Raw genomic sequence first — 115,013 nt, 5'->3', positions numbered from 1 at the left:
GGCGCATTGTACACCGCTCGACAGCTTGAGGCCGACCTCTGCAAGCGACCGCGACAATCTGTCAGAGATTCCTTACGGCCAGCCCATGCCCCCCAATACCCGGCATAACCTGTAAATATGTCGTTACAACCCGTAAAACCAGCGTTACAGGCAGCTCAATCTGTCATCTAACGGAAAATTGTCGGTAGGAAAAACCTGATCAATCGGTTCAGCCAGCTTGCTGTTTTTTCAGAAAAAAAAACAACGCCGAAAAAACAGAACAAAAAATTCAAATGAGACCGTGTCAATAAATTTTTTGCATTCTGAAACGCTCTCGCCTAGGTTCTTGAACTTGCCCAGCGAAGCCCGCTGGCATGCCCGTTCTCAAACAACGTCCTCTAGGAGATACACCATGCAAGCACTGGAAAACGACCTGGAAACCGAACTGCAACTCGACGATTGGTTTGAAGCGCCGACCCATGAGGCCGCCGTTGAAATGATGCAAGCCGATGCCGTGGTGCCGTTCGGCACCGCGATGTGGCCTTTCTAAGAAACGGCAGGCATCCGGCAGGTGCTGTGCACGGCACCTGCCCCCCTTACCCAAGGCATCAAAGGACGTACGTCATGGACAAGGCCCGCGCCGTCGAACACTTTCTCTACTACCTCGCTCATCATCCGGCCCTGAACGGCCTGAACCGCCCGACCGTGCTGCTCGGCCATACCGACCGCTACGACGCCATCGCCCAGGCAATCATCCAAGGCAGCGCCGCGCGCTTCAACTTCCAAGTACAGCGCCTGGACCTGGCGCCCAGCGAAGCCCTGGCCCAAGCCATCGAGGCCTGTGACCTCTACCTGTTTCTCTACGACTCTTCGACTCTGCCTAACCCACGCGCCGAAGGCCCGGACTTTATCCGCGCCCTGCAAGGCGTGATGGCCGAGCACTGGAAGAAATCCCTGTTGTTCAAGGATTATGGCGACTACTTCTACGACACTTTCAGCGTCGAGCCCCAGCGCATCGCCGACCTCAACGCCACGCTGATCCGGCGCATGTCCGATGCCCGCGTGCTGAGCTTTACCGACAAACACGGCTCACGCCTGGAGGCGCCGCTGAGCAGCATCAAGAAGTGGACCAATATCAACGGCGTGGGCAACCACGACCTGGCCCCCGGCGAAATCGCCACCCACAGCGAGGCCATCAATGGCCAGGTGCGCTTTGTCGGCACCTTCCTCAGCACCATCCCCTTTGCGCGCAAATATGGCGTTCTGCAATCGCCGTTGGAGCTATGGATCGAAAACTCGACCGTTTGCAGCGTGGCCAGTGACGTGCCCGGGCTGGCGGATGACTTCAACAAATACCTGAACGCCAACCCGTCCAACCGTCGTGTGGAGGAGCTGGGAATTGGCACCAATGAAGGGGTCAAGGATTTGTATGCGCGCAACGCCGGCTTCGAAGAGCGCCATTGCGGCTTGCACCTGGGCTTGGGCGGCGGGCAGAAAGGCAGCCATCACCTGGATTTGATCTTCGCCAGCGGGGTGCTGGCGCTGGATGACAAGCCGGTGTTTGACGGCGCCTTCGCCTTCTGAACACCGACTTCAACCTCCACAGAGATCAATTGTGGGAGGGGGTTTGCTCCCGATGGCAGTGGGTCAGTTTATGGAGGTGTGGCTGGCACACCGCTATCGGGAGCAAGCCCCCTCCCACACTTTTTGACCTGATTCCAAGGCAAAAAACAGCCATCACTTGGATTGGACGGCGCCTTTGCCTTCTGAACACTGACTTCAACCTCCACAGAGATCAACTGTGGGAGGGGGCTTGCTCCCGATGGCAGTGGGTCAGTTTATGGGGGTGGTGCCTGGTACACCGCTATCGGGAGCAAGCCCCCCTCCCACACTTTTTGACCTGATTCCAAGGCAAAAAGGTAGCCATCACTTGCAGTTGACGGCGCCTTTGCCTTCTGAACACTGACTTCAACCTCCACAGAGATCAATTGTGGGAGGGGGCTTGCTCCCGATGGCAGTGGGTCAGTTTATGGGGGTGGTGCCTGGTACACCGCTATCGGGAGCAAGCCCCCTCCCACACTTTTTGACCTGATTCCAAGGCAAAAAAAACGCCAACCCCTAGGGTTGGCGTTTTTGTGCAGCACTTACCTTACTGCGGCTTCTTGCGACCAAAACCTGGGCGCTGACCTGAACCGGCCGGTGCGCCACGGCGCTTGCCCGACGGCTCGTCGGCAACCAGTTTAGGGCCGGGGCGCTTGTTCGCCGCCGGCTTGGAAGGACGCTTGGTGTTGGCGCTGTCGGCGGGGCGATCCGCTTCACCACGGTTGCTGCGACCACCGGCCGGAGCCGGACGCGGCGCGCGTGGTGCACGTTCACCTTCCTGACGCGATGGCGCGGTTGGGCGACGCTCGCCTTCGATGTGCGGCTCACGGGAAATACGACCACCGGTTGCCGGCGCATTGAGTGCCGGGCGCAGGGTCCGGGCCACGCGTTCGGTACGGGCCACAGGGCGCGACGATTTACGCTGCATGCGCTCGAGCTTGTCTTTGCTCTTGGCGTTCATCTGTGGCATTGCCACTGGCGTCAGGCCGACTTCGGCACTGAGGATGTCGACTTCGTACTGGCTCATTTCGCGCCAGCGCCCCATCGGCAGGTCGGAGTTCAAGAACACCGGGCCGAAACGCACGCGCTTCAGGCGACTGACCACCAGGCCCTGGGATTCCCACAGGCGACGCACTTCACGGTTACGACCTTCCATCACCACGCAGTGGTACCAGTGGTTGAAACCTTCGCCACCTGGCGCCTGCTTGATGTCGGTGAACTTGGCCGGGCCGTCTTCCAGCACCACGCCCGCCTTGAGACGTTCGATCATCTCGTCATCGACTTCACCGCGTACACGCACCGCGTATTCACGATCCATCTCGTAGGACGGGTGCATCAGGCGGTTGGCCAGCTCACCGTCGGTGGTGAACATCAGCAAACCGGTGGTGTTGATGTCCAGGCGACCGATGTTGATCCAACGGCCTTCCTTCGGCTTGGGCATCTTGTCGAACACGGTCGGACGGCCTTCCGGGTCGTCACGGGTGCAGATCTCGCCATCGGGCTTGTTGTACATGATCACGCGGCGCACCGACTCGGCGGCCTCTTCACGCTTGATGACCTTGCCATCAATGGTGATTGCATCGTGCAGGTCGACGCGCTGGCCGAGAGTGGCCTCGACGCCGTTGACCTTGATGCGCTTCTGGGTGATCCAGGCTTCGACGTCGCGGCGCGAGCCCACGCCGATACGCGCCAGCACCTTTTGCAGTTTTTCGCCTGCTGGGCCGATTTCCTGGCTGTCGTTCTGGTCTTTGTCGTTCATCTTAAGCACCTCCCGGTGGGTCGATTCAGGCGTGGCCTGAAGAGTGTTGAAAGCGGGGCTTTGGCCGAATAGGTCGGCAAAGGGTCGCGAATCATACGCGCATGGCGCGTGTTGCGCACCACAGAGTAGTCGATTAGCGCCAAGTCATTCACTTTTCCGCCGACCGGTGAGGATTGTGGGAGGGGGCTTGCTCCCGATTGCGATGTGTCAGTCTCAATCTCCTTGACTGAGCCACCGCTATCGGGAGCAAGCCCCCTCTCACATAAGGTCCTTGAGTCAGTCTTCGAACTGGCGTCGCTCGGCCTCGATGGCTTCGGCCAGGGCTCGGGCTTCGTCCTCTTCGTCGCTCAGCGGCGGTTGTTCGAGGGCAGCGACGGCGGCCAGGAGCTTTTCCCGGGCCTGGGCAACGCCGAGGATGTCTTCCTCTGACTCTGGCTCTGGTTCTAGCTCTGGCTCAACCTGTTCCTGGGGTTGCGCCTGCACAGTATCCTCGCGCAGCAAATCGTCGAAGTCCGTCTTGATGCCCTGTTCCATGTCGTCCAGTTCCAGCAACAACGTATGGAAACTGGTTTCGTCCTTCGGCTCTTCCGGCTCGGCCGTGGCGTCCGCCAACTCCTGCAGGCCGGGGGGAACCGGGGCATCGTCGAAGTCGAGCACCGGCTCGGCCTCCATCTCGCGCAGTTCGGCCAAGGGCGGCAAGTCGTCGAGATTTTTCAGGTTGAAGTGGTCGAGAAACATCTTGGTGGTCGCGAACATCGCCGGCTTACCGGGTACGTCCCGGTAACCGACGATGCGAATCCACTCGCGCTCAAGCAACGTCTTGACGATATGGCTGTTGACCGCCACGCCCCGCACATCCTCGATCTCGCCCCGCGTGATCGGCTGGCGATAGGCGATCAGTGCCATGGTCTCCAGCATGGCCCGCGAATACCGCTGCGGGCGTTCCTCCCACAAGCGGCCGACCCATGGGGAAAATTTCTCACGGATCTGCAGGCGATAACCCGAAGCCACTTCCAGCAGCTCAAAGGCACGGCCCTCGCAGGACTTGCGCAGAATCTCCAGCGCCTTCTTGAACACTGGCGGCTCGGGGCGCTCGGCTTCTTCAAACAGTTCGAACAGGCGCTCCAGGGATTGCGGCTTGCCCGAGGCCAGGAGAAAAGCTTCCAGCAACGGCGCCAGTTCGCGGGGTTCAGTCAGATTCATCGATTCAGCTCTTTATTCGGCTCGCGCCCGCACGTGGATAGCCGCAAAAGGCTCATTCTGGACCAGCTCGACCAACGATTCCTTGACCAGTTCGAGGATCGCCATAAAGGTCACCACGACTCCCAGGCGCCCTTCTTCAGCGGTGAACAGTTCGACAAAGGGCACAAAACCACCGCCTTTCAGACGTTCAAGCACATCGCTCATGCGTTCGCGCGTCGACAGCGCCTCGCGACTGACCTGATGGCTTTCAAACATGTCGCCACGGCGCAGCACCTCGGCCATGGACATCAACAGTTCTTCCAGGCTCACGTCCGGCAACAGCTTGCGCGCCCGGGCCTGCGGGGCATCCAGTTTGGGGACCACCACATCACGACCGACCCGGCTCAAGCCATCAATGCCTTCGGCGGCGGCCTTGAAGCGTTCGTACTCTTGCAGACGGCGGATCAGCTCGGCACGCGGGTCGTCCTCTTCGGCCTCCACCGTCTCCGAGCGCGGCAACAGCATGCGCGACTTGATCTCGGCGAGCATGGCCGCCATCACCAGGTATTCGGCGGCCAGTTCCAGGCGCACCGACTGCATCAGCTCGACATAGCCCATGTATTGGCGGGTGATTTCCGCCACCGGAATATCGAGGATGTTGATGTTCTGCTTGCGGATCAGGTACAGCAGCAAGTCGAGCGGGCCTTCGAAGGCTTCAAGAAAGACTTCCAGGGCGTCCGGCGGGATGTACAGGTCCAGCGGCATTTCCATGACCGCCTGGCCATACACCATGGCGAACGGCAGTTCCTGCTGGGCGCCCGCCTGGGGGTCAACGGTTTCCACGACCGACATTCAGGCCTCGACCATGAACGGCGCCGGGTCGCCACAGCCCACGCGGACCACTTCGGGCTCGCCGTCGGCCAGGTTGATCACGGTGGAGGCCTTGTTGCCGCCGTAGCCGCCGTCGATGATCAGGTCGACATGTTTTTCCAGCAAACGGCGCATCTCGTAGGGGTCATACAAGGGCTCTTCTTCACCCGGCAGGATCAGCGACACACTCATCAATGGCTCGCCCAGCTCAGCCAACAGCGCCAGGGCAATCGGATGCTCCGGCACCCGCAGGCCGATGGTGCGTTTTTTCGGGTGCAGCAACAGGCGCGGCACTTCGCGGGTGGCGTTGAGGATAAAGGTGTAGGGCCCCGGCGTGTGTGCCTTGAGCAGGCGGAAAGTGCCGGTGTCGACCTTGGCGAACAGCCCCAGTTGGGACAGGTCGCTGCAGATCAGTGCAAAGTTGTGGTTCTTGTCCAGATCCCGCAGGCGTCTGACCCGCTCGACCGCACTTTTGTCACCGATCTGGCAACCGATGGCGTAGGACGAGTCCGTGGGGTAGATCACCACACCGCCGGCGCGAATGATCTCCACGGCCTGTTTTATCAGGCGCGCTTGCGGGTTTTCCGGATGAATCTGGAAGAATTGGCTCACGTGTTCTACCTGTTCAGACGGTGGCAGTAATGGGGTCATGCTTGAATCGCCCCCACAGGAGCGGCAGGTCTTCCGGGACTTGGCGATACTCGCCGATCTCAGACCAGCCGCCTGGGCCATGAAAATCACTGCCGGCGCTGACCAGCAGACCAAATTCGCGGGCAAGGATCGCCAGGCTGCCGACTTGTTCGGCGGGCTGATGCCCATTGACCACTTCGATTGCGTGGCCACCCGCTCCAATATAGTCGCCAATCAGCTTGCGGCGCTTGCTGCGGGTGAAATCGTAATGCCAGGGGTGCGCCAGGCTGACCCAGGCACCGGAGGCGCGCAATGTCTCGACGGTGTCTTCCAGGGTCGGCCAATGCAGCTTCACATCGCCCAGCTTGCCGGCGCCCAGCCATTTGCGGAAGGCCTCGGCACGGTCTTTGACAAACCCTTCACGCACCATCCAGTCGGCAAAATGCGGCCGGGCCGGCGCGTTGCCGCTGTCACCCAGCTCCTGCTGGATGGCGCGGGCACCGTCGAGGGCATTGGGCATGCCTTTGAGGCTGAGTTTGCGGCTTATTTCTTCGGACCGCAGCCAGCGGCCATCGTGCAATTGGGCGATGGCTTTCACCAATGGCGGGGCTGCCTGGTCGAAACCGTAGCCCAGCACATGAATAGTGGCGCCGCCCCAAGTGCAGGACAATTCCACGCCGTTGACCAGTTGCATGCCCAGGGCATGGGCGGCTGCGCGGGCTTCATCCAGGCCCTCGAGGGTGTCATGGTCGGTCAATGACAAGACTCGCACGCCTTTTTCAAACGCTCGCGCAACCAGTGCCGCGGGCGCCAGGGCGCCGTCGGAGGCTGTGCTGTGGCAGTGCAAATCAACATTCACGGGACTGTGTAACCTCAAGTCAGCTGGCGCTTTCGCTACCAAGGATGTTTGTTATTATGCCGCCACATCCAGCTTCTGGCTCTTACTGTGAAACAATTCATCGACTTCATCCCGCTGTTGCTGTTTTTCATCGTTTACAAACTCGACCCCAGGGTCATCGATCTAGCGGGCCACGAGCTGACCGTCGGAGGCATCTACAGCGCCACTGCCGTGCTGATCATCAGCTCAGTGGTGGTCTACGGCGCGATCTTCATCTCCCAGCGCAAACTGGAAAAAAGCCAATGGCTGACCCTGGTCGCCTGCCTGGTCTTCGGCAGCCTGACCCTGGCCTTCCACAGCGAAACCTTCCTCAAGTGGAAAGCCCCGGCGGTGAACTGGCTGTTCGCCCTGGCGTTCATCGGCAGCCACTTCGTCGGCGACCGCCTGTTGATCAAGCGGATCATGGGCCATGCACTGACCCTGCCGGAGCCGGTCTGGACACGCCTGAACGTGGCCTGGATCGTGTTTTTCCTGTTCTGCGGCGCCGCCAACCTGTTCGTGGCCTTTACCTTCCAGGACTACTGGGTGGACTTCAAGGTGTTCGGCAGCCTGGCCATGACCGTGCTGTTCCTGGTCGGCCAGGGTATCTACCTGTCCCGTCACCTGCATGACACCGACCCTACCACGCCGAAAACCGAGGACTGACATGCTCTACGCAATCATTGCCACCGACGTCGCCAACTCCCTGGAAAAACGCCTGAGTGTGCGCCCAGCCCACGTGGAGCGCCTGCATGTGCTGCAAGCCGAAGGCCGCCTGGTGCTGGCAGGCCCGCACCCTGCGGTCGACAGCAACGACCCGGGCGCGGCCGGCTTCATTGGCAGCCTGATCGTCGCCGAGTTTGCGTCCCTGGCCGATGCCCAGGCGTGGGCGAAGGCCGATCCGTATGTCGCGGCCGGCGTCTACGCCGATGTGCTGATCAAGCCGTTCAAGCAAGTCCTGCCGTAATGCAAGGAGCGTCGAACCTAATCGGTTCGGCGTACTCCTAATGGCTCATTATTCCCGGTAACCTGCCGACAACGTTCTGAATATTCGTGTGGAATCAGGAGTTCCGATGCGCTTACGTCAGTTGTGTCTGTTGGCAGTGTTAACGATCGGGGCTACGGCCCACGCTGAAGAAACCTCGAGCACCGGCAGTTCCACGCCCCTGTCCTTGAGTGCCGGCAGCCAGATCACCGAGTTGCAGCAACGTTTGCAAGAAAGCGAACGACAACGGGAAGAACTGAGCAAACAACTGCAAAGCGCGGATGCCGCACGCGAAAGCGCCCAACTGAATCGCTTGCGCCAGGAGAACCAACGCCTGGCCCAGCAACTCAAAGAAACACAGGGTGGCGCCTTGACGCGCTGGCTGACCGAACAACAACAGTGGTTCGTCACGGGTGCGGCCGTCGCGCTGATCGCCTTGCTGTGCGGGATCTTCGCCAGCGGTGGGCACCGTCGCCGTCGACAATGGCTAAATTGAGTAAGTCATGAGCGAGCTGTTACTGATAGATGATGACCAGGAGCTCTGTGAGCTGCTGAGCAGTTGGCTGAGCCAGGAAGGCTTTCACGTACGCGCCTGCCACGATGGCTTGAGCGCCCGCAAAGCCTTGGCCGACGCCGCCCCGGCGGCGGTGGTGCTTGACGTGATGCTGCCCGACGGCAGCGGCCTGGAATTGCTCAAGCAATTGCGCACCGACCATCCAGAGCTACCGGTACTGATGCTTTCGGCCCGTGGCGAACCGCTGGACCGTATCCTCGGCCTGGAACTGGGCGCCGACGATTACCTGGCCAAACCCTGCGACCCTCGGGAACTCACCGCCCGCCTGCGCGCCGTGCTGCGCCGCAGCCACCCTGCGGCCGTATCCACGCAGATGGAACTGGGTGACCTGTGCTTCAGCCCGGTGCGCGGCGTGGTCAGCATCGATGAACAGGAATTCTCTCTCACCGTCTCCGAAAGCCGTCTGCTGGAAGCCTTGCTGCGCCAGCCCGGCGAACCGCTGGACAAGCAGGAACTGGCGCAGATCGCACTGGGGCGCAAGCTGACGCTCTACGACCGCAGCCTGGACATGCACGTCAGCAACCTGCGCAAGAAGATCGGCCCGCACCCGGACGGTCGGCCACGGATCGTGGCATTGCGTAGCCGCGGTTACTACTACAGCCTCTGACTACAGATCGTTCCCGTGCGGGAACGGCCTGTGTAAAGCCAGCTTCGAAACCTCTTTACCCAAGCTTTACCCTCAGCTGACCGCCGCTGACCTTGATCTCCTTAATCTACCCACATCCGGACTCACCGGAATAGAGACAGGAGAATCACCATGCGCAAGACCCTTATCGCTCTGATGTTCGCCGCTGCCCTGCCGACCGTTGCCATGGCCGCCATGCCGGAAGGCCCAGGCCCGATGGGCGGCCCTGAAGGTCACATGATGGGTGGCCCGGGCCACGGCGGTGAACACGGTCCACGCGGCAGAGGCGGCCCATTCCGCGAGCTGGACCTGAGCAAGGAACAACGCCAGCAAATCGGTAAGTTGATGGGTGAGCAATGGCACGCTCGCAAAGACCTGGTCAAAAAGTACCTGGACAAACTCCCGGCCGCCGACCAGAAAGCCATGCAGGATGAAATCGAGGCGGGCAAGCTGAAAACCCAGGCCGACATCCGCGCCGTGCTGAAACCCGATCAGCAGAAGAAATTCGACGAGATCGTCAAGAAACAAGCCGAGCGCCGTGCCGAATGGAAGGAATTCCAAGCCTGGAAAGCCCAACAGCCGCAAAAAGCGCAATAATGCTCTAGCTTTACTTCCCCAGCCCAGCGGCGCACCCGCTGGGCTTTTCCTGTTTGAGGGTTTCCTGTGCGCTCATTGTTCTGGCGGATCCTGGCAAGTTTCTGGCTGGCCATCGCCTTGGTTGCCGGGTTATCGATCCTGCTTGGGCACATGCTTAATCAAGATGCCTGGATTCTCAGCCGCCACCCCGGCCTCAACAATCTGGCGCAGGAATGGACCCAGCTCTATGAGGCCCAGGGCGAAGACGCCGCGCAGGACTTGCTGCAGCAGCGCAAACGCCAGTACCACATCGATGTGCAAGTGCTGAACGAAAGCGGCGATCCGGTGGTGCGCGGCACCTTCCCGCGCCGCGCCGCCGCTTTCGAAGCCAGACAGAACGACAGCAAGGACGGCCACCTGCCGTGGCGGCGCCTGACCGCCGAGTACACCAGCGAAAAAACCGGTGACACTTACCTGCTGATCTACCGCATCCCCCACCCGGAACTGGACGCCTGGCATCGGGGCAGCCTGATGTGGCCGCTGAGCGCCTTGGCGATTGCCCTGGTGGTGCTGACCCTGTTCAGCCTGCTGGTGACGTTGTCCATCACCCGCCCGCTCAGCCGTCTGCGCGGGGCTGTGCACGATCTTGGCCAGACCACCTACCAGCAGAACAGCCTGGCGAAACTGGCCAACCGCCGCGATGAGTTCGGCGTACTGGCCAACGACTTCAACCGCATGGGCGCACGCCTGCAAAGCCTGATCGGCAGCCAACGCCAGTTGCTGCGCGATGTGTCCCACGAACTGCGTTCACCGTTGGCCCGCCTGCGCATCGCCCTGGCCCTGGCCGAACGCGCCAGCCCCGAAGAGCGCGAGCGCCTGTGGCCGCGCCTGACCCGCGAATGCGACCGCCTGGAAGCGCTGATCAGCGAAATCCTGGTGCTTGCCCGCGTCGATGCCGACAACGCCAGTGCCGAAGAAATGGACCTGGTCCCGCTGCTCAAAACCCTGCAAAAGGACGCCCAGCTCGGTGCACCGGAGCAGGTAGTCGCGCTGAACGCCGACGCCGACCTGCACCTCAAAGGCTGGCCGACCATGATCGAACGGGCGGTGGATAACCTGTTGCGCAATGCCCAACGCTTCAACCCACCGGGGCAGCCTATCGAGTTGCAAGCCCAACGCCAGGGTGAGCGCATTCTGATCAGCGTGCGTGACCATGGCCCCGGCGTCGAAGCCGAGCACCTGAGCCAGCTGGGCGAACCGTTTTACCGCGCCCCCGGGCAGACCGCCCAGGGCCACGGTCTTGGCCTGGCCATTGCGCGCCGCGCCGCCGAACGCCATGGCGGCAGCCTGCTCCTGAGCAACCATCCCGACGGCGGTTTTATCGCCAGTATCGACCTGCCGTTGCAACCTGGGGTTGTCACGCCGGTGTGATGATCTTCTATAGTGGCCCTTCTCTTACGGAGGGCCTTTGATGATTGACTTGCTGACACCCATCCAAGCCGCACTCGATTTACCGCCGACCCCACTGGCCAGAACCTCGGCCGGTGCCCTGCCCTCGACCTTCGCCGTCACCGAACTGGCCGTTGCCAGCATCGGCGCCGCCGGCCAGGCCGTCGCGCAACTGGTCCAGCAACAGACCGGGCGCTTGCCTGCGGTCACGGTGGACCAGCGCCTGGCGTCCTTCTGGTTCTCGTCGTCGATTCGCCCGGTTGGCTGGCAGGTACCGCCGCTGTGGGACCCGGTAGCCGGTGACTATGCCAGTGCCGATGGCTGGATTCGTTTACACACCAACGCACCCCATCACCGCGCGGCCGCCGAAAGCATACTGGGCAAAGTCACCGACCGAACCGACATGGCCGGCAAAGTGGCAACCTGGAACGCTGCAGACCTGGAGCAGGCGATCGTCGATGCGGGCGGTTGCGCCGCGCAGATGCGTAGCTGGCAGGCCTGGCAAACCCACCCCCAAGGGTTGGCGGTGAATGCCGAGGCGTTGGTACAGCGACGTACCTTCGACACGGTGACTGAACAACCCTGGCTCGGCTCCGTCGCGCGCCCACTGGCGGGGATCAAGGTGCTTGACCTCACCCGGGTTTTGGCCGGCCCCGTGGCCAGCCGCTTCCTGGCTGGCCTCGGCGCCGATGTGCTGCGTATCGATTCACCCAGCTGGAACGAACCGGGCGTGGTGCCGGAGATGACCCTGGGCAAACGCTGCGCCCGTCTGGACCTGAAAAGCGCCGAAGGCCGGCAGATCTTCGAGACGCTGCTCAAAGATGCGGACATCCTGTTCCACGGCTATCGCGCCGACGCCCTGGAGCACCTGGGCTACAACGCCGAGGAACGGCAACGACTCGCCCCCGGCCTGATCGACGTGAGTCTCAACGCTTACGGCTGGAGCGGGCCGTGGCGCAATCGGCGGGGTTTCGACAGCCTGGTGCAGATGAGCAGCGGGATTGCCGAAGCCGGCCTGGCCTGGCAACAGGCGGACAGACCGGTGCCGCTACCGGTACAGGCGCTGGATCACGCTACCGGGTATCTGCTGGCGGCCGGTGCGATTCAAGCCTTGAGTGAGCGCTTGAAAACCGGGCGTGGCAGTTCGGCGCGGTTGTCATTGGCCCGCACGGCGAAGTTGCTGGTGGACGCCGGGCAAGTGCCCGCGCAACCGGCGCTACGCGCTGAAGGGCCGGATGATCAAGGCTTGGTGGTGGAGCCGACGGCCTGGGGCCCGGCGCATCGGTTGCTGGCGCCGTTGAGCATCAGCGGGACGCCATTGCAGTGGGAGTTGCCGGCTGGGGAACTGGGTTCGCATCGACCGCAGTGGTGACCTTAAGACTGCTATCGGGAGCAAGCCCCCTCCCACACTCGACTGCATTGCAAATCAAGTGTGGGAGGGGGCTTGCTCCCGATGAGGCCAGTACTGCCACACTCAATCCCCCCCGGCTCAGCGACGTCCACAAATGCTGCGCCGCATAGGCCCTCAAAGGCCGCCATGCCTCGGCGCGGGCCAGCAATTGTCGCGCCGAAACCGGCCCGCCCTCTAACGCTGCCAACGCATTGATCAAGCCGATATCGCCGGAGGCAAACGCATCCGGCTCGCGCATCTGACGCATGGCGATGTACTGCGCGGTCCAGTCGCCGATGCCCGGCAAAGCCACCAGCCGCGCCACGCCCTCCTTGAGAGTGGCCTTGGGCTCGAATACTTGCGGATCATCCAGCCACGCCTGGGCCACTCCCGACAAGGTCCGTCCCCGCGCCTTGGGCATGCCCAGGCTCGCCAGGTCCGCTGCGGCGAGGACCTGGGCCGTGGGGAACGCATGGGTGATGCCCGGGTGCGGTGTTTGCAGCGGCCGCCCATAGTGCGCCACCAACTTGCCTGCCAGGCGGATAGCCGCAACCACTGTGATCTGCTGCCCCAGCACCGCGCGAATCGCCAGCTCCAGCCCATCCCAAGTGCCTGGAACCCGAAGCCCCGGGCGAGCGGCGACCAATGCGGCCATCAGCGGATCGGCAGCCAATTGCGCGCCGATCAACTCGGGCTGTGCATCCAGATCAAACATTGCCCTCAAGCGTCGCTCGATCTCGGGCAGGGCCTGCGCGTCGGGAAACGCCACCTCAACCTCCAACCAATCGCCCGAACCCGGCGCCACACAGATCCAACCCAACTGCCCATTCACACTGATGCTGCGCCGATACACGCCGTCGACCAGGGTTTCCAGGCCGGTAATTGCACGCATCGTCAGAAAATCCACCATCGCAGCCCAATCATATGGCGGCTGATACACCAGTCTCACAACGACAACACCCCGCTGTACAAGCCATACGCCGCCAGGCCTGCGCCAGCGATCACGCCGCTGAAAATGCCTTTTTCCATCAGCGTGAACAAGGGGCGGCCCTGTTCGCGCTTGGCCTGGGCGAACAGAATCACCCCCGGTGCGTAAAGCAGTGCTGACAACAACAGGTATTTCAGGCCCGCGGCGTAGAGCAGCCAGAGGGCATAACCGAGGGCGATCAGCCCGACCAGTAAATCCTGCCGGCGTCGGCGCTGGGCGCCTTCATAGGTTTCGCCGCGCCCACTCAGCAACACGGCATAGGCCGCCGACCAGAGGTAGGGCACCAGAATCATCGAAGACGCGAGGTAAATCAGGGTGGTGTAGGTGCTTTGGGAAAACAGCGTCACCACCAGAAAAGCCTGGATCATCACGTTGGTCAGCCACAAGGCGTTGACCGGCACCTGGTTGGCGTTTTCCTTTTTCAGGAAGGCCGGCATGGTCTTGTCCTGCGCCGTGGAGTAGAGGATCTCGGCGCAGAGCAACGCCCACGAGAGCAAGGCCCCCAGCAATGACACCGCCAGGCCGAGGCTGATCAGCATCGCGCCCCACGGGCCAACGATATGTTCCAGCACGCCGGCCAGGGACGGGTTTTGCAATTGCGCCAACTCCGGCCGGCTCATGATGCCCAGGGACAACACATTCACCAGCACCAGCAGCGCCAGCACGCCAAGAAAGCCGGTCACCGTGGCGCGCCCCACATCCACGCGTTTCTCGGCCCGCGCCGAATACACGCTGGCCCCTTCGATGCCGATGAACACAAACACGGTGACCAGCATCATGTGGCGCACCTGGTCGACCACGCTGCCGATCTTCGGGTTGCCCAGGCCCCAGATATCCCGGGTGAAGATATCCGCCTTGAACGCCACGGCGGCGATCACGATAAACATCAGCAGCGGCACGATCTTCGCCACGGTAGTGATCTGGTTGATGAACGCCGCCTCCTTGATCCCGCGCAGTACCAGAAAATGCACCGCCCACAGCAACAGCGACGCACAGCCGATGGCGACCGGCGTATTCCCCTGGCCGAACACCGGAAAAAAGTAGCCGAGGGTGCTGAACAGCAAGACGAAGTAGCCGACGTTGCCCATCCAGGCACTGATCCAATAGCCCCACGCCGATGAGAAACCCATGTAGTCGCCAAACCCGGCCTTGGCATAGGCATACACTCCGGAATCCAGCTCGGGCTTGCGATTGGCCAGGGTCTGGAACACGAACGCGAGGGTCAGCATGCCGACGGCGGTGATGGCCCAACCAATCAATACGGCACCCACCTCGGCGCGGGCAGCCATGTTTTGCGGCAGAGAAAAGATCCCGCCGCCAATCATCGATCCCACCACCAAGGCAATCAGGGCACTGAGTCGCAGTTTCTGCGGCGATTGGGACATGAACACTCCTGATGAACAACAACTTGAGCTGAAAACTGTGCACTTCGCTCATTGACTCGGCGAGCGCAACGTTTATTAGAAACCGCGATAAAACTTACTTACTCATAACGTAGCGGCATTTCAACTAATCCGATTCGGGTTTATTTAGAATTTAAATACTGCAATCTATGGCCTATCGCCATCTTTCTGTCAAAAGTTTGCACAATCGAGAATACAGACTAGTTTAAAACATCCATACCGCTGCCCACTGATTAACCACAAAGAAGAGAGCGCTCTAGAAAGCGTTTCTCCGAGGATTTTCATCGCCCGCGAATCGCCATCCTAAGTCATTAATTCACAATGGAATGTGCCAATGAAGTGATCTGAGTCAGCTGTTTGATTAGCGCACAGAATTATTCTGTGGTCTCTCTTCTCCTGCATTGGAGTCATGCAATGTCTGAAACTCCCGGAAAACTTAGGCTGGGTGCACTGGTTGCACTTGTCGTGGGTTCGATGATTGGCGGCGGGATCTTTTCTTTGCCGCAAAACATGGCCGCCAGCGCCGACGTCGGCGCCGTATTGATTGGCTGGTTCATCACCGCCATCGGCATGCTGACCCTCGCATTTGTGTTTCAGACCCTGGCCAACCGCAAGCCCGACCTCGACGGCGGGGTGTATGCCTACGCCAAAGCCGGGTTCGGCGACTACATGGGCTTCTCATCGGCGTGGGGCTATTGGATCAGCGCCTGGCTGGGCAACGTCGGCTACTTCGTCTTGCTGTTCAGTACCCTCGGTTACTTCTTCCCGATCTTCGGCGAGGGCAACACGCCGGCGGCCGTGATCGGCGCCTCGGTGCTGCTGTGGGCCGTGCATTTCCTGGTGCTGCGTGGCATCAAGGAAGCGGCGTTCATCAACCTGGTGACTACCGTCGCCAAGGTGGTGCCGCTGCTGCTGTTCGTGTTGATCGCCCTGTTCGCGTTCAAGCTGGAGATCTTCACCGCTGACATCTGGGGCGTGAAAAACCCCGACCTGGGCAGCGTGGCGAACCAGGTGCGCAACATGATGCTGGTCACCGTGTGGGTGTTCATCGGCATCGAAGGCGCGAGCATCTTCTCGTCCCGTGCGCAAAAGCGCAGTGACGTGGGCAAGGCCACCGTGATCGGCTTTATCACCGTGCTGCTGTTCTTGATGCTGGTGAACGTGCTGTCCCTGGGGATCATGACCCAGCCGGAACTGGCCAAGCTGCAGAACCCGTCGATGGCCGCCGTGCTGGAACATGTGGTGGGCCACTGGGGCGCGATACTGATCAGCGTCGGCTTGATCATCTCGCTGCTGGGAGCATTGCTGTCGTGGGTGCTGCTGTGTGCGGAGATCATGTTCGCCGCGGCCAAGGACCACACCATGCCGGAGTTTTTGCGCCGCGAAAACGCCAACCACGTGCCGGTCAACGCGCTGTGGTTGACCAACGCGATGGTGCAGCTGTTCCTGGTGATCACGCTGTTTTCCGCCAGCACCTACCTGTCGCTGATCTACCTCGCCACCTCGATGATCCTGGTGCCTTACCTGTGGTCGGCAGCCTACGCCCTGTTGCTGGCGGTACGCGGCGAGACCTACGAAAACGCCCTGCGCGAACGCAGGAAAGACCTGTGCATCGGCGCCATCGCCCTGATCTACGCGATCTGGCTGCTCTACGCCGGCGGCACCAAATATCTGTTGCTCTCCGCCCTGCTCTACGCCCCCGGCGCGATCCTGTTCGCCAAGGCCAAGCATGAACTGGGCAAACCGATTTTCACCAACGTCGAGAAGCTGATTTTCGCCGCTGTGGTCATAGGCGCCCTGCTGGCTGCCTACGGCCTCTACGACGGCTTCCTGACCCTATAGCGCTTTATCCAAAAGAAGTGTTTCTACTGGAGGATCTGTAATGACCACCGAAAAAGTGAAGTACGGCGTACATTCCGAAGCCGGCAAACTGCGCAAAGTCATGGTGTGCTCCCCAGGCTTGGCCCACCAGCGGCTGACCCCCAACAACTGCGATGAACTGCTGTTCGATGACGTACTGTGGGTCGCCCAGGCCAAGCGCGACCATTTTGATTTCGTCACCAAAATGCGCGAGCGGGACGTTGATGTGCTGGAAATGCACAACCTGCTCACCGATATCGTCGCGATCCCTGAAGCCCTGGATTGGATCCTGGAACGCAAGATCACCGCCAATACCGTGGGCCTGGGCCTGGTCGATGAAGTCGGCTCGTGGCTGCGCAGCCTTGAGCCGCGCAAGATCAGCGAATTCCTGATTGGCGGCGTGTCGGCCGATGACCTGCCGAGCAGCTTCGGTGGCAGGACCCTCGAGATGTTCCGCGACTTCCTCGGGCATTCGAGCTTCATCCTGCCGCCGCTGCCCAACACCCAGTTCACCCGCGACACCACCTGCTGGATCTACGGCGGTGTGACGCTGAACCCCATGTACTGGCCGGCGCGACGCCAAGAGACGCTGCTGACCACCGCCATCTACAAATTCCACCCTGAATTCACCAACGCGGACTTCCAGATCTGGTACGGCGACCCCGACCAGGAGCACGGTGCCTCCACCCTGGAAGGCGGCGACGTGATGCCTATCGGCAACGGCGTGGTGTTGATCGGCATGGGCGAGCGTTCGTCCCACCAGGCGATCGGCCAACTGGCGCGCAACCTGTTCAAGAACAAGGCGGTGGAGAAAGTGATCGTTGCCGGCCTGCCGAAATCCCGTGCGGCGATGCACCTGGACACCGTGTTCAGCTTCTGCGACCGCGACCTGGTCACCATCTTCCCCGAAGTGGTCAACCAGATCGTGCCCTTCACCCTGCGCCCTGACGAGAGCAAGCCCCACGGTATCGATATTCACCGGGAGAAAACCAACTTCCTCGACACCGTCGCCGCCGCCCTTGGCCTCAAGGCCCTGCGCGTGGTGGAAACCGGCGGCAACAGCTTCGCCGCCGAACGCGAGCAGTGGGACGACGGCAACAACGTCGTCGCCCTGGAGCCGGGAGTCGTGATCGGCTACGACCGCAACACCTCCACCAACACCCTGCTGCGCAAGGCCGGTGTGGAAGTCATCACCATCAGCGCCGGTGAACTGGGCCGTGGCCGTGGCGGCGGCCACTGCATGACCTGCCCGATCATCCGCGACCCTATCGACTACTAAACGACCATCTTCCCGGCGGCGTCCACCCGAAGCCGACCGGGCCGATTACCGAATCCAAGGAGAATCATCATGGCGTTCAACATCCACAACCGTAACCTGCTCAGCCTGGAACACCACACCCCGCGCGAGCTGCGCTACCTGCTGGACCTGTCCCGCGACCTCAAGCGCGCCAAGTACACCGGCACCGAACAGCAGCACTTGAAGGGCAACAACATTGCGCTGATCTTCGAAAAAACCTCGACACGCACCCGCTGCGCTTTCGAAGTGGCAGCCTATGACCAGGGCGCCAATGTCACCTACATCGACCCGAACTCCTCGCAGATCGGCCACAAAGAGAGCATGAAGGACACCGCCCGCGTGCTCGGGCGCATGTACGACGCCATTGAATACCGCGGTTTCAAGCAGGAAATCGTCGAGGAGCTGGCCAAGTTCGCCGGCGTGCCGGTGTTCAACGGCCTGACCGATGAATACCACCCCACCCAGATGATCGCTGACGTGCTGACCATGCGTGAACACGCTGACAAGCCCATCCACGAGATCAGCTACGCCTACCTGGGTGACGCACGCAACAACATGGGCAATTCGCTGTTGCTGGTGGGCGCCAAGCTGGGTATGGACGTACGCATCTGCGCGCCCAAGGCTTTGTGGCCTCACGACGACCTGGTGGGCCGCTGCAAGCAATACGCGCAAGAAAGCGGCGCACGCATCACCCTCACCGATGACCCGAAAGCTGCGGTCAAAGGTGTGGACTTCATCCACACCGACGTATGGGTATCCATGGGCGAGCCCGTGGAAGCCTGGGCAGAGCGTATCGAGCAATTGCTGCCGTACCAGGTCAACAGCGAATTGATGAAAGCCACCGGCAACCCGCGCACCAAGTTCATGCACTGCCTGCCGGCGTTCCATAACAGCGATACCAAGGTCGGCAAGCAGATCGCCGAGCAGTACCCGCACCTGGCCAACGGCATTGAAGTGACCGATGACGTGTTCGAATCGCCGGCCTGCATCGCCTTCGAACAGGCGGAGAACCGCATGCACACGATCAAGGCGATCCTGGTCTCGACCCTGGCTGATTTGTAAACCATTGAAGGAACACGGATAAAACTGTGGGAGGGGGCTTGCTCCCGATGGCGGTGGGTCAGTTAACAGATTTGCTGAATGACACACCGCTATCGGGAGCAAGCCCCCTCCCACACTGTGTTCACAACGCAGAATTACAGAGGGACTTTTGTATGCGTATCGTCGTTGCACTGGGCGGTAACGCCCTGCTCCGCCGTGGCGAACCCATGACAGCGGACAATCAACGCGCCAATATCCGAATCGCCACCGAACAGATCGCCAAGATCCACCCCGGCAACGAGCTGGTGATTGCCCACGGCAATGGCCCGCAGGTCGGCCTGCTGTCGTTGCAGGCGGCGGCCTACACCCAGGTTTCGCCGTACCCGCTGGACGTGTTGGGTGCCGAGACCGAAGGCATGATCGGCTACATCATCGAACAGGAACTGGGCAACCTGCTGGACTTCGAAGTGCCGTTCGCCACCCTGCTCACCCAGGTGGAAGTCGACGCCAAGGACCCGGCCTTCCAGAACCCGAGCAAACCCATCGGCCCGGTGTACTCCAAGGCCGAAGCCGAAAAACTGGCGGCCGAAAAAGGCTGGGCCATTGCTCCGGACGGCGACAAGTATCGTCGTGTGGTCGCCAGCCCACGCCCCAAACGTATCTTCGAAATCCGCCCGATCAAATGGCTGCTGGAAAAAAGCAGCATCGTGATCTGCGCCGGCGGCGGCGGTATCCCGACGATGTACGGCGAAGACGGCAAACTGCGCGGCATTGAGGCAGTGATCGACAAAGACCTGTGTTCCTCGCTGCTGGCCTCGCAACTGGACGCCGATTTGCTGGTGATCGCCACCGACGTCAACGCCGCCTTTATCGACTACGGCAAGCCGACCCAGAAAGCGATCGCCCAGGCACATCCGGACGACATCGAAAAACTCGGCTTCGCCGCCGGCTCCATGGGCCCCAAGGTCCAGGCGGCCTGCGAGTTCGCCCGCCGAACTGGCAAAACCGCGGTCATCGGTTCACTCTCGGACATCGAAGCCATTGTCCAGGGCCACGCCGGTACACGCATCAGCACGGCAAAACCTGGCATCACCTATCTGTGAAGTAGAGGAGAGACGCCTATGGCTACCTTTGAACCCGGTCACTTGCACGTTGAACGTCACGCACTCAACAAGGATGACTACAGCTACAACCTGTGCATCGACTATGAAGTCAGCCAGGATCCAAAGGAAGGCAAAGGAATGCTGTTCAAGCTGCACGGTTCGGTGCAGGGCAAGGAACTCAAGGAAGAGTTCTACCTGCCCAAGGACCAGGCTTTCGACTTTGCGCGCCATGCGATGAACATTGCGCAGAAGTACGGGATGCCGAAGATAGCCGTACTCAATGGCTCGATGCACAAGCAATACGACTTGATGTTCGAGGATGTACGGCATCAGTTGGATGTGAAGTCCGGCGATCCGATCAAGCCAGAGCACCTGGCCTGACCGCCACGACCAAGCTCTTGTATTGAGCGGGCTTGCCCCGCGCCGGCTGGCGCAGCCGCCCCAACAAGGACGCCACGGTGCTTCAGAAAGACCGAGGTGCCTGGGTTCAGGGCGGCTGCGCCACCCGGCGCGGGGCAAGCCCGCTCACTACAGATCGCCCGCAGTTTGAACTCCATCGTCTGCAAGGCATACTGGCCACCTTCCGCATCACAGAACCCAACACCACCCCATGCGTATCCACGTCAGCTTCATCGACCGCGTCGGCATTACCCAGGAAGTCCTGGCCCTGCTCGGTGGGCGCAATCTCAACCTGGATGCGGTGGAAATGGTGCCGCCCAACGTCTACATCGACGCACCGACTCTCAGCGCCGAGGTGCTGGAAGAGCTGCGCGATGCGCTGTTCAGCGTGCAGGGGGTGCAAGCGGTGACGGTGGTGGACATCCTCCCCGGCCAGCGTCGCCACCTGCAGCTCGACGCCCTGCTGGCCGCCATGACCGACCCGGTATTGGCCCTGGACAGTGCCGGCAAGATCCTACTGGCCAACCCCGCACTGATCGCCTTGTATGGTCGCGAACCCGCCGGGGAAAGCATCAGCGAGCTGTTCAACGACCCGGCACTGCTGGAGACCTTGCTGGAACAGGGCTTTCGTTTGCCCCTGCGCGAGATCAGCGTCAACGGCCAGACCCTGCTGCTGGACGCCACGCCGATCACCGACGCCGGCGCCCTGCTGACGCTCTACCCACCCAACCGCATCGGTGAACAGCTGTCGGCCTTGCACCACGACCATGCCGAAGGTTTTGATGCGCTCCTGGGCGAGTCCCCGGTGATCCGCACCCTCAAGGCGCGCGCGCAGCGGGTGGCCGCCCTGGATGCACCGCTGTTGATCCAGGGCGAAACCGGCACCGGCAAAGAGTTGGTGGCGCGGGCCTGCCATGCGAGCAGTGCGCGGCACAGTGCGCCGTTCTTGGCCTTGAACTGCGCGGCACTGCCGGAGAACCTCGCCGAGAGTGAGTTGTTCGGCTACGCCCCGGGCGCCTTCACCGGTGCCCAGCGCGGCGGCAAGCCGGGGCTGATGGAACTGGCCAACCAGGGCACGGTGTTCCTGGATGAGATCGGCGAGATGTCGCCGTATTTGCAGGCCAAGTTGCTGCGGTTTCTCAACGATGGCAGTTTCCGTCGTGTGGGCGGCGACCGTGAAGTGCGGGTCAACGTGCGCATCCTCAGCGCCACCCACCGTGACCTGGAGAAGATGGTCAGCGAAGGCACCTTTCGCGAAGACCTGTTTTATCGACTCAATGTGCTCAACGTCGAAGTGCCGCCATTGCGCGAACGCGGCCAGGACATCCTGCTGCTCGCCCGCTATTTCATGCAGCAGGCTTGCGCGCAGATCCAGCGCCCGGTGTGCCGCCTGGCGCCCGGCACCTACCCGGCGCTGCTCGGCAACCGCTGGCCGGGCAATGTGCGCCAACTGCAAAACGTGATCTTCCGCGCCGCCGCCATCTGCGAAAGCAGCCTGGTGGACATCGGCGACCTGGACATCGCCGGCACGTCGGTAGCACGCCAGAGCGACGGCGAAGTCGACAGCCTGGAACAGGCCGTGGAAGACTTCGAGCGCAACCTGCTGGAGACGCTCTACACCAGCTACCCCTCGACCCGCCAACTGGCGAGCCGCCTGCAAACCTCCCACACGGCCATCGCCCATCGCCTGCGTAAATACGGCATCCCCAACAAACCCTGACTGAACAGCGATCCAATTGTGGGAGGGGGGCTTGCTCCCGATGGCGGCAAATCAGACACCTCATGTGTTGGCTGATACACCGCTATCGGGAGCAAGCCCCCTCCCACAGGTGAGCGCACTGCAAATTAGGTCCAGGAACGACATCGGCTGTACTGAAAGCGCTACAGCGTAACGATATCGCTACAACCCTGTTTTTTGCGCGCCATGCAAGGCTTTGATCCGCATAGGCTTTTTTTTCGCAGGTCGCGCTGTAGCGAAATCGCTACAGCCAAAACGCATAGCGCTATAACCATTTTTAATAACTGACTGATTTATAACGGTTTTATAAGATTGGCCGCAATATTGCTAAGCAACTCCCCATTATTCCAATCCCGTCCACCAGACGAATCTGGCCCTGAGGAGTTTCCATGAGCGAGTTGCGTTTCACTGAAGATCACGAATGGCTGCGCGCCGAAGCTGACGGCAGCGTCACCGTGGGTATCACCGCTTTTGCGCAGAATGCGCTGGGTGACGTGGTTTTCGTGCAACTGCCGGAGTTGCAGAGCTACGACAAGGGTGCCGAAGCGTCCACCGTGGAATCGGTAAAAGCCGCAAGCGGTGTGTACATGCCGCTGACCGGCGAAGTGCTGGCAGTGAACGAAGCCTTGAGCGACAGCCCGGAACTGGTCAACGAAGACCCGATGGGCGAAGGCTGGTTCTTCCGCTTCAAACCGGCTGATGCCGGTGCAATGGCTAAGCTGTTGGATCAGGATGCGTACGACCGCCTGATCAAAGCCAACGCTGACGCTTGAGGAGCCCGCCATGACGATCAATCTCAGCACCGCCAACGAATTCATTGCCCGCCACATCGGCCCGCGCCAGGCGGATGAGCAGCAAATGCTCGCCAGCCTGGGTTTCGATTCCCTGGAAGCCCTGAGCGCCAGCGTGATCCCGGAAAGCATCAAGGGCACCAGCGTGCTCGGCCTGGAAGATGGCCTGAGCGAGGCCGAGGCCCTGGCCAAGATCAAGGCCATCGCCGGCAAGAACCAGCTGTTCAAGACCTACATCGGCCAGGGTTACTACAACTGCCACACCCCCTCGCCGATCCTGCGCAACCTGCTGGAAAACCCGGCCTGGTACACCGCCTACACCCCCTACCAGCCGGAAATTTCCCAAGGACGCCTGGAAGCGCTGCTGAACTTCCAGACCTTGATCAGCGACCTCACCGGCCTGCCGATCGCCAACGCTTCCCTGCTCGACGAAGCCACCGCTGCCGCCGAAGCCATGACCTTCTGCAAGCGCCTGAGCAAGAACAAGGGCAGCAATGCTTTCTTTGCCTCGGTGCACAGCCATCCACAAACCCTCGACGTCCTGCGTACCCGTGCCGAGCCGCTGGGCATTGACGTGGTGGTGGGCGATGAGCGCGAACTGACCGACGTCAGCCCGTTCTTCGGCGCCCTGCTGCAATACCCGGCCAGTAACGGTGACGTGTTCGACTACCGTGAGCTGACCGAGCGCTTCCACGCCGCCAACGCACTGGTGGCCGTGGCGGCTGACCTGCTGGCCCTGACGCTGCTGACCCCACCGGGTGAGTTCGGCGCAGACGTGGCGATCGGCAGCGCACAGCGCTTCGGCGTCCCACTGGGCTTTGGTGGCCCGCACGCGGCGTACTTCTCCACCAAGGATGCGTTCAAGCGCGATATGCCGGGGCGTCTGGTCGGCGTGTCCGTGGACCGTTTCGGCAAGCCGGCACTGCGCCTGGCCATGCAAACCCGCGAGCAACACATCCGCCGCGAAAAGGCCACCAGCAACATCTGCACCGCCCAAGTGCTGCTGGCCAACATCGCCAGCATGTACGCCGTGTACCACGGTCCAAAAGGACTGACCCAGATCGCGCAGCGCGTTCACCAGTTGACCGCGATCCTGGCCAAGGGCCTGACCGCCCTGGGCCAACAGGTCGAACAAGCGAATTTCTTCGACACCCTGACCCTCAACACCGGCGCCAACACCGCAGCCCTGCACGACAAGGCCCGCGCCCAGCGCATCAACCTGCGTGTGGTGGATGCCGAGCGTCTGGGAGTCTCGGTGGATGAAACCACCACCCAGGCCGATATCGAAACCCTGTGGGCGATCTTCGCCGACGGCAAAGCCTTGCCGGACTTCAACGCCAGCGTTGAAAGCAGCCTGCCGGCCGCCCTGCTGCGCCAGTCGCCGATCCTCAGCCACCCGGTGTTCAACCGCTATCACTCGGAAACCGAGCTGATGCGCTACCTGCGCAAGCTGGCCGACAAGGACCTGGCACTGGATCGCACCATGATCCCGCTGGGCTCGTGCACCATGAAGCTCAATGCCGCCAGCGAAATGATCCCGGTGACCTGGGCCGAATTCGGTGCCTTGCACCCCTTCGCCCCGGCCGAACAAAGCGCCGGCTACCAGCAACTGACGTCCGAGCTGGAAGCCATGCTCTGCGCAGCCACCGGCTACGACGCGATTTCGCTGCAACCGAACGCCGGTTCCCAGGGTGAATACGCTGGCCTGCTGGCCATCCGTGCCTATCACCAAAGCCGTGGCGAAGAGCGCCGCGACATCTGCCTGATCCCCTCGTCGGCCCACGGCACCAACCCCGCGACCGCCAACATGGCCGGCATGCGCGTGGTCGTCACCGCGTGCGACGCGCGTGGCAACGTGGATATCGAAGACCTGCGGGCCAAGGCCATCGAGCATCGCGATCACCTCGCCGCGCTGATGATCACCTACCCGTCTACCCACGGCGTGTTCGAAGAAGGCATCCGCGAGATCTGCGGCATCATTCATGACAACGGCGGCCAGGTGTACATCGACGGCGCCAACATGAATGCCATGGTCGGGCTGTGCGCGCCGGGCAAGTTCGGCGGCGACGTGTCCCACCTGAACCTGCATAAAACCTTCTGCATCCCCCATGGCGGTGGCGGCCCGGGCGTCGGCCCGATTGGCGTGAAATCCCACCTGACGCCATTCCTGCCGGGCCATGCGGCCATGGAACGCAAGGAAGGCGCGGTGTGCGCGGCGCCGTTCGGCAGCGCGAGCATTTTGCCGATCACCTGGATGTACATCAGCATGATGGGCGGCGCGGGCCTCAAGCGCGCTTCGCAGTTGGCGATCCTCAACGCCAACTACATTTCCCGTCGCCTGGAAGAGCACTACCCAGTGCTGTACACCGGCAGCAACGGCCTGGTCGCGCATGAATGCATCCTGGATCTGCGCCCGCTGAAAGACAGCAGCGGCATCAGCGTGGACGACGTGGCCAAGCGCCTGATCGACTTCGGCTTCCACGCGCCGACCATGTCGTTCCCGGTCGCCGGGACCTTGATGATCGAGCCGACCGAAAGTGAATCCAAGGAAGAACTGGATCGCTTCTGCAACGCGATGATCGCCATCCGTGAAGAAATTCGCGCGGTGGAAAACGGTACCCTCGACAAGGACGACAACCCGCTCAAGAACGCGCCGCACACCGCGGCGGAACTGGTGGGTGAATGGTCGCATCCGTACAGCCGTGAACAAGCGGTGTACCCGGTGGCGTCGTTGATCGAAGGCAAGTACTGGCCACCGGTGGGTCGTGTGGACAACGTGTTTGGCGACCGTAACCTGGTGTGTGCGTGCCCTTCGATCGAGAGCTACGCATAACCGAAAGGTCCACTCGGTCCCCTGTGGGAGGGGGCTTGCTCCCGATAGCGGTGGGTCAGCTACAGATAAGCTGGCTGAACCACTGCAATCGGGAGCAAGCCCCTCCCACACTGACCCAGCCAAATAATAAGAAACCGGAGAACAACCATGTCTCTCAGCGTGTTCGACCTGTTCAAGATTGGCATCGGCCCCTCCAGTTCCCACACCGTCGGCCCGATGCGCGCCGCCGCTCGCTTTGTCGAGGGGCTCAAGCGTGACAACCTGCTGAGTGCCACCGCCTGCGTCAAGGTGGAACTCTATGGCTCCCTCGGCGCCACCGGCAAAGGCCACGGCAGCGACAAGGCCGTGCTGCTGGGCCTGGAAGGCGAACACCCGGATACCGTGAATACCGACACCGTGGCTGCCCGCCTGGCCCACATGCGCCAGGATGGCCGCCTGAATCTGCTCGGTGAACACAGCATTGTGTTCAACGAGAAAGAACACTTGGCGATGATTCGCAAACCCCTCGCCTACCACCCCAACGGCATGATCTTTCGCGCCTTCGACGCCGCCGGCATCCAGATCCGCAGCCGCGAGTACTACTCGGTCGGTGGTGGTTTCGTGGTGGATGAAGACGCGGCCGGCGCCGACCGGATTGTCGAAGACGCCACGGCCCTGACCTTCCCGTTCAAGAACGCCAAGGAGTTGCTGGGCCATTGCACCACCTATGGGTTGTCCATCAGCCAGGTGATGTTGACCAACGAAAGTGCCTGGCGGCCCGAAGTGCAAACCCGCCTCGGCCTGCTGAAGATCTGGCAGGTGATGCAGGACTGCGTGGACGCCGGTTGTCGCAACGAAGGGATTTTGCCCGGTGGCTTGAAGGTCAAGCGCCGTGCGGCCGCCCTGCACCGGCAGTTGTGCAAGAACCCGGAGTCCTCGCTGCGCGACCCACTGTCGGTGCTCGACTGGGTCAACCTCTACGCCTTGGCGGTCAACGAAGAAAACGCCAACGGCGGGCGCGTGGTCACGGCGCCCACCAATGGTGCAGCCGGGATCGTGCCGGCGGTGCTGCATTACTACATGCGCTTTATTCCGGGCGCGAATGAAGATGGCGTGGTGCGCTTTCTGCTCACCGCCGCCGCCATCGGCATTTTGTACAAGGAAAACGCCTCGATCTCAGGCGCCGAAGTCGGTTGCCAAGGCGAGGTCGGCGTGGCCTGTTCCATGGCGGCCGGCGCGTTGTGCGAGGTATTGGGCGGCACGGTATCCCAGGTAGAAAACGCCGCCGAGATCGGGATGGAGCACAACCTCGGCCTGACCTGCGACCCGATCGGCGGGCTGGTGCAGGTGCCCTGTATCGAGCGCAACGCGATGGGCTCGGTCAAGGCGATCAATGCCGTGCGCATGGCTTTGCGTGGCGATGGGCAGCACTTTGTGTCCCTCGACAAGGTGATCCGCACCATGCGCCAGACCGGCGCCGACATGAAAAGCAAATACAAGGAAACCGCCCGTGGCGGTTTAGCCGTCAACATTATCGAGTGCTGACGCCCCACGGCGCGCCGGCACGTTTTTCAGGAGCTGAATATGTCCACCGAAACCCTGTTGAAAACCCCACTGCATGCGCTGCACATCGAACTCGGCGCACGCATGGTGCCCTTCGCCGGCTACGACATGCCGGTACAGTACCCGTTGGGCGTGATGAAGGAGCACCTGCACACCCGTGAACAGGCCGGGTTGTTCGACGTGTCCCACATGGGCCAGATCCGCCTCACCGGCGCCAATGCCGCCAAAGCCCTGGAAACCCTGGTACCGGTCGACATCATCGACCTGCCGGTCGGCATGCAACGCTACGCGATGTTCACCAATGAGCAAGGCGGCATCCTCGACGACCTGATGGTGGCCAACCTGGGTAACGACGAACTGTTCCTGGTGGTCAACGCCGCCTGCAAGGACCAGGACCTGGCGCACCTGCGCAAGCATATCGGCGAGCAGTGCAGCATCGAGCCGCTGTTCGAAGAACGCGCCCTGCTGGCCCTGCAAGGCCCGGCGGCAGTGAAGGTGTTGGCGCGCCTGGCGCCGCAGGTCACCCAGATGACTTTCATGCAGTTCGCCAGCCTGCGCCTGCTGGGCGTGGACTGCTATGTCAGTCGCTCCGGCTACACCGGTGAAGACGGCTTCGAAATCTCGGTGCCGGCCGCCAACGCTGAAAGCCTGGCCCGCAGCCTGCTGGCCGAAACCGAAGTACAGCCCATCGGCCTGGGTGCCCGCGACTCGCTGCGCCTGGAAGCCGGCCTGTGCCTGTATGGCCATGACATGAACACTGACACCACGCCGATCGAAGCGAGCCTGTTGTGGGCGATCTCCAAGGCTCGTCGGGCCGACGGCGCACGTGCCGGTGGGTTCCCCGGCGCAGATCGCATCTTCACCCAGCAGCAAACCGGCGTGAGCCGCAAGCGCGTTGGCCTGCTGCCCCAGGAGCGCACACCGGTGCGTGAAGGTGCGGAAATCGTCGACGCCCACGGCACCGTGATCGGCAGCGTGTGCAGCGGTGGCTTTGGTCCAAGTTTGGGCGGCCCACTGGCCATGGGTTACCTGGACAGCACACACACCGCACTGGACACCGAAGTCTCTGCGTTGGTGCGTGGGAAAAAGGTGCCACTTCGTGTAAGTAAAATGCCATTTGTGCCACAACGTTACTATCGTGGCTGAGTGACTGTTCCTATAAGTAACGCGGTTGCGTTAACGTGCACTAAACTGTAACGCAACCGCCATAAAACAGTGCATTGACGATAGTCAATGCACTAGAAGTAAACCTATAACAAGTGATCCTTTCTATCGAATAAGCCAACCGGGCACTGTTGATCAAAGTGTCATGAAGCCAAGCAAAACCTGGGCTTTTGGCGGGGCTTGTATTTTCTGTCTTAGTTGGCGTAGAGTTTGGTTACTGTGTTTGCATGGGTCGCTTTGAACCTGGACCTGGGCAGTAGCCAAAGTTTGCTACAACCCGTTCGACGTCTCTTACTTTCCTGCAACTCAGCCCAGTACTCTTTCATGTGAAAGGGGCTGTCATTAATTTTTAGCGTCAAAGGAAAGAAGAAAATGTCAGATCGTCAGAGCGGCACCGTCAAGTGGTTTAACGACGAAAAAGGGTTTGGTTTTATCACTCCAGAAAGCGGTCCGGATCTGTTCGTGCATTTCCGCGCTATCCAGGGCAACGGCTTCAAGAGCCTGAAAGAAGGCCAGAAAGTCACCTTCAAAGCCGTGCAGGGCCAGAAAGGCATGCAGGCTGATGAAGTACAAGCAGAAGGCTGATCCTTCCTGCGACAAAAAGCCCCTGATGGTGACATCAGGGGCTTTTTTATGCGCGTTTGTTCGTAGAATGGCTTTTTTATCTTGAGAGCCCTGCCATGTCCAAACCCCTGCTGAGTCCCCAAGGCGAATTCCCCGCCGTTGGCCTGGGCCGTCGACTGGCAGCAATGTTCTATGACTTCCTGCTGTGCACCGCCCTGCTGATCGTTACGGCGTTCATCTACAAGCTGGTGTGGATCGCCTTTATCGGCGAAGCCAGGATGCGCACCCTCACCGAGTCCGGGGCACTGGACGGTGACCCGTTGCTGTCGACCCTTCTGTTCTTTGTGCTGTTTGGGTTCTTCGCCAAGTTCTGGACCCATTCGGGGCAAACCCTGGGCATGCAGGTGTGGGGCGTGCGCGTACAAAACGCCGACGGCTCACGCATCAGCCTGTGGCAGGCGCTGCTGCGCTTTGTGGTAGCGATTGCGTCGTGGTTGTGCGTAGGGCTGGGGTTTGTCTGGTCGCTGTTCGACAAGCGTAAACGCAGCTGGCATGACATCTATTCGGATACGCAGTTGGTGCGAATCCCGAAGCAAAAGAAATAATCCCAGGGACACCTATCAACTGTGGGAGGGGCAAGTCCCCTCCCACAGTTTGACCCGACTCAAGTCAGGCGTTACCGGCCAGTTTGAGACGCGCTGCCTGGGTGAAATCCAGCATGCGCTTGAGCGGCCGCACGGCCTGCGGGATCACCGAAGGCTCGACGAAGATCTCATTGCTGCCCTCACGCAGGCATTGCAGCGTGCGTTCCAGCGTGTTCATCGCCATCCATGGGCAGTGTGCGCAACTACGGCACGCGGCACCGTTGCCGGCGGTAGGCGCTTCGACAAAGACCTTGTCCGGGCACAGCTGCTGCATCTTGTAGAAGATGCCGCGGTCGGTGGCGACGATAAAGGTCTTGTTCGGCAAACGCTGGGCAGCGGCAATCAGTTGGCTGGTCGAGCCCACGGCGTCGGCCAGCTCGATCACCGACGTCGGCGACTCCGGGTGCACCAGGATGGCGGCATCCGGGTACAACGCCTTCATGTCCTCCAATTGCTTGGACTTGAACTCTTCGTGGACGATGCAGGCACCGTCCCACAGCAGCATGTCGGCCCCGGTCTGGCGCTGGATGTAGGTGCCCAGGTGCTTGTCCGGCCCCCAGATGATCGTCTCGCCGTTGTCCATCAGGCTTTCGACGATTTCCAGCGCGCAACTTGAAGTCACGACCCAGTCCGCCCGGGCCTTGACCGCCGCCGAGGTGTTGGCATACACCACCACGGTGCGTTCGGGATGCTGATCGCAGAACGCCGAAAACTCATCCACCGGGCAGCCCAGGTCCAGGGAGCACGTGGCTTCCAGGGTCGGCATGAGAATGCGCTTTTCAGGGGTGAGGATTTTCGCGGTCTCGCCCATGAAACGCACACCGGCGACCAGTACGGTCTTGGCCGGGTGAGCGGCGCCGAAGCGGGCCATTTCCAGGGAGTCGGAAACGCAGCCACCGGTTTCTTCGGCCAGGGCCTGAATCACCGGGTCACAATAGAAGTGGGCAACCAGCACCGCGTCTTGAGCTTTAAGCTCAGCGGCGATGGCGGTTCGCAGGCTCGCCTCTTCATCGGCGCTAAGGGCCTTGGGCTGCTTGGCGTCGAGGTGGGCTTGAACCAGTAGGCGTTCGGAAATTTGCGTCATGTTCGCAAGACCTGCAGGCGCAGTTGCGCGAAAGTCGAGTGTACCACCGGCTCTGGAGCCCTTCGGGCACCGCCGGACGAAGTGATTGTATTCATCAAGCACGGGTGAAGCTGCGCAAGGCTACAGAATATCCAATGGATTCAAAAGCCTAATCTGGCTTTCTAAAGGCGCGCCTGTCGGGCAATAACGGCGGGGCCGTCCTGCAGCAGAATCGAGTCTTGCAGACTGGCCGGGATTTCCTGGGATTTTTTGCCGGCCCGGGCCGCATGCTCAAACAGCGCCAGGTAATCGCGCCTGGACGAACCTCCGAAATTGACAGCGCGGGCGGCAACATTGACGCAAAAGAGCCATATTCGAACTGGTTGATTGCCGTAGCCCTGCTCAGAAGCGGCAAGCAGTGGGTCAGCACACTGCCGATAAACGCGGCGATTAAGATGATTCAACGCAACAATCAAAACCATCCCGCAAGCTACTTCCCGCCAGACTCTCCCGAGAACAAAGACCAAAAAGGCATAAACCCAGCCTGAGCGCACCAAAACTGTGCGATTTTTTACTAAATAACGCGGCATTCCTCACGTTTTTTGCAATAAATCCTACAACCCATGTAACAATTCGTTTAATGATGGCTCAAGTATGGCAAGTCCCCCGGCTTCACGATTTGGCTCAGGGGCATCGTTTGTGTGATTACGTTAAGGAAGTCGAGTGCCGAGTCAGCCCTCAACCGAACGCCTGTGGGGTATCCAGAAACTGGGCATCGCCCTGCTCTGCCTGTGCGCGCTACCGGCAGGTGCCGCCGATGGGCCGCAGCCCGATCTGGAAGCCCTGCGTTTGCAGCAACAACAACAGCGCGACCTGCAGCAATTACAACTGGAACAGCGCCAGCGCCAACTGCAACGCGGCAGTTTCGCTCCCGCCGTGGCAACGCCGGCCTTGCCTGCGACCGCCAAAGATGAGCGTTGCTGGCCCCTGAGCGGCACGCGCCTGGCCGGTGTCACCTTGTTCAGCAAGGCGCAGTTGAACAAACGCATCGAGCCCTACGTGGCCCCCTGCATGGGCGTCGCCCAGATCAACCGCCTGTTGGCCGAGATTACCCGCCTGTATGTCGCCGCCGGCTACATCGCCAGTCGTCCGTACCTGGTCAGTAAGCCGATTGCCGGCCAGCCGCTGGCGATTCACGTCGAAGAAGGCTACCTCGAAGCCATCGAACTGGCCGACCAGAGCCTGCCGGTGTCGCTGGGCGGAGCGTTCCCCGGCATGCTGGGCAAGCCGCTGAACCTGCGCGATCTGGAACAGGGCCTGGACCAACTCAACCGCCTGCGCTCGGTCGACCTCACCGCCGACATCGCACCAGGCAGCGCGCCCGGCGCCTCGCGCATCCTCCTGCGCCCACGCAGCAGCGCCTCGCGCTGGGCGCTGGGGCTTGGGCTGGATAACCTCGGCAGCGCCGGCACCGGGCGCGATCGCAACGCCGTCAACCTGAGCCTGGACAGCCCACTGGAGCTCAACGACTCGCTCAACCTGAGCTTCAGCGACACCCTCAACCATGGCCCGCGCTACAGCCGCAGTCACAGTCTGTTTTATTCGATCCCCTACGGGTACTGGACCTACAGCCTGTTCGCCAGCCATGTCGAATACCGCTCGCCCTATACCGTCGGCCGCACGACGCTCTACAACGGCGGGCGCACCGATCAGGTCAGCCTGCGCAGCGACCGGGTGTTGTGGCGCGACCAAGGCCATCAACTCAGCGCCAACCTGCAATTGGCCTACAAGGACGTCGACAGCTACCTGCAAAAAGCCCATCTGGAGATTCAGAGCCCCACGCTGACCGTGGCCCAGGCCGGGGTGAACCTGTTCTGGCTCAACAGTGCCGTGTGGAACCTCGACGTCAATTACGCCCAGGGCCTGACCTGGTTCGGCGCTGATCGTGACGCTGACTCAACACAGAAGAATCTGCCCAAGGCGCAATTTCACAAGTACCGCGCCAACCTGACTCAATGGCGCAACGGCCAATGGGTCGGGCAACCGTGGCAGTGGCAGAGCCAGTTATCCGCGCAATACAGCCCCGACGCGTTGCCCGCTATTGAACAACTGCTGGGCACCGACGATTCGGCGGTACGTGGCTATCGCGAAAACAGTGCGTCCGGCGCCATCGGCGCGCTGTGGCGCAACACCCTGAGCCTGCCGCTCAACAACAACTTGCCAGTGAAGATCACCCCGCGACTTGGCCTCGACAACGGCTGGGTCAAGCGTGAACACGGTGCCCCGGGACAACGCCTGAGCGGTGCCAGTGCCGGGCTCAACCTGAGCTGGAAGAACGTACAGCTCGACTTCGATTACCAACGCAGCCTCAACACACCCGCAGGTTTCGGCCAGGAGCCCGAAGTCTGGCTGACACGCCTCAGCCTGCAGATTTAACCCGGATCAGCCTGAAACAACCGCTGCACCTGACCACCACAGTGACGTTGCAACGAACAACGCACGTTGCGGATCAGCCAACACAGAGCGAAATTTTATATGCCCAATGACACCCCCACGTTTCACCTCTCTCCCCAGGGCAAACTGCGCTGGGCCATCGCCAGCCTGTTCCTGCTGCCCCAACTGGTACTGGCCGGTGGCGTGATCGTCGCCGAAGGGCCCGGCGGTACACCGCAACTGCAAAACCAGGGCGGCGTGCCGATCGTCAACATCGTCGCGCCGAATGCCGGCGGCCTGTCGCATAACCAGTTCCTGGACTACAACGTCGACCGCCAGGGCCTGGTGTTGAACAATGCCTTGCAGGCCGGCCAATCCCAGCTCGCCGGGCAGTTGGCGGCCAACCCGCAGTTCCAGGGCCAGGCGGCCAGTGTGATCCTCAATGAAGTGATCAGCCGCAACGCCTCGAACCTCAACGGCGCCCAGGAGATTTTCGGCCACGCCGCCGATTACGTGCTGGCCAACCCGAACGGTATTTCCGTGAATGGCGGCAGTTTCATCAACACCCCGAATGCCAATCTGGTGGTGGGCCACCCAGAACTCAACGACGGCAAACTGCAAGCCTTGAGCACCCGCGACGCCCACGGCCAACTGACGGTGCACGGCCAGGGGCTGCAAAACCGCGAAGGCTCGATCAACCTGATCGCGCCGCGCATTGACAGCGACGGTCGCCTCAGCGCCCGTGACCAATTGAACCTGACGGTCGGCCGCAACCAGGTCGACTTCGCCAGTGGGCAAGTCCGCCAGGTGGACCCGGCCGGCAAGGCCCAGGACCAGCGTATCGACGCCAGCCTGTTCGGTGCGATGCAGGCCGGGCGCATCAACATCATCAGCACCGCCGAAGGCGCGGGCGTGCGTGTGGGTGGGGTGCAAGTGCAAGGCCGCGACGGTGTGAAGATCAGCTCGGCCGGCGACCTCGATATCAGCGGGCAGGTCCACGCCAACAGCCTCGACGCTACCCGTGCCGGCGTGCAGAGTCATCAGGGCGATGTGGACGTGCATGCAACCCGGGACTTGAGCCTGGCCGCCGCCGATGTCGGCGGGCGTAATGTCAAACTCGATGCCGGACGCAACCTGACCCTCAGCAGCCTGGAAAGCCGCAAGCTCCAGCAAAAGCGTGAGCAGTGGAACAACAGCAACTTCCTGTTCACCTACGAAACCTACGACCGCACCACCACCGACAACGACTCGCGCCAGCACGGTAACAACGTCGTCGCCCAGCAGGATGCTGCACTGTCGTCCGGCGCCACCACCCAGATCAACGCCAGCCATGTGAACGCGGGGGCGGACTTGCGCGTCAACAGCGGCGCCGACCTGCAGGTGAATGCCGCCACCGAAACCCATGAAACCACCGATCAAGGCAAGCATCGCAAGCACCTGTGGACAGCCAACTGGGACAAGTCCACCCGCGAACAACGCAGCGTCACCAGCAACCTCAAGGCCGGCAATGCGCTGGAACTGAACAGCCAACAGACCCTGCAATTGCAAGGCGCCGAGCTGAAAACCCCTGGCGACATTCAATTGGCCGCCCGCCACGTGGCTATCACCAGCGCCGCCCGCACTCAGAGCAGCAGCGACAATGCGTACTCCGGCGACCTGGTCGGCGGCAGCTTCTTCGGCCAGAACGGCGATGGCAACCAAGGCAAGACCTTGAACACCGCGAGCCAGGTGAATGCCGACGGCAGGTTGATCGTCAAGGCGGACGACGTCCGCATCAGTGGCAGCCAGGCGCGGGGCGGCAAACAGGCCAGTGTCATCAGTGACAAGGGCTCGCTGGTGATCGACGGCGTACAGAACACCTCCCACGACAATCGCTACAGCAACGACAGCAAGTTCTTCGGTATCTCCAAAGATGAAAGCCGCAAGAACCTCAAGGACAGCACGGTCGTCGCCAGCCACCTGCGCTCGGACAGCAACCTGAAGCTGCAAAGCGCCAAGGACATCGAAGTCAGCGGCTCAAAAGTCTCGGCCGTCGCTGAACTGCAGGCCGATGCCAAGGGTGATATCAAGATCGCGTCGGCTGAAAATACCGCCCACGACACTACCGGCACGCACACTCGCGGTTTTGACGCTTACGCCAAGGAAACGGCCCCTGGCACCCGCCAGTACCGGGCGGGCGTGAACTATGCAGACCAGCAGCAAACCCACAAGACCGATACCACCCGGCAGCAGGCTTCCAGCCTCAGCGGCGGCAGCCTGGTCGTGACGGCCGGGGGCGATGTGAGCATCCAGGGTTCCGACCTCAAGGCCACCGGCGGCGATGCGACCTTGAGCGGTAAAAATGTCGAACTGTTGGCGACCGACGACACCGTCCACAGCGACACGGACAAGACCACCCTCAGCGGTGGCGTCTACTACACCGGCGGCCTGGACAGAGCCGGTAACGGCGCACAGTTCAGCCATCAAAGCAGCCACGACACCCGCAGCACGACCACGGCGCAAACCAGCAGCCTGGCGGCGACGGGCAAACTGACCGTCAACGCCGGCAACACCCTCACCAGCCAGGGCGCACAGGTCAAGGCCGGTTCCGAGTTGCAGGTCAACGCCGGCCAGGTCGATAACCAGGCGGCGCACAACAGCCAGACCAGTACCCACAAGGAGAATGGCTGGACGGCCGACATCGGCGCCAATCTCGAATACCGAGGCCTCACCCGGCCAATCGAAAAAGCCGTCGAAGGGGTAGCCCAGGCCAAATTCCATCAGCCTGGCCTGCTGGATGCGCTCGAACAACCCAACGTCGGGCTGGATGTGGAAGTCGGCCATACCCACAAGACCGGCACACAGCAGGACAGCACAGCGGTGGTCAGCCAGTTCAGTGGCGGTGCGGTGCAGGTCAACGTCGCGGGTAAATTGCAGGATGAAGGCACTCAATACCAGGCCACCCAGGGCGCGCTGAAGATCCAGGCTGACGAGCATGTCGCCACGGCGGCGACCGATACCCACAGCAATAGCGAGCAGGGTGTAGACGCCAAGGTTGGCGTACGGGTCTATACCACCACCGGTGAAGACCTGAACGTGCGTGGCAGCGGCAGTGGCGGCAGCAGCGATGTGCGCGAATCGCGCAGCACAGCGGTGGTTGGCAGCTACGTCGCCACTCAAGGCGTTAACATCGAGGCCAAGGGCGACGCGCGGTATGCAGGCAGTCAATTCGATGGCGGCCAGGCGGGCGTCAACCTCAAGACGGGCGGTGAGTTGGCGCTGAATCAGGCCAACGACAGCCAAAGTACCGCCAGCAACAGCCTGCGCGGCAGTGGTTCGCTGACGGTCGGCACGGCGCCAGGCACCAGCGGTACCAACGTCAACCTCGGTGCCGGCGTGCAATTGGACCACAAACAGCTGGACACGCAAGACAGCCAGGCCCGGGTTGCAACGATTCAGGGCAGCGGTCCGATCCAACTCAGCAGCGGCGGCGACATGACCCTGCAAGGCACCCGGATCGGTAGCAGCACCGATAAAACCGGCGACATCAGCCTCAGTGCCGGCGGCAAGCTGGACCTGCAAGCTGCCACCCACACCCATCTGAGCCATGGCAACAACCTGGGCGGCGGCCTGACCGTCGGCGCCGGCAAGACCAGCAGCGCCGAAAGCAGCAGCACGACCGGCAGCCTGAGCGCCAATTTCAACCTGGGCAAGGTGGCGGAAAATGATAGCGGCGTGAGCGTCGGGCAGTTGCACAGCAACGGCAATGTCGCCCTGCACAGTGGCGCCGGCGCAACCGATGCCATCCACTTGCAAGGCACTCAGGTGACGGCGGCCAGCGTCAATCTCACTGCGCAAAACGGCGGCATCCTGCAAGAGTCGGCGCAATCCACGCAGGCCCACAACAGTTGGGGCGTGGCTCTGGGCGCGGGCGGCAGTGGCGGAACAACCACCTTGGCCGATGCCGGTGAGCACGACACCCCCAAGACCCAGCACGGCATCAATGCGCGGGCCAAGGTCGACGTAGACCACCTGCAAGGCACCACGCAACACAACAGCCTGGTCAAGGCGGCTAACGTGGTCATCGACAGTGCCGGTGATACCCGCCTGGCAGGGGCACGTATCGAAGCCGATCAGGTGAGTGGCAACGTGGGCGGCGACCTCATCGTCGAGAGCCGCAAGGACCAGGTCAACAGCACCCAGGTCAATGTCGACGCCAAGCTCGATGTCGAGAAGAACCAGCCCGGCGTGGTCAACAAGCTGGCCAAGGCCACCGGCCCGCTCAAGGACAAGGTGCAGGCCAAGGCGGAAGGTGCGTTCGACAAGCACCGGGAGAAGCTCGAAAACGCAGTCGACAAAGGCGTCGACCACCTGGCGTCGGCCAAGGACAGCGTGGTCAACGCCAAGGAACGTTTGGCTGAAAAACTCACCCGCAGCGGCAGTTACGACGTCAACCCTGAGCCCCGCGGAGCCTTCGGCACTCGCGTGGACCAAGCCAAGGCCTACCTCGCCGACAAGAAGGATGCGTTGGGAACTCGCCTGTCCAGCTTCAAAGACAAGGTTTGGCCAAAAACCAGTGACAGCTACACCGTCAGCGGCAAGAACACCACCGGCAGCTCGGTGGCTGATACCACGCAAAACGTGCTGTTCGGTGACAAGAGCGGCAACACCAACTACACCCCTACGCTGAACCTGGACGTCAGCCATGTGGTCAAGGACAGCGTCGCTCAGGCATCGGGCATTCTCGGTACCCACGGCGTCAGCCTGCAGGTGAATGGCGATACTCGCCTCACAGGCAGCCGGATCAGCGCGCAGAACGGCATGGTCGATCTGGGGCGGTCCACGGTCACGGCGACAACCTTGGCAGGTAGCGACTATCGCGCCGATCTCGGGCTGAATCTCTCGAAGTCACCGGTCAACCTGCTGTTGGGTGCCAAGGACGAACTGACGCAGAAACAGGACGACGCCACGCGCAAGGATCAGGCATTCAACCTGGGGCCGCTGCGGGTCGGCGGGCACAGTGATAGCCAGGCGTTGCAGGCCGGGATCGATCAGGGCATCAACTAAGTAGCACTGCTTCGGTGGAAATGGGCAAGCCTGGCTCCACCGAAGCAAACATTTCTAAATGTTTCTTCATAAAGCCAATCGGTCATTAAACAGACATATATCAGGAATTAAATCGTCACGTCTTAGACAGGTGGACCCTTCCACTTACCCCTTCCCACGAGGTGTTGTCGTGATGTTGCCGACTAAAAAAAGTCTGTCTGTTTTGTTGACCGCCCTGTGCCTGAGCGGCGTGGCCCACGCCACTGACGTGACCGGTGCCGGCTCCAGCTTCGTCTACCCGGTGCTGTCCAAGTGGTCCCAGGACTACAGCAAAACCTCCAGCAACCGTATCAACTATCAATCGATTGGCTCCGGTGGCGGCATTGCCCAGATCAAGGCAGCGACCGTTGACTTCGGTGCTTCCGACGCCCCGCTGTCGGCCGAAGATCTCAAAACCGCCGGCCTGGGCCAGTTCCCCAGCGTGATCGGCGGTATTGTCCCGGTCATGAACGTCGAAGGCCTGACGGCAGGTCAGCTTAAGCTCGACGGCGATACCCTGGCGAAAATTTTCCTCGGTGATATCAAGGCCTGGAACGACCCGGCCATCGCAGCGCTTAACCCCGGCGTGAAACTGCCAAGCGCAAACATCACCGTCGTGCACCGTTCCGACGGCTCCGGCACGTCGTACAACTTCACCAACTACCTGGCCAAAGTCAGCGACAGCTGGAAAACCAAAGTGGGTTTCGGCACCACCGTACCCTGGCCGGTCGGCGTTGGCGGCAAGGGCAACGAAGGCGTTTCGGCCTACGTGAAGCAGATCAAGAACTCGATCGGCTTTGTGGAATACGCCTACGCCCTGCAGAACAAGATGGCCTACGCCTCGCTGAAGAATGCTTCAGGCAAGTTCGTCGAACCTGACGCCAAGGCGTTCCAGGCCGCAGCCGATACCGCCGACTGGGCCGGCGCCAAGGACTTCAACCTGATCATGACCGATGCACCGGGCGAAGGCGCATGGCCGATCACGGCCACCACCTGGATCATCATGTACAAGCAGCCCAAGAATGCCGAGCAAAGCCAGGCAGCCTTCAACTTCTTCAAGTGGTCCCTGGAAAAAGGCCAGCAACAGGCCGCAGCGCTGGATTACGTAGCACTGCCGTCCTCCCTGGTGACGCGAATCGAAGACTACTGGAAGTCTGACTTCACTCACTGATTCGCCCTGCAACCCCCTTCCTCCTTCACTTGCGGTGATCGAGGAAGGCGGTGAGTACATCTGATATGAACGACACGGTCCAACCCCTGGTTATGCCTACTCACGCGAGCGACACACGGGGCGACAGCCGCGCCGCCCGCGATCAACGCCACGACCTGTGGTTCAAGCGCTCGATGTTTGGCGCAGCCATGCTGGTGTTGGTGTTGCTGGGCGCCATTGCAGCCTCCACGCTCTGGGGCGGAGGCTTGGCGTTCAAGACCTTCGGTTTCGATTTCCTTACCAGCACCGAGTGGGATGCCGTCAATAACCACTTTGGTGCCGTGGTGCCGATTTACGGCACGTTGGTCACCTCGTTCCTGGCTTTGCTGATTGCCGTTCCGGTGAGTTTCGGCATTGCGATTTTCCTCACAGAGGTCGCGCCGCCCTGGCTGAAGATGCCGGTGGCATCAGCCATCGAATTACTGGCGGGTATTCCTTCGATCATCTATGGCATGTGGGGCCTGTTCGTGTTCGGGCCCTTTATGGCCGAACATCTCTCGCCGCTGATCAACGACTACCTGGGTGCCCTGCCCTTTGTCGGCTCGCTGTTCCAGGGCCCGCCACTGGGGATCGGCATGCTGACCGCCGGCATCGTGCTGGCGGTGATGATCATGCCGTTTATCACGTCGGTGATGCATGAAGTGTTTCGCAGCGTGCCCACGCAATTGAAAGAATCGGCCTACGCCTTGGGCAGCACCACTTGGGAAGTGGTGTGGGACATCGTCCTGCCCTATACGCGCTCGGCAGTGGTCGGCGGCATCTTCCTCGGCCTGGGCCGCGCCCTTGGCGAGACCATGGCCGTCACCTTCGTACTGGGCAACGCGCAACAGTTTTCCGCCTCATTGTTGATGCCCAGCAGCTCGATTGCGTCGGTGATCGCCAATGAATTCAGCGAGGCCTACACCGACCTGCACCGTTCCGCGCTGATCGCCCTGGGCTTCCTGCTGTTTATCGTGACCTTCGTCGTGCTGGCGGCGGCGCGGTTGCTGCTGATGCGCCTGTCGCGCAAGGAGGGCCTATGAACACCAACGAACGCCTGTACCGCAAACGTGCGCTGAAAAACGCCGTGGCCATGTTCCTCAGCTGCGGCGCGACAGCCTTCGGTTTGCTGTGGCTGGCGTGGATTCTGCTGACCACCGTCATCAATGGCTTCCAGGCCCTCAACCTGCGCCTGTTTACCCAGATGACGCCACCACCCGGTACCGAAGGTGGCTTGGCCAACGCGTTTTACGGCAGTGCGCTGATGTCCGGGATTGCCTTGCTGATCGGCACGCCCATCGGGTTGATGGCCGGCATCTGGCTGGCGGAATTCGCACGGCACTCGCGCCTGGGTACCACGGTGCGCTTTATCAACGACATCCTGCTGTCAGCCCCGTCGATCGTGCTGGGGTTGTTTGTCTATACCGCCGTTATTCTGCCGCTGAACCAACTGAGCCATCACCAGCTGGGGTTTTCCGCGATCGCCGGTGCCTTGGCCCTGGCGCTGCTGGTGATTCCAGTGGTGGTGCGCACCACCGATGAAATGCTTCAGTTGCAACCCTCGACCCTGCGCGAAGCGGCCCTGGCGCTCGGTGTGCCGCAGTGGAAGTTGACACTGCAGATCGTGTTGCGAGCGGCCAAGGCCGGTGTCGTCACCGGCATCCTGCTCGCCCTGGCCCGGATCACCGGGGAAACCGCGCCCCTGCTATTCACCGCCTTCGGCAACCAGTTCTGGAGCAGCAACCTGCTCAAGCCGATCGCCAGCGTCCCGGTGGTTATCTTCCAGTACGCCATGAGCCCATTCGACGACTGGCACTCGCTTGCCTGGGCCGGCGCCCTGGTCCTGACGCTGTTCGTGCTGGTACTCAGCCTGATCTCTCGCCTGATTCTTTTACGCAATAGGTCCCACTGATGGACACCACCCGTATCGAACCCGAAAAAACCAAAATCCAAGTCCGTGGGCTGGAGTTTTTCTACAACCAGCAACGCTCCCTGAAATCCATCGACATGGATATCCCGGAAAAACGCATCACCGCCATCATCGGTCCTTCGGGCTGCGGCAAATCCACGCTGTTGCGCGTGTTCAACCGCATCTACTCGATGTACCCCAAGCAGGAGGCCCGTGGCGAAGTGTTGCTCAATAACGAGAACATCCTCGCCCCCGGCTACTCGATGAACCGCCTGCGCAGTCACGTCGGCATGGTTTTCCAGAAACCCGTGCCCTTTCCGATGTCGATCTACGACAACATTGCCTACGCCGTACGCCACCACGAAAAGCTCTCACGGCGGGAAATGGATGAACGCGTCGAGCAGGCCCTGCGCGGCGGCGCCCTGTGGGATGAAGTGAAGGACAAACTCAACCAAAGCGCACAAAGCCTCTCCGGCGGCCAGCAACAGCGGTTGTGCATCGCCCGCACCATCGCGCTGCGCCCGCAGGTATTGCTGCTGGACGAGCCCACTTCGGCACTCGACCCGATCTCCACCGGGCGCATCGAGCAACTGATCACCGAACTGAAGACCCAATACACAGTGATCATCGTGACCCACAACATGCAGCAAGCGGCGCGGGTATCGGACAACACCGCGTTCATGTTCATGGGGGAATTGATTGAGTATGGCAATACCGATGAAATCTTCACCAAGCCTAAGATGAAGCAGACGGAGGACTATATTACCGGGCGGTTTGGCTGAAACCCTGCGCGCCGCCCATTGCAGGCGGCGCTTATTCACAAGGCAAAAAAAAACCCGGAAATCCTCACTTTCGTGGGCCTTCCGGATTTTCTAAACCGCCAAATATGGTGGGTCGTGTGGGATTCGAACCTACGACCAATTGGTTAAAAGCCAACTGCTCTACCAACTGAGCTAACGACCCGCTGTGTGGTGGCGCGTATAATACTGATTTTTAAGGACTATTCAACACTTTATTTAAAATAAATCAGAAATAATGCGTAGGGTGCGTAATTCCGGCCGTTTTGACGCCTTCCGCACGCCGTCGGCAGGCGTTCTATTCCCACAAGCACGGCCGGCATCATCAGGCCGGTAGCAGGATGACCGCGCCCTTTTTGATAAGCAGAGCGACCAACCCTGTCAGCGACCTGGTTCGTCGTTCCACAGGTATTTATGCAACTGCAACTGCAGGCGCACCGGCAGGTTATCGGCCACGACCCAGTCAGCCAGATCACGGGCGTTCAAGTCATGGTGGCTTGGCGAAAACAGCACCTCGCCCGCCCGACGCTCCAGGCCGTATTGAATCAGCTTGGAGGTCGCCCAGTCGTAGTCCTCGCGGGAGCAGATCACGAACTTGACCTGATCGTTAGGCGTCAGCAGGTCCATGTTCGCGTACAGGTTGCGGTGCGCTTCCTTGGAGCCTGGGGTCTTGAGATCGACCACGCGGCTTACACGCGGGTCAACGGCCGAGATATCCAGGGCGCCACTGGTCTCCAGCGAGACCTCGTAACCGGCATCACATAGCTGCTTGAGCAAAGGGATAGCATTGGGTTGAGCCAGGGGCTCGCCACCCGTCACACAGACGTAGCGCGGCTTGAAACCCGCAACCTGCTCCAGGATGTCGTCCAGGGTGCGCACCGTGCCGCCACTGAAGGCGTAGGCGCTGTCGCAGTATTGGCAACGTAAAGGGCAGCCGGTCAACCGTACAAATACGGTGGGCAGGCCAGCAGTTCGCGTTTCACCCTGCAAAGAGTAAAAAACTTCGGTAATGCGTAATGTGTCTTGCATAGTCGCCACGGGCGTAACAGCTAAACAGGCTGTCCGCCTCCGTCAGGCACTTCAAGGGATTGCGACAACGCGTCAACCCCAGGAAGCGTGTTTCAATAAAAGGGCGTGGATTCTAACGAAAAAACCCGCGTCAGGCGCGGGTTTCTTCTAAACGGCTGCATGGCTTACAAGCGTTGCAGATCCCGTTGGGCCAACTGTGCGGCGGAAGTGCCCGGATATTGGGCAACCACCTGCTGCAGAATGCCCTTGACCTTGTCGGCATGACCCAGGCGGCGTTCTACGTCAGCCAGCTTGTACAGCGAATCCGGCACCTTGGCATGCTTGGGGTACAGTTGGCTGACCTTGGCGAACGCCTGGCCCGCTGCTTGTAAATCACCCTTGGCTAGGTTGACCTCGCCCAGCCAGTACTGGGCATTACCCGCGTATTGGCTGTTCGGATATTTGCGCAGGAATGCGGTAAAAGCCTGGCTGGCCTTATCGAAATCCTTGGCCTTGATCAGGTCGAAGGCTGCATCGTAATACAGCTTTTCCTTCGCCGGATCACCCGGTTCGCCGCTGGCGGCAGGGGCTTGGCTGGCAGCCGCGGCCCCTGCTGCTGCACCACCGGCGGCAGCGCTTGGCGCGCCACCGGTAGAAGAATTATCAGGAGTAGCGGCTGGTGAAGCGCCGGCTCCAATGCGTCGATCAAGATCCTGGTAACGCTCCAGGCCCTCTTGCTTCAGCTGGTTCACTTGGTTTTGCAGTACTTCAATGGCGCCTTGTTGCTGCGCAATTTGATCCTGCATGCGTTGCAGCTGGTTGAACAGTTCGCCCTGTGCCGAGGGGGCGGACGTAGCCGCTCCCCCAGCATAGGCGCCGTTCGTGCCATAACCTGCCGGCGGATAACTGCTCCCGCTATTGTTATAGCCAGAGTTGCTATCTTCCACAGGAACCGCAGCCCACACCGCAAGCGGCGCGAGGCTGAGAGCCAATACAGTCAGAGCACGACGGCACGTTCGCATGACGAATTACTTACGCAGTTCGACGCGACGGTTTTGAGCCCAGGACTGCTCGTCGTGGCCAGTAGCAACTGGACGCTCTTTACCGTAGGAAACCAGTTCCAGTTGGCCTGGAGCAACACCTTGCAGTACCAGGTAGCGCTGAACGGCTTTCGCACGACGCTCGCCCAGTGCCATGTTGTACTCACGAGTACCACGTTCGTCAGTGTTACCTTCCAGAACAACGCGAGCGCCGTTAGCTTTCAGGTCCTTGGCGTGAACGTCCAGAGCGCGCATGGCTTCTGGCTTCAGGTCAGAACTGTCGTATTCGAAGTAGAAAGTGGTGATAGCGCGCAGAGCAGCTTCTTCGCTCAGGGAGCCGTCAACTGCACCAGTGTTAGCGCCGTAACCAGCGTTTGGATCAACAGCTGCGCCTTCACCGGCATTGTCGCCGCCTTTAGACGAGCAACCAACGGCTACGGACAGAGCCAGAGCCAGAGCAGCAAACTTACCAAACTTCAGCATTTCCATCGTGAAACTCCTAATGAACCCCAGTGTGTTAAGCAAATCTTTTTGTAGCGCCGCGTCAGTTCAGGTAAGGGGACCAGGATGGTTCTCTGACTTCGCCTTGTGCGGTAGGAAGCGGGAGCCTTACACGTCCATTAATGGACACGAGCATCAAGACTCCCCGGCCCTGCTGGCGGGTGGCGTAGATTACCATGGTGCCGTTGGGCGCAACAGTGGCTGACTCATCAAGGTTGGTATCTGTAAGGATTTTTACGGTTCCGCGCTGCAAATCCTGGGCCGCAACCCGGAAATTAGTGAAACCATCCTGACGGTGAATCATCACCAACGTCTTTTCATCGGCCGAAAGCTTAGGGTTGGCGTTGTAGTTACCGATAAAAGTAACGCGCTCTGCGCCCCCGCCATTCACGTTCGCCTTATAGACCTGTGGCTTGCCGCCACGGTCGGAGGTGAAGTAGATGGTCGAACCATCCTTACCCCAGAACGGTTCGGTGTTGATGCCAGGGCCTGCGGTCACGCGATTGATCTGGCGCGAAGCCATGTTCATCACGTAGATGTCCGGGTTACCGTCCTTGGACAGTACGAATGCCAGGCGCGAACCATCCGGCGACCAGGCCGGGGCACCGTTGAGGCCTTCAAAGTTGGTGATCTGCTCACGACGGCCAGTATCGATGTGCTGGACGAAGATACGCGGACGTTTCTGTTCAAACGACACATAGGCAATACGCTTGCCGTCCGGCGCAAAACGCGGCGACAGGATTGGCTCACGCGATTGCAGCAAGGTCACGGCGCGAGCACCGTCGTAGTCCGAACGCTGCAAGGTATAACGGGTGTTGTCTACCGAGAAACGCTCTGCGGTTACGTACAGCAGGCGTGTCGAGAAAGCACCTTTGATACCGGTGAGCTTTTCAAACGACTGGTCCGAGATGTAGTGAGCCATGTCACGCAGTTGTTCGGCGGTGCCCGAAACGCTGCCGGTCAGGACCTGCTGCTCGGTGGCCACGTTGAACAATGCGTACTGGATCTGCAGGCGACCGCCGGCCGGCGTGATGCTGCCGACCATCAGGTACTGGGCGCCCACGGCCTTCCAGTCGCGGAAGATGACTTCGCTGGCCTGGGTCGGCTGGCTGATCATGTTGCCTTTCGGAATCGGTGCGTAGTAACCGGAATTGCGCAGGTCGTCGCTGACGATCTGGGCCATGTCGTCCGGCAATACGCTGCCGCCCTGCCAGCCAAACGGTACCACCGCGATCGGAGTGGCCCGATCGCTACCGCTGGTGACCAGGATGTTCTTTTCATCCGCCGCCGCTATCCCTGCCATACAGCAAATAACGACAAGCATTCCTCGAAGAAGGTTTCTCACAAGGCTAGATCCTCAGGTGTGAATGTCATCTTGAATGAACGATAGGGAGCGAAGTCGCTTGGTTTCATTCCCTGCATCTCGGTCAACCGGCCAATATTCTTGACTGCGGCAACCGCTGAACTGTCGAACGAACCGTCACCACTGGACTTGGCCACGCTGACCGAAGTCACCGTACCGTCCGGCAACATGCCGATCTGCAGCACTACTGTCATGCCTTTGCGTGCCGAAGGTGGACGTGTCCAGCCTTCTGCTGCCCGTGCCCGAATCAGGTCGTCGAAACTGCCCGCGACTTCATCACCACGTTCATCGGCCAGGGCTTGCTGACGCTGAGGCGTGTCGGAAAGCAAATCTGCCAAGGCCTGGGCCTTTTTCTCTTCGGCGGATTTACGTGCTGCTTCCTGGGCCTTTTTCTTCTGGGCGTCGGCGGCAGCTTTCTTCTTCGCTTCGTCGGCGACTTTCTTCTTCGCCTCGTCTGCTTCAGCTTTTTTCTTGGCGTCTTCGGCGGCTTTCTTCTTCGCGTCTTCGACTATCTTTTTCTTGGCCTCTTCAGCGGCCTTTTTCTTGGCCTCTTCTTCGGCAGCCTTTTTGGCTTCTTCTTCAGATTTCTTCTTGGCTATATCAGCCAATTGTTTCTCTTCGGCCTTTTTCGCTTCGGCAGCTTTCTCGGCTTTCTTGGCTTCATCAGCCTTTTTCGCCTCGTCCGCTTTCTTGGCTTCGTCAGCCTTTTTCGATTCCTCGGCCTTTTGAGCCGCCTCTTCTTTCTTTTGTTCCGCAGCAGCCTTCACCGCTTCCTGCTCGACCTTCTTCTGTTCCATCTGCTCGACTTCAGTCTGGCGCGCAGCCGACTTCTGGGCTTCACCCGCAATCTTCTGATTGGTCTGGGTGGTGGCCTGACTTTTCGATTTCAGCTGATACAGGGTCGCCTGCACGATCGGCTTGGCTGGCGGCAGGTCCGGGGTCATGGCAAAGCTTACGAACAGCATGCCAAACACCAGGACGTGCAGGGCGATTGCCCAGACGCTAGGCCAGAAGTAGCTTTCCGAGGCGGACGGCTCTCGCTGTTGCTGCATCAGGGCGCCTCGGTAATCAAGCCAACGTTACCGACGCCGGCCTTCTGCAGCCCGCCCATGGCACCCATGACGGAGCCGTAGTCGACCGCCTTGTCACCGCGGATGAAGACCTGGGTGTGCTTGCCGCCTTCGTTGCCTGCGCGAATGATCTTGGTCACCGCATCGGTCATCGCCGGCAAGGTCATCGCCTTGTCCTGCTGCTTCTGCGTGTCGACTTCGCTGCCAAGGTTCCAGTAATAGGTCTTGTCGGACTTGATCGAAATGGTCAGCACCTGGGTGTTGTTGTCCTGGGGCAAGGCTTCGCTGGAAACCTTGGGCAGGTCAACCTTCACACCCTGGTTGAGCATCGGCGCGGTCACCATGAAGATCACCAGCAGCACCAGCATCACGTCGATGTAAGGCACCACGTTCATCTCGGCGACCGGCTTGCGCTTGGTTCGAGCTCGAGTGATTAAAGCCATCGGGAAGTACCTGCTTATTCTTCGCTGGTGTGCACTTTACGGTGCAGGATCGCCTGGAACTCGTCGGCGAAGGTGTAGTAACGGCCAATCAGGTTTTCGCCGCGAGCGGCAAAACGGTTGTAGGCGATTACTGCGGGGATGGCAGCGAACAGGCCGATCGCGGTGGCGACCAGGGCTTCGGCGATACCCGGGGCCACGGTGGCCAGGGTCGCTTGCTGCGCCTGGGCCAGGCCACGGAAGGAGTTCATGATCCCCCATACGGTACCGAACAGGCCGATGTACGGGCTGACGGAACCTACGGTGGCGAGGAACGGCAGGCTTTGCTCCAGCTTCTCTTCTTCGCGGGAGATAGCGACGCGCATGGCACGGGCCACGCCTTCCATCACCGCTTCCGGGTCAACACCTGGCTGCTGGCGCAGACGGGAGAACTCCTTGAAACCGGCGCGGAAGATCTGCTCGACGCCCGAGTCCGGGTCCGGGTTGCTGCCGGCCTGGCGGTACAGTTTGGACAGGTCGATACCCGACCAGAAGCGCTCTTCAAAGCTCTCCAGGGCACGTCGACCGGCACGCAGCAAATTGCTGCGCTGAAAAATCATGACCCAAGAGGTAACCGATGCGGCTACCAGGGTCAGCATGACCAGTTGAACCACGACACTGGCATTGCTGACCAGGCTCCACATGGAGGAATGGTCGACGACGGTAGGTTCCACGCTAAATCTCCTGCTTTGATTGTTTACCCGCGCCGCTTACGCCGGCAAAGGCCGCACGCAGAGCTTCGGGAATGGCCCGGGGTTTCAAACTATTGGTGCGCACACAGGCCACCAGGAACTGCCCCTCACAGAGCAGCGTTGCATCCGTAGCCCGCCTGACCTGCTGCTTGAAACGCAGGCTGACACGGTTCAATTCGATTACTTCAGCGCTTACCAGCAGCTCATCGTCCAACCGCGCCGGCGCGTGATAGCGCGCCTCGCTGGAATGCACGACAAACAACAGGTCCTCTCCCGCCAGCTCGGATTGGGCAAAGCCCAGCTCTCGTAGCCGCTCGGTGCGGGCCCGCTCCATGAACTTGAGGTAATTGACGTAATACACGATGCCGCCGGCATCGGTGTCTTCGTAATAAACGCGACAGCGATGTACGAACGACTGATCCCCGTTTTGCGCGCGCATACTCTAGTGCTTACTCCTCAGGTTGCCAATCCGGCTGGGCAACTGTTTTTTCGTTGTCTGAAACATTTCTACTGACTGAATGACGACACCAGCCACTAGGACAGCACAAACCTCGGATAAATCGTCTGGCGTGAAGCTTTTAATCGTCCACTGCATCGAGAAATTCGTCTACTACAGGCATCTCGCCCAATCGTGACGGAATGTTTAGCCCAAAGTGCAAATAGGCATGCCGCGTCACCACTCGCCCTCTTGGCGTACGCATGATGTAACCTTGTTGGATCAGGTACGGCTCGAGCACGTCCTCGATGGTATGACGCTCTTCACTGATCGCAGCCGCCAGGCTGTCCACACCGACCGGGCCACCGTCGAACTTCTCGATCAGGGTCAAGAGTAGACGCCGATCCTGGTGATCGAAGCCATGTTCATCCACATCCAGCAGGTTCAAGGCCAGGTCCGCGACGGCCTTGGTGATATGCCCCTTGGCCCGCACCTCGGCAAAGTCGCGAACCCGGCGCAGCAAGCGGTTGGCAATCCGTGGCGTGCCCCGGGCCCGACGGGCAATTTCAAACGCACCGTCCGGGTCCAGCGGCAAGCCGAGAATGCTCGCCGAACGGCTGACAATGGTCGCCAGATCGGCAGTGCTATAGAACTCCAGACGTTGAACAATGCCGAAACGGTCTCGCAACGGGTTGGTCAGCATGCCGGCGCGCGTGGTCGCCCCTACGAGGGTAAAGGGCGGCAGGTCGAGCTTGATCGAACGTGCGGCCGGGCCTTCGCCGATCATGATATCCAGCTGGAAATCTTCCATGGCCGGGTACAGCACTTCCTCGACAATCGGCGACAACCGATGGATTTCGTCGATAAACAGCACGTCGTGGGGTTCAAGATTGGTCAGCAAGGCCGCCAAGTCACCCGGACGCTCCAGCACGGGCCCCGAGGTCGACTTGATCGACACGCCCATTTCCTGGGCGATGATATTGGCCAATGTGGTTTTACCCAGCCCCGGCGGCCCGAAGATCAGCGTGTGGTCCAGGGACTCAGTGCGCCCGCGTGCAGCCTGGATGAACAGCTCCATTTGCTCGCGCACGGTCGGCTGGCCGATGTATTCGGCCAGGCTCAGGGGGCGAATAGCCCGGTCCTGGACTTCTTCACGGTCACGCGGGCCGGTGGCCGCGATCAGACGATCAGCTTCAATCACTTAAATCATTCCCTTCAGGGCTCGGCGGATCATGTCTTCGGCGCTCAGGTTCTTGTCCTTGATGGCCGACACCGCCTTGCTCGCTTCCTGGGGCTTGTAGCCCAGGGAAATCAGCGCATTGACGGCATCGCTTTCTGCACTGGCGACCTGGGCCGCCGGCATATCCGGCTGGTTCGGCACCAGCGCGAACATGCTCGGTACGACCTCCCAGGCTTTGAAACGATCCTTGAGTTCCACCAGCAGGCGTTCCGCAGTTTTCTTACCGACACCCGGCACCTTGGTCAAGGCCGAGGTGTCCTGGGCCGAAACCGCACGGACCAACTCGTCCACCTCCAGGCTGGACATCAAGGCCAAGGCAAGTTTGGGCCCCACGCCATTCAGGCGGATCAGCTCGCGGAAGAAGTCGCGGTCGCGCTTGCCGATGAAACCATAGAGTAATTGCGCGTCCTCACGAACCACCAGGTGAGTGTGCAACGTAATCGGCTCGCCGACCGACGGCAGGCGATAGAGGGTGGTCATGGGCACTTCCAGCTCATACCCCAGCCCATTGACGTCCAGAATCAGGTGCGGCGGCTGTTTCTCAGCCAGGGTGCCGCGCAAGCGTCCAATCACGGTTCAGATCCTTAAAGCTTGGGGTCAGATCAAAGCCTGACCGGAAATAACGATTGCGCTGATGCTATCAGAGACGCAGCCGCCCGCCACGACTGCGTGCGGTGCCGAGGCCATGGGGCAGCAGACTGGAACGGGTGTGCGCATGGCAAATGGCAATGGCCAGGGCGTCGGAGGCGTCGATTTGCGGTTTGGCGGTGAGCTTGAGCATGTGCATGACCATCATCTGTACTTGCTCTTTATTGGCCGCGCCGGTGCCGACCACGGCCTGCTTGACCTGGGTCGCGGTGTATTCGGCGATCTCCATACCCTCCTCGGCACCGGCGACGATGGCGGCGCCACGGGCCTGGCCGAGTTTCAGGGCTGAGTCGGCATTTTTTGCCATGAACACTTTTTCGATGCCCATCGTCACCGGGCCATAGGTCTGGATGACCTCACGCACGCCGCGATAAACGATCTGCAGGCGCTCGGCCAACTCGCCCGCACCGGTGCGGATACAACCCGAGGCCACATACACGCAGCCACGCGGGGTCTGCTGCACCACGCCAAAACCGGTGATGCGTGAACCGGGGTCGATACCTAGGATTAAAGTCATAACGCCTGCGGGTTGAATAAAACAAATGTTGATACATCAACGTGCCAATGTGGGAGGGGGGCTTGCTCCCGATAGCGGGGTGTCAGTTATCCATAAGTCGACTGAACCACCGCTATCGGGAGCAAGCCCCCCTCCCACATGGACCTACATCGCTTTTCAGCCTAGCTGTTCGGCGACGGATTCCGGGATGTCCGCGTTGGAATACACGTTCTGTACATCATCCAGGTCTTCAAGCATATCCAGCATCTTCAGCACTTTCTGCGCGCCGTCCAGGTCCAGCTCGGCGCTGGTGGTCGGCAGCATCACGATTTCCGCGTCGGTGCCTTTGAAACCAGCGGCGTCCAGGGCGTTGCGCACAGCGTAGAAACTGGCGAACGAGGTGAACACGTCGATGGAGCCATCTTCGTTGGTCACCACATCGTCGGCGTCCGCTTCCATCGCGGCTTCCATCAGCGCATCTTCATCCGTTCCCGGTGCGAAGCTGATCTGCCCCTTGCGCTCGAACAGGTAAGCCACCGAACCGTCGGTACCGAGGTTGCCGCCGCACTTGCTGAATGCGTGGCGCACGGCCGCGGCGGTGCGGTTGCGGTTGTCGGTCATGCACTCGACCATTACCGCCACACCCCCCGGGCCGTAGCCTTCGTAGCTCAGTTCGACCATGTCGTCGGTGTCGGCGGCGCCGGCGCCACGGGCCACGGCGCGATCAATGATGTCACGGCTCATGTTCGCGCCGAGGGCCTTGTCGAGCGCCAGGCGCAAGCGCGGGTTGGAACCCGGATCCCCACCGCCTTGACGAGCCGCAACGGTCAGTTCACGAATCCACTTGGTAAAGATCTTGCCCTTCTTGGCATCCTGACGCTCTTTGCGGTGCTTGATGTTCGCCCACTTGGAATGGCCAGCCATAACACAACTCCGAAATTCTGTAGAAACCTTATCAACCCCGCCCCAGGGCGGACTTTTCTTTTTAAAGTGCAGCCCTTGTAACGCAAAGGCGCATCCGAAGATGCGCCTTTTTAGACTGCGTAAACCTCAGTGCGCTTTCACGCAGCGGCCTTACTCAGCCTTCGGCGTCTCACGCAGGCGGATGTGCAGCTCGCGCAGTGCCTTGGCATCCACCACACCCGGCGCCTGGGTCATGACGTCCGCAGCACTCTGGGTTTTCGGGAAGGCAATCACTTCACGGATCGACTGGGCGCCGGTCATCAGCATCACCAGACGGTCCAGGCCGAACGCCAGGCCACCATGGGGCGGCGCGCCGTACTTCAGGGCGTCGAGCAGGAAGCCGAACTTCTCTTCCTGTTCCGCTTCGTTGATGCCCAACAGGCGGAACACCGCTTGCTGCATCTCTTTACGGTGGATACGGATCGAACCGCCGCCCAACTCCGTGCCGTTGAGCACCATGTCGTAGGCACGGGACAGAGCGCCCGCCGGGTTGGCTTCCAGCTCGGCCGGCGAGCACTTCGGCGCGGTGAACGGGTGGTGCAAGGCGCTGAAGCTGCCGTCGTCGTTCTCTTCGAACATCGGGAAGTCAACGACCCACATCGGGGCCCACTCACAGGTCAGCAGGTTCAGGTCATGACCGAGCTTGATACGCAGTGCGCCCAAGGCTTCGCTGACGATCTTGGCCTTGTCGGCCCCGAAGAACACGATGTCGCCGTCGACGGCACCGACGCGATCGAGGATCGCGTTCAGGTTCTCCAGCGGAATGTTTTTCACGATCGGCGATTGCAGGCCATCAACACCGTTGGCGCGCTCGTTGACCTTGATGTAAGCAAGGCCCTTGGCACCGTAGATGCCGACGAACTTGGTGTAGTCGTCGATCTGCTTGCGCGGCATGCTCGCGCCGCCAGGCACGCGCAGGGCGGCAATACGGCATTTCGGATCGTTGGCCGGGCCACTGAACACCTTGAAATCAACTTCTTTGAGCTGATCGGCAACGTCCACCAGTTCCAGCGGGTTACGCAGGTCTGGCTTGTCGGAACCGTAGCGGCGCATGGCTTCTTCGAAGGTCATGTGCGGGAACTCGCCGAACTCCAGGCCCAGCACTTCCTTGAACAGGTTGCGGATCATTTGTTCGGTCAGGCCCATGATCTCTTTTTCATCGAGGAAGCTGGTCTCGATGTCGATCTGGGTGAATTCCGGCTGGCGGTCGGCGCGCAGGTCTTCGTCGCGGAAGCATTTGGCGATCTGGTAGTAACGGTCGAAGCCGGCCACCATCAGCAGTTGCTTGAACAACTGCGGCGATTGCGGCAGGGCGAAGAACGACCCCGCGTGGGTACGGCTAGGCACCAGGTAGTCACGTGCGCCTTCCGGCGTGGCACGGGTCAGGATCGGTGTTTCAACGTCGAGGAAGCCGTTCTCGTCGAGGAAGCGACGGATGCTGGTGGTCATGCGCGAACGCAGGCGCAGCTTCTCGGCCATTTCCGGGCGACGCAGGTCCAGGAAGCGGTAGCGCAGGCGGGTTTCTTCGCCCACGTCGGAGTATTCGTTGAGTGGGAACGGCGGAGTTTCGGCCTCGTTCAACACTTCCAGCTCATAGCCCAGCACTTCAATACCGCCGGACGCCATGTTCTTGTTCACGGCACCAGCCGGACGCAGGCGCACCTTGCCGGTGATCTTCACGACGTATTCGCTGCGCACACGGTCGGCGGCGGCGAAGCTCTCGGCGCGGTCCGGGTCGAACACCACCTGGGCCAGACCATCACGATCACGGATATCGAGGAAGATCACCCCGCCGTGGTCGCGACGACGGTGAACCCATCCGCAAAGGGTGATTTCCTGACCTTCCAGGGTCTCGTTCAGTTGGCCGCAATAGTGGCTGCGCATCATGGTAGTGGTTTCACTTCTCGTAATTCGAAATTCGGTGGAGGCCCGCCTCGTCACCGTACATTAAAGCAGGGGACGGATAATGCAGGAGCCTGCGCGTAGAGTTCAACTCAGTCTGCTTTGTCGCCGCCCGCCAGGTTCTTCTTCGAACCGGTCTTGAAGTCGGTTTCGTACCAGCCGCTGCCACTCAGGCGAAAGCCCGGCATCGACAACATCTTCTTCAGCTCAGGCGCCTGGCAGGCAGGGCAATCGACCAGCGGTGCTGCGCTGATCTTTTGAATGGCTTCCAACTGATGACCACAGGAAGCACATTGATAGTCGTACATGGGCATGGAGATGTCTCGGCGATCAGATCGTTACGGCGCCACGCCTGCTCACTGCTCCATGGAGCACGAAGAAAGCCGGCATGCGCGGCAAAGCGCGGGATTATATCTGGTAAATCGGCACAGCGCAGCCGCCTTTCTGCCCGAAGCCCGGCCCGCCTTGACAGTGGGCCGGCTTCGCTACCGCCAGGCTAATCGGGGGGCATGAGGGCAACGCGGCCTTTTAACAGGTGAACCACGCATACCACCCTGACCAGCCCGCTGAAGTTTTTCACCCCCCCATACCGCAAGTGCACTTCCCGATCGACATAGGACAACAATGCACTGACCGAGCAGGCATTGATCCTGGCTATTTCCGTGAGGATATTCCAATAGATCTGTTCAAGCCGCAGGCAGGTGGAAAACCCATTGAGCCTCACCGACCGCGACAGCGGTTTGGCCAGCCCCATGTCGAACCCCTTGGCGAAGGGGTCGACCTTTATCTTGTGAAAACCGCAGGTCTCCATCACTCCCTTACCCATTCCGCGTGACATACACCTGACACTCCATTGCCAAACAGCAGCCCATGGGCTTGTCCCATTGGGCAGTGGGCCTATAAAACAGCAGGACGCGAGGAGCAGCCAGAAGACACGGCGTTGATAATCGTAGGACAACGCCAGGAAGTGCACGGAAACAAGCGGGCAGCGCCAGGAAGGCGCCACCCGGGTTTAACCTTTACTGGTTTTCAAGCAGGGAGCGCAACATCCATGCGGTTTTTTCGTGGACCTGCATGCGCTGGGTCAACAAGTCCGCCGTCGGCTCGTCGCTGACCTTGTCGAGCAATGGGAAGATGCCCCGCGCGGTGCGCGTTACCGCTTCCTGGCCGGCGACCAGTTGCTTGATCATCTCTTCGGCGCTCGGCACACCCTCCTCCTCCTTGATGGAAGAAAGACGGGCGTAGATCGAATAAGCACCCGGTGCCGGGAACCCCAGGGCACGGATGCGCTCGGCAATGGAGTCCACCGCCAGCGCCAGTTCGTTGTACTGCTCTTCAAACATCAAGTGCAGCGTACGGAACATGGGGCCGGTGACGTTCCAATGGAAATTGTGGGTTTTCAGATACAACACATAGGTATCGGACAGCAGCCGTGAAAGTCCGTCGACGATGGATTTACGATCGTCTTCACTGATACCAATATCGATTGCCATGTTTTTCCCCTTCAATTGACGAGCATTCATTGATCAGGTGCAGGACCACTCTAGCAAGAGTGCCGGCGGCGTGCAGCCCGCCCTCCCGAGGTGGAGTGCGGCAAATCGTCCCTGTGCGGCTTGTCGGCCCGCGACCGGCAAGCCTTCAGGGAGTAGGAAAATGCCGAAAATGCCGCTCAAAAAACCCGCACCTGTCTAGGACAAGCGTTTGACGCAGAAATGCCCAAGCAGCCGCAACACCCCGAAATGCTTGATTTGAGTAGGCACAGCCTTTGCTGTTAAATAGGTGACGTGGGGCGGCCGTTCATTTCTGCGGCACATCCCATAGGCTGATACCCGCGCACGTGCTCAACGCCTCCCATTGTTCAGAAGCGAACCGTGCCGGTCAGCTCTTCCTTAGTGTTCCGTCTTAACGTGAGTTAATCAAAATGTTGAAAATCGTCCACCTGCTAACGGGCGTTGCAGCTTTGCTGCTGTCGTTTATCCCGAGCCTGCAGCCTGAAAGCCTGCCCTATCTGGAACAACACGATGCCCTGTACCTGGCCTTGTTCGGCCTTCTCAACCTGGCGCTCGCACCGGTAATTCCTTACTGGAACAAAGGCACGCGTCATCAACTGCAAAACCTGGTCAGCGCGCTGCTGGTACTGACCGTTGTCGTTCAAACCCTCACCCTCCTGGCACCGATGCCTGAAGTGGGCGGCCATCCGGCCATCCTGCTCAGCCTGGTGATTGCTGTGGTCGCCATCGTTCTTCACCTGGCCATCAGCTTCTACCGCTCGTCCCCTGCGGCCGCGTCGCAAAACTACGACATGACCAACCGGGATACCGGTACCGTCAAGTGGTTCAACACGTCCAAAGGCTTCGGCTTTATTTCCCGCGACTCGGGCGACGATATTTTCGTCCACTTCCGGGCTATCCGTGGCGAAGGCCATCGCGTCCTGGTCGAAGGCCAGCGCGTGGAGTTCTCTGTCATGAACCGTGACAAAGGCCTGCAAGCCGAAGATGTCATCGCTGCACTGCCGCGTCGCTGACCCCAGCCTGCGCAGCAAAAAAAACCGCGACCCAGCCTGCTGGATCGCGGTTTTTTTATTCGCGCCGATTGATCAATAGTGCGGCGGCGGCGCTTCTTCTTCAGACGTCTCGAACTGGCCACCCATTTCTTCCTGGCGCTTGAGCAGCGCGGTCATCTGCAGTTGCAGGCGCTCGACGGCCCGCTGCTGGGTAACCAGAATGTCATTGAGGGTTTCGATGGTGTCGTCCTGGAAGGCCAGGCGGCTTTCCAGGTCAGTGACGCGGTCTTGCAGGTCCATGGTTCAATCCTGGGTAAAAATGAAGCTGGCAGGCAATAGCTCGCGCAATCGACTACGGATAGCCGCCACTTGCTCTTCAGTGTAAGGCTGCGCCGGATGCTTGCCCCAGACCGGTGCAGGCCAGGCGGCGTCATCGTGTTTACGCACGATCACATGCACGTGCAACTGGCTGACCACATTGCCCAATGCACCAATGTTCATCTTATCGGCCGCCAGCCCTTCATTGAGCAGCTGCGCCAGGGCGGTGGTTTCCTGCCACAGGGTCTGCTGATCGGCAACATCCAGTTGAAACACTTCACTGATACCTTCAATACGCGGAACCAGGATGAACCAGGGGTAATGGGCATCGTTGGACAGCAGCAGGCGGCAAAGCGGGAAATCCCCTATGACCTTCGTGTCTTGTTGCAGGCGTTGATCCAAGGCGAACACGTGAGTACTCCGTTGCGCAGGTCGATTTCAGGCGCCCAGCATACCTTCGATTGCAGGCGGCTTCACGGCGAATGCGCTGGGCCTTGAGTCAACCGACGAAAATTCATGCCCTGTTTCGATGCAAGCAAATAGTTGAGCTACGCTGATCCTGGTCGCTAGCAGTTGCACCAAAATGACCCACTTGTGCCTCAAAGAGATCCGCCGATTACCCACCAAGGAGTGTGAACCGGTAACGTTTTGCTCTGGCACAGGATTCATGGACCACCGAAGGGGTAAACGGCACGTGCGTCAAGCCCAAACCAAACGGCGTAAAAAGCCCGTGCTTATGCGGTTTTTACAGGGCCGTAATGTTTTTCACGAAAAAATGACATTCGGTTACCCCTTTGTGCACGCTTGTTGCATTCACACCCACATCGTCGGCAACGACACCCGCCTGGAAGCCGGTGTTTCGCGATAAAAAACAGCAGCGTTTCAATGCACGCCAAGGATGAGTTCAAACTTCGAAGGGTGGTTTGAAAGAGTATTGAAGTTGTCAGCCCAGTTACAGTCGGGCTGTGAATTTGCGACATGGAGCTAGCGATTTACGACAGCCTCGTAAAGAAGCTGAAAGGATAGATGGGTAAGTATCGTCAATAACGTCTGCGTGATATAACTTTGCGCCGACACAAAAAAGAAAGAGCCGCCCAGATAAAAATACAGGTGGGACGGCAGTACTCTTCCTAAAACCAAAGGAGCAAATCACGATGCGCGTGATGAAGTGGAGCATGATCGCCCTGGCTGTTTCAGCAGGCACCTCGCAGTTCGCAATGGCGTCCGCCCAGGACGATTCCAAGGGCTTTATCGAGGACAGTACAGCCAGCATTCTGACTCGTACTCTGTACTTCAGCCGTGACTTCCGTAACAACGCGCCAGGCACCCAGAGCCGCCGCGAAGAAACGGGTCTTGGCTTCCACGGTCTGTTCAGCTCGGGCTACACCCAAGGCACCATCGGGGTCGGTGTCGATGCCATCGGCTTGCTGGGCCTCAAACTCGACAGCGGCAAGGGCCGCGCCGGTACCGGCCTGTTCCCTAACGGCTCCGACGGCCGTGCGCAGGACGACTATTCCAAGGGTGGCGCAGCCATCAAGTTCCGTATTTCCGATACGGTCCTGAAAGTGGGCGACCAATACACCACCGCTCCGGTATTCGCATCCGACGACAGCCGCCTGCTGCCAGAGCTGCCGCAAGGTATCTCGATCACCAGCAACGAGATCAAGGGCCTGAAACTGGAAGCCGGTCACTTCACCTCGATCGTTGCCCAGGACCACACCTACAAGGACAGTATCGCCAGCGCCGAGCCAGGCACCGGTACCGGCCTGCGCGATGCCAACTTCGTCGGCGGCGTGTACTCCTGGACGCCTGAGTTCACCACCAGCCTCTACTACTCGAAAGTAGAAGACTACTGGAAGAAGCTCTACGCCAACGTGAACTGGACTCACGCGCTCGACAAAGATCAGTCGGTAGCCGTTGACTTCAACATCTACAGCACCAAAAGCGACGGTGCCGGCCTGCAACGCGCAGAAAAAGACGGCACCACCAAACTGGATAACCGTGCCTACAGCTTGCAAGGCGCGTATACCTACCAGGCTCACACATTCACCTTGGCCTACCAGAAGGTCAGCGGTGACGGTGACTACGGCTATGGCGTAGACGGTGGCGGCACGATTTTCCTGGCCAACTCCGTCGCCCGTTCCGACTTCAACGCTGAAGACGAGAAATCCTGGCAAGCTCGCTATGACCTGAACATGGCCACCTTCGGCGTGCCAGGCCTGAGCTTCATGACTCGTTACGTCAGCGGTAGCGGCGCCAACACCGGCACCACGTCGAACGGTAAAGAGTGGGAACGCGACATCGAAGCCAAATACGTGATCCAGAGCGGCCCGGCCAAAGACCTGAGCCTGCGCGTACGTCAAGCGACCTATCGTTCGTCTGACGGCGTGTACTACGGTTCGGCGTCCATCGACGAACTGCGTCTGATCGCGCAATACCCGCTGAACATCTTGTAATTAGCCGCTTGATTACAATGATGACCTAAGGCATCCGCCTTAACTAAAAAGCCGCTCCCCTGTTCACAAGGGAGCGGCTTTTTTATTGCAGTTATATTTCACTGGAAAAATAGCAAGCTAACTAACCAGATAAAAACCCGCACACCTGACCTGACCGTTCAGCCAAGTTTTGCAGCATCACACTTAGTTACTTAGTAGCACTTTCCTGCATTACACGAATAACCCGCTGCGGAAACGGAATATCAATACCTGCCGCTTTCAAACGATCACGCGCCAGTTCATTGAGCATGAACATCACATCCCAATAATCCGCCGTCTTGGTCCAGCAGCGCAGCGAAACGGTGATCGAACTGTCGCCCAAGGTCGACACCACGGCTACCGCCGCTGGGTCGGCCAATACTCGAGGGTCCTTGGCCAGCTCCAGCAGCACTTCACGAGCTTTCTGCAGATCAGCGTCATAGTCCACACCCACATCAAACACGACCTTGCGGGTCGGCTGACGGTTGGTGTTGGTGATGATGCCGTTGGACAGGCTGCCATTAGGGATGATCACCGTCTTGTTGTCGCCGGTGCGCAACACGGTGTGGAAGATCTGGATACTGTCGACGGTACCCGAGGTGCCCTGGGCTTCGATCCAGTCACCAATGCGGAACGGGCGGAACAACAGAATCAGCACGCCACCGGCAAAGTTCGCCAGGCTGCCTTGCAATGCCAAGCCAATGGCCAAGGTCGCGGCACCAATCGCCGCCACGAACGAGGTGGTTGCCACGCCGATCATCGAGGCCACGTTGACCACCAGCATCACCTTGAGCGCGATGTTCGCAAGGCTGGTGATGAAGTGCTGCAGCGCCAGGTCCGCATTGCGCAGCGCCAGCAAACGCCCGACCCGATGGGTCAAGACGTTGATCAGCCACCAGCCGATGGCCAGGGTGACCACCGCCAGTAAAAACCGGCTGCCGTATTCCATGATCATCGGGACCCACGACTGCGAGGTCTTGATCAACTGATCCACTTCTGCGTTTAAATCCATGTAGCTTCTCCTGTTGGGCGGTGTGCGGCTTTATCAACTGCCTGAAAACGCAAATGAGCCCCTTGGGGCTCAATGGCAGGCGCAGGTTCCGGGGCGTGGGACGTCAAAAACGCCGACGGGTTCCCCGCAGAGCCATCAGTCGCGGAAGTTATTGAACTGCAGCGGCATGTCGAAGGACTTGGCGCGCAGCGCTGCGATCGCTTCTTGCAGGTCATCACGTTTCTTGCCCGTGACCCGCACCTGCTCACCCTGGATGGCAGCCTGCACTTTGAGCTTGGCATCCTTGATGTGGGCGACGATTTTCTTGGCCAGCTCTTTGTCGATGCCTTCCTTGAGGACGGCTTCCTGCTTCATCAGCTTGCCCGAAGCGTAGGCATCCTTGATTTCAAGGCATTGCGCGTCGATCTTGCGTTTAACCAGGGACAGCTTGAGGATCTCGATCATCGCTTCCAGCTGGAAATCGGCTTCAGCGGTCAGGTTGACGGTCAGTTCCTTTTCCTTGAATTCGAAGCTGCCCTTGCCTTTCAAGTCATAGCGACGGTCCAGCTCCTTGACGGCGTTCTCGACGGCGTTGGTGACTTCGTGTTTGTCCAGTTCGGATACCACGTCGAACGAAGGCATGTCATTTCTCCAATATAAGGGGCGGGCTCAGTAGAGATGGAGCGCGCCCGAGCTAAAATGCCGGGGCATTATAGCGGTTCTTTCGCCGCGTTCACTGCGAGCAGCCCTACGGAGTAAAAACTGATGTCGACCACCTGGCATATTCTCGGCGCCGGCAGCCTGGGCACCCTCTGGGCTGCGCGCCTGGCACGCGCTGGCCTGCCCGTACGGCTGATCCTGCGCGATGATGCACGCCTGGCCAGCTATCGGGCGGGGCCGGGGTTGACGCTGGTCGAACAAGGCATAGCGCACACCTATCCGGTAATCGGCGAAACGCCTGACAGCCCGGAACCGATTCATCGCCTGCTGGTGGCGTGCAAAGCCTACGACGCGCAAAGCGCAGTAGCCCAGTTGCAACATCGATTGGTACCGGACGCCGAACTGGTCCTGCTGCAAAACGGCCTCGGCAGCCAGGACGCCGTCGCAGCCCAACTGCCCCAGGCCCGCTGCATCTTTGCCTCCAGCACCGAAGGCGCATTCCGCGACGGCGACTGGCGCGTGGTATTTGCCGGCCATGGCTATACGTGGCTGGGCGATGCCGCCCACCCCACGCCACCGCTATGGCTGGATGACCTGCACGCCGCGGGCATCCCCCACGAGTGGAGCACCGCGATTCTCACGCGCCTCTGGCGCAAGCTGGCCCTCAACTGTGCGATCAACCCTTTGACCGTGCTGTACCAGTGCCGCAACGGCGGCCTGCAAAGCCATCAATGTGAAGTGGCGACCCTGTGCGCCGAGCTGACCGAGTTACTCGAATGTAGCGGCCAGCCGGCCGCTGCCGAGGATTTGCACAGTGAAGTGGAACGGGTGATCCAGGCCACCGCCGCCAACTACTCGTCCATGTACCAGGATGTGGCCAACCGCCGCCGTACCGAAATCAGCTACCTGCTGGGCTACGCCTGCGAAGCCGCTGCCCGCCATCAATTGGCCCTGCCGCACCTGCAACAGGTACAGGCGCGCCTGGTCGAGCACTTGCGTGCACACGGATTGGCCAGCGACTGAGGCACGCGCTACCCTGCCTACCTGTCTATCACCTGGGAAAACCCTGATGCCACTGCGCCAGCGTCTTGAAAATCTACCGGTAGGGCAGAAACTGCTGGCCGCCTTGCTGGTGTTGTTGACCACCGTATTGTTGGTGGCCAACCTGACGTTCATCAGCGCGGCTTACTGGATCTCCCAGGAAAGCATGGCGCCCCAGGCGCTGCAGGCCATCGGGCGGTTGGTGTCCAACCCGTCACTGGCCGCTGAAGCCCTCGAATCGTCCACCAAGGCCGAAGCCCTGCTCAATGAACTGACCAGCTATTCACCGCTGCGCGCAGCTGCGTTGTATGACGGCGAAGGCACTCGCCTGGCGCAGATGCAGCACGCCAATCGCCTGCACCTGCCGGATAATTACCGGCATATCGAGGCTTGGCGCCTCACTGAGTTTCGCAGCAACCAGGTCATCACCCTGCCCCGTCCCGGCCAGCCTCCCGGGCATCTGCTGCTGGTGGCCAGCAGCGAACTGCCGATGGCCTTTTATACCGGCACGCTGACGGCTAGCCTGGGCATCCTGATTTTCAGCGTGCTGCTGTGGCTGGTCATTGCCCGACAGATCAAGCGCCTGATCACTCGCCCCATCCACGAACTGGAAGAGCTGTCGCGTCAGGTGACTCGCGAAGAGAACTATTCCTTGCGCGCCGGGCGCGGCAACCATGACGAGATCGGCAGCCTGGCGGAAGCCTTCAACACGATGCTGTCGCGCATCGAAGCCCGCGAGCAGCAGCTCAAACGCGCCCGTGATGACTCCCAAGCCGCTTACGACCAAGCCCAGGGCCTGGCCGAGGAAACCCGTCATACCAACCGCAAACTCGAGCTGGAAGTACAGGTTCGCAGCAAGATCGAGAAAAAACTCACCGGTTTCCAGAACTACCTGAACAGCATCATCGACTCGATGCCGTCGGCGCTGATCGCCTTGGACGAACAACTCTACGTCACCCAGTGGAACCAGGAAGCCAGCGCCCTTTCCGGGACACGCCTGGATGAGGCGCTGAATCAACCGATCTTTCTCGCCTTCCAGCCGCTCAAACCCTACCTGAGGCAACTCAAGGCCGCGGTCGAGCAGCACAGCGTGGAACGCATCGAGCGCGTCACCTGGGTCAAGGATGACGAGCCCAAGCATTACGCCCTGACGTTTTACCCGTTGATGGGCGGTGCCGGGCGCGGCGTGGTAATCCGGATCGACGACATCACCCAGCGCCTGTCGCTGGAGGAAATGATGGTGCAGTCGGAAAAAATGCTCTCCGTCGGCGGGCTTGCCGCAGGCATGGCCCATGAGATCAACAACCCGCTGGGAGCCATCCTGCACAACGTCCAGAACATTCGCCGCCGCCTGTCTCCCGACCTGCCCAAGAACCTGGAACACGCCGAACAGGCGGGCATCGAGCTGGACACCGTCAACCGCTACCTGCAAAGCCGCGAAGTGCCGCAGTTGCTCGACGGCATCCAACAAGCCGGCGCTCGGGCTGCGAAGATCGTCACCCACATGCTCAGTTTCAGCCGCCGTAGCAATCGGCAGATGGCGCCCTGCGATCTGCCGGCGCTGATCGACCAGGCAGTGGAAATTGCCGGTAACGACTTTGACCTGACCATCGGCTTCGACTTCAAGGGCCAGGCGATCATCCGCCAATTCGATCCACTGCTAGGCCCGGTACCGGGCACCGCCAACGAGCTGGAACAGGTGTTGCTCAACTTGCTGAAAAACGCCGCCCAGGCCATTCACCTGCGTGAAGACGACAGCGAGCCGGGGCGCATTATCTTGCGCACCCGCCTCAACCCGCCGTGGGCCGAAATCCAGGTGGAAGACAATGGCATCGGCATGAGCGAAAGCGTGCGCAAGCGCACCTTCGAACCGTTCTTCACCACCAAGGAAATCGGCCAGGGCACCGGGCTCGGGCTGTCGGTCTCGTACTTCATCATCACCAACAACCACAAGGGCCAGATGGAAGTACAGTCGACCCTCGGCCAAGGTACCTGCTTCACGCTGCGCCTGCCCTTGGCGGGCAGCCAATTGCCACCCTACGAACTCACCCAACTGGAGCAATGACCATGGGCTTTCGCCTGTCGAAGATCTACACCCGTACCGGCGACCAAGGCGAAACCGGCCTCGGCGATGGCCGGCGCGTACCCAAGGACCATCCGCGGGTGGAGGCTATTGGCGAGGTCGACACTTTGAACAGTCAATTGGGCCTGCTGCTGGCCAATCTTGAGGAACAGAGCGGCAAGCACCCTGAACTCAAGGATGTGATCGAGGTGCTGACGCCTTGTCAGCATCGGTTGTTCGACCTGGGCGGTGAACTGGCAATGCCGGTGTACAAAGCCTTGAATGCAGCGGAAGTGGATCGGCTGGAAGCGGCGATTGACCGCTGGAATGAAGAAGTCGGGCCGCTGGAGAACTTCATCCTGCCGGGTGGTTCGGCGCTGATCGCGCAAGCTCATGTATGTCGCAGCCTGGCGCGCAGTGCAGAACGGCGCTGTCAGCAGTTGAATGCGCTTGAGCCGCTGGAAGGCGTGGGGCTTGCGTATATCAATCGGTTATCGGATCTGTTGTTTGTGGCGGCGCGAGTGATTGCCAGGCGCCAGGGTATTTCGGAGGTTTTGTGGCAGGCGGCGGCTAAACCACACTGAGGGTTGTGTAGTGACTGATCGGGCCCTATCGGGAGCAAGCCCCCTCCCACAGTTGAACAAGTTGCCCTTGTGGGAGGGAGCTTGCTCCCGATGAGGCCATCAATGGCTGATCAGACTTCCGGCCAGAACGCCCGGATCCCTGCCACACCCTGAGCCCCGGCTTCCCAGGCCTGCTCTCGCTCGGCGGGCCCAAGCCCACCCAACAGAAACACCGGCTTGCTGAACCCACTGATCAACTGCGCCGCCTGCTCCCAGCCCAACGGCTGTGCATCTGGATGGGTCAGGGTCGGCTGCACCGGCGACAGCGTGACGAAATCCACATCCATCATTTGCGCCAGAGCCAGTTCTTCGGCGTTGTGGCACGAGGCCGCCAGCCAGCGGTCCTTCGGCAACGGTCGCCCCTTACTCGCGTATTTACGCAGTTGCGCCGAAGTCATGTGCCAACCGGCCGAAGGAAAGTCCCCCAGCCACTCGAACGGCCCCTTGAGCATCAACTGGGCCTTGCCGGCACACAGGCCAACCGCATCCACCGCCAGGTCACGATACTTGGGGTCGTAACCGTTGGGCGCACGCAGTTGAACCAGCTTGATACCACCGGCAATGGCTTTCTGAAGGCCGCGCAGCAGCGTGGGAGTTTCCAGCTCACCCGGGGTGATCAGGTACTCGGCAGGCAAGCGCGCAGCGGCAACGATCGGTGCATTGGCCGCCGGGAACTCATAGTTGATCAAGTCCCGAGGCGCTACCCATTCCAGCGGTTGCCCTTCGGCACCATGAGGCTCGCCGGTAAACGCCGAGACCTCCCAGACATCCAGTAACACCTGCTTGTCCGGGTAGTCGTGTTGCACCTTGATCAGCGGCCGGGCCGTGGTGACCCGGATGCCCAGCTCTTCGTGCAGCTCGCGCGACAAGGCGGTTGCCACCGACTCATCGGCCTCCACCTTGCCCCCAGGAAACTCCCAGAGGCCGCCCTGATGCTGGGTATCGGCACGGCGCGCCAGCAGAATCCTGCCGTCGGCACCGCGGATCACCGCTGCTGCTACATGCACTCGTTTCACCGCGTTTATCCTCTTGGCTATCAGGTACGGTATTCCGCGTTGATCTTCACGTACTCGTGGGACAGGTCGGTGGTCCAGATGGTTTCGCTGCACTCGCCGCGACCCAGCTCGATACGGATGGTGATTTCTTCCTGCTGCATCACCGCCGAGCCCTGGGCTTCGGTATAGGTTTCAGCACGGGCACCACGGCTGGCAATGCACACGTCGCCCAGGAACACGTCGATCTTGCTCACGTCCAGGTCCGGCACGCCGGCACGGCCAACGGCCGCCAGGATGCGACCCCAGTTCGGGTCAGAGGCGAACAGTGCAGTCTTGATCAGCGGCGAGTGAGCCACGGTATAGCCCACATCCAGGCATTCCTGGTGGTTGCCGCCGCCGTTGACTTCAACGGTGACGAACTTGGTAGCACCCTCGCCGTCGCGCACGATGGCCTGGGCCACGTCCATGCACACTTCAAACACCGCCTTTTTCAGCGCGTCGAACAGAGGGCCTTCGGTGGTGGTGATTTCCGGCAGGTTGGCCTTGCCGGTCGCGATCAACATGCAGCAATCGTTGGTGGAGGTGTCACCGTCGATGGTGATGCGGTTGAACGACTTGTTGGCGCCGTCCAGCATCAGCTTGTGCAGCACCTCGCGGGAAACCTTGGCATCGGTGGCGATGTAGCCGAGCATGGTCGCCATGTTCGGACGGATCATGCCGGCGCCCTTGCTGATACCGGTCACCGTGACGGTCACGCCTTCGTGCACGAACTGACGGCTCGCGCCCTTGGGCAGAGTGTCAGTGGTCATGATGCCAGTGGCGGCGGCAGCCCAGTTATCCACAGACAGGTCGTCCAGGGCGGCTTGCAAGGCGCCTTCGATTTTCTCCACCGGCAGTGGCTCACCGATCACGCCGGTGGAGTACGGCAGCACTTGGCTGGCGTCTACGCCCGCCAATTGGGCCAGCTTGGCGCACGTGCGCGCAGCGGCAATCAGGCCTGGCTCGCCGGTACCGGCGTTGGCATTGCCGGTGTTGGTCAGCAGGTAACGAATCGAACCGGCAACGCGCTGCTTGGCCAGGATCACCGGAGCCGCGCAGAACGCGTTGAGGGTGAACACGCCCGCCACGGTCGAGCCTTCGGCACAGCGCATCACCACCACATCCTTGCGCCCCGGACGCTTGATGCCGGCCGAAGCGATACCGAGTTCGAAACCGGCAACCGGGTGCAATGTGGGCAAAGGACCAAGACCAACAGCCATGAATGCGCTCCTCAAAAATAGGGGGTGTCTGTGCCGTCGTAAGCGACGGTGAAATTAATGGCAAAACGCCGCGACGGCAAAAGCCGGTCGCGGCGCGGAGTATTGCAGCGTCGGGCGAAAATCTTATTCGATCTGGCCGTGGCAGTGTTTGAATTTCTTGCCCGAACCGCAGTAGCACAGTTCGTTGCGGCCCAGCTTCTGATCGTTGCGAACCGGCGTTTGAGCCAGCGCCACATCCACCTCTTCGCCCAAGACTTCAGGCGCTTCCAGGCCCGGTGCCTCGTCATGCTGGAACTGCATGCGGGCGGCCAGCGCTTCGGCTTCCTGACGCAGGCGAGCTTCTTCCTCGGCCGGATCTTCGCGACGCACCTGAACATGGGACAGCACGCGAATCGAATCGCGCTTGATCGAGTCCAGCAGTTCGGAGAACAGCGTGAACGACTCGCGCTTGTACTCCTGCTTCGGGTTCTTCTGGGCGTAGCCACGCAAGTGGATGCCGTGACGCAGGTGATCCATGGTCGACAGGTGGTCTTTCCACAGGTCGTCCAGCACGCGCAGTACGATTTGTTTTTCGAAGGTGCGCAGTGCTTCGGCACTCGCCTGCTCTTCTTTTTCGTTGTACGCGGCCAGCAGCTCGGTCATCAGCTTCTCGCGCAGCGTCTCTTCGTACAGGTGATCGTCTTCGTCCAGCCACTGCTGAACCGGCAGGTCAACACCGAAGTCGCTCTTCAAGGCCGCTTCCAGGCCGGCGACATCCCACTGCTCAGGCAGGGACTGTGGCGGGATATGGGCGCTGACGGTGGCGTTGAGCACGTCCTGACGGAAATCGGCGATGGTCTCGCCAATGTTGTCGGCGGCCAGCAACGTGTTACGCATGTGATAGATCACTTTACGCTGTTCGTTGTTGACGTCGTCGAACTCAAGCAGTTGCTTACGAATGTCGAAGTTGCGGCCTTCGACCTTGCGCTGCGCCTTCTCGATGGCGTTGGTCACCATGCGGTGCTCGATCGCCTCGCCGGACTGCATCCCCAGGGCTTTCATGAAGTTCTTCACCCGGTCCGAGGCGAAGATACGCATCAGGCTGTCTTCCAGGGACAGGTAGAAACGGCTGGAACCGGCGTCACCCTGGCGACCGGCACGGCCACGCAGCTGGTTGTCGATACGACGCGATTCATGACGCTCGGACGCAATCACCTGCAAGCCACCGGACTCCAGCACGGCCTGGTGGCGTTTCTGCCAGTCGGCCTTGATCTGGGCGATCTGCTCGGGGCTCGGGTTTTCCAGTGCCGCGACTTCCACTTCCCAGTTACCGCCCAACAGGATGTCGGTACCACGACCGGCCATGTTGGTGGCAATGGTCAGCGCGCCTGGGCGACCGGCCTGGGCGATGATCTCGGCTTCTTTTTCGTGGAACTTGGCGTTGAGGACCTTGTGCTCGATACCTTCCTTGTTGAGCAGGTTGGACACGTGCTCGGAAGTCTCGATGGTAGCGGTACCCACCAGGATCGGGCGACCCTTGGCCATGCCGTCCTTGATATCGTTGATGATTGCCGCGTATTTCTCTTCGGCAGTCAGGAATACCAGGTCGTTGAAATCCTTACGCGCCAGCGGCTTGTTCGGTGGAATCACCATCACGGCCAGGTTGTAGATCTGGTGGAACTCGAACGCTTCGGTGTCGGCCGTACCGGTCATGCCGGACAGCTTGTTGTACAGACGGAAGTAGTTCTGGAAGGTCGTCGATGCCAACGTCTGGCTTTCAGCCTGGATGTTGAGGTTTTCCTTGGCTTCGATGGCCTGGTGCAGGCCTTCGGACAGACGGCGACCCGGCATGGTACGCCCGGTGTGTTCGTCGACCAGCACGACCTGGCCGTCCTGCACGATGTATTCAATGTTGCGATGGAACAGCTTGTGGGCACGCAGACCGGCGTAAACGTGGGTCAACAGGCCCAGGTTGTGTGCCGAGTACAGGCTTTCGCCCTCAGCCAGCAGGCCGATCTGGGTCAGCATGTCTTCGACGAACTGGTGACCGGCTTCGTTGAGTTCGACCTGACGGGTCTTCTCGTCGATCGTGAAGTGACCTTCTTTGGTCACGACGCCTTCCACTTCTTCGATGTGCTGGGTCAGACGCGGAATCAGTTTGTTGATTTCGGTGTACAGGCGCGAGCTGTCTTCGGCCTGGCCGGAGATGATCAGCGGAGTACGGGCTTCGTCGATCAGGATGGAGTCGACTTCGTCGATCACGGCAAAGTTGAGTTCACGCTGGAATTTTTCTTCCATGCTGAACGCCATGTTGTCGCGCAGATAGTCGAAACCGAATTCGTTGTTGGTACCGTAGGTGATGTCGGCAGCGTAGGCGGCGCGCTTCTCTTCCGGCGGCTGGAACGGCGTTACCACGCCGACGGTCAGGCCGAGGAATTCATAGAGCGGGCGCATCCAGTTGGCGTCCCGGCGAGCCAGGTAGTCGTTCACCGTCACCACGTGCACGCCCTTGCCGGACAGTGCGTTGAGGTAAACGCCCAGGGTTGCCACCAGGGTCTTGCCTTCACCGGTACGCATTTCGGCAATCATGCCTTCATGCAAGGTCATGCCGCCGATCAACTGAACGTCGAAGTGGCGCATGCCCATGACACGCTTACCGGCTTCACGGGCGACCGCAAAGGCTTCGGGAAGCAGTTTGTCGAGGGTTTCACCTTTGGCTATGCGGGCCTTGAACTCTTGGGTCTTGGCGCGCAATTGGTCGTCCGAAAGGGCAACCATCTGCTCTTCGAGGGCATTGACCAGCTGCACCGTCTTGAGCATGCGTTTGACTTCGCGCTCATTCTTGCTTCCAAAAAGTTTCTTTAACAAAGGCGCAAACATATCGGCAGGTTCTTCCACACATAGGGATGGAGGGCGCACCGTGAGTGGCCCGAGCAGCCCTCACGGCCGCATGCGAACGCGCATTCTACCCGGAATCGTGGGTGAGGAAAGTGGCGTTATTGCACGAGGCAGGCATGGCACTGTGAGAGGCCCTTTTTAAAATAAGGGCTTTTACTGGAACTTCAACCCATGGAAGGCAGAAGTTACCGATTGATTTTACGGGAAAACTACGCGGACGCATGGCCAGGGGGCTTACGGGCGCTTTCTGTTAAGATGACCACTCTGTTACTTCAGGTGTCTAGATATGGCGTTACGCCATCAACCAGCCCGCGCGCCCGGCGCGTTGCTTCGCGAAGCCAAGCCGTTGAAAGCCATCTTTGGCCATGCGCAACGCCTGGGCCTGCTGCAACGCCTGCTCGAAAGCCAGTTGCAACCGGCCGCGCGTGAACATTGTCATGTAGCGTCGTGGCGGGAAGGCCATTTGCTGCTGATTGTCACCGATGGCCATTGGGCGACCCGGTTGCGCTATCAACAAAAACGCCTGCAACGACAACTGATGGCCTTTGACGAGTTTGCCGGCCTGACGCGCATCCAGTTCAAAGTGCAGCCCCCAGCCGTGCAGCCACGCGCAGAGGGGCATACGGTGGACCTCTCGGAAAATGCGGCCGAAACCATTCAGGCTACGGCCGATGAGATCAGTGATCCGGGCCTGCGCGCGGCGCTGGAGCGGCTGGCCGCCCACGCCAGGCGCAAACCCTGACCCGCTATTTGCGCTTGCCGCCGCCCAACAGCGACCCCAACAACCCACGCACCAACTGACGACCCATCTGATTGGCGGCCTGCTGCATCGCTGATTTCAGCGCCTTGCCTGCCGTCGTGCCCAGAAATGCGCCGGCCTTGTCGGTAAAGCTCGGCTCTTCGGCCGCCGGCTTGCTTGGTTCCTCGGGCCCCAGGTCCTTGCGAGCCATCAGCACTTCATAGGCCGACTCACGATCTATCGGTTTGTCGTAGCGCCCGAGCAAAGATGAACGGGCGATCAACGCAGCCCGTTCGGTCTCAGTGAGCGGCCCGATCCGCGATTGTGGCGGTGCGACCAGTACCCGCTGGACAACTTCCGGCGTGCCTTTTTCCTGCAAGGTGCCCACCAGCGCCTCGCCGGTGCCCAGTTCGGTCAGCACCGCCAAGGTATCGAACGCCGGGTTGGGGCGAAAACCCTCGGCTACCGCCCGCAGGGATTTCTGTTCCTTGGTGGTAAAGGCTCGCAAACCGTGTTGTATGCGCAGCCCCAGTTGCGCGAGCACTGTGTCAGGCAGGTCACCCGGGGACTGCGTGACAAAGTACACGCCCACCCCTTTGGAGCGAATCAAGCGCACCACTTGCTCCAAACGGTCCTGCAGGGCCTTGGGCGTGTCCGCGAACAACAAATGCGCTTCGTCGAAAAACAACGCCAAGAGCGGCTTGTCGGCATCGCCACGCTCAGGCAGCTGCTCGAACAACTCAGCCAGAAGCCACAACAGGAAGGTCGCGTAGACCTTCGGCGCCTCATGTACCAGGCGGCTGGCGTCCAGCAGGTGGATCCGCCCACGCCCGTCGCCGTCGGGCTGCAAAATATCTTCGAGCTGCAGGGCCGGCTCGCCAAACAAGGCTTCGGCACCCTGCTGCTCCAGCACCGCCAGGCGCCGCAACAGCGCCTGGCTGGAGCCGGTGGTCATCAACGCCGCATCGTCGCCCAGCAGTTCCGGGTGATAGCGCAGGTGGTTGAGCAGTGCCTTGAGGTCCTTGAGATCCAACAGCAGCAAGCCCTCACGATCCGCTACCTTGAAAGTGGCATAGAGCGCCGACTGTTGGCTGTCAGTGAGTTCCAGCAGGCTGCCGAGCAACAACGGCCCCATTTCGCTGATCGTCGTACGCAATGGATGGCCGGATTGTCCGTGGATATCCCACAGCGTGACCGGGTAAGCCTGCGCGGTGTAATTGAGAAAGGGCATGCCTGCAATGCGCTCGGCGACTTTACCCTGGGGGAAGGCTGCGGCACCCAGGCCGCAGAGATCCCCCTTGATGTCGGCGGCGAATACCGCCACGCCCGCATCGCTGAAGGCTTCCGCGAGGCGTTGCAGGGTGACGGTCTTGCCCGTACCTGTGGCACCGGCAATCAGGCCATGGCGGTTGGCCAGGCGCATGGCCTGAGCAATGGGCTGGCCGTCAGGGCCGGCACCGATAAGAAGTTGCGTGGAGTCAGGCATTTCGTCACCTATGGTTAATCTTTAGTGCAGCCAAGCCGATACAGGCCAATGTGAGACCCACAAAGTCTAAAAATAGGTCGGAGGGTTCCTACAAAAACCCACAGAGCTATCACCAGAAGTACCACACCTTTTTTGACGCTGCCATTTTGCGCCTCCCAAAAGGACGCGCTTTGGATATTTAAGACCTTAGCGGACCCTACAAGCCATGAATAAAAACCTGCGCTTCAGCCACAAAATCCTGCTTGCAGCCGCCCTTATCGTCATCGCCGCCTTCGCGTTGTTTACCCTCTATAACGACTATCTGCAACGCAACGCGATACGCGACGACCTGAATAACTACCTGCATGAAATGGGCGGTGTCACCGCCAGCAACATTCAAACCTGGCTTGCCGGGCGTATCGTGCTGGTGGAAAACGCCGCACAAAACATCGCCATCAATCCCGAACCGTCCGCCGTCGCCAACTTACTGGAACAGAAAGCGCTGACCTCTTCCTTTATGGCGACCTACGTCGGCGACAGTAAAGGGGCCTTTACCATCCGCCCCGATGCCAAGATGCCGGACGGTTTCGATCCGCGCGTCCGTCCCTGGTACAAAGGCGCCCAGAGCAGCAACGGTTCGACCCTGACCGAACCCTATATCGATGCGGCCACCGGGCAGTTGATCATTTCCATCGCCACCCCCAGCGCCAAGGGCGGCCAGAGTATTGGTGTGGTGGGCGGCGACCTGAGCCTGCAAACCCTGGTGGATAACATCAGCGCGCTGAACTTCGGCGGCATGGGCTACGCGTTCCTGGTCAGTGCCGACGGTAAAGTGCTGGTGCACCCGGACAAAAACCTGGTCATGAAGACTCTGGCAGAGGTGTACCCGAAGAACACCCCCAAGATCAGCGCCGACTTCAGCGAAGTCGAGGCCAACGGCAAAACCAATATCGTGACCTTTACACCGATCAAGGGTTTGCCATCGGTGAACTGGTACCTGGGCGTTTCGGTAGATAAAGACAAATCCTTCGCGATGCTCAGCCAGTTCCGCACGTCGGCGGTGATCGCCACGATCATCGCCGTGGTGATCATCATCGCCCTTCTGGGCATGCTGATCCGCGTCTTGCTGCAACCGTTGAATGTGATGACCCGGGCCATGCAGGACATCGCGGATGGCGAGGGCGACCTGACCCGACGCCTGACCATCCAGAATCATGACGAATTCGGCACCCTGGGCGAGGCGTTCAACCGGTTCGTGGAGCGTATCCATACTTCGATTCGCGAAGTGTCCTCGGCCACCGAACAGGTCAACGAAGTGGCCTTGCGGGTGGTCAGCGCCTCCAACTCGTCGATGGTCAACTCGGACGAACAGGCTAATCGCACCAACAGCGTCGCCGCCGCCATCAACCAACTGGGCGCCGCCGCCCAGGAAATCGCGCGCAACGCGGCACAGGCTTCGCAGCAAGCCAGTGACGCGCGGAGTTTGGCCGAAGACGGTCAGCAAGTGGTGGAAAGCAACATCAAGGCGATGAACCAACTGTCCGAGATGATCAGCGCTTCCGGCAACAATATCGAAGCGCTTAACAGCAAGACGGTCAATATCGGCCAGATCCTCGAGGTGATCACCAGCATCTCCCAGCAGACCAACCTGTTGGCGCTCAACGCCGCCATCGAAGCGGCGCGGGCCGGGGAGGCCGGCCGAGGGTTTGCGGTCGTGGCCGACGAAGTGCGCAACCTGGCTCATCGCACCCAGGAATCGGCGCAACAAGTGCAGAAAATGATTGAGGAGCTTCAGGTCGGCGCTCGGGATTCCGTCAGCACCATGAGTGAAAGCCAGCGCCACAGCCAGGACAGCGTGGAGATCGCCAACCTGGCCGGCGAACGGTTGAGCAGCGTGACCCAGCGCATTGGCGAGATAGACGGTATGAACCAGTCAGTCGCTACCGCCACCGAAGAGCAGACCTCCGTGGTGGAGTCGATCAACATGGACATCACCGAAATCAACACCCTCAACCAGGAAGGTGTGGAAAACCTGCAATCAACCCTGCGCGCCTGTACCGACCTGGAGCAACAGGCATCGCGCTTGAAACAACTGGTGGGCAGTTTCCGGATCTGACGCCCAGGCCCGTCGCTGATACAGCGGCGGGCCGCTATTTTGCCGGGGGCTCGTCTTTACGCCGCTCCTGCTCCCACAACTCGGCGGCGCCAGGAAACTCGGTGCCGTCTTCTGCGTCCAGCGCGTCCGGGTCATACCGGCTCAAACACCCCTCCCCCAATGTTGCCGGGGCTTTTGACGTGGCTTTATCCAGCGGGTCGCTCATCACTCAGTCCTGCGCAGATGTAAAAAGGGCCTGGGTCGATTTAACGCCCAAGCCCTTCTGACTTCAATCACAACGCTGGATCAGAACACGACGGTCTTGTTGCCGTGTACCAGTACGCGATCTTCCAGGTGATAACGCAGGCCACGCGCCAGCACCATCTTCTCGACGTCACGGCCGAAACGCACCATGTCTTCAATACTGTCACTGTGGCTGACACGCACCACGTCCTGCTCGATGATCGGACCTGCGTCCAGCTCTTCGGTAACGTAGTGGCAAGTTGCGCCAATCAACTTCACGCCGCGCAGGGATGCCTGGTGATACGGCTTGGCCCCGACGAACGACGGCAGGAAACTGTGGTGAATGTTGATCACCTTGCCGGCGTATTCGCGGCACAGTTCCGGCGGCAGGATCTGCATGTAGCGCGCCAGCACCACCACGTCGGCCTCGTGCTGCTTGACCAGACGCGAGACCTCGGCGAACGCGGGCTCCTTGTCCTGCGGATTGACCGGTACGTGGTAGTACGGGATGCCATGCCATTCGACCATGCTGCGCAGGTCGTCATGGTTGGAGATCACACAGGCGATCTCGCAATCGAGCTCATCGCTGTGCCAGCGGTGCAGCAGGTCGGCGAGGCAGTGGGACTCACGACTGGCCATCAGCACGACACGCTTTTTCTGTTCGGTGTCGGTGATGTGCCAGGTCATCGAGAACTCTTCGGCGATCGGCGCAAACGCCTCGCGGAAGGCCTCAAGACCAAAGGGCAGCGTGTCGGCACGGATTTCGTGCCGCATGAAAAACCAACCGCTGAGATCGTCCGAGTGATGGCTCGCTTCGGTGATCCAGCCATTATGGGAGGCAAGAAAGTTACTGACTTTGGCAACGATGCCAACCCGGTCCGGGCAAGCAATCACCAGCCGAAAAGTGCGCATTAGGGGGAAACTCCAGAACTTCGCAAAGGCCGCCATTCTAGCGATTGCGCAGAAAAACTGCAGTATTCCTTGCACCTTATTCTGAATCCAGACCGAGAGGACACCCCTTAATAGCGTAAGGTTTTACCTCGTCTATATGACCGTACAACGGCCAGCTCAAGGAATTATCAAAAAATAAACGGGATTATCTTTAGGCCGGCGACCGACTAATTAACTCGACTGCGCAGCTTTACCACAAACATTCAAAGTAATTCACATAAATGCCTGCTTAAATGTTTACTTGATGAAATTGCCTGACTATTATTAGCTCACTGTCCCTGTCAATCAGCGCTCTACATAAGGTAGTCCCCATGTCACTGATCAACGAATACCGCGCCACCGAAGAAGCTATCAAAGAGCTGCAAGCGCGTTTGAAAAACCTGTCCCAAGACGACAAGCTGAAAACCGAGCTGGAATTCGAAGGCAAACTGCGCACTCTGATGGGCGAATACTCCAAGTCCTTGCGCGACATCATCGCGCTGCTGGATCCAGAGTCGAAAGTTAAAGCACCGCGTGGCGCCGTGAAAACCACCGGTACCAAGCGTGCGCGCAAGGTCAAGCAATACAAGAACCCGCACAACGGCGAAGTGATTGAAACCAAAGGCGGCAACCACAAGACGCTGAAAGAGTGGAAAGCCAAGTGGGGCGGCGACGTGGTTGAAGGCTGGGCTACCCTGCTGGGCTAAGCCGAGTCGGGCTCTCGCCTGATACGCGATACATAAAAAACGCCAGCTTGCTGGCGTTTTTTTATGTCTGAATATTCTGCAATTTCTGACTACGAGTTCAAACGCGCGGCCAGCGAATCGGCATACTCCTGCCATTGGCCCAGTACCTGGCACTGAAACGGTGTAGCACTAACAGCCAACTCCTCGCACGCCTGTTTAAATGCCAGCAGAGTATTCGGTGCCCCCCATTGCGGATTTGACAAACGCTGCTGACAGAAAAGTTTCCAACGCTGTTGCTCGTCCTTGTCCAGGGTTTCAGGAAAGTTACGGGCACGGTAGCGAAATAATAATTCCGGCAAACGATGATCATCGAAAGGCCACTGCTGGCGTGCTAGTTGTGCAGGCTCTGCCGCGCGGACTTGTTCACATAAACGGCGATCGCGGTCGCCAATAAAACCATCGTAGAGCTGCTGCTCCGGGTCGGCACTCGGTGCAAAATCCTCCTCGCTGTAAATGGCGGCCAACTTGTCACGCCAAACTTCCTGTGCGTCAGTTAGTCGCAGCGCCCGCGCCTGACAGGTGTCCATATCCAACTGAAGCCGCTCACGATCCTGCGCCCGCAATACATTCAGTGGGGCAACGACCGGGCAACGGTTGATATGCAACAACTTGAGCGGAACCGGTAGCTCACCTTCCTTCAAGTCATCACGACGCGTATAGAGGCGCTGACGCAACACATCGGCATCCAGGTCCAGCAAGGCCTGGGGGTCGAGCCCAAGGTCACAGACGATCAGTGCATTGCGATTGCGCGGGTGCCAGGCCAGCGGCAGCACCACCCCCACGTAGTGGCGCTCGGCGGAAAAGCGCCCGGAGATATGCACCATCGGTTGCAACAGACGCACCTGGTCCATCACCCGCTGCTTACTGCGCAATTGAAACAGCCATTCGTACAGCTTGGGCTGTTTTTCTCGCACCAACCGCGCCAAGGCGATGGTCGCACGCACATCGGACAACGCATCGTGGGCCTGCCCGTGATCGATACCATTGGCCTGGGTCAGCCGCTCAAGCTTGAGGGTGACCCGCCCATCCTGCTCCGGCCAGACAATTCCCTCGGGACGCAGGGCGTAGGCGGTGCGAACCACATCAATCAGATCCCAGCGACTGTTGCCCCCCTGCCACTCGCGCGCGTAAGGGTCGAAAAAATTTCGATACAAGCTGTAGCGCGTCATTTCATCGTCGAACCGCAGGGTGTTATAGCCGGCACCGCACGTACCGGGCGCAGCCAGCTCGGTATGCACCCGCGTCATGAAATCGGCTTCGGCCAAGCCCTTCTCCGCCAGTACGCCCGGAGTAATACCCGTGATCGCGCATGCCGCCGGATGGGGCAGGATATCGTCGCTGGGCTGACAATAAAGATTGAGCGGCGGGCCGATCTCGTTGAGTTCGAGGTCGGTACGAATGCCGGCCACCTGGAGCGGACGATCGCTGCGCGGGTTGATGCCGGTGGTTTCATAGTCGTACCAGAAAATGGAGGTCACGGGCTATTCCTGTACTGAAGATCGACAAAGTCTAGGCGCAGCGAGGCGTCCGGGGCCAGCGCTACATGCACTGTACAAACATCCAGCAAAGCCTTGAATGGTTGCTTCCGGCGTCGACACTGCTAGCATCCGTGTCTCTGAACCGCTCAGCACTGCCAAGGATCGCAATGTCATCAGCCCCGCTGGACACCCGCTACCAGATCGAGACCCCGGAGGGTATCGACCTGCCCCTGCGCCCCGCCGGCTTGCTGGTACGTGTATTAGCCTTCGCTTTTGACCTCGGTTTGCGTGGGCTGCTCATGGGCCTCCTGCTCGTGCCACTGGCGCTGCTCGGCAACATCGGCATCGGCCTGGGCTCGTTGCTCCTGTTCCTGGTCAGTTGGTGGTACATGGTGCTGTTTGAAGTCCTCAACCAAGGCAGCTCCCCAGGCAAGCAGGTCATGGGCCTGCGTGTCGTACAGGACGACGGTACTCCCATCGGCTGGTCGTCCTCCCTGATCCGCAACCTGTTGCGCTTTGTCGACATGCTGCCTTTCGGCTACTTCCTCGGCGCCATCAGTTGCCTGCAACATCCCCATTTCAAACGGCTCGGCGACCTGGCCGCCGGGACGCTGGTGGTCTATCGCGAGCAGCCGCTGGTTCGGCCCCGCATACCTCAAGCCGCCCCCCTGCGCCTGCCCTTTGCACTGGACCTGAACGAACAACGTGCAATCCTCGCTTTCGCCGAACGCCAGGGCGAACTATCGGCCGAGCGCGTGCATGAACTGGCCGCAATCCTTGCCGTGCCCCTGCACGTGTCCCCGGCTCGTGCCGCCGAACAACTCAATGGCGTGGCCCGCGGCCTGTTGGGGCCGACATGAAGCAGAGCCAATTTGAAAGCCGCCACCAGCAGCAATGGCAAGCCTTCGCCAAACAACTGGAGCAGTTGGAACAAGGTAGAGCCAAGGCCGCTGATGTCACCGACTTCCCCTATCAGTACCGGCGGTTGTGCCAACACCTGGCCCTGGCCCAGGAGCGCGGCTATAGCAGTTACCTGGTGGACCCGCTGCAGCAACTTGCGCTGCGTGGCCACCAACAACTCTATCGTCATCGCAGCCAATTGGCGGCGAACGTACTGGCCTTCATCCTGGCCGACTTCCCCCGCCTGGTACGCGAACAGTGGCGTTTTGTGCTGATCGCCGGCCTGTTGTTCTTCGGCAGCCTGGTGGCTATAGCCCTGCTGGTCTATCTGTTCCCTGACCTGATCTACAGCATCGTCAGCCCCCAACAGGTCGCTGAAATGCGAGGCATGTACGACCCTGATGCCAGCCACCTGGGCCGTGCGGCCGAACGGGCCTCCAGCGAAGACTGGATGATGTTCGGCTACTACGTGATGCACAACATCGGCATTGCCTTCCAGACGTTTGCCGCCGGCTTGCTGTTCGGCGTGGGCAGCGTGTTCTTCCTAATTTTCAACGGTTTGATCATCGGGGCGATATCCGGACACCTGACCGAAATCGGTTACGGCCAGACGTTCTGGTCATTTGTGATCGGTCATGGCGCATTCGAACTCAGTGGCATCGCCCTGGCCGGTGCGGCAGGCTTGCAACTGGGCTGGTCGTTGATAGCCCCCGGGCATTTGACGCGCAGCGAATCCCTGCGCCTGGCAGCGCGCAAAAGCGTGCAGATGCTCTGTGGCGTGATGATATTCCTGCTGATCGCGGCGTTCATCGAAGCGTACTGGTCATCCATCGCCACGATCGCCCCCTGGATCAAATACCTCGTGGGCGCCACATTCTGGTGTTTGGTGCTCGCTTATCTGAGCCTGGCTGGACGGACTCGTCATGCGCCTGACTGACGCCAGCGTGGCCATTCGCCCGCGCACTTCCTGGGAAGCCATGGACCTTGGTGGATTGATGGCCAGAGAACATCGTCGTCTGCTGATGAGCAGTTGGGCGATGATCACTTTGCCGATATTTACCTTGCTCACGGTGTTGCTCTGGGAGTATCCGTCTTTTTCCCTGTTGCTGTTCTGGTGGCTCAAGCCAGCCTTCGACCGCCTCCCGCTATACATCCTTTCCAAGGCGCTGTTTGATGAAATACCAGGCATCAGGCAGGCCGTACGCCATTGGCCGCGCCTGCTCAAGGGCCAACTGCTGGCCAGCCTGACCTGGCGCCGACTGAGCCTGAGCCGCAGCTTTGTGCTGCCGGTCAGCCAGCTTGAGGGCCTGGACGGCCCGGCACGTCAGAAACGCCTGGGGGTATTGCTGCAACATAACGCTGGAGCCGCACGCTGGCTGACCCTCATAGGGATGCACCTGGAAATCGGCCTATGGCTGGGTTGCATGGCCCTGTTCTACCTGTTCATTCCAAAACAGATAGAACTGGATTGGGACTGGCAACGAATGGCATTGGCAGCAGACGCCAACGAACTGTGGCTGGACCATCTGGGCAATGCTTTCTACGCCCTGATCCTGGTGTTCTGGGAGCCCATCTACGTTGCCTGCGGCTTCAGCCTGTATCTCAATCGCCGTACCGTCCTGGAAGCCTGGGACCTGGAGTTGATATTCCGCAACCTGCGCCAGCGCCTGAGTAGCACCGTACCGCTGTTACTGCTAGTGGTCGGGTTGATGCTGACCCCTTTCACTCCACCCGCCATGGCGAACGAACCGGTTGTTTCCAAACCGCTCAGCACTCACTCGGCCAGCCAATCCATTCAGTCGGTGCTGGAAAATCCTCCCTTCAAGAACCCTGAAACCGTCACCCGTTATCGCTTTGGCGAAGAAAAAACAGCCGTCAAAAGCAAAACAAAAGGCGATGGTAAATTGCCAGCCTGGTTGCAGGCACTTTTGGATAACCTCAACAGCAATGCCTTCAAACACGTTGCCCAAGGCTTGGAGATACTGCTGTGGAGCCTGGTGCTCGGCACAGTCGCCCTGCTGCTGTGGCGCTACCGTGAATGGCTGCGCACATTCGTCAGCCGTGGCCGGCAGCCTTTATCCAAGACGCTCAAACCGGTTCCCGCTCAGTTGTTCGGGTTGGAACTGGGAGTTGAAACCTTGCCGGAAGACATCGCCGGCGCTGCCGAACAGCTATGGGCCAGCCAACCACGGGAAGCACTGGGCTTGTTGTATCGCGGCCTGCTCAGCCGATTACTGCATGAATTCAATTTGCCGCTGAAAAGCGCCGATACCGAAGGCCAGGTACTGGAACACATTCATCATTTGAGGCAACCGCAATTGCTGGCCTTCAGTGATGAGCTGACGCGCCACTGGCAAAACCTTGCATACGGTCACCGCCTTCCTCCCGCCGCTACCCAACAACAGCTTTGCAACGATTGGCGCGCACTCTTCAGTTCGGGAGTGCGCCCATGAACAGGCCGTTACTGTGGGTCGCGCTGCTGCTGGCTGGGCTGCTGGGAGCCGGCGCTTTATACGCCTGGCACAAGGCGATCCCTTATGAAGAAGTGGTGGACCACGGTCCGTCTGCGCAAGCGCTGGCCAATCCCTACCTGGCAGCCGAGTACTTTCTACGCAGCCAAGGCCTGGCAGTGGAACATGCCTATGGCATCGAACGGCTAACCGATCGCCCAGCTAAAGGCCAAAGCCTGTTACTGCTGGGTGAGCGCAGCAACATGACCCCGCGCCAGGTTGAACAACTGCTGGATTGGGCAAAAGCCGGTGGCCACCTGCTGGTGGTGGCCGAGGCGTTATGGGATGAGGAAACGGGCAAAAGCGGCGACCTGCTGCTCGATCGCCTGAATATCCATCAGGCCCTGAGTGACACGTTCGACGAGCCGGCATCACCGCGTAAAAAGAAAGCACCGGACCTGACCAAGCTTTACGTCGACAACGAAACCGCCCCGGCCTACTTCAGTTTCGATACCGACTTCAACCTCACCGACCCGAGACACCTTGCCCAGTTTTCAGCCAATAGCGCCAAGTCCAGCCACCTGATGCAACTTGACCTGGGGCAAGGTCATGTAACGGTGGTCACCGACAGCGACCTGTGGAAAACCCCGAATATCGGCAAGCACGATAACGCCTGGCTGCTGTGGTACCTCAACCAGAACACCGACGTCACCTTGCTGTTCAACAGCGACGTGGAAAACTTGCTGACCCTGTTGATGCGTTATTTCCCACAGGCATTGGTAGCGCTCGTCGCACTGATAAGCCTGGCGCTCTGGCACGTCGGCATGCGCCAAGGCCCGATACAGGCGCCCGTCCCCCGAGCGCGCCGGCAGTTGCAGGAACACTTGAAGGCCAGCGCCGATTTCCTGCTGCGTCGCGGTGGGCAGGCCGCACTGTTGCAAGCGCTCCAACGCGACATCCTGCGCACCGCCCGCAAGCGCCATCCAGGCTTTGAACACCTGGACACGGCAGCACAATGGCAGGTACTGGAACACCTGACTCGACAACCCTCCGATGCCATCCGCCAGGCACTCGGCCCACTCCCGTTGAAACGGCTCTCCAGCGCCGATTTCAGCCGCCAGGTGACCAGCCTGCAAACTCTCAGGAATGCCTTATGAGCGAATACCCACCGTCCACCGTCCTGAACACCACAAGCCTGCAGCAGGCCAGCCAGCAAGCCCAGGCTTTGCGCGTTGAATTGCGCAAAGCCGTGATCGGCCAGGATCCGGTCATTGATGACGTGCTCACGGCACTGATCGCGGGAGGCCATGTATTGCTCGAAGGGGTGCCTGGCCTGGGCAAGACCCTGCTGGTACGGGCCCTGGCCCGCTGCTTTGGTGGCGATTTCGCACGCATCCAGTTCACCCCCGACCTGATGCCCAGCGACGTCACCGGGCATGCCGTGTACGACCTGCAAAGCCAACAGTTCAAGTTGCGCAAGGGGCCGTTGTTTACGCACCTGCTACTGGCCGATGAAATCAACCGCGCTCCGGCCAAGACGCAAGCGGCGCTGCTTGAGGCCATGCAGGAGCGCCAAGTCACGCTTGAAGGGGAAGCCTTGCCCATCGGCCAACCGTTCATGGTGCTGGCGACCCAGAATCCCATCGAACAGGAAGGTACTTACCCGCTGCCGGAAGCCGAGCTGGATCGCTTCATGCTCAAGGTGCGCATGGATTATCCCGACGCTCGACAAGAGCTGGATATGGTGCGCGAAGTGACCCAGTCATCCAGGGCCGACATGCTGGACGTGCAACCATTACGCACTGTGCTGCAGGCAGACGATGTGGTGCAGCTGCAACAGATCGCCAGTGAGATGCCCCTGGATGAACAAGTCCTCGATTATGCGGTACGGATAGCGCGTGCCACACGCAGTTGGCCAGGGCTGACCATCGGCGCCGGCCCACGGGCCTCGATCGCTCTGGTACGTGGAGCTCGTGCCCGGGCCCTGTTGCGCGGCGGGGAATTTGTCACGCCAGACGACATCAAGGGCTGCGCCCTGGCGGTACTGCGTCACCGGGTACGTATTGCGCCTGAGCTGGACATAGAAGGATTGGAAGTGGACCAGGTACTCAAGCAGTTGCTTGATCAGATTGCAGCACCAAGGCAATGACCCGGCAATGAAACCAACCCGTCTGCTTCTGACCTGGCTTGGCGTGCTGCTGGGCTTGAATATTGTGCTGGGTGCTGCGGCTGCCTTGCAGCTCAAGGTGCCCGACACGTTGCATTCGGTGGCCTGGGGCTTGTTGCTGGCGTTGCTGCTGCTCTCGCTGCTGGACGCTTTACGCCTGCGCCGCCGCCCTTCGCCGCGAATAGAACGGCAATTACCCGGCAGCCTGGCGTTGGGACGCTGGGGGGAAGTCAGGCTGGCAGTGCAGCACAGTTATCCACAACCCATCACCTTGACGGTGTTCGATCACGTACCGGATGGCTTGAGCCTGGAGAACCTGCCGCAGTCCATCGAGTTGCGACCTGGCGAGCGCTGCGAGCTGGGCTATCGCGTTCGCCCCTTGCGACGAGGGCATTTCAGCTTCAGTCGTTGCGAAATCCACCTGCCCAGCCACTTAGGGCTATGGTCGGCTCGACGCTTGATCGACGCTCGGGACGCTACCCGCGTTTACCCGGATTTCGCCCGATTGTACGGCGCACAGTTGCAGGGTGTGGATAACTGGCTGAGCCAACTCGGTGTACGTCAACGCCCGCGACGAGGGTTGGGGCTTGAGTTTCATCAGCTGCGCGAGTTTCGCGAGGGTGACAGCCTGCGCCAGATCGATTGGAAAGCGACGGCACGGCAACGCACGCCAATCGCCCGCGAATACCAGGATGAGCGCGACCAGCAAATCGTGTTCATGCTCGACTGCGGTCGACGCATGCGCAGCCAGGACGATGAGCTCTCCCATTTCGATCACGCCCTCAACGCCTGCCTGTTGCTCAGCTACGTCGCGTTACGACAGGGCGATGCCGTGGGTCTGTGCACCTTTGCCAGTGACCAGCCGCGTTACCTGGCACCGGTCAAGGGTAGTGGCCAACTGAACGTATTGCTCAATACGGTTTACGACCTGGATACCACCCGTAAAACAGCCGACTATGAGGCCGCCGCAAGCCATCTGCTGGCTCGACAAAAGCGTCGGGCGCTGGTGATCGTGGTGACCAATCTAAGGGATGAAGACGATGAGGCACTCATGACTGCCGTCAACCGTATCAGTCGGCAGCACCGGGTGATGGTGGCCAGCCTGCGAGAACATGTCCTCGATGAACTGCGCCAAGTCCCCGTGCAGACCCTGTCGGAAGCATTGGCCTACAGTGGCGCGATTGATTACCTCAACACGCGCAATGAACTGCATGATCGTTTGAACGCCCATGGGCTATCGGTGCTCGATGCCCTGCCGTCCGAGTTGGGAGCCAAGTTGGTCACGCGCTATCAGAGCTGGAAAAAAGCCGGGGCTTTCTAAAAAAAGCGTACGGCCCGGTCGAGGACAAGCGCCTGACCGAGCCGACAACACGTCGTGTTCAAGCGGAGGCCTGCAGCGGATCGAAGCTGAAATAATGCAACAACGCAGTGATCAACTGCCGATACTCTTCGGATGCCTGACGTATGCAGAAGCCGGAATCATAATGCTGTGGGTTGATGTCCTCATAACTCCACAAACAGGTGGCCGTCAGGTCAACGTACTGAAACTCGCCGTCAGACCCGGGGATCTTCAAGCGCAACTCAAAATCCGCATCGACCATCATGGGTAATTGGCTGATCAACATCAGCCCTTCTTCAGAGAGGTTGCCCAGAAAGCCGACAGGCTTGTCGGTCAGACGATTGAACACCTGCAAAAAACAAGATAACTGATGCCGTTCGATCCTTCGTTCGGTAATCATGATGAAATCGCCATCCAGTGGCCATGAATCTGGCCGTGCCAGTGATTCGGAACGAGCCCATTGCCCGCTCTGCCTGGATATCGGTGTGGCAACAGCTACTGCATTGCCACTAAACAACGGCCGAATCCGGGCGCCTCATCCGTTTGAATGGAAACTTGTACAAACGGACATTCAAAGGATAGCCCACGCCTGGCAACAGGCCAGCAATCAAATCACAAATATCATTACAAAGATGCGGGACGTGGCTGTGCCACGCTGGCACCCGAGTAGTGCCCCAACTGCTGCAAGGTATCGAGCCGGGCGCGGGCACGATAGGCGTACTCACTCGATGGGTATTGGCTGATGATGAACTGATAGGTTTGTGCCGCATCGACGAACAGTTTCTGCCGCTCCAGGCATTGCCCGCGCAACATCGAGACCTCCGGTTGCACATAGCGGCGGGTACGGCTTTCACGGTCGACCTGGGACAGCTCAAGGGTGACACGCTCGCAATCACCCACCCCGTAGGCACGGTAGGCATTGTTCAAATGATGGTCCATCGACCAACGGGTACAGCCGACTACACTGACGGCCAAGGCGGCAACGAGCAAAATTCGCATGGGGGTTCTCCTGTCTTGTGCAGTGTATCGACCCCTTGTCGAAAATCTTCAAGGGCGTTCGCCTATTCAGCCGCAACGAAAACAAGTCAATCGCCGATAAGTAGTGCAAACGAACAATGACTACAACGAAAGAGCATAGTAGCCTTCCCCAGCGCTTGAACTCAGGAGTCTGTGCATGTCCGTCCGTCGTACCAAAATCGTCGCCACCCTTGGCCCGGCCAGCAACTCGCCGGAAGTCCTCGAACAGCTGATTCTGGCTGGTTTGGACGTCGCCCGTCTGAACTTCTCCCACGGCACCCCGGACGAGCACAAGGCTCGCGCCAAACTGGTGCGTGACCTGGCCGCCAAGCACGGTCGCTTCGTTGCATTGCTGGGTGACCTGCAAGGCCCGAAAATCCGTATCGCCAAATTCACCAATAAGCGTATCGAGCTGAAGATCGGTGACACCTTCACCTTTTCCACCAGCCATCCGCTGACCGAAGGCAACCAGCAAGTCGTGGGTATCGACTACCCGGACCTGGTCAAGGACTGCGGCGTCGGTGACGAGCTGCTGCTGGACGACGGTCGCGTAGTGATGCGCGTCGAAACCGCGACCCCGACTGAACTGCACTGCACCGTGATCATCGGCGGCCCGCTGTCCGACCACAAAGGCATCAACCGTCGCGGTGGTGGCCTGACGGCGCCGGCGCTGACTGACAAAGACAAGGCCGACATCAAGCTCGCCGCCGAAATGGAAGTGGACTACCTCGCCGTGTCCTTCCCGCGCGACGCCGCTGATATGGAATACGCGCGTAAACTGCGTGACGAAGCCGGCGGCACCGCCTGGCTGGTGGCGAAGATCGAACGCGCCGAAGCCGTGGCCGATGACGAAACCCTCGACGGCCTGATCAATGCCTCCGACGCGGTGATGGTTGCCCGTGGCGACCTGGGCGTGGAAATCGGCGACGCCGAGCTGATCGGTATCCAGAAGAAAATCATCCTGCACGCCCGCCGCCACAACAAAGCGGTGATCGTGGCGACCCAGATGATGGAGTCGATGATCCAGAACCCGATGCCGACCCGTGCCGAAGTGTCCGACGTGGCCAACGCCGTGCTCGACTACACCGACGCCGTGATGCTCTCGGCTGAAAGCGCCGCCGGCCCGTACCCGCTGGAAGCCGTTCAAGCCATGGCGCGTATCTGCGTCGGTGCCGAAAAGCACCCGACCAGCAAGACCTCCAGCCACCGTATCGGCAAAGTGTTCGAAAGCTGCGACCAGAGCATCGCCCTGGCCGCCATGTACACCGCCAACCACTTCCCGGGCGTGAAAGCGATCATCGCCTTGACCGAAAGTGGCTACACGCCGTTGATCATGTCGCGCATCCGTTCCTCGGTGCCGATCTACGCGTTCACCCCCCACCGCGAAGCCCAGGCCCGCGCGGCGATGTTCCGTGGCGTATACACCATTCCGTTCGATCCGGCTTCGCTGGCACCTAACGAAGTCAGCCAGAAGGCGATCGACGAACTGGTCAAGCGCGGCGTCGTCGAGAAAGGCGACTGGGTCATCCTGACCAAGGGCGACAGCTACCACACCACCGGTGGCACCAATGGCATGAAGATCCTGCATGTGGGCGACCCGCAGGTCTGAGTGACACGCTAAAAAACAAAAGCCCCGCCATGTGAATGGCGGGGCTTTTTGCTTTGCAGATCGGATTTTGTATTGGCTTCATAGCCCCATCGGGAGCAAGCCCCCTCCCACACTTGAATGTGTTCACAAATCACAATGTGGGGGCTTGCTCCCGATGAGGCCCACCCAGACAACACACCTTCACCGCAGCAGCGCAATTCAGCCCTCAACCACGGGGCACAAACACATCGGCCAGCAGTTGATTGCGCGGTAAGCCGGCCAGGAACAGCCGCTTGGAAAACTCCTCGACACTGGCAGGATGCCCGCAGAGTAGAGCCAGCGTTTGCCGCGAACCAAGCCGCAGTTGCGCCAATGCCTGGGCCAGCTCAGCCGCCGTCCATAGTTCCACAGTCAAGTTGGGATGCTGCGCGGCCAGCTCCGCCAGGGGACCGGCCAAGTAATGAGCCTGCGCATCATGGGCCAGGTGAATCACGCGGATGGCGCCTTGATGATCCTGGCGCAACGCCTCACGCAGCACGCCCCACAAAGGCCCCAAGCCGGTGCCGGAAGCCAGCAGCCACAACGGCCGGGTGTGCCAGTCGGGATCGTATTGCAGTGCTCCCCCGCGCAACTCGCCCAATCGCAGCACATCGCCCACCTGCAACTGCCGGGCAATATCGCTGAACTCACCCGGCTGGCGGCAATCGAGGTGAAACTCCAGGAACGGATCTTCCTGGGGCAAGCTGGCCAGGGAATAGGGGCGCGCTACCTGCCCCGCCCACAACACCAGATGTTGCCCGGCCCGATAACGCAGGCCGTGTTCCGGTTGCAGACGCAGGCGCAGCACATTTGTGTTCAACCAGTCGGCGCCCACCACCCGGGCCGCCAAACCGTCACGCAGCGGATCAAAGGTCTCAACCTCAAGATCGCCGATAACCTGGCACTGACACGCCAAACGCCAGCCGTCCTGGCGTTGCGCCGGGCTCAAGGCGTCTGGCTGCTGGTCGTCGACCTGTCCCAGGCATCGCACCAGGCACGCATGGCAACTGCCCGCCCGACAACTGTAGGGCACGCCCACACCCGCCTGGTTCAGGGCATCCAGCAGGTTGCTGCCGGTGGTGACCGACCAGTGGCGCTCACCGACGTACAGTTCAGGCATGGGAGGACTCAATCATAAGGGGCACACAGGGAATCACGCCTGCGACAGTTTGACCATAGTCGGGTGTATCGGCCACCGTGCCGGGTTATACTGCCGCGCCTTTTTAGCGTCGCGCCTGCACCACTTTGGCGTGCCTTGGAAAGGTGGTTTCAGCCGACCGATGCAACACTGAAGCCACCTTTATTGAATGTTCCCTTATAGAGGAGCGCGACTCATGACCGTGATCAAGCAAGACGACCTGATTCAGAGCGTTGCCGACGCCCTGCAATTCATTTCCTACTACCACCCCGTTGACTTCATCCAGGCCATGCACGAAGCCTACCTGCGCGAAGAATCGCCAGCGGCTCGTGACTCCATCGCCCAGATCCTGATCAACTCGCGCATGTGCGCCACCGGCCACCGCCCGATCTGCCAGGACACCGGTATCGTCACCGTGTTCGTGCGCGTGGGCATGGACGTACGTTGGGATGGCGCCACCATGGGCCTGGACGACATGATCAACGAAGGCGTGCGTCGCGCCTACAACCTGCCGGAAAACGTCCTGCGTGCATCGATCCTTGCCGACCCGGCAGGCGCGCGCAAGAACACCAAGGACAACACCCCGGCCGTGATCCACTACTCCATCGTCCCGGGTAACACTGTGGAAGTGGATGTAGCAGCCAAGGGCGGCGGTTCCGAGAACAAGTCGAAGATGGCGATGCTCAACCCGTCCGACTCGATCGTCGACTGGGTACTGAAGACCGTTCCGACCATGGGCGCCGGCTGGTGCCCTCCGGGCATGCTGGGCATTGGCATCGGCGGCACCGCCGAAAAAGCCGCCGTCATGGCCAAGGAAGTGTTGATGGAATCCATCGACATCCACGAGCTGAAAAAGCGCGGCCCGCAGAACCGTATCGAAGAGATGCGCCTGGAGCTGTTCGAGAAGGTCAACCAACTGGGCATCGGCGCCCAGGGCCTCGGCGGCCTGACCACCGTGCTCGATGTGAAGATCATGGACTACCCGACCCACGCCGCGTCCTTGCCGGTGTGCATGATCCCCAACTGCGCCGCCACCCGTCACGCCCACTTCGTGCTCGACGGTTCCGGCCCGGCATCGCTGGAAGCGCCACCGTTGGACGCCTACCCGGAGATCGTCTGGGAAGCCGGCCCGTCGGCCCGCCGCGTCAACCTCGATACCTTGACCCCGGAAGAAGTGCAGAGCTGGAAGCCGGGCGAAACCGTATTGCTCAACGGCAAGATGCTCACCGGTCGCGACGCGGCGCACAAGCGCATGGTCGAGATGCTGAACAAGGGCGAAACCCTGCCGGTGGACCTCAAGGGCCGCTTCATCTACTACGTCGGCCCGGTTGATCCGGTGCGCGAAGAAGTGGTTGGCCCGGCAGGCCCGACCACCGCGACGCGGATGGACAAGTTCACCCGTCAGATCCTCGAACAAACCGGCCTGCTGGGCATGATCGGCAAATCCGAGCGCGGCCCAACCGCCATCGAAGCGATCAAGGACCACAAAGCCGTGTACCTGATGGCCGTCGGCGGCGCCGCTTACCTTGTGGCCCAGGCCATCAAGAAGTCGCGCGTCGTGGCTTTCGCCGAACTGGGCATGGAAGCGATCTACGAGTTCGAGGTCAAAGACATGCCGGTCACCGTCGCGGTGGACAGCAAGGGCGAGTCCGTCCACATCACCGGTCCTGCCATCTGGCAGAAAAAGATCAGTGACAGCCTGGCGGTAGAAGTCCAGTAAGCCCGTAGTGAGCGGGCTTGCCCCGCGCTGGGTGGCGCAGCCGCCCTAAACCCAGGCGCCTCGGTCTTTCTGATACACCGTGGTGTCCTGATTGGGGCGGCTTTGCCACCCAGCGCGGGGCAAGCCCGCTCACTACACCCGATGGCGCATGGTATGGTGCTCACCCCTTACCGTGCCTGCCCATCACCGTATGATCGCGATCCCTCGCCCCCTTCGCCTGACTTTCTACTGCCTGTTGATCATCGCCGGTGCGCTGCTCGCCGCGACCTTCGCCACCCGCCATGCCGAACGCCAGGCCCTGGTGGACGACGCTTCACGCGCCAAACAACAGCTCACGCTGTATGGCAATTCCCTGCACACCCTGATCGAACGTTACCGTGCCCTGCCCGCCGTGCTGGCGCTGGACTCGGAAATGATCAACGCGTTGAAGGGCCCGCTGGATGCCACCACCCAGGCTGTGCTCAACCGCAAGCTGGAACGCATCAACAGTGCGGCGCAGTCCTCTACCCTGGAACTGATGGACCGCACCGGCCTTGCTGTCGCTGCCAGTAACTGGAACCTGCCCAGCAGCTATGTCGGGCATAACTACGCATTTCGTCCCTATTTCAGCCAGACCCTGAGCCAGGGCGCCGGGCGCTTTTATGCGGTGGGCGTGACCACCGGTATTCCCGGCTATTTTCTCTCCAGCGCGGTAGTGGACGAACACGAGCAGTTTCTCGGTGCCATGGTGGTGAAGCTGGAGTTCCCCGAGCTTGAGCGCGAATGGGCCCAGGGCAATGACCTGCTGCTGGTCAGCGACGCGCGCGGCATCGTATTTATCGCCAACCAGCCGGGCTGGCGTTATCGCAACCTGCGCCCGTTGTCGGACGGTGACCTCGCCGAGCTCAAGGCCACACGCCAATACGACAAAAAGCGCTTGCAGCCACTGGAGACCCAAGCCCTGCAGCGTTTCGACGACAACAGCCACCTGATGCGCGTCAATGGCCCCGACGGCAGCGCCGATTACATCTGGGAATCGCTGCCGCTCAAGGCCGAAGGCTGGACGCTGCACCTGCTGCGCAAACCCCAGCCCGCCCTTGAAGACCAGCGTAATGCCGGCCTCGCCGCTGCCGGCTCCTGGCTGGCATTGGTGTTCCTGACGCTGTTTCTGACCCAGCGCTGGCGCCTGGCCCGTTTGCGCCAGCGCAGCCGTGAAGAACTCGAACAGCTTGTGGCGCAACGCACCCAAGCCTTGCGCATGGCCCAGGACGGTTTGGTGCAATCGGCCAAGCTGGCGGCGTTGGGCCAGATGTCCGCCGCCCTCGCCCATGAAATCAACCAGCCTCTGACCGCCCAGCGCATGCAATTGGCAACCCTGCGCCTGCTGCTGGATCATGGCCGCGTGGACGATGCCTACCAAGCGCTCACCCCACTGGACGACATGCTCACACGCATGGCTGCGCTGACCGGCCACCTCAAGACGTTCGCCCGTAAAAGCCCCAGTGGCCTGCGTGAACGCCTGGACCTGGCCACGGTGGTTGACCAGTCCCTGCACCTGCTCGACGCGCGCCTGCGTAATGAGGCCATCGGCGTGGTGCTGGACCTGACCCGCCCCGCCTGGGTACGCGGCGATGCGATCCGCCTGGAACAGGTACTGATCAACCTGTTGCGCAACGCCCTTGACGCCATGGCCGATAAACCGCGCAAACGCCTGGAAATCCGCCTGCAGGCCGATCAGCAGCTGTGGCAACTGACCGTCAGCGACAGTGGCGGCGGGATTGACGATGAGCATTTGAGCTGCGTGTTCGACCCCTTCTTCACCACCAAGCCGGTAGGTGACGGCCTGGGCCTGGGGCTGGCGGTGTCTTACGCTATCGTGCACGAACTGGGCGGGCGCCTGATCGCCGGCAACCGTGGCGACGGCGCCGTGTTCACCCTGACCTTGCCTATCGCACTGGAGACACCCGACCTATGTTGAACGCGGTGATTGTGGTCGATGACGAAGCCAGCATCCGCACGGCCGTCGAGCAATGGCTGAGCCTGTCGGGGTTTGACGTGCAGTTGTTCAGCCGCGCCGAGGCCTGCCTGGCGCAACTGCCCAGGGACTTTCCCGGTGTCATCTTGAGCGACGTGCGCATGCCCGGGCTCAGCGGCCTGGAGCTGCTGGCCGAAGTGCAGCGCCGCGATGCCGACCTGCCGGTGATCCTGCTGACGGGCCACGGCGACGTGCCGATGGCGGTAGAAGCCATGCGTGACGGTGCCTACGATTTCCTCGAGAAACCCTTCAGCCCTGATACCCTGCTCAATAGCCTGCGTCGCGCCCTGGACAAACGCGGGCTGATCCTGGAGAACCGCCGCCTGCACCAGCAGGCCGATCAACGGGCACAGCTTGAATCCAGCCTGCTCGGCGTATCCCGGGGCTTGCAGACCTTGCGCCGGCAGGTGCTGGACCTGGCCAGCTTGCCGGTCAATGTGCTGATCCGTGGCGAGACCGGCAGCGGCAAGGAGCTGGTTGCCCGTTGCCTGCATGATTTCGGCCCGCGGGCGAAGAAGCCATTTGTGGCGCTCAACTGTGCGGCGATCCCCGAGCAGCTGTTTGAAGCCGAGCTGTTCGGCCACGAAAGCGGCGCCTTCACCGGCGCCCAGGGCAAGCGTATCGGCAAGTTGGAATACGCTCACGGCGGCACACTGTTCCTGGATGAAATCGAAAGCATGCCCCTGGCCCAGCAGGTGAAACTGCTGCGTGTGTTGCAGGAGCAGAAACTGGAGCGGCTGGGCTCCAACCAGAGTATCCACGTCGACCTGCGCATCATTGCCGCCACCAAACCCGACCTGCTGGAAGAGGCCCGCGCCGGGCGCTTTCGCGAAGACCTGGCTTATCGCCTGAACGTCGCACAGTTGCGCCTGCCGCCCTTGCGTGAGCGCCGTGAAGATATTCCACTGCTGTTCGATCACTTTGCCCAAAATGCCGCCGAGCGCCTTGGCCGCAGCGCCGAACCGCTCGGCGGCGCGCAATTGGGACGCCTGCTCAGCCATGACTGGCCGGGCAACGTGCGCGAATTGGCCAACGTTGCCGAACGCCAGGTGCTGGGGCTTGGCGAACCTGAGCCTGAGGGTGTCGAGGCCGGGCAATCGCTGGCCGCGCAGCAAGAAGCCTTCGAGGCTCATTGCCTGAAGGCCGCATTGACCCGGCACAAGGGCGATATCAAGGCGGTCCTGGCGGAACTGCAACTGCCGCGCCGGACTTTCAATGAAAAGATGCAGCGTCATGGGTTGGTGCGGGAGATGTTTCTCTAAGCCAGGCTTTGCGGTGCCTTTCAGGCCGTCATCGGGGGCAAGCCCCCTCCCACACTTGAGTGTGTTCACAAATCACAATGTGGCAGGGGGCTTGCTCCCGATGAGGCCTGCCGCCATAAGCGGATTTCCGCTCAGCCATCAAGAATCATCGGCAACTTTCCGCTCAAAATAATCCTGCAACCCTTCTAGACCGGGCCTTCATCCCCTTGGCACAGCTCCTGCTATAGCCGAACCAGGCTGCGCACGCGCTGCTCCATAAAAACAACTAGATGAAGGATCCTTCAATGGATAACTCCAACACCCTGCCTCTGGGGTCGGCGGCCGTGCCGGCAAAAGAGCGCACTACCTCCAGCCGGATCAAATCGATTTTCAGTGGCTCCGTCGGCAACATGGTCGAGTGGTACGACTGGTACGTCTACGCCGCCTTCTCGCTGTACTTCGCCAAGACCTTCTTCCCGGCAGGCTCCTCCACCGCGCAATTGATGAACACCGCTGCGATCTTCGCCGTGGGCTTCCTGATGCGTCCTATCGGCGGCTGGCTGATGGGCATGTACGCTGACTACAAGGGCCGCAAGGCTGCACTGATGGCCTCGGTATTGCTGATGTGCTTCGGCTCGCTGCTGATCGCCCTGAGCCCTGGCTACGACACCATCGGCATCGGCGCGCCGATTCTGCTGGTCTTCGCCCGCCTGCTGCAAGGTTTGTCGGTCGGTGGCGAATACGGCACTTCGGCCACTTACCTGAGTGAAATGGCGACCAAGGAGCGTCGCGGTTTCTTCTCCAGCTTCCAGTACGTGACCCTGATCTCCGGCCAGCTCATCGCGCTGGCGGTATTGATCGTGCTGCAACAAGTACTGACCACCGAGCAACTGTATGCCTGGGGCTGGCGCATCCCGTTCGCCATCGGCGCCCTGTGCGCGGTTGTCGCGCTGTACCTGCGTCGTGGCATGGAAGAAACCGAGTCGTTCACCAAGAAGGAGAAAGCCAAGGAAAGCGCGATGCGCACGTTGCTGCGCCATCCCAAAGAGCTGATGACCGTCGTCGGCCTGACCATGGGCGGCACCCTGGCGTTCTACACCTACACCACCTACATGCAGAAATACCTGGTGAACACCGTCGGCATGAGCATCTCCGACTCCACCACCATCTCGGCGGCGACGCTGTTCCTGTTCATGTGCCTGCAACCCCTGGTCGGCGGGCTGTCGGACAAGGTTGGCCGTCGGCCGATCCTGATTGCCTTCGGCATCCTCGGCACGCTCTGCACAGTACCGATCCTCACCACCTTGCACACCATCCAGACCTGGTGGGGTGCGTTCTTCCTGATCATGGCGGCGTTGATCATCGTCAGCGGCTACACCTCGATCAATGCCGTGGTGAAAGCCGAGCTGTTCCCCACCGAGATTCGTGCCTTGGGCGTGGGCCTGCCGTATGCGTTGACCGTGTCGATCTTCGGCGGTACCGCTGAATACATCGCGCTGTGGTTCAAGAGTATCGGTATGGAAACCGGCTACTACTGGTACGTGACTGCGTGTATCGCGGTGTCGTTGTTGGTCTATGTGACCATGAAAGACACCCGCAAGCACTCGCGCATCACCACCGACTAAAACGGTGCGAGGGGGCTTGCTGCCGAAGGCGGTGTGTCAGCCATAAATCGGTTGACTGAACCACTGCTATCGGGAGCAAGCCCCCTCCCACATTGAGTTCTATCTTGCCAGGATAGTCGGATCAGGACAGCTCTGCTGCCGGCTGACGCCCATATCGCCGCTGCGCATACGACGCCCCGGCAATCATCACCACCAGTACACCCGCCAATACCGCCGACGAACCGATGGTGCCGAAATCCAGCCCACCCTTTTCATAGGGTTTGGTAAGGAAGTCACCCAGCGTCGCACCAAACGGCCGGGTCAAGACAAACGCCACCCAGAACAACAGCACCGACGAGATCCGGGTGAAGCACTTGAGCGCCACTACCCCGGCAATCGCCGAGCCGATCAACAAGGCGCCACCGGCAAAGCCGAGCCCCGAGTCATCGGCCAGGAAGTCGCCCAGCGCGGTACCCAAGGTGTTGGAGAACAGGATGGCCATCCAGTAGAACAACTCGCCCCGGAAGGTTTGCACTTTGTTCACGTTCAGCGAGTCGCCGCTGACATGCCACAACGCGAAGATGATCATCAGGATCGCGATCAGGATCATGGAGCCCGTGGCGTAGCCCAGCCCCAGGGTGCGGTCCATGAAGTCAGACATGGTGGTGCCCGCGGTGCTGGTGGACAAAATCACGATCCAGTACAGCACAGGGTTGTAGGTTTTCGACCAGAGTTGCGTCAGCAAGGTGACGAGGAACACGCTGATCAAGATCATCGAGCTGATGGCGTAGCCAACGTTGAGGGTCATCGACAACAAATCCCCGGCGGTTTCGCCCAGGGTGGTTGCGCAGATTTTCATGACCCAGAACGCCAGGGTGATCTGAGGAAGTTTGTTCATGGTACAGAAGGCTCCGAAGCTCAGTCTTTCAACGCGCCGACTTAGAGGGGTGTCGGCCTGGCGCGCAGACTGAATGCAGAGCTGTGAAAATTCGGTGGGCAATCAATGAAAATTCCATACGGTTGATGGAAATTCAGCGCCATGCCTTGCAGTATGGCCTCCTTCCCGAAGCCAATAGCAGGAACTCCCGGTCATGTCTGACGATATCCATTTCTACGAGCCTGCCAACGGTCACGGCCTGCCCCATGACCCGTTCAATGCCATCGTCGGGCCAAGGCCGATCGGCTGGATTTCTTCCCACGATCGCGAAGGTCGCCTGAACCTGGCGCCCTACAGCTTCTTCAATGCGTTCAACTACATTCCGCCGATCATTGGTTTTTCCAGCGTCGGGCGTAAAGACAGCCTTAACAACATCGAACAGACCGGCGAGTTTGTCTGGAACCTGGCCACCCGCCCGTTGGCCGAGCAGATGAACCAGAGTTGCGCCGCCGTATCGCCGGAGGTGAACGAATTCGAGTTATCCGGCCTGACGCCGGTGGCCTCGAAAATCGTTGGCGTACCGCGGGTGGGCGAGAGCCCGGTCTCGTTTGAATGCAAGGTGACCCAGATCATTCAACTGCAGCGCGCCGACAAGCAACTGGTGCCGAGCTGGCTGGTACTGGGCGAAGTGGTCGCGGTGCACATCGCCAAGTGGTTGCTCAAGGATGGCATCTACGACACCGCCGCCGCCGAACCGATCCTGCGCGGTGGCGGCCCGGCGGATTACTTCCAGTTGGGGCCAGAGGCGCTGTTCAAGATGTATCGCCCTGGTGCCAATAGCCGCTGATGGCATGCAATAAAACCTGTGGGAGGGGGGCTTGCTCCCGATAGCGTGGGTGAAGTCAACACATGCATCGACTGACTCTCTGCTATCAGGAGCCCCCTCCCTGATCGACGGCGCTTTCTAGTTTGCGGCAGTTGTCCAAGCCAGTTGGCCGTCTTCGTCTACGTCGACCAGGTATTCAAGCTGCAGCGCGGCTGCATCGTCGGCGTCGGAGGCGGTCTTGAACTTCTGGCCATCAAGGATCTTGTGAAACCTGGGTGCGCCCATGCCATCGAGTGCCTTGACGGCGACGGCGGCGCTGTAGCCCCCTTCCCCCGGTACTACGGCGGAAACGGCTTCGTGGTGGGCAAATTGTTTACGTGCCATGTTGCAGGTCCTGGCCAATGGAAAGTCGGCCATTCTAACCCTCAACCGGCGAGTTGCAGGTACTCGCCGTAGGCATGTACGGCAGATGCATCGGTGAAGGTCTGGAAGTCCATGCTGCGCACTACCATGTCGTTCAACAACTCGGTAAAGATCATCAGGGCCGGCGAGTTGAAGTAGGCGCTCATCGCCTGTTCGCTACTCCAGAAACCCGAGATCAGCCAGACATCGGGGTCGACCTGGGAATGCTGCAACGAAAACTGCAGGCAACCCTGAGCCTGACGGCCCGGTTCGATCAAACTGCTCAAGCGTGCACCGAGTTCGGTGCTGCACCCGGTACGGGCACGGATAAAGGCCATATGGCTCGCGGGAATGGGGGTGGACATGTTCGACTCTCCCGTTGAGAAGTGATACTCGGCAAACACGCTGAGGGCGTGTTGCCACAGGATCAAAGATAACGGCGCGGGTGCAAACGCGGTTAGTCAATTCCTGCAGGCTTATTGCACAATCCTGCGAGAAGCGTAGATAAGCCACTCGGCCCGCAGGTCGTGTTCCAGGCACACACTCAGTGTTTCAGGGAGATGACGGGCCTTGCGCTTGCCTGATTCACGCCATATCGCAGGATCAGGCAAGGATTGTGCAGAATCGACGTAACACTTTTTGAAAAGCGCCCACTAAGCTGAGCCCATCGAAGAAGCGTGTAGAGGTCACTCCATGTCGTCGCCTGAACATCCGCTGATTCCCCTCGATGCCGAGATGGAAAAGCAGCGCGCCGAACTGGCCAGCATCGTGCAACGCCATACCTGGGAAGACGGTTCCTATGGCACGGCTATCACCTCGCTGTATCTGAACCGCCACAACACACCGCGCGATTTCATGCCGGTGCTGGTGGAGCCGGCCTTGTGCATCCTCGCCAGTGGCAGCAAGGAAGTCCGCCTGGCCGACGAAATCTTTGCCTACGACCCACTCAACTACCTGGTGTTCTCGGTCGCTATGCCCGTGGCGGGCCGGATCATCGATGCCACGCCGCACGATCCCAACCTGTCGGTACGCATCAATATCGACCCGGCGCAGCTCACCGCCCTGATCGCCGAGGCCGGGCCGATGGGCGTGCCCTCGCGCCCCACCTCCCGTGGCATGTACGTAGACCGCATCGACAGCCAACTGCTCGACGCGGTGCTGCGCTTGACGCGCCTGCTGGACTCGCCCAAAGACATCGCCATGCTCGCGCCATTGATCAACCGCGAGATCCTCTATCGGCTATTGCGTGGCCCGCAGGGCTATCGGCTGTATGAAATCGCCGTCGCCAACAGCCAGAGCCATCGGGTCAGCCAGGCAATCACCTGGTTGAACGGCAACTACGAACAACCGCTGCGTATCGATGACCTGGCCAAGGAAGTGAACCTGAGCGTTTCGACCTTGCACCATCGCTTCAAGGCGATCACCGCGATGAGCCCGCTGCAATATCAGAAGCAGTTGCGCTTGCAGGAAGCGCGGCGGCTGATGATCGCCGAAGGGCTGGAAGCGTCGGCGGCAGGGTATCGAGTCGGGTATGAAAGCCCGTCGCAGTTCAGCCGCGAGTACAGCCGGTTGTTTGGGGCACCGCCTTTAAGAGACCTGGCCCGATTGCGCCAGAGCATCTGAGCCCATGCAGATCAAAAATGTGGGAGGGGGCTTGCTCCCTCCCACATTTTGACCTCATGTATTCAGTCCAATCCACGAGGCAGTTGCAAGGTCACCCGCAGGCCACCCTCACGCAGGTTCTGCAGGCTCACCTCCCCGCCATGGCTGTGTGCGATGTTGCGCGCAATCCCCAGGCCCAGGCCATAGCCCTGTTGCTGCCCGGCCAGACGGAAATGCGGTTCGAAGACTTGTTCCAGGCGCTGCTCCGGTACGCCGGGGCCTTCGTCGTCGACGTGCAGGATAAAATCCACGCCATCGTCCTCGATATGCAAGTGAGCTTTCTGCCCGTACTTCAAGGCGTTGTCGATCAGGTTGCCGATGCAGCGCTTGAGCGCCAGCGGCTTGCCCGGATAAGGCGCCAGGGCACGGCCGTCCTGGGTGATGCGGCCATTGCCATTGGGCGCCAGGTACGGCTCCACCAGGCAATCGAGCACGTGATTCAAATCCACCGGTTCGATGTTCTCGTGGATGTCAGTGTCTTTCACACATTGCAGCGCGCCCTTTACCAGCAGCTCCAACTCATCCAGGTCGCGGCCGAATTTGGTTTGCAGGTTCTCGTCTTCCAGCAGCTCCACGCGCAGGCGCAAGCGGGTAATCGGCGTGCGCAGGTCATGGGAGATCGCGCTGAACAACTGGCTGCGCTCGGTCAAGTAACGGCTGATGCGCTCACGCATGGCGTTGAAGGCACGCCCGACTTCCACCACTTCGCTGCCGCCGCCTTCGGCTACCGGCTCCACATCGGCGCCCAGGGACATGTCCCGCGCCGCCCGCGCCAGGCGCTTGAGCGGCCTGCTTTGCCAGTGCACCAGCAGGCCGATGAACAGCAACAGCAAGCCGCTGGTCAGCACGATAAACCACACCTGCTGGGCCGGCAGGCCCTGTTCTTCCAGGCTGGTATAAGGCTCGGGCAGCAGCGAGGCGATGTACAGCCACTCACCGGGCGCAAGCTGGATCTGGGTCACCAGCACTGGCGGGTTCACCGGCTCCAGGGTCAGTGCGTAATGCGCCCAGGAGCGCGGCAGTTCATCGAGCTTCAAACCGGCGTTGAAAATCCGCAGGTCTTCGGCACTGACGAACTCCACCGAGATATGCACATCGGCGCCCAGGGTCTGGCGCAGCACTTCATCCACGGCCTCAAGCACGGCCTGTTTGCGCGGCGTCTGCGGCAATATCGCCATGTCCAGCGGCCGGTCATTGAGGGTCACCACGAAACGGGTGCCGCCCATGCTGCGCAGTTGGTCGAGCACCAACGGGCGATAGGCCACGGGCAACGAGCGGAAGTAACTGACACTGGCGGTCATCGAATGCGCCAGGCTACGGGCACTCGTGACCAGGCCTTCAAGCTGGGTAGCGCGCAATTGCGAGACCCAGATCACGCTGGACAGTGCCTGGGCAAACAGCACCACGAGCAGGGTCAGCAGCAACATGCGCCCCAGCAGCGAACGGGGTACGGGAAAGCGGACGCGGCGCTCGGTCAGACGCTCAGTGGGCATTGCCGGCAACCACGCTGGCTGCCAGTTGATAACCGCTGCCACGCACGGTGCGGATCAGCCGCGGGGGTTTCTCGGTATCGCGCAGGCGCTGGCGCAAGCGGCTGACCGCCATGTCGACGATACGGTCCAGCGGCATCAGGTCGCGGCCACGGGTGGCGTTGCCGATGGTGTCGCGGTCGAGAATCTGTTGGGGGTGGTCAAGGAACAGCTTGAGCAGGGCAAAGTCGGCGCCGGAGAGGATCACCTCCTCGCCATCCACATGGAACAGGCGGTGGCTGATCATGTCCAGCCGCCACTCGTCAAACGCCAGCACATCACCTGCGCCGCTGCGCTCCTGGCCAAACTGGGCACGACGCAACAGGGCCTTGATCCGCGCTTGCAACTCGCGGGGGCTGAAGGGCTTGCCGATGTAATCGTCGGCGCCCAGCTCCAGGCCGATCACCCGGTCGGCTTCGTCGGAACTGGCGGTCAGCATGATGATCGGCACCTGGGCCTGACGTGGGTGCTGACGAACCCAACGACACAGGCTGAAACCGTCTTCGTCGGGCAGCATCACATCAAGAATCACCAGGTCGCATGGTGCCTCGCTCATGGCCTGGCGGAACCCCGCACCATCCGACACGCCACGGACTTGGAAACCGGCGCGGCTGAGGTAGGTTTGCAGCAATTCGCGGATTTCCTGGTCGTCGTCGACGAGGAGAATCGATTTACTGATTACGCTCACGGGGTCCTCCTTGTAGTTATGGCCAAGCTTGAGTCATGTGTTGCTTAGGGCCACCATCGGGAGCAAGCCCCCTCCCACATTTTGAATGTATTCACACATCAAAGTGTGGGAGGGGCTTGCCCCCGATGAGGCCATCAAGGTCTATGCAAAAGCCTGCTCAAGCGCCACACCCGCCCCGGTCAACCCGGAATACGGCGCGGTCACCAACCACACCGGAATACCTTTGAAGTAGTCGCTCATGCAGCCTTTGTCACTGAAGCTCTTGGTAAAACCACTGTTGATGAAGAAGTCGGCAAACCTCGGGATCACCCCGCCCACGATATACACACCGCCGCGCGCGCCGGTGGTCAGCACGTTGTTGCCCGCTACGCGGCCCAACCAGATGCTGAACTGGTTCAAGACTTCCACGGCCACCGGGTCACCGGCCAACCCCGCCGCCGTAATGGCTTCGGGCGTGTCCAGCACCGGCGTATGGCCATCCACCGCACAGATTGCGCGATAGACACGCGGCAGGCCAGCACCGCTCAGGGCGGTCTCGGCGCTGACGTGGCCGATCTCATTGTGGATGTGCTGCCACAGCTGGGTTTCACGCGGGCTGCTCAGGGGCAGGTCGACATGGCCGCCCTCCCCCGGCAACGCCGCCCAACGGCCGCCCCCCAGATCCAGCAACGTACCGACGCCAAGGCCAGTGCCCGGGCCGATCACCACCGCAGGGCGAAACGCTTCCGGCGTGCCTTCGCAGACCACGCGAAATTCGTCGGGCTTGAGCCGTGTCATGCCCAGGGCCATGGCCGTGAAATCATTGACCAGCAGCAGGTTATCCACCTGCAGGGTTTTACAGAATGCAGTCTTGCTCAGGCGCCAGTGATTGTTGGTGAATTTAAATTCATCACCGCTCACCGGCCCGGCGACCGACAGGCACACCGCGCCGATGTCGCCGATTTGCAGGCCCTCTTCCTTGAGGTAGACCATGATGGCCGCCTCAGGGCTTGAGTGATCCGCCGTGGCGTGCACCCGGATCGAATGCAGCTCCTGATCCTGCCACAACGCAAAACGGGCGTTGGTTCCCCCGATGTCACCGACCAGCGCAAGCTTCACTTAAGCGTCTCCAAGGCAGAGGTAAAGGCGCTGGCGCCCTGCTCTGCGGAGCTTGCGGCCAAGCGCATAAATGCAAACAGTTCGCGACCAGCCCCCACGTTGTTGCCCAACAGGCCCGTGGCAGGTGTGCGCGCTGCGAATTCTTCGGCGTCCACCTTAAGCTCCAAGGTGCCCTTCACGCCATCCACGCGAATGATATCGCCATTCTGCACCCGCGCCAGCGGCCCGCCGCTCTGTGCTTCGGGGTTGACGTGGATCGCGGCAGGGATCTTACCCGAGGCGCCGGACATACGCCCGTCCGTGACCAGTGCCACTTTGAAGCCTCGGTCCTGCAGCACGCCGAGGAACGGGGTCATTTTATGCAATTCCGGCATGCCGTTGGAGCGCGGGCCCTGGAATCGCATCACCGCGACAAAGTCCTTTTCCAACTCGCCGGCCTTGAATGCGTCGGCCAGGTCCTGTTGGTCCTGGAACACCACGGCCGGCGCTTCGACGATTTGATGCTCCAGGGCCACGGCCGAGACTTTCATCACCCCACGACCGAGGTTGCCTTCCATCACGCGCAAACCGCCCTCGGCCGAGAATGCACGGGCCACGGGACGCAGGATGGTTTCATCGAGGCTCTCGATCGGGCCGTCGCGCCAGATCAACTCGCCGTCGACCAGGAACGGCTCCTGGGTGTAGCGGCTCAAGCCCTTGCCGGCCACGGTGTTGACGTCTTCGTGGAGCAGGCCGGCCTCAAGCAGTTCGCGAATCAGGAACGACATGCCGCCCGCCGCCTGGAAGTGGTTGATATCGGCCTTGCCGTTTGGATACACGTGGGACAGGGTCGGCACTACCTCGGAGAGATCGGCCATGTCCTGCCAGGTGAGAATGATGCCCGCCGACATGGCGATGGCCGGCATGTGCAAGGTGTGGTTGGTAGAACCGCCGGTCGCGTTGAGGGCAACGATGGAGTTGACGATCGACTTCTCATCGACGATCTCGCCGATCGGCATGAAATTGCCGTTGGCCTTGGTCAGGCGCGTCACTTGATGCGCCGCTTCACGGGTCAGTGCGTCACGCAGCGGCGTGTACGGGTTGACGAACGAAGCGCCCGGCAAGTGCAGGCCCATCACTTCCATCAGCAACTGGTTGGTATTGGCGGTGCCGTAGAAAGTGCAGGTGCCGGGGCTGTGGTAGGACTTCATCTCCGATTCCAGCAGCTCTTCGCGGGTGGCCTTGCCTTCGGCATAGCGCTGGCGCACATCGGCCTTCTGTTTGTTGGAAATGCCCGACGGCATCGGCCCGCCCGGGACGAAGATCATCGGCAGGTGACCATAGCGCAGCGCGCCCATCATCAGGCCAGGGACGATCTTGTCGCAGATGCCCAGCATCAAGGCGGCGTCGAACATGTTGTGGGACAGCGCTACCGCCGTGGACATGGCAATCACTTCGCGGCTGAGCAGGCTCAGCTCCATGCCGGGCTCACCTTGGGTCACACCGTCGCACATGGCGGGGGTGCCGCCGGCGAACTGGCCGACCGAGCCGACTTCACGCAGGGCTTGCTTGATCTGTTCAGGGAAATGTTCGTACGGCTGGTGTGCCGAGAGCATGTCGTTATATGAGGAAACAATTGCCACGTTGGCGGCATTCATCATACGCAGACTATTTTTATCTTCAGCACCGCAGCCGGCCACGCCATGGGCAAAGTTGGCGCATTGCAGCTTACCGCGCATCGGACCGTCGCTGGCGGCGCCGCGAATGAGCGCAAGGTAGGCCTCGCGGGTGGCGCGGCTGCGGGCGATAAGCCGTTCGGTGACCTCAAGAACGCGGGGATGCATGTGTAGAACTCCAGGCTAACGGATGTGGCGACCCTCGTTCCTATGTTGACCAAACGCCCGCAGCTCATGGGATGGCAGGGTGTCGTTCGGATCATCGGACCAGTTGATTCAGGTCACTCGTTGTAGATTGAACAAAATATTGCCACTAAAAAGGCTTGTTTTCTATTTTTATGCGAATAATCTTGTAATTCTTACAACAAATCGACGACAGGCACTTTCCAATGACTCTTCGCATCGCAATCAATGGTTTTGGCCGCATCGGCCGTAATGTCCTGCGCGCACTGTATACCCAAGGCTACCGCAAGGATTTGCAGATCGTCGCCATCAATGATCTGGGCGACAGCGCGATCAATGCCCACCTGCTCAAATACGACACCGTGCATGGCACTTTTGAAGCAGAGGTCGCCCACGATCAGGAAAGCCTGACCGTCAACGGCGACCGGATTGCCGTCAGTGCCATTCGCAACCCGGCCGAACTGCCCTGGGCCGCGCTGAAAATCGATGTGGTGTTCGAATGCACCGGCCTGTTCACCGACCGTGCCAAGGCTGCCGCCCATGTTACCGCCGGTGCGCGCAAGGTGATCATCTCCGCACCGGCCAAAGGCGCGGACGCCACCGTGGTCTACGGTGTGAACCACGACATTTTGCGTCAATCCCACCAGATCATCTCCAACGCCTCGTGCACCACCAACTGCCTGGCACCGGTCGCCCAGGTGCTGCATCGCGAGCTGGGGATCGAAAGCGGCTTGATGACCACCATTCATGCCTACACCAACGACCAGAACCTGACCGATGTCTACCACACCGACCCGTATCGCGCGCGTTCGGCCACCCAGAACATGATTCCGAGCAAGACCGGTGCGGCCGAAGCCGTCGGCCTGGTACTGCCGGAACTGGCAGGCAAGCTGACCGGCATGGCGGTCCGTGTACCGGTGATCAATGTGTCGCTGGTCGACCTCACCGTGCAGTTGAAGAAAGAAGCCACCGCCGAGGAAGTCAACGCACTGCTCAAAGAAGCCAGCCAACACTCGAAAATCCTCGGCTACAACACCTTGCCGCTGGTTTCCAGCGACTTCAACCACAACCCGTTGTCGTCGATTTTCGATGCCAATCACACCAAGGTCAGCGGCAAGTTGCTGAAGGTGCTGGCGTGGTATGACAACGAATGGGGTTTCTCCAACCGTATGCTGGATAACTGCCTGGCGCTGTGTAACGCCGAATAAGGCGACCTGCAGGTTCCCACGCTTTGCGTCCCGGTCCCAAGGTCGTGACGCGGAGCGTCACAGGATGAATTCCCACGCAGAGCGTGGGAACGATCAAATACCGCACTTGCCATTTCAGTTGATGATAAGCATTATCATTAACTGCAAATCGGTCTGGTATCACTGTGAGCCAATCTCGCTTCAACCAAGTCTTTCTCACCCAACGGGTGATTCTGCTACGCACCTTGCAGCGGATGGTGAATAACCACAGCACCGCCGAAGACCTGTTGCAGGAAACCTACCTGCGCGTCACCCGTGCCCTCAGCGAGCGGCCGATCGACCACCTCGAACCCTTCGTCTATCAGACGGCGCGCAATCTGGCGCTGGATCATCTGCGTGCGCGCAGGATTCAAGCCCGTACGCTGCAGGAAGATGTCCCACTGGATATCCTGCAAAGCGTCGCCGCCCCCATCAGCACCCCGGAAGATGCAACCCAGGCCGAGCAACTGCTTGAACACCTGAGCGTCAGCCTCGGCCAGTTGAGCGCCCGCCAGCAGCAGATCTTTATCCTCAGTCGCCTGCACGGTTGCAGCTATCAAGAGATTGCCGACCAACTCCACGTGTCCTTGAGTACTGTGCAAAAGGAACTGAAATTGATCATGGCCATCTGTGTAGGTGTGGCCGACCGGCTGGATCAGCCTTAAGCTGCACCCGACAGAAATGTTGATCCAGGCTGTAGGAAAGACCAATAAAACGTGGCGAAGCCCCGAGGAACACCGTGACGGACCCGAATAAACTGCGCCCTCATGAGCTGGCTCATGAGGTGCTGCAAGATGCGGCCATGAACCAGGCGCTCGATTGGCTGGTCGCCTTGCAGTGCCCACATCCCGGGCAACAGGCCGAGTTCAACGCCTGGTTGGCCAGCGACCCGGCGCACCCGCACGCCTTCGCCAAAGCCGAGGCGGCGTGGGGTAGCGCGCCGGTGCACAGCGCCGCCGTAGCCCTGGCCGCACCCCGCAAGCCGAGTGCCTGGCGCCGCCTCAAGCCGCATTGGAAACCGTTGGCCACCGCCGCCGTGCTGCTGCTCGGACTGTTCAGCTTCAGCAATTTGCCCATGCGCCTGCAAGCCGACCACCTGACCGTCGTGGGCGAACGCCAGCGCCTGCAGTTGGACGATGGCTCGAAGGTATTGCTGAATACCAATTCGGCACTTTCCAGCAGCATCAAGGATCACCAGCGCGTCGCACGCCTGTATCAAGGCGAGGCGTTTTTCGAAGTCGTACCCAGCCGCGGCCTGCCCCTGGAGATTGATGCCGGCCCGGTGCGCGCCAGTGTGCGCGACACCGACTTCGCCGTGCGTTACCTCAATGGCGAAGCGCAGGTGCAGGTGCAACGCGGCGATGTCGACCTGAGCACCACCGCAAACGATGCCCGGGTGCGCCTGAGCGCCGGTGAAAGCATCCGCATCGGCCCCCAGGGCTTTGGCCAACCGGCCAAACTAGATGCCAGCAAGGACCTGGCCTGGGTCCAGGGCCGACTGGTGTTTGAAAACTGCCCGATGGGCGAAGTACTGGCTGAACTGCGCCGCTATTACCCAGGCTGGATCGTCAACAACAACGACAAGCTCGCCAGCGTCGCCGTCACCGGCAATTACCGGCTTGACCAGCCCTTGGACGTGGTGCGCTCCCTGGCGCACATCACCTCGGCCAAGCTTTCGGAGTACCCGGCACTGGTCATTCTGAACTAAATGAGAATTAATTTTACTCGATAGCCCGCAGTGGTACGTCTCGTCTTAGCCAATGCAACTGATTCCTATTTGGTTCAGTGCGCAACTATAAGATTCGTACCTCCGGAGCGCTCTCGATGTCCTCTCGTTTCAACCGCCGGTCTTCCTCGCCCGTCCTGTCCTTGCTGACCGCCGCCATCCTGCTGGCGGGCGCGCCCATGACGGTCGCCATGGCTGCCGAGCCCATCGCCCGCAGCCATGGCAATTACACTTTCAGTATCGAGCAGCAACCCCTGGTCTCGGCGCTGAATGCCTTTAGCGCGGTGACCGGCTGGCAAGTCGGCCTGCCGGCGGAACTGGGCCAGGGCGTATCTTCCCCGGGTGTACGCGGCCCGCTGTCAGCGGAAAAAGCCCTGGACCGGCTGTTGGTGGGGACCAACCTGAGCTACCGCAAACTGGGCAATAACACCATCGTCCTGGAAAAACGCGCAGCCGGCAGCACCCTCAATTTGCAACAGGTGACCATCAGCGCCACCCGTAATGAACAGGACGTCAACAGTGTGCCGAGCACCGTCACGGTGCACGACCGCGAGGAACTGGACCGCCAGAACGTCAGCACCATTCGCGAACTGGTGCGTTACGAACCTGGCGTTTCCGTCGGCGGCGCCGGCACCCGCTCCGGCAATGCCGGCTACAACATTCGTGGTATCGACGGTGACCGCATCCTCACCCAGGTGGACGGTGTCGAAGTCCCTGACAACTTCTTCAACGGCCCCTACGCCAAGACGCGTCGCAATTATGTCGACCCGGAAATCGTCAAGCGTGTGGAAATCCTCCGCGGCCCGGCCTCAGCCCTGTACGGCAGCAGTGCGATTGGCGGCGCGGTGAGCTATTTCACCCTCGACCCGGACGACATCATCAAGCCCGGCCAGGATGTCGGTGCCCGCCTGAAAACCGGCTACAGCTCCGCCGACGATAGCTGGCTGACCTCCGGCACCGTCGCCGGCCGCGTGCAGGACTTCGACGGCTTGCTGCACCTGAGCCAGCGCAATGGGCATGAAATGGAGTCCTACGACGGCAACAATGCCACCGGCCTGGCCCGCACCGGCGCCAACCCGGAAGAGGCACGCACCACCAATGTCCTCGCCAAGCTGGGCTGGAACTATGGCGATGACAACCGCCTGGGCCTGACCTACGAGAAGTTCAAGGATGACCGCGACGTCAACCTGAAAAACGCTGTAGGTGGCCCGTTCGTTGGTGGGCGGGGCTTCAATCTGTACCGTGACCGCCGTGGCAACGACACCATCACCCGTGAACGCTTCGGCCTGGAAAACAGCTTGGCTCTGCAATCGCCGATTGCCGACCGCATCAAGACCAGCCTCAATTACCAGATCGCCAAGACCGACCAGACCACGGCTGAGATCTATCAGTCCGGCCGTCGCGTCCTGCGTACCCGCGACACGCTTTACGAAGAACGCCAGTGGGTGTTCGACGCCCAGTTGGACAAGGCTTTCAGCCTCGGTGAGACCGATCACCAGGTGACCTACGGCACCACGCTCAAGCAGCAGAAAGTCACCGGTTCGCGCGAAGGCTCGGCGACCTGCCTGGCCGTCGGCTCCGGCTGCACCGCCATCGGTGCGCCCAGCCCTTCAGCCGGCGACAGCGTGAAAAAGTCCAGTGACTTCCCGGACCCGACCATCAACACCTATTCGCTGTTCGCCCAGGACCAGATCTCCTGGGACAAATGGACCTTCCTGCCGGCCTTGCGCTACGACTACACCCAGCTCAAGCCCAAGCTGACCCAGGAATTCCTCAACACCGTCAACCCGACCGGCCAGGATACGGTCAACGACAAGGACAAAACCTGGCACCGCGTGACGCCCAAGTTCGGCCTGACTTACGCCCTCACCGATCAATACACCTTGTTCGGCCAGTACGCCGAGGGCTTCCGCACGCCATCGGCCAAGGCGCTGTACGGCCGCTTTGAAAACCTCAACCTGGGTTACACCGTGGAGCCCAACCCAGACCTCAAGCCGGAAACCAGCAAAGGCATTGAAACCGGGATTCGTGGCAAGTTCGACGCAGGTTCCTTCGACATCGCGGTGTTCTACAACAAGTATCGCAACTTCATCGACGAAGACAACGCCGTGGTCGGCGGCACCGTCGAACAGTTCCAGGCCGTCAATATCAAGCGTGCCACCATCAAGGGCGCGGAAGCCAAGGGTCGCCTGAACCTGGATGCTTTCGGCGCGCCTCACGGCCTTTACACCCAAGGTTCGGTGTCCTATGCCTACGGTCGTAACGACGAAACCAGCGAGCCGCTCAACAGTGTCAACCCGCTCAAGGGCGTGTTCGGCCTGGGCTACGACCAGGACAATTACGGTGGCCTGCTGAGCTGGACCCTGGTCAAACGCCAGAACCGCGTCGACAGCAGCACCTTCCACGCACCGGATGGCAACGGCCCGTTCAAGACACCAGGCTTCGGTGTGCTCGACCTGACCGGCTACTACAAAGTCACCCGCGATGTGACCCTCAACGCCGGCCTCTACAACCTGACCGACAAGAAGTACTGGAACTGGGATGACGTACGCAGCTACGACAGCGTCGGCGAAGCCGCGGTGACCGGCCCGGCCAACCTGGACCGCCTGACGCAGCCTGGCCGCAACTTTGCGATCAACGTGATCTGGGACATCTGATCGAAGCGCCTCACCTCGCCGGCCTCAGTCGCCGGCAGGTGAGGATTTTTTACTGTGCCGCGTCTTCCTGTTCGTCTAGTTGATAACCGCTCTCTTTAGAGCCACAAGGCGCTCCCCCTCTCAAGGACTTTTTCGATGACCGCTTCCCCTACCGCAGAACGCCCAAGCCTGCGCTCCCAGCGCCTGAACCAGATCACCCACGCCCCACATGCCCAGCTCGACACGCTGGTCAAAGCCCACGCGCCATTCGAAACCCAGGCCAACTTCGCCCGTTTCGTAGTGGCGCAATACCTGTTCCAGTCGGAATTGGTGGCCCTGTACAACGACCCGCAACTGATCGAGATCTTCCCGGACCTGGCCGAGCGCTGCCGTGCCGAAGCCGCCAGGCTGGACTTGGGCGACCTGGACACCGACGTGCCGGCACCGGTCGCAGGCGCAGTGAAGAACCCCAGCAAAGCCCAAGCCCTGGGCTGGCTGTTCGTGTCGGAAGGCTCCAAGCTGGGAGCCGCGTTCCTTATCAAGCGCGCCGTGGGCCTGGGCCTGAGTGAAACCTTCGGTGCCCGTCACCTGGGTGAACCGGCCGGTGGCCGCGCCGAAGGCTGGAAGCGCTTTACCCGCACCCTCGACGGCCTGGAATTGAACGCCGAAGAAGAGGCTGCGGCAGAAAAAGGTGCAATCGATGCATTCGTGCGCTTCACCGTGCTGCTGGAACAGGCGTACGCTAGCGCCCCCGAACTGGCCTGACGCCTGAATTGAAATGCCATCAACCTGTGGGAGGGGCTTGCTCCCTCCCACAGCTAGATCTCATTGCTCCCTGATTTTCTGTGACCATCACATCCATGACCGGCAAAACCCAATCCCCCTCGAAAATCGCCCGGATCCTGTTCGGCCTGCTGGCCTACGTCAGCCTGGGCATCGGGTTGGTGGCGATTGTCATACCGGGTTTGCCCACCACCGAATTCATCCTGCTCGCCGCCTGGGCCGCCACCAAAAGCTCGCCACGCCTCAGCGCCTGGCTGGAAAACCACCGGCTGTTCGGGCCGATCCTATTCAACTGGCGCAATGGCAAGATCATCGCGCGTCGCGCCAAAGTCAGCGCCACGGTGAGCATGCTGTTGTGTGCGGGCCTGATGCTGGTGATGCTCGATCACGGCTGGCCGATCTACCTGGCGATTGCCGGAATGACCCTGGGCAACTTATGGATCTGGTCGCGTCCGGAACGCCTCGCAACCCCCGTCTAACGCTGCGTGTAGGGTTTTTCCTACCACTCATCGCCTCCGCCTCATGAATCATCCGACTGCGCCGATGCTCCGGATATAGCGCCGAATGGATTTGGCTTGCCTTGCTTGCATTCCAACACATTCATTCACGAGTGAACCTATGTTCGACACCCTCTCCATTCGCTTGAAAATCGTGCTGCTGTCCGGCCTGTGTCTGTTGGGGGTGATCGCGCTGGTCGTGAGCCTCAACCTCTATAACACCCATCAAAACGACCAATTAGTCAGCGACTCAAGCTCGCGCATGCTCACCTCCAGCGTGGAGCAGTTGCTGCAAGCCAAGGCCGGCGAACAAGCCGCGCAATTGCAGAAAACCTTCAGCGACAGCCTGGTGGCCATTACCGCACTGGCTGACCAGATCAAGGACCTGCGCAACACCGGCGCCAAGCGCGGGCTGGAGGCTGGGGCATTGCGTGAAGAACTCAATCAGAGCCTGAAGACGGCCTTTGAGCGCAACCGTGGCGTGTTGGGTGTCTGGCTCTCGTTCGAACCCAATGCCCTGGATGGCAAAGACAGCGAGTTCATCGATGACAAGGCGCGGGTGTCCAACGAAAAAGGGCGTTTCTCCAGCTATTGGAGCCGCGCCGGCGGTGAAGGCTTGAACACCATCATGGTCGAAGAGGATCTGACCAAGACCACCCTCAACCTCAGTGGCATCCCCTACAACAGCTGGTACACCTGCCCACGAGACAGCCGCAACACCTGCCTGCTTGACCCCTACGAGGACACCGTGGCCGGTAAGCCGGTGCTGATGACCACCATTTCCCTGCCGCTGATCGTGGACGGCAAAGTCATCGGCGTGATCGGCGTCGACATCGCCCTCAACGCCTTGCAAGCCAACACCGACGCCGCGCAGAAAAGCCTGTTCAACGGCGCGGCGCACCTGGAATACCTCTCCAGCACCGGTTTGATCGCAGCCTACAGCGGTGAACCCGCCAAGGTCGGCAAGAACCTGATCGATACCCTGGGTGCGGAAGGCAAGGAGATCGTGCAACTGCTGGCCACCGGCAACCCAATGATCCGCGAACAGGACGACACGATTCGCGCCGTCTACCCGTTCAAACCGATTGCCGACGCCAAGAACTGGGGCGTACTCATCAAACTGCCCAAGAGCGTGATGCTCGCCGATAACATCAAACTGCAAGCGGTACTCGACGAAGCCCAGGCCAGCAGCCTGATCAAGACCTTACTGATCGCCGCCGCCGCCGCGCTGCTGGGCCTGCTGCTGATCTGGCTGACCGCCACCGGCGTCACCCGCCCGATCAACAACGTGGCAGCCATGCTCAAGGATATCGCCAGCGGCGAGGGTGACCTGACCCAGCGCCTGGCGTACGCCAAGAAAGATGAACTGGGCGAACTGGCGAACTGGTTCAACCGCTTCCTCGACAAGCTGCAACCGACCATCGCGCAGATCAAGCAAAGCATCGCCGAAGCCCGTGGTACGGCAGATCAGTCATCCGAGATTGCCCGCCAGACCAGCGAAGGCATGCAAGTGCAGTTCCGCGAAATCGACCAGGTGGCGACGGCGTCCAACGAAATGAGCGCCACCGCCCACGATGTAGCCAACAGTGCCTCCAGTGCCGCCAATGCCGCACGCGGGGCTGACCAGTCGGCGCGTGAAGGCATGTCGATCATCGAGCAGAGCACCCGCGACATCACCACACTCGCCGAAGAGGTCAGCAAGGCGGTGTCTGAAGTGGAAGCCCTGGCGGTGAACAGCGAGCAGATCGGTTCGGTGCTCGAAGTGATCCGCAGCATCGCCGAACAGACCAATCTGCTGGCGCTCAACGCCGCCATCGAAGCGGCGCGGGCCGGGGAAAGCGGCCGTGGTTTTGCGGTGGTGGCCGACGAAGTGCGCAACCTGGCTAAACGCACCCAAGACTCGGTAGAGGAAATCCGCCAGGTGATCGAGCGCATCCAGAGTGGCACCCGTGGCGTGGTGGCGACCATGCATTCCAGCCAGCACCAGGCCCAGAGCAACGCCGGGCAGATCCATCAAGCCGTGCAGGCACTGGGCAAGATCAGCGATGCGGTGACGGTGATCAGCGACATGAACCTGCAGATCGCCAGCGCCGCCGAAGAGCAGAGCGCGGTGGCCGAAGAGGTCAATCGCAACGTCTCGGCGATCCGCACCGTGACTGAAGCTCTCACCGGCCAGGCGACCGAATCGGCGGCCATCAGCAGCCAGCTCAATGCGCTGGCCGGTCAACAGATGAAGTTGATGGATCAGTTCAAGGTCTGACCCCATGTGGGAGGGGGCTTGCTCCCGATGGCGGTATGTCAGTCAACTTATTGGTAGCTGACACATCGCTATCGGGAGCAAGCCCCCTCTCACTGGGATCACTTCAGACTTGGGGTCCCAGCCACGCCTGGACAAACGGCGCCACATCTTCTTTCGGCGCGGTACGCGGCGGGTTCTGCGGGGTGCCCAGGTAGAGGAAGCCAATCACTTGCTCATCCGCCGTCAGCCCCAGGCCTTTGGCGACGTGGGCCGAGTAGGACAATTCGCCGGTGCGCCACACGGCGCCAATCCCTTGGGCATAGGCCGCCAACAGAATGCCATGGGCCGCACAGGCGGCTGCCAGCAACTGTTCGGACTTCGGCACCTTGAAGTGTTCCTGCAAGCGGGCAATCACCACCACGACCAACGGGGCACGCAACGGGCCGTTCTGGGCTTTGTCGATGACGGCTTGCGGAGCATCGGCATCTTGCAGGCGGGCGGCTTCGGCCAACAACGTGCCCATTTGCTCACGGGCGGCGCCTTCCACGGTAAGGAAACGCCAAGGACGCAACTGGCCATGGTCCGGCGCGCGCATGGCGGCGGCGAACAGCACATCGCGCTGCTCCTGGGTCGGTGCCGGCTCAAGCAAACGCGGCACGGAAACACGGTTGAGCAAAGCGTCGAGAGCCTGCATTGGCCACCTCCAGAAATAAATGTGCGGCCATTCTAGCGGGAATGAATCGGGTTCCACCAAACGATAATTGCTCTTATTCAATCTGCCCTGCCCTGTTAGACTTTGCGGCCTCATTTTCCGCCTTGTTCCAGGAAACTCGATGTTCCGTTCGTTTTTTCGCCTGTCGGCAGCGTTGATGGCCTTGAGCCTGACCGCCTGCGATGCCCCACCCAGGTTTACCCAGGCAGAGCCGGGGGAATCGCGGGCCGGCGGCGCGACGACGGTGAACAAGCGCGACCAGAATGCGTTTTCCCTGCCCTCAGCCAACCTGGCGCCGAGCCGCCGTCTGGATTTCAGCGTCGGTAACAGCTTTTTCCGCAGCCCATGGGTGATCGCACCGTCCACCACCACCGCGCGTGATGGCCTGGGGCCTTTGTTCAACACCAACGCCTGCCAGAACTGCCATATCAAGGACGGGCGCGGGCACCCACCGCTGCCCGACGCGCCGAATGCGGTGTCGATGCTGGTGCGCCTGTCGATTGCGCCTACGCCGATCGATGCCAAGCTTATCGAGCAACTCGGCGTGGTGCCCGAGCCTGTCTACGGCGGGCAGTTGCAAGACATGGCCGTGCCGGGCGTGGCCCCCGAAGGCAAGGTGCGGGTGGACTACACGCCGGTCAACGTCAGCTTCAAGGACGGCACGGTGGTTGAGTTGCGTAAGCCCACCTTGCAAATCACCCAGCTCGGCTACGGGCCGATGCATCCAGATACACTTTTTTCAGCGCGAATCGCACCGCCGATGATCGGCCTGGGCCTGCTCGAAGCCATCAGCGACGCCGACATCCTGCGCAACACCGACGCGAAAACCGCCGACCAGGAAGCCCTCGTCGGCCGCGCCAACTGGGTGTGGGACGACGCCCAGCGCAAGACCGTCCTCGGGCGTTTCGGCTGGAAAGCCGGGCAACCCAACCTTAATCAACAAAATGTTCACGCGTTCTCTGGTGACATGGGCCTCACCACGTCCCTGAGACCCTTTGATGATTGCACGGATGCCCAGATTGCCTGCAAACAGGCCCCCAACGGCAATGGCCCCGATGGCGAGCCGGAAGTCAGCGATAACATCCTGCGCCTGGTGCTGTTTTACACGCGCAACCTTGCGGTCCCCGCACGCCGTGACGTCAATACGCCACAGGTGCTGGCCGGCAAAAACCTGTTCTACCAGGCCGGTTGCCAGGGGTGCCATAAACCGACGTTCACCACGTCCGCCTCTGCGTCCGAACCCGAACTGGCCAACCAGACGATCCGCCCCTACAGCGACCTGCTGCTGCACGACATGGGCGAAGGTCTGGCTGACCAGCGTAGCGAATTCAAGGCCGGGGGCCGCGACTGGCGCACACCCCCGTTGTGGGGCATTGGCCTGACGCAAACCGTGAGTGGCC

The 115,013-nt window shown here is 60.6% G+C and carries 102 protein-coding genes, 1 tRNA gene and 2 pseudogenes (1 of these 105 cut by a window edge); 57 read left to right on the top strand and 48 right to left on the bottom strand.

All coding sequences use genetic code 11. The annotated features are described in order from the left end of the window. The first annotated feature begins 391 nt into the window (after positions 1 to 391). Positions 392 to 529 carry a hypothetical protein gene (locus MJP36_RS08425; protein WP_003175756.1) on the top strand — a complete coding sequence of 46 codons (138 nt, stop codon included), beginning with the start codon at positions 392 to 394 and terminating at the stop codon, positions 527 to 529. Positions 530 to 603: 74 nt separating this feature from the next. Next, positions 604 to 1,563, top strand: a complete 960-nt coding sequence (locus MJP36_RS08420) for a CgnE/CgnB domain-containing protein (protein ID WP_060754150.1) — start codon at positions 604 to 606, stop codon at positions 1,561 to 1,563. 565 nt (positions 1,564 to 2,128) lie between these two features. On the opposite strand, the gene rluB is transcribed toward MJP36_RS08420, so the two are convergent. The 5 genes from rluB to MJP36_RS08395 form a co-directional block, all read right to left on the bottom strand. Then, positions 2,129 to 3,340 (bottom strand): 23S rRNA pseudouridine(2605) synthase RluB, encoded by a 1,212-nt coding sequence (rluB, locus tag MJP36_RS08415; RefSeq protein ID WP_060754151.1) that lies wholly within the window; start codon positions 3,338 to 3,340, stop codon positions 2,129 to 2,131. Between the two features lie 276 nt (positions 3,341 to 3,616). Then, complete coding sequence (gene scpB, locus MJP36_RS08410; RefSeq protein WP_244385175.1) at positions 3,617 to 4,543, bottom strand: SMC-Scp complex subunit ScpB; 927 nt, start codon at positions 4,541 to 4,543, stop codon at positions 3,617 to 3,619. Positions 4,544 to 4,555: 12 nt separating this feature from the next. Next, positions 4,556 to 5,254, bottom strand: coding sequence for a segregation and condensation protein A (locus MJP36_RS08405; RefSeq protein WP_174554055.1), 699 nt, complete (start codon positions 5,252 to 5,254; stop codon positions 4,556 to 4,558). Between the two features lie 120 nt (positions 5,255 to 5,374). After that, positions 5,375 to 6,004, bottom strand: a complete 630-nt coding sequence (locus MJP36_RS08400) for an L-threonylcarbamoyladenylate synthase (protein ID WP_060754154.1) — start codon at positions 6,002 to 6,004, stop codon at positions 5,375 to 5,377. 13 nt (positions 6,005 to 6,017) lie between these two features. Further along, the gene (locus MJP36_RS08395; protein ID WP_060754155.1) at positions 6,018 to 6,881 is read right to left on the bottom strand and encodes a PHP domain-containing protein; all 864 of its coding nucleotides are present in this window, start codon (positions 6,879 to 6,881) and stop codon (positions 6,018 to 6,020) included. 87 nt (positions 6,882 to 6,968) lie between these two features. On the opposite strand from MJP36_RS08395, the gene MJP36_RS08390 reads away from it, so the two are divergent. The 7 genes from MJP36_RS08390 to MJP36_RS08360 all read left to right on the top strand — a co-directional run bounded on the left by MJP36_RS08390 (position 6,969) and on the right by MJP36_RS08360 (position 12,480). Beyond that, a complete protein-coding gene (locus tag MJP36_RS08390) occupies positions 6,969 to 7,565 on the top strand; it encodes a septation protein A (RefSeq protein ID WP_060754156.1) in 597 nt (198 codons plus the stop codon). 1 nt (position 7,566) lies between these two features. Next, positions 7,567 to 7,866: a YciI family protein gene (locus MJP36_RS08385; RefSeq protein WP_060754157.1), complete on the top strand. Its 300-nt coding sequence runs from the start codon at positions 7,567 to 7,569 to the stop codon at positions 7,864 to 7,866. A 106-nt stretch (positions 7,867 to 7,972) separates the two neighbouring features. Further along, positions 7,973 to 8,380 carry an SH3 domain-containing protein gene (locus MJP36_RS08380; protein ID WP_060754158.1) on the top strand — a complete coding sequence of 136 codons (408 nt, stop codon included), beginning with the start codon at positions 7,973 to 7,975 and terminating at the stop codon, positions 8,378 to 8,380. Positions 8,381 to 8,387: 7 nt separating this feature from the next. Then, a complete protein-coding gene (locus MJP36_RS08375) occupies positions 8,388 to 9,065 on the top strand; it encodes a response regulator transcription factor (protein ID WP_090368910.1) in 678 nt (225 codons plus the stop codon). Positions 9,066 to 9,215: 150 nt separating this feature from the next. Then, positions 9,216 to 9,680, top strand: a complete 465-nt coding sequence (locus MJP36_RS08370; RefSeq protein ID WP_090368908.1) for an LTXXQ domain protein — start codon at positions 9,216 to 9,218, stop codon at positions 9,678 to 9,680. 66 nt (positions 9,681 to 9,746) lie between these two features. Continuing rightward, positions 9,747 to 11,090 (top strand): sensor histidine kinase, encoded by a 1,344-nt coding sequence (locus MJP36_RS08365; protein WP_244385174.1) that lies wholly within the window; start codon positions 9,747 to 9,749, stop codon positions 11,088 to 11,090. Positions 11,091 to 11,130: 40 nt separating this feature from the next. After that, the gene (locus MJP36_RS08360; protein ID WP_161549370.1) at positions 11,131 to 12,480 is read left to right on the top strand and encodes a CoA transferase; all 1,350 of its coding nucleotides are present in this window, start codon (positions 11,131 to 11,133) and stop codon (positions 12,478 to 12,480) included. Between the two features lie 112 nt (positions 12,481 to 12,592). Here MJP36_RS08360 and MJP36_RS08355 read toward each other — a convergent pair. Continuing rightward, a pseudogene (locus MJP36_RS08355) lies at positions 12,593 to 13,447 on the bottom strand (DNA-3-methyladenine glycosylase family protein); the annotation flags it as partial. Beyond that, positions 13,444 to 14,871 (bottom strand): arginine-ornithine antiporter, encoded by a 1,428-nt coding sequence (arcD, locus tag MJP36_RS08350; protein ID WP_161549372.1) that lies wholly within the window; start codon positions 14,869 to 14,871, stop codon positions 13,444 to 13,446. The gene arcD (MJP36_RS08350) and the pseudogene MJP36_RS08355, both read right to left, overlap by 4 nt. 432 nt (positions 14,872 to 15,303) lie before the next feature. On the opposite strand from arcD (MJP36_RS08350), the gene arcD (MJP36_RS08345) reads away from it, so the two are divergent. The 12 genes from arcD (MJP36_RS08345) (at position 15,304) to MJP36_RS08290 (ending at position 29,826) form a co-directional block, all read left to right on the top strand. After that, positions 15,304 to 16,731: an arginine-ornithine antiporter gene (gene arcD, locus MJP36_RS08345; RefSeq protein ID WP_060754165.1), complete on the top strand. Its 1,428-nt coding sequence runs from the start codon at positions 15,304 to 15,306 to the stop codon at positions 16,729 to 16,731. Positions 16,732 to 16,771: 40 nt separating this feature from the next. Further along, a complete protein-coding gene (arcA, locus tag MJP36_RS08340) occupies positions 16,772 to 18,028 on the top strand; it encodes an arginine deiminase (protein WP_060754166.1) in 1,257 nt (418 codons plus the stop codon). Between the two features lie 69 nt (positions 18,029 to 18,097). Continuing rightward, the gene (locus MJP36_RS08335) at positions 18,098 to 19,108 is read left to right on the top strand and encodes an ornithine carbamoyltransferase (RefSeq protein ID WP_060754167.1); all 1,011 of its coding nucleotides are present in this window, start codon (positions 18,098 to 18,100) and stop codon (positions 19,106 to 19,108) included. Positions 19,109 to 19,260: 152 nt separating this feature from the next. After that, positions 19,261 to 20,190 (top strand): carbamate kinase, encoded by a 930-nt coding sequence (gene arcC, locus MJP36_RS08330; RefSeq protein WP_060754168.1) that lies wholly within the window; start codon positions 19,261 to 19,263, stop codon positions 20,188 to 20,190. An 18-nt stretch (positions 20,191 to 20,208) separates the two neighbouring features. Next, the gene (locus MJP36_RS08325) at positions 20,209 to 20,571 is read left to right on the top strand and encodes a DUF5064 family protein (RefSeq protein WP_060754169.1); all 363 of its coding nucleotides are present in this window, start codon (positions 20,209 to 20,211) and stop codon (positions 20,569 to 20,571) included. A gap of 229 nt (positions 20,572 to 20,800) precedes the next feature. Then, the gene (locus MJP36_RS08320; protein WP_060754170.1) at positions 20,801 to 22,309 is read left to right on the top strand and encodes a sigma-54-dependent transcriptional regulator; all 1,509 of its coding nucleotides are present in this window, start codon (positions 20,801 to 20,803) and stop codon (positions 22,307 to 22,309) included. A gap of 407 nt (positions 22,310 to 22,716) precedes the next feature. Then, entirely contained in the window at positions 22,717 to 23,100 is a 384-nt protein-coding gene (gene gcvH / locus MJP36_RS08315) for a glycine cleavage system protein GcvH (RefSeq protein ID WP_060754171.1), read from the top strand. A 10-nt stretch (positions 23,101 to 23,110) separates the two neighbouring features. Further along, positions 23,111 to 25,951 carry an aminomethyl-transferring glycine dehydrogenase gene (gene gcvP / locus MJP36_RS08310; protein WP_161549374.1) on the top strand — a complete coding sequence of 947 codons (2,841 nt, stop codon included), beginning with the start codon at positions 23,111 to 23,113 and terminating at the stop codon, positions 25,949 to 25,951. Positions 25,952 to 26,098: 147 nt separating this feature from the next. Further along, positions 26,099 to 27,475 carry an L-serine ammonia-lyase gene (locus tag MJP36_RS08305; RefSeq protein ID WP_104994682.1) on the top strand — a complete coding sequence of 459 codons (1,377 nt, stop codon included), beginning with the start codon at positions 26,099 to 26,101 and terminating at the stop codon, positions 27,473 to 27,475. Positions 27,476 to 27,514: 39 nt separating this feature from the next. Continuing rightward, a complete protein-coding gene (gene gcvT / locus MJP36_RS08300; protein ID WP_060754174.1) occupies positions 27,515 to 28,639 on the top strand; it encodes a glycine cleavage system aminomethyltransferase GcvT in 1,125 nt (374 codons plus the stop codon). 390 nt (positions 28,640 to 29,029) lie between these two features. Next, entirely contained in the window at positions 29,030 to 29,242 is a 213-nt protein-coding gene (locus tag MJP36_RS08295) for a cold-shock protein (RefSeq protein WP_034109143.1), read from the top strand. 95 nt (positions 29,243 to 29,337) lie between these two features. After that, positions 29,338 to 29,826 carry an RDD family protein gene (locus MJP36_RS08290; RefSeq protein WP_104994683.1) on the top strand — a complete coding sequence of 163 codons (489 nt, stop codon included), beginning with the start codon at positions 29,338 to 29,340 and terminating at the stop codon, positions 29,824 to 29,826. Between the two features lie 64 nt (positions 29,827 to 29,890). On the opposite strand, the gene nadA is transcribed toward MJP36_RS08290, so the two are convergent. Next, positions 29,891 to 30,949 (bottom strand): quinolinate synthase NadA, encoded by a 1,059-nt coding sequence (gene nadA / locus MJP36_RS08285; RefSeq protein WP_060754176.1) that lies wholly within the window; start codon positions 30,947 to 30,949, stop codon positions 29,891 to 29,893. Positions 30,950 to 31,110: 161 nt separating this feature from the next. Beyond that, positions 31,111 to 31,518, bottom strand: a complete 408-nt coding sequence (locus MJP36_RS08280) for a hypothetical protein (protein ID WP_244385173.1) — start codon at positions 31,516 to 31,518, stop codon at positions 31,111 to 31,113. Positions 31,519 to 31,651: 133 nt separating this feature from the next. Between MJP36_RS08280 and MJP36_RS08275 the strand changes: the two genes are divergently transcribed. The 6 genes from MJP36_RS08275 to pstB all read left to right on the top strand — a co-directional run bounded on the left by MJP36_RS08275 (position 31,652) and on the right by pstB (position 42,305). After that, positions 31,652 to 33,364, top strand: coding sequence for a ShlB/FhaC/HecB family hemolysin secretion/activation protein (locus tag MJP36_RS08275; RefSeq protein WP_425226332.1), 1,713 nt, complete (start codon positions 31,652 to 31,654; stop codon positions 33,362 to 33,364). Between the two features lie 99 nt (positions 33,365 to 33,463). After that, a complete protein-coding gene (locus MJP36_RS08270; RefSeq protein WP_244385172.1) occupies positions 33,464 to 38,407 on the top strand; it encodes a hemagglutinin repeat-containing protein in 4,944 nt (1,647 codons plus the stop codon). A 172-nt stretch (positions 38,408 to 38,579) separates the two neighbouring features. Further along, a complete protein-coding gene (gene pstS, locus MJP36_RS08265; protein WP_244385171.1) occupies positions 38,580 to 39,596 on the top strand; it encodes a phosphate ABC transporter substrate-binding protein PstS in 1,017 nt (338 codons plus the stop codon). A 65-nt stretch (positions 39,597 to 39,661) separates the two neighbouring features. Continuing rightward, positions 39,662 to 40,657 (top strand): phosphate ABC transporter permease subunit PstC, encoded by a 996-nt coding sequence (pstC, locus tag MJP36_RS08260; RefSeq protein ID WP_104994687.1) that lies wholly within the window; start codon positions 39,662 to 39,664, stop codon positions 40,655 to 40,657. Beyond that, positions 40,654 to 41,526, top strand: a complete 873-nt coding sequence (gene pstA, locus MJP36_RS08255) for a phosphate ABC transporter permease PstA (RefSeq protein ID WP_244385170.1) — start codon at positions 40,654 to 40,656, stop codon at positions 41,524 to 41,526. The genes pstC and pstA overlap by 4 nt, the downstream gene beginning before the upstream one ends. Further along, positions 41,526 to 42,305 (top strand): phosphate ABC transporter ATP-binding protein PstB, encoded by a 780-nt coding sequence (pstB, locus tag MJP36_RS08250; protein ID WP_161549378.1) that lies wholly within the window; start codon positions 41,526 to 41,528, stop codon positions 42,303 to 42,305. Before pstA ends, pstB begins: the two co-directional genes overlap by 1 nt. A 105-nt stretch (positions 42,306 to 42,410) precedes the next feature. On the opposite strand, the gene MJP36_RS08245 is transcribed toward pstB, so the two are convergent. From MJP36_RS08245 to MJP36_RS08165, 17 genes are all read right to left on the bottom strand, one after another. After that, a tRNA-Lys gene (locus tag MJP36_RS08245) sits at positions 42,411 to 42,486 on the bottom strand. A gap of 215 nt (positions 42,487 to 42,701) precedes the next feature. Further along, entirely contained in the window at positions 42,702 to 43,349 is a 648-nt protein-coding gene (queE, locus tag MJP36_RS08240; protein WP_104994690.1) for a 7-carboxy-7-deazaguanine synthase QueE, read from the bottom strand. 164 nt (positions 43,350 to 43,513) lie between these two features. Further along, positions 43,514 to 44,350 (bottom strand): tol-pal system protein YbgF, encoded by an 837-nt coding sequence (ybgF, locus tag MJP36_RS08235; RefSeq protein WP_104994691.1) that lies wholly within the window; start codon positions 44,348 to 44,350, stop codon positions 43,514 to 43,516. A 6-nt stretch (positions 44,351 to 44,356) separates the two neighbouring features. Further along, positions 44,357 to 44,857, bottom strand: coding sequence for a peptidoglycan-associated lipoprotein Pal (pal, locus tag MJP36_RS08230; protein ID WP_003209827.1), 501 nt, complete (start codon positions 44,855 to 44,857; stop codon positions 44,357 to 44,359). A gap of 55 nt (positions 44,858 to 44,912) precedes the next feature. Beyond that, positions 44,913 to 46,193 (bottom strand): Tol-Pal system beta propeller repeat protein TolB, encoded by a 1,281-nt coding sequence (gene tolB, locus MJP36_RS08225; RefSeq protein ID WP_060754185.1) that lies wholly within the window; start codon positions 46,191 to 46,193, stop codon positions 44,913 to 44,915. A 17-nt stretch (positions 46,194 to 46,210) separates the two neighbouring features. After that, positions 46,211 to 47,284 (bottom strand): cell envelope integrity protein TolA, encoded by a 1,074-nt coding sequence (gene tolA, locus MJP36_RS08220; protein ID WP_060754186.1) that lies wholly within the window; start codon positions 47,282 to 47,284, stop codon positions 46,211 to 46,213. Then, a complete protein-coding gene (gene tolR / locus MJP36_RS08215; protein ID WP_161549410.1) occupies positions 47,284 to 47,736 on the bottom strand; it encodes a protein TolR in 453 nt (150 codons plus the stop codon). Before tolR ends, tolA begins: the two co-directional genes overlap by 1 nt. 23 nt (positions 47,737 to 47,759) lie before the next feature. Beyond that, complete coding sequence (tolQ, locus tag MJP36_RS08210) at positions 47,760 to 48,455, bottom strand: protein TolQ (RefSeq protein ID WP_060754188.1); 696 nt, start codon at positions 48,453 to 48,455, stop codon at positions 47,760 to 47,762. A 1-nt stretch (position 48,456) separates the two neighbouring features. Beyond that, positions 48,457 to 48,912, bottom strand: a complete 456-nt coding sequence (gene ybgC, locus MJP36_RS08205) for a tol-pal system-associated acyl-CoA thioesterase (protein WP_060754189.1) — start codon at positions 48,910 to 48,912, stop codon at positions 48,457 to 48,459. Between the two features lie 139 nt (positions 48,913 to 49,051). After that, positions 49,052 to 50,110 carry a Holliday junction branch migration DNA helicase RuvB gene (ruvB, locus tag MJP36_RS08200; RefSeq protein ID WP_090368863.1) on the bottom strand — a complete coding sequence of 353 codons (1,059 nt, stop codon included), beginning with the start codon at positions 50,108 to 50,110 and terminating at the stop codon, positions 49,052 to 49,054. Continuing rightward, positions 50,111 to 50,722 carry a Holliday junction branch migration protein RuvA gene (ruvA, locus tag MJP36_RS08195; RefSeq protein ID WP_003193868.1) on the bottom strand — a complete coding sequence of 204 codons (612 nt, stop codon included), beginning with the start codon at positions 50,720 to 50,722 and terminating at the stop codon, positions 50,111 to 50,113. 67 nt (positions 50,723 to 50,789) lie between these two features. Next, on the bottom strand, positions 50,790 to 51,314 hold the full coding sequence (ruvC, locus tag MJP36_RS08190; RefSeq protein ID WP_025854762.1) for a crossover junction endodeoxyribonuclease RuvC: 525 nt from the start codon (positions 51,312 to 51,314) through the stop codon (positions 50,790 to 50,792). Between the two features lie 156 nt (positions 51,315 to 51,470). Further along, positions 51,471 to 52,217: a YebC/PmpR family DNA-binding transcriptional regulator gene (locus MJP36_RS08185; protein ID WP_060754191.1), complete on the bottom strand. Its 747-nt coding sequence runs from the start codon at positions 52,215 to 52,217 to the stop codon at positions 51,471 to 51,473. A gap of 150 nt (positions 52,218 to 52,367) precedes the next feature. Continuing rightward, complete coding sequence (gene aspS, locus MJP36_RS08180; RefSeq protein WP_060754192.1) at positions 52,368 to 54,143, bottom strand: aspartate--tRNA ligase; 1,776 nt, start codon at positions 54,141 to 54,143, stop codon at positions 52,368 to 52,370. 107 nt (positions 54,144 to 54,250) lie between these two features. Then, positions 54,251 to 54,472, bottom strand: coding sequence for an FmdB family zinc ribbon protein (locus MJP36_RS08175; RefSeq protein WP_010208103.1), 222 nt, complete (start codon positions 54,470 to 54,472; stop codon positions 54,251 to 54,253). 182 nt (positions 54,473 to 54,654) lie between these two features. Further along, the gene (locus tag MJP36_RS08170) at positions 54,655 to 54,996 is read right to left on the bottom strand and encodes a ribbon-helix-helix domain-containing protein (protein WP_060754193.1); all 342 of its coding nucleotides are present in this window, start codon (positions 54,994 to 54,996) and stop codon (positions 54,655 to 54,657) included. A gap of 181 nt (positions 54,997 to 55,177) precedes the next feature. Then, positions 55,178 to 55,651 carry a Dps family protein gene (locus MJP36_RS08165; protein WP_090368861.1) on the bottom strand — a complete coding sequence of 158 codons (474 nt, stop codon included), beginning with the start codon at positions 55,649 to 55,651 and terminating at the stop codon, positions 55,178 to 55,180. 428 nt (positions 55,652 to 56,079) lie between these two features. On the opposite strand from MJP36_RS08165, the gene MJP36_RS27925 reads away from it, so the two are divergent. Then, positions 56,080 to 56,682, top strand: a complete 603-nt coding sequence (locus MJP36_RS27925; RefSeq protein ID WP_090368859.1) for a cold-shock protein — start codon at positions 56,080 to 56,082, stop codon at positions 56,680 to 56,682. 72 nt (positions 56,683 to 56,754) lie between these two features. Here the strand turns inward: MJP36_RS27925 and MJP36_RS08155 are convergent, their stop codons facing one another. Together MJP36_RS08155 and MJP36_RS08150 are read right to left on the bottom strand one after the other, a co-directional pair. Further along, the gene (locus tag MJP36_RS08155; RefSeq protein ID WP_015885618.1) at positions 56,755 to 56,961 is read right to left on the bottom strand and encodes a SlyX family protein; all 207 of its coding nucleotides are present in this window, start codon (positions 56,959 to 56,961) and stop codon (positions 56,755 to 56,757) included. Between the two features lie 3 nt (positions 56,962 to 56,964). Next, a complete protein-coding gene (locus MJP36_RS08150; protein ID WP_244385169.1) occupies positions 56,965 to 57,390 on the bottom strand; it encodes an HIT domain-containing protein in 426 nt (141 codons plus the stop codon). A 743-nt stretch (positions 57,391 to 58,133) separates the two neighbouring features. Here MJP36_RS08150 and MJP36_RS08145 point away from each other — a divergent pair. Beyond that, positions 58,134 to 59,435, top strand: coding sequence for an OprD family porin (locus MJP36_RS08145; protein ID WP_244385168.1), 1,302 nt, complete (start codon positions 58,134 to 58,136; stop codon positions 59,433 to 59,435). A 187-nt stretch (positions 59,436 to 59,622) separates the two neighbouring features. On the opposite strand, the gene MJP36_RS08140 is transcribed toward MJP36_RS08145, so the two are convergent. Continuing rightward, entirely contained in the window at positions 59,623 to 60,465 is an 843-nt protein-coding gene (locus MJP36_RS08140) for a mechanosensitive ion channel family protein (protein ID WP_060754198.1), read from the bottom strand. Positions 60,466 to 60,600: 135 nt separating this feature from the next. Continuing rightward, on the bottom strand, positions 60,601 to 61,086 hold the full coding sequence (locus MJP36_RS08135; protein WP_060754199.1) for a YajQ family cyclic di-GMP-binding protein: 486 nt from the start codon (positions 61,084 to 61,086) through the stop codon (positions 60,601 to 60,603). A gap of 123 nt (positions 61,087 to 61,209) precedes the next feature. On the opposite strand from MJP36_RS08135, the gene MJP36_RS08130 reads away from it, so the two are divergent. Genes MJP36_RS08130 through MJP36_RS08120 form a run of 3 tightly spaced genes read left to right on the top strand, consistent with a single transcriptional unit; the run spans position 61,210 to position 64,791 of the window. Further along, positions 61,210 to 62,127: a putative 2-dehydropantoate 2-reductase gene (locus MJP36_RS08130; protein ID WP_244385167.1), complete on the top strand. Its 918-nt coding sequence runs from the start codon at positions 61,210 to 61,212 to the stop codon at positions 62,125 to 62,127. Positions 62,128 to 62,173: 46 nt separating this feature from the next. Then, positions 62,174 to 64,210 (top strand): sensor histidine kinase, encoded by a 2,037-nt coding sequence (locus MJP36_RS08125; RefSeq protein ID WP_244385166.1) that lies wholly within the window; start codon positions 62,174 to 62,176, stop codon positions 64,208 to 64,210. 2 nt (positions 64,211 to 64,212) lie between these two features. Next, positions 64,213 to 64,791, top strand: coding sequence for a cob(I)yrinic acid a,c-diamide adenosyltransferase (locus MJP36_RS08120; protein ID WP_244385165.1), 579 nt, complete (start codon positions 64,213 to 64,215; stop codon positions 64,789 to 64,791). 110 nt (positions 64,792 to 64,901) lie between these two features. On the opposite strand, the gene MJP36_RS08115 is transcribed toward MJP36_RS08120, so the two are convergent. The 3 genes from MJP36_RS08115 to secA all read right to left on the bottom strand — a co-directional run bounded on the left by MJP36_RS08115 (position 64,902) and on the right by secA (position 69,943). After that, positions 64,902 to 65,846 (bottom strand): Nudix family hydrolase, encoded by a 945-nt coding sequence (locus MJP36_RS08115; protein WP_060754203.1) that lies wholly within the window; start codon positions 65,844 to 65,846, stop codon positions 64,902 to 64,904. Between the two features lie 20 nt (positions 65,847 to 65,866). After that, positions 65,867 to 67,084 (bottom strand): bifunctional glutamate N-acetyltransferase/amino-acid acetyltransferase ArgJ, encoded by a 1,218-nt coding sequence (argJ, locus tag MJP36_RS08110; RefSeq protein ID WP_244385164.1) that lies wholly within the window; start codon positions 67,082 to 67,084, stop codon positions 65,867 to 65,869. A gap of 123 nt (positions 67,085 to 67,207) precedes the next feature. Beyond that, the gene (gene secA / locus MJP36_RS08105; protein ID WP_198760573.1) at positions 67,208 to 69,943 is read right to left on the bottom strand and encodes a preprotein translocase subunit SecA; all 2,736 of its coding nucleotides are present in this window, start codon (positions 69,941 to 69,943) and stop codon (positions 67,208 to 67,210) included. Positions 69,944 to 70,247: 304 nt separating this feature from the next. Here secA and MJP36_RS08100 point away from each other — a divergent pair, with 304 nt between their 5' ends. Continuing rightward, on the top strand, positions 70,248 to 70,703 hold the full coding sequence (locus MJP36_RS08100; RefSeq protein ID WP_244385163.1) for a DUF721 domain-containing protein: 456 nt from the start codon (positions 70,248 to 70,250) through the stop codon (positions 70,701 to 70,703). Positions 70,704 to 70,707: 4 nt separating this feature from the next. On the opposite strand, the gene MJP36_RS08095 is transcribed toward MJP36_RS08100, so the two are convergent. Then, complete coding sequence (locus MJP36_RS08095) at positions 70,708 to 72,186, bottom strand: helicase HerA-like domain-containing protein (RefSeq protein ID WP_060754207.1); 1,479 nt, start codon at positions 72,184 to 72,186, stop codon at positions 70,708 to 70,710. A gap of 205 nt (positions 72,187 to 72,391) precedes the next feature. Between MJP36_RS08095 and MJP36_RS28070 the strand changes: the two are divergent. Continuing rightward, a pseudogene (locus MJP36_RS28070) lies at positions 72,392 to 73,375 on the top strand (HAMP domain-containing protein); the annotation flags it as partial. A gap of 141 nt (positions 73,376 to 73,516) precedes the next feature. Continuing rightward, complete coding sequence (locus MJP36_RS28065) at positions 73,517 to 74,281, top strand: methyl-accepting chemotaxis protein (RefSeq protein ID WP_372241681.1); 765 nt, start codon at positions 73,517 to 73,519, stop codon at positions 74,279 to 74,281. Between the two features lie 34 nt (positions 74,282 to 74,315). Here the strand turns inward: MJP36_RS28065 and MJP36_RS08085 are convergent, their stop codons facing one another. Both MJP36_RS08085 and purU read right to left on the bottom strand, forming a co-directional pair. Next, positions 74,316 to 74,486, bottom strand: a complete 171-nt coding sequence (locus tag MJP36_RS08085; protein ID WP_178126881.1) for a hypothetical protein — start codon at positions 74,484 to 74,486, stop codon at positions 74,316 to 74,318. Between the two features lie 80 nt (positions 74,487 to 74,566). Beyond that, positions 74,567 to 75,415: a formyltetrahydrofolate deformylase gene (purU, locus tag MJP36_RS08080; protein WP_005790961.1), complete on the bottom strand. Its 849-nt coding sequence runs from the start codon at positions 75,413 to 75,415 to the stop codon at positions 74,567 to 74,569. Between the two features lie 350 nt (positions 75,416 to 75,765). Here purU and mvaT point away from each other — a divergent pair, with 350 nt between their 5' ends. Next, the gene (mvaT, locus tag MJP36_RS08075) at positions 75,766 to 76,140 is read left to right on the top strand and encodes a histone-like nucleoid-structuring protein MvaT (RefSeq protein ID WP_003175830.1); all 375 of its coding nucleotides are present in this window, start codon (positions 75,766 to 75,768) and stop codon (positions 76,138 to 76,140) included. A gap of 89 nt (positions 76,141 to 76,229) precedes the next feature. Here mvaT and sbcB read toward each other — a convergent pair whose 3' ends face one another. Further along, complete coding sequence (gene sbcB, locus MJP36_RS08070) at positions 76,230 to 77,657, bottom strand: exodeoxyribonuclease I (protein ID WP_244385162.1); 1,428 nt, start codon at positions 77,655 to 77,657, stop codon at positions 76,230 to 76,232. Between the two features lie 167 nt (positions 77,658 to 77,824). Between sbcB and MJP36_RS08065 the strand changes: the two genes are divergently transcribed. From MJP36_RS08065 to MJP36_RS08040, 6 genes are read left to right on the top strand one after another with little or no spacing between them, the layout of a single operon-like run. Then, complete coding sequence (locus MJP36_RS08065) at positions 77,825 to 78,517, top strand: RDD family protein (RefSeq protein WP_060754210.1); 693 nt, start codon at positions 77,825 to 77,827, stop codon at positions 78,515 to 78,517. Next, positions 78,514 to 79,494 (top strand): stage II sporulation protein M, encoded by a 981-nt coding sequence (locus tag MJP36_RS08060; RefSeq protein WP_244385161.1) that lies wholly within the window; start codon positions 78,514 to 78,516, stop codon positions 79,492 to 79,494. The genes MJP36_RS08065 and MJP36_RS08060 overlap by 4 nt, the downstream gene beginning before the upstream one ends. Then, complete coding sequence (locus MJP36_RS08055) at positions 79,481 to 81,010, top strand: DUF4129 domain-containing protein (protein WP_244385160.1); 1,530 nt, start codon at positions 79,481 to 79,483, stop codon at positions 81,008 to 81,010. The genes MJP36_RS08060 and MJP36_RS08055 overlap by 14 nt, the downstream gene beginning before the upstream one ends. Further along, positions 81,007 to 82,164: a DUF4350 domain-containing protein gene (locus MJP36_RS08050; protein WP_244385159.1), complete on the top strand. Its 1,158-nt coding sequence runs from the start codon at positions 81,007 to 81,009 to the stop codon at positions 82,162 to 82,164. Before MJP36_RS08055 ends, MJP36_RS08050 begins: the two co-directional genes overlap by 4 nt. After that, on the top strand, positions 82,161 to 83,156 hold the full coding sequence (locus MJP36_RS08045; protein WP_244385158.1) for an AAA family ATPase: 996 nt from the start codon (positions 82,161 to 82,163) through the stop codon (positions 83,154 to 83,156). Before MJP36_RS08050 ends, MJP36_RS08045 begins: the two co-directional genes overlap by 4 nt. Before the next feature lie 7 nt (positions 83,157 to 83,163). Further along, the gene (locus tag MJP36_RS08040; protein WP_060754215.1) at positions 83,164 to 84,495 is read left to right on the top strand and encodes a DUF58 domain-containing protein; all 1,332 of its coding nucleotides are present in this window, start codon (positions 83,164 to 83,166) and stop codon (positions 84,493 to 84,495) included. Positions 84,496 to 84,553: 58 nt separating this feature from the next. Here MJP36_RS08040 and MJP36_RS08035 read toward each other — a convergent pair whose 3' ends face one another. Both MJP36_RS08035 and MJP36_RS08030 read right to left on the bottom strand, forming a co-directional pair. After that, entirely contained in the window at positions 84,554 to 84,913 is a 360-nt protein-coding gene (locus tag MJP36_RS08035; RefSeq protein WP_060754216.1) for a PilZ domain-containing protein, read from the bottom strand. Between the two features lie 224 nt (positions 84,914 to 85,137). Further along, entirely contained in the window at positions 85,138 to 85,512 is a 375-nt protein-coding gene (locus tag MJP36_RS08030) for a tetratricopeptide repeat protein (protein WP_060754217.1), read from the bottom strand. A gap of 175 nt (positions 85,513 to 85,687) precedes the next feature. On the opposite strand from MJP36_RS08030, the gene pyk reads away from it, so the two are divergent. Continuing rightward, positions 85,688 to 87,139 carry a pyruvate kinase gene (gene pyk, locus MJP36_RS08025; protein ID WP_060754218.1) on the top strand — a complete coding sequence of 484 codons (1,452 nt, stop codon included), beginning with the start codon at positions 85,688 to 85,690 and terminating at the stop codon, positions 87,137 to 87,139. Positions 87,140 to 87,344: 205 nt separating this feature from the next. Here pyk and MJP36_RS08020 read toward each other — a convergent pair whose 3' ends face one another. Next, positions 87,345 to 88,277 (bottom strand): iron-sulfur-binding ferredoxin reductase, encoded by a 933-nt coding sequence (locus tag MJP36_RS08020; RefSeq protein ID WP_244385157.1) that lies wholly within the window; start codon positions 88,275 to 88,277, stop codon positions 87,345 to 87,347. 214 nt (positions 88,278 to 88,491) lie between these two features. On the opposite strand from MJP36_RS08020, the gene MJP36_RS08015 reads away from it, so the two are divergent. The 4 genes from MJP36_RS08015 (at position 88,492) to MJP36_RS08000 (ending at position 94,895) form a co-directional block, all read left to right on the top strand. Next, positions 88,492 to 90,015 carry a fumarate hydratase gene (locus MJP36_RS08015; protein WP_104994706.1) on the top strand — a complete coding sequence of 508 codons (1,524 nt, stop codon included), beginning with the start codon at positions 88,492 to 88,494 and terminating at the stop codon, positions 90,013 to 90,015. A 190-nt stretch (positions 90,016 to 90,205) separates the two neighbouring features. Continuing rightward, positions 90,206 to 91,972: an ATP-binding protein gene (locus tag MJP36_RS08010; RefSeq protein ID WP_161549389.1), complete on the top strand. Its 1,767-nt coding sequence runs from the start codon at positions 90,206 to 90,208 to the stop codon at positions 91,970 to 91,972. Continuing rightward, positions 91,966 to 93,291, top strand: coding sequence for a sigma-54-dependent transcriptional regulator (locus MJP36_RS08005; RefSeq protein WP_244385156.1), 1,326 nt, complete (start codon positions 91,966 to 91,968; stop codon positions 93,289 to 93,291). Before MJP36_RS08010 ends, MJP36_RS08005 begins: the two co-directional genes overlap by 7 nt. A 284-nt stretch (positions 93,292 to 93,575) precedes the next feature. Beyond that, positions 93,576 to 94,895: an MFS transporter gene (locus MJP36_RS08000; RefSeq protein ID WP_060754223.1), complete on the top strand. Its 1,320-nt coding sequence runs from the start codon at positions 93,576 to 93,578 to the stop codon at positions 94,893 to 94,895. A gap of 121 nt (positions 94,896 to 95,016) precedes the next feature. Here MJP36_RS08000 and MJP36_RS07995 read toward each other — a convergent pair whose 3' ends face one another. Further along, positions 95,017 to 95,772, bottom strand: coding sequence for a COG4705 family protein (locus tag MJP36_RS07995; RefSeq protein WP_244385155.1), 756 nt, complete (start codon positions 95,770 to 95,772; stop codon positions 95,017 to 95,019). Positions 95,773 to 95,965: 193 nt separating this feature from the next. Here MJP36_RS07995 and MJP36_RS07990 point away from each other — a divergent pair, with 193 nt between their 5' ends. Then, a complete protein-coding gene (locus MJP36_RS07990; RefSeq protein WP_060754225.1) occupies positions 95,966 to 96,598 on the top strand; it encodes a flavin reductase family protein in 633 nt (210 codons plus the stop codon). Between the two features lie 117 nt (positions 96,599 to 96,715). Here the strand turns inward: MJP36_RS07990 and MJP36_RS07985 are convergent, their stop codons facing one another. Both MJP36_RS07985 and MJP36_RS07980 read right to left on the bottom strand, forming a co-directional pair. Continuing rightward, positions 96,716 to 96,994, bottom strand: coding sequence for a hypothetical protein (locus MJP36_RS07985; RefSeq protein WP_244385154.1), 279 nt, complete (start codon positions 96,992 to 96,994; stop codon positions 96,716 to 96,718). An 8-nt stretch (positions 96,995 to 97,002) separates the two neighbouring features. Next, positions 97,003 to 97,344, bottom strand: a complete 342-nt coding sequence (locus tag MJP36_RS07980) for an antibiotic biosynthesis monooxygenase family protein (protein ID WP_060754227.1) — start codon at positions 97,342 to 97,344, stop codon at positions 97,003 to 97,005. A gap of 328 nt (positions 97,345 to 97,672) precedes the next feature. On the opposite strand from MJP36_RS07980, the gene MJP36_RS07975 reads away from it, so the two are divergent. Then, positions 97,673 to 98,602: an AraC family transcriptional regulator gene (locus tag MJP36_RS07975; RefSeq protein WP_060754228.1), complete on the top strand. Its 930-nt coding sequence runs from the start codon at positions 97,673 to 97,675 to the stop codon at positions 98,600 to 98,602. 62 nt (positions 98,603 to 98,664) lie between these two features. On the opposite strand, the gene MJP36_RS07970 is transcribed toward MJP36_RS07975, so the two are convergent. The 4 genes from MJP36_RS07970 to edd all read right to left on the bottom strand — a co-directional run bounded on the left by MJP36_RS07970 (position 98,665) and on the right by edd (position 103,779). Beyond that, positions 98,665 to 100,134: an ATP-binding protein gene (locus MJP36_RS07970; protein ID WP_198760556.1), complete on the bottom strand. Its 1,470-nt coding sequence runs from the start codon at positions 100,132 to 100,134 to the stop codon at positions 98,665 to 98,667. Beyond that, on the bottom strand, positions 100,124 to 100,858 hold the full coding sequence (locus MJP36_RS07965; protein WP_060754230.1) for a response regulator: 735 nt from the start codon (positions 100,856 to 100,858) through the stop codon (positions 100,124 to 100,126). Before MJP36_RS07965 ends, MJP36_RS07970 begins: the two co-directional genes overlap by 11 nt. 141 nt (positions 100,859 to 100,999) lie before the next feature. After that, entirely contained in the window at positions 101,000 to 101,956 is a 957-nt protein-coding gene (locus MJP36_RS07960) for a glucokinase (RefSeq protein WP_060754231.1), read from the bottom strand. Then, complete coding sequence (edd, locus tag MJP36_RS07955; RefSeq protein ID WP_090368818.1) at positions 101,953 to 103,779, bottom strand: phosphogluconate dehydratase; 1,827 nt, start codon at positions 103,777 to 103,779, stop codon at positions 101,953 to 101,955. The genes MJP36_RS07960 and edd overlap by 4 nt, the downstream gene beginning before the upstream one ends. Before the next feature lie 221 nt (positions 103,780 to 104,000). On the opposite strand from edd, the gene gap reads away from it, so the two are divergent. The 7 genes from gap (at position 104,001) to MJP36_RS28275 (ending at position 112,922) form a co-directional block, all read left to right on the top strand. Continuing rightward, positions 104,001 to 105,002: a type I glyceraldehyde-3-phosphate dehydrogenase gene (gap, locus tag MJP36_RS07950; protein ID WP_244385153.1), complete on the top strand. Its 1,002-nt coding sequence runs from the start codon at positions 104,001 to 104,003 to the stop codon at positions 105,000 to 105,002. Positions 105,003 to 105,166: 164 nt separating this feature from the next. Further along, positions 105,167 to 105,685: an RNA polymerase sigma factor gene (locus MJP36_RS07945; RefSeq protein ID WP_060754234.1), complete on the top strand. Its 519-nt coding sequence runs from the start codon at positions 105,167 to 105,169 to the stop codon at positions 105,683 to 105,685. Between the two features lie 74 nt (positions 105,686 to 105,759). After that, positions 105,760 to 106,728 carry a FecR family protein gene (locus MJP36_RS07940; protein ID WP_244385152.1) on the top strand — a complete coding sequence of 323 codons (969 nt, stop codon included), beginning with the start codon at positions 105,760 to 105,762 and terminating at the stop codon, positions 106,726 to 106,728. A gap of 116 nt (positions 106,729 to 106,844) precedes the next feature. Further along, entirely contained in the window at positions 106,845 to 109,403 is a 2,559-nt protein-coding gene (locus MJP36_RS07935; protein WP_244385151.1) for a TonB-dependent receptor, read from the top strand. A gap of 135 nt (positions 109,404 to 109,538) precedes the next feature. Next, positions 109,539 to 110,147 (top strand): biliverdin-producing heme oxygenase, encoded by a 609-nt coding sequence (locus MJP36_RS07930; RefSeq protein ID WP_244385150.1) that lies wholly within the window; start codon positions 109,539 to 109,541, stop codon positions 110,145 to 110,147. Between the two features lie 95 nt (positions 110,148 to 110,242). Continuing rightward, positions 110,243 to 110,644, top strand: a complete 402-nt coding sequence (locus MJP36_RS07925; RefSeq protein ID WP_244385611.1) for a YbaN family protein — start codon at positions 110,243 to 110,245, stop codon at positions 110,642 to 110,644. A 139-nt stretch (positions 110,645 to 110,783) separates the two neighbouring features. After that, the gene (locus MJP36_RS28275) at positions 110,784 to 112,922 is read left to right on the top strand and encodes a methyl-accepting chemotaxis protein (RefSeq protein WP_090368810.1); all 2,139 of its coding nucleotides are present in this window, start codon (positions 110,784 to 110,786) and stop codon (positions 112,920 to 112,922) included. Between the two features lie 103 nt (positions 112,923 to 113,025). Here MJP36_RS28275 and MJP36_RS07915 read toward each other — a convergent pair whose 3' ends face one another. After that, the gene (locus tag MJP36_RS07915; protein ID WP_060754240.1) at positions 113,026 to 113,595 is read right to left on the bottom strand and encodes an NAD(P)H nitroreductase; all 570 of its coding nucleotides are present in this window, start codon (positions 113,593 to 113,595) and stop codon (positions 113,026 to 113,028) included. Positions 113,596 to 113,734: 139 nt separating this feature from the next. Between MJP36_RS07915 and MJP36_RS07910 the strand changes: the two genes are divergently transcribed. Beyond that, positions 113,735 to 115,013, top strand: partial view of a di-heme oxidoreductase family protein gene (locus MJP36_RS07910; protein ID WP_060754241.1) — the 5' portion only. The gene runs 149 nt beyond the window's last position; only the first 1,279 of its 1,428 coding nucleotides appear in the window; it begins with the start codon at positions 113,735 to 113,737; its stop codon lies off the right edge, out of view.

Source organism: Pseudomonas palleroniana (assembly GCF_022836895.1).
Classification (GTDB): domain Bacteria; phylum Pseudomonadota; class Gammaproteobacteria; order Pseudomonadales; family Pseudomonadaceae; genus Aquipseudomonas; species Aquipseudomonas palleroniana.
This window is presented reverse-complemented; position numbering and strand designations above follow the sequence as displayed.

Excerpts from the sequence above, each read along its gene's own strand:
- MJP36_RS08425 (WP_003175756.1), top strand. The coding sequence starts at position 392 with ATGCAAGCACTGGAAAACGACCTGGAAACCGAACTGCAACTCGACGAT.
- MJP36_RS08420 (WP_060754150.1), top strand. The coding sequence starts at position 604 with ATGGACAAGGCCCGCGCCGTCGAACACTTTCTCTACTACCTCGCTCAT.
- rluB (WP_060754151.1), bottom strand. The coding sequence starts at position 3,340 with ATGAACGACAAAGACCAGAACGACAGCCAGGAAATCGGCCCAGCAGGC.
- scpB (WP_244385175.1), bottom strand. The coding sequence starts at position 4,543 with ATGAATCTGACTGAACCCCGCGAACTGGCGCCGTTGCTGGAAGCTTTT.
- MJP36_RS08385 (WP_060754157.1), top strand. The coding sequence starts at position 7,567 with ATGCTCTACGCAATCATTGCCACCGACGTCGCCAACTCCCTGGAAAAA.
- MJP36_RS08380 (WP_060754158.1), top strand. The coding sequence starts at position 7,973 with ATGCGCTTACGTCAGTTGTGTCTGTTGGCAGTGTTAACGATCGGGGCT.
- MJP36_RS08375 (WP_090368910.1), top strand. The coding sequence starts at position 8,388 with ATGAGCGAGCTGTTACTGATAGATGATGACCAGGAGCTCTGTGAGCTG.
- MJP36_RS08370 (WP_090368908.1), top strand. The coding sequence starts at position 9,216 with ATGCGCAAGACCCTTATCGCTCTGATGTTCGCCGCTGCCCTGCCGACC.
- MJP36_RS08360 (WP_161549370.1), top strand. The coding sequence starts at position 11,131 with ATGATTGACTTGCTGACACCCATCCAAGCCGCACTCGATTTACCGCCG.
- arcD (WP_161549372.1), bottom strand. The coding sequence starts at position 14,871 with ATGTCCCAATCGCCGCAGAAACTGCGACTCAGTGCCCTGATTGCCTTG.
- arcD (WP_060754165.1), top strand. The coding sequence starts at position 15,304 with ATGTCTGAAACTCCCGGAAAACTTAGGCTGGGTGCACTGGTTGCACTT.
- arcA (WP_060754166.1), top strand. The coding sequence starts at position 16,772 with ATGACCACCGAAAAAGTGAAGTACGGCGTACATTCCGAAGCCGGCAAA.
- MJP36_RS08335 (WP_060754167.1), top strand. The coding sequence starts at position 18,098 with ATGGCGTTCAACATCCACAACCGTAACCTGCTCAGCCTGGAACACCAC.
- arcC (WP_060754168.1), top strand. The coding sequence starts at position 19,261 with ATGCGTATCGTCGTTGCACTGGGCGGTAACGCCCTGCTCCGCCGTGGC.
- MJP36_RS08325 (WP_060754169.1), top strand. The coding sequence starts at position 20,209 with ATGGCTACCTTTGAACCCGGTCACTTGCACGTTGAACGTCACGCACTC.
- MJP36_RS08320 (WP_060754170.1), top strand. The coding sequence starts at position 20,801 with ATGCGTATCCACGTCAGCTTCATCGACCGCGTCGGCATTACCCAGGAA.
- gcvH (WP_060754171.1), top strand. The coding sequence starts at position 22,717 with ATGAGCGAGTTGCGTTTCACTGAAGATCACGAATGGCTGCGCGCCGAA.
- gcvP (WP_161549374.1), top strand. The coding sequence starts at position 23,111 with ATGACGATCAATCTCAGCACCGCCAACGAATTCATTGCCCGCCACATC.
- MJP36_RS08305 (WP_104994682.1), top strand. The coding sequence starts at position 26,099 with ATGTCTCTCAGCGTGTTCGACCTGTTCAAGATTGGCATCGGCCCCTCC.
- gcvT (WP_060754174.1), top strand. The coding sequence starts at position 27,515 with ATGTCCACCGAAACCCTGTTGAAAACCCCACTGCATGCGCTGCACATC.
- MJP36_RS08295 (WP_034109143.1), top strand. The coding sequence starts at position 29,030 with ATGTCAGATCGTCAGAGCGGCACCGTCAAGTGGTTTAACGACGAAAAA.
- MJP36_RS08290 (WP_104994683.1), top strand. The coding sequence starts at position 29,338 with ATGTCCAAACCCCTGCTGAGTCCCCAAGGCGAATTCCCCGCCGTTGGC.
- nadA (WP_060754176.1), bottom strand. The coding sequence starts at position 30,949 with ATGACGCAAATTTCCGAACGCCTACTGGTTCAAGCCCACCTCGACGCC.
- MJP36_RS08280 (WP_244385173.1), bottom strand. The coding sequence starts at position 31,518 with ATGCCGCGTTATTTAGTAAAAAATCGCACAGTTTTGGTGCGCTCAGGC.
- MJP36_RS08270 (WP_244385172.1), top strand. The coding sequence starts at position 33,464 with ATGCCCAATGACACCCCCACGTTTCACCTCTCTCCCCAGGGCAAACTG.
- pstS (WP_244385171.1), top strand. The coding sequence starts at position 38,580 with ATGTTGCCGACTAAAAAAAGTCTGTCTGTTTTGTTGACCGCCCTGTGC.
- pstC (WP_104994687.1), top strand. The coding sequence starts at position 39,662 with ATGAACGACACGGTCCAACCCCTGGTTATGCCTACTCACGCGAGCGAC.
- pstA (WP_244385170.1), top strand. The coding sequence starts at position 40,654 with ATGAACACCAACGAACGCCTGTACCGCAAACGTGCGCTGAAAAACGCC.
- pstB (WP_161549378.1), top strand. The coding sequence starts at position 41,526 with ATGGACACCACCCGTATCGAACCCGAAAAAACCAAAATCCAAGTCCGT.
- queE (WP_104994690.1), bottom strand. The coding sequence starts at position 43,349 with ATGCAAGACACATTACGCATTACCGAAGTTTTTTACTCTTTGCAGGGT.
- ybgF (WP_104994691.1), bottom strand. The coding sequence starts at position 44,350 with ATGCGAACGTGCCGTCGTGCTCTGACTGTATTGGCTCTCAGCCTCGCG.
- pal (WP_003209827.1), bottom strand. The coding sequence starts at position 44,857 with ATGGAAATGCTGAAGTTTGGTAAGTTTGCTGCTCTGGCTCTGGCTCTG.
- tolB (WP_060754185.1), bottom strand. The coding sequence starts at position 46,193 with ATGCTTGTCGTTATTTGCTGTATGGCAGGGATAGCGGCGGCGGATGAA.
- tolA (WP_060754186.1), bottom strand. The coding sequence starts at position 47,284 with ATGCAGCAACAGCGAGAGCCGTCCGCCTCGGAAAGCTACTTCTGGCCT.
- ybgC (WP_060754189.1), bottom strand. The coding sequence starts at position 48,912 with ATGCGCGCGCAAAACGGGGATCAGTCGTTCGTACATCGCTGTCGCGTT.
- ruvC (WP_025854762.1), bottom strand. The coding sequence starts at position 51,314 with ATGACTTTAATCCTAGGTATCGACCCCGGTTCACGCATCACCGGTTTT.
- MJP36_RS08185 (WP_060754191.1), bottom strand. The coding sequence starts at position 52,217 with ATGGCTGGCCATTCCAAGTGGGCGAACATCAAGCACCGCAAAGAGCGT.
- aspS (WP_060754192.1), bottom strand. The coding sequence starts at position 54,143 with ATGATGCGCAGCCACTATTGCGGCCAACTGAACGAGACCCTGGAAGGT.
- MJP36_RS08175 (WP_010208103.1), bottom strand. The coding sequence starts at position 54,472 with ATGCCCATGTACGACTATCAATGTGCTTCCTGTGGTCATCAGTTGGAA.
- MJP36_RS08170 (WP_060754193.1), bottom strand. The coding sequence starts at position 54,996 with ATGTCACGCGGAATGGGTAAGGGAGTGATGGAGACCTGCGGTTTTCAC.
- MJP36_RS08165 (WP_090368861.1), bottom strand. The coding sequence starts at position 55,651 with ATGGCAATCGATATTGGTATCAGTGAAGACGATCGTAAATCCATCGTC.
- MJP36_RS27925 (WP_090368859.1), top strand. The coding sequence starts at position 56,080 with ATGTTGAAAATCGTCCACCTGCTAACGGGCGTTGCAGCTTTGCTGCTG.
- MJP36_RS08155 (WP_015885618.1), bottom strand. The coding sequence starts at position 56,961 with ATGGACCTGCAAGACCGCGTCACTGACCTGGAAAGCCGCCTGGCCTTC.
- MJP36_RS08145 (WP_244385168.1), top strand. The coding sequence starts at position 58,134 with ATGCGCGTGATGAAGTGGAGCATGATCGCCCTGGCTGTTTCAGCAGGC.
- MJP36_RS08140 (WP_060754198.1), bottom strand. The coding sequence starts at position 60,465 with ATGGATTTAAACGCAGAAGTGGATCAGTTGATCAAGACCTCGCAGTCG.
- MJP36_RS08135 (WP_060754199.1), bottom strand. The coding sequence starts at position 61,086 with ATGCCTTCGTTCGACGTGGTATCCGAACTGGACAAACACGAAGTCACC.
- MJP36_RS08130 (WP_244385167.1), top strand. The coding sequence starts at position 61,210 with ATGTCGACCACCTGGCATATTCTCGGCGCCGGCAGCCTGGGCACCCTC.
- MJP36_RS08125 (WP_244385166.1), top strand. The coding sequence starts at position 62,174 with ATGCCACTGCGCCAGCGTCTTGAAAATCTACCGGTAGGGCAGAAACTG.
- MJP36_RS08120 (WP_244385165.1), top strand. The coding sequence starts at position 64,213 with ATGGGCTTTCGCCTGTCGAAGATCTACACCCGTACCGGCGACCAAGGC.
- argJ (WP_244385164.1), bottom strand. The coding sequence starts at position 67,084 with ATGGCTGTTGGTCTTGGTCCTTTGCCCACATTGCACCCGGTTGCCGGT.
- secA (WP_198760573.1), bottom strand. The coding sequence starts at position 69,943 with ATGTTTGCGCCTTTGTTAAAGAAACTTTTTGGAAGCAAGAATGAGCGC.
- MJP36_RS08100 (WP_244385163.1), top strand. The coding sequence starts at position 70,248 with ATGGCGTTACGCCATCAACCAGCCCGCGCGCCCGGCGCGTTGCTTCGC.
- MJP36_RS08095 (WP_060754207.1), bottom strand. The coding sequence starts at position 72,186 with ATGCCTGACTCCACGCAACTTCTTATCGGTGCCGGCCCTGACGGCCAG.
- MJP36_RS28065 (WP_372241681.1), top strand. The coding sequence starts at position 73,517 with ATGGTCAACTCGGACGAACAGGCTAATCGCACCAACAGCGTCGCCGCC.
- MJP36_RS08085 (WP_178126881.1), bottom strand. The coding sequence starts at position 74,486 with ATGAGCGACCCGCTGGATAAAGCCACGTCAAAAGCCCCGGCAACATTG.
- purU (WP_005790961.1), bottom strand. The coding sequence starts at position 75,415 with ATGCGCACTTTTCGGCTGGTGATTGCTTGCCCGGACCGGGTTGGCATC.
- mvaT (WP_003175830.1), top strand. The coding sequence starts at position 75,766 with ATGTCACTGATCAACGAATACCGCGCCACCGAAGAAGCTATCAAAGAG.
- MJP36_RS08065 (WP_060754210.1), top strand. The coding sequence starts at position 77,825 with ATGTCATCAGCCCCGCTGGACACCCGCTACCAGATCGAGACCCCGGAG.
- MJP36_RS08060 (WP_244385161.1), top strand. The coding sequence starts at position 78,514 with ATGAAGCAGAGCCAATTTGAAAGCCGCCACCAGCAGCAATGGCAAGCC.
- MJP36_RS08055 (WP_244385160.1), top strand. The coding sequence starts at position 79,481 with ATGCGCCTGACTGACGCCAGCGTGGCCATTCGCCCGCGCACTTCCTGG.
- MJP36_RS08050 (WP_244385159.1), top strand. The coding sequence starts at position 81,007 with ATGAACAGGCCGTTACTGTGGGTCGCGCTGCTGCTGGCTGGGCTGCTG.
- MJP36_RS08045 (WP_244385158.1), top strand. The coding sequence starts at position 82,161 with ATGAGCGAATACCCACCGTCCACCGTCCTGAACACCACAAGCCTGCAG.
- MJP36_RS08040 (WP_060754215.1), top strand. The coding sequence starts at position 83,164 with ATGAAACCAACCCGTCTGCTTCTGACCTGGCTTGGCGTGCTGCTGGGC.
- MJP36_RS08035 (WP_060754216.1), bottom strand. The coding sequence starts at position 84,913 with ATGATTACCGAACGAAGGATCGAACGGCATCAGTTATCTTGTTTTTTG.
- MJP36_RS08030 (WP_060754217.1), bottom strand. The coding sequence starts at position 85,512 with ATGCGAATTTTGCTCGTTGCCGCCTTGGCCGTCAGTGTAGTCGGCTGT.
- pyk (WP_060754218.1), top strand. The coding sequence starts at position 85,688 with ATGTCCGTCCGTCGTACCAAAATCGTCGCCACCCTTGGCCCGGCCAGC.
- MJP36_RS08020 (WP_244385157.1), bottom strand. The coding sequence starts at position 88,277 with ATGCCTGAACTGTACGTCGGTGAGCGCCACTGGTCGGTCACCACCGGC.
- MJP36_RS08015 (WP_104994706.1), top strand. The coding sequence starts at position 88,492 with ATGACCGTGATCAAGCAAGACGACCTGATTCAGAGCGTTGCCGACGCC.
- MJP36_RS08010 (WP_161549389.1), top strand. The coding sequence starts at position 90,206 with ATGATCGCGATCCCTCGCCCCCTTCGCCTGACTTTCTACTGCCTGTTG.
- MJP36_RS08005 (WP_244385156.1), top strand. The coding sequence starts at position 91,966 with ATGTTGAACGCGGTGATTGTGGTCGATGACGAAGCCAGCATCCGCACG.
- MJP36_RS08000 (WP_060754223.1), top strand. The coding sequence starts at position 93,576 with ATGGATAACTCCAACACCCTGCCTCTGGGGTCGGCGGCCGTGCCGGCA.
- MJP36_RS07995 (WP_244385155.1), bottom strand. The coding sequence starts at position 95,772 with ATGAACAAACTTCCTCAGATCACCCTGGCGTTCTGGGTCATGAAAATC.
- MJP36_RS07990 (WP_060754225.1), top strand. The coding sequence starts at position 95,966 with ATGTCTGACGATATCCATTTCTACGAGCCTGCCAACGGTCACGGCCTG.
- MJP36_RS07985 (WP_244385154.1), bottom strand. The coding sequence starts at position 96,994 with ATGGCCGACTTTCCATTGGCCAGGACCTGCAACATGGCACGTAAACAA.
- MJP36_RS07980 (WP_060754227.1), bottom strand. The coding sequence starts at position 97,344 with ATGTCCACCCCCATTCCCGCGAGCCATATGGCCTTTATCCGTGCCCGT.
- MJP36_RS07975 (WP_060754228.1), top strand. The coding sequence starts at position 97,673 with ATGTCGTCGCCTGAACATCCGCTGATTCCCCTCGATGCCGAGATGGAA.
- MJP36_RS07970 (WP_198760556.1), bottom strand. The coding sequence starts at position 100,134 with ATGCCCACTGAGCGTCTGACCGAGCGCCGCGTCCGCTTTCCCGTACCC.
- edd (WP_090368818.1), bottom strand. The coding sequence starts at position 103,779 with ATGCATCCCCGCGTTCTTGAGGTCACCGAACGGCTTATCGCCCGCAGC.
- gap (WP_244385153.1), top strand. The coding sequence starts at position 104,001 with ATGACTCTTCGCATCGCAATCAATGGTTTTGGCCGCATCGGCCGTAAT.
- MJP36_RS07935 (WP_244385151.1), top strand. The coding sequence starts at position 106,845 with ATGTCCTCTCGTTTCAACCGCCGGTCTTCCTCGCCCGTCCTGTCCTTG.
- MJP36_RS07930 (WP_244385150.1), top strand. The coding sequence starts at position 109,539 with ATGACCGCTTCCCCTACCGCAGAACGCCCAAGCCTGCGCTCCCAGCGC.
- MJP36_RS07925 (WP_244385611.1), top strand. The coding sequence starts at position 110,243 with ATGACCGGCAAAACCCAATCCCCCTCGAAAATCGCCCGGATCCTGTTC.
- MJP36_RS28275 (WP_090368810.1), top strand. The coding sequence starts at position 110,784 with ATGTTCGACACCCTCTCCATTCGCTTGAAAATCGTGCTGCTGTCCGGC.
- MJP36_RS07915 (WP_060754240.1), bottom strand. The coding sequence starts at position 113,595 with ATGCAGGCTCTCGACGCTTTGCTCAACCGTGTTTCCGTGCCGCGTTTG.